The sequence below is a fragment of the Paenibacillus zeisoli genome (assembly GCF_003994465.1).
In the GTDB taxonomy this organism is placed as follows: Bacteria; Bacillota; Bacilli; order Paenibacillales; family Paenibacillaceae; genus Fontibacillus; species Fontibacillus zeisoli.
In genome coordinates this window covers 1-115,343 of the sequence record NZ_RZNX01000003.1, presented here as the reverse complement: position 1 = coordinate 115,343, position 115,343 = coordinate 1, and the positions used below count along the sequence as shown (strand labels likewise).

113 protein-coding genes, 1 pseudogene and 1 riboswitch (1 of these 115 running past the window's edge) are annotated in these 115,343 nt (G+C 49.6%); of the genes and pseudogenes, 88 read left to right on the top strand and 26 right to left on the bottom strand.

Annotated features, from left to right (window positions below):
- The 4 genes from EJP77_RS09600 to EJP77_RS09585 form a co-directional block, all read left to right on the top strand.
- Nucleotides 1-1,412, top strand: partial view of an HD-GYP domain-containing protein gene (locus EJP77_RS09600; RefSeq protein ID WP_342773005.1) — the 3' portion only. Its footprint begins 94 nt before the window's first position; 1,412 of the gene's 1,506 nt are visible here — the last part of the coding sequence; its start codon lies beyond the left edge, outside the window; the stop codon is at nucleotides 1,410-1,412.
- Between the two features lie 178 nt (nucleotides 1,413-1,590).
- Nucleotides 1,591-1,791 carry a CsbD family protein gene (locus EJP77_RS09595; RefSeq protein WP_127199018.1) on the top strand — a complete coding sequence of 67 codons (201 nt, stop codon included), beginning with the start codon at nucleotides 1,591-1,593 and terminating at the stop codon, nucleotides 1,789-1,791.
- Between the two features lie 185 nt (nucleotides 1,792-1,976).
- A complete protein-coding gene (locus tag EJP77_RS09590; protein WP_127199017.1) occupies nucleotides 1,977-3,404 on the top strand; it encodes a sensor histidine kinase in 1,428 nt (475 codons plus the stop codon).
- Nucleotides 3,401-3,784, top strand: coding sequence for a RidA family protein (locus EJP77_RS09585; protein WP_127199016.1), 384 nt, complete (start codon nucleotides 3,401-3,403; stop codon nucleotides 3,782-3,784). Before EJP77_RS09590 ends, EJP77_RS09585 begins: the two co-directional genes overlap by 4 nt.
- A gap of 94 nt (nucleotides 3,785-3,878) precedes the next feature.
- Here the strand turns inward: EJP77_RS09585 and EJP77_RS09580 are convergent, their stop codons facing one another.
- The gene (locus tag EJP77_RS09580; RefSeq protein ID WP_127199015.1) at nucleotides 3,879-4,742 is read right to left on the bottom strand and encodes an NAD-dependent epimerase/dehydratase family protein; all 864 of its coding nucleotides are present in this window, start codon (nucleotides 4,740-4,742) and stop codon (nucleotides 3,879-3,881) included.
- Nucleotides 4,743-4,845: 103 nt separating this feature from the next.
- Entirely contained in the window at nucleotides 4,846-5,604 is a 759-nt protein-coding gene (locus tag EJP77_RS09575; RefSeq protein WP_127199014.1) for a TspO/MBR family protein, read from the bottom strand.
- Nucleotides 5,605-5,857: 253 nt separating this feature from the next.
- Between EJP77_RS09575 and EJP77_RS09570 the strand changes: the two genes are divergently transcribed.
- Nucleotides 5,858-8,962, top strand: a complete 3,105-nt coding sequence (locus EJP77_RS09570; RefSeq protein WP_127199013.1) for a DEAD/DEAH box helicase — start codon at nucleotides 5,858-5,860, stop codon at nucleotides 8,960-8,962.
- A 15-nt stretch (nucleotides 8,963-8,977) separates the two neighbouring features.
- Here the strand turns inward: EJP77_RS09570 and EJP77_RS09565 are convergent, their stop codons facing one another.
- Nucleotides 8,978-9,478, bottom strand: coding sequence for a hypothetical protein (locus tag EJP77_RS09565; protein ID WP_127199012.1), 501 nt, complete (start codon nucleotides 9,476-9,478; stop codon nucleotides 8,978-8,980).
- A 113-nt stretch (nucleotides 9,479-9,591) separates the two neighbouring features.
- Here EJP77_RS09565 and EJP77_RS09560 point away from each other — a divergent pair, with 113 nt between their 5' ends.
- On the top strand, nucleotides 9,592-9,804 hold the full coding sequence (locus EJP77_RS09560; RefSeq protein WP_127199011.1) for a hypothetical protein: 213 nt from the start codon (nucleotides 9,592-9,594) through the stop codon (nucleotides 9,802-9,804).
- Between the two features lie 90 nt (nucleotides 9,805-9,894).
- Here the strand turns inward: EJP77_RS09560 and EJP77_RS09555 are convergent, their stop codons facing one another.
- Entirely contained in the window at nucleotides 9,895-10,269 is a 375-nt protein-coding gene (locus EJP77_RS09555) for a hypothetical protein (RefSeq protein ID WP_246021847.1), read from the bottom strand.
- 281 nt (nucleotides 10,270-10,550) lie between these two features.
- Between EJP77_RS09555 and EJP77_RS09550 the strand changes: the two genes are divergently transcribed.
- Nucleotides 10,551-11,339 (top strand): zinc ribbon domain-containing protein, encoded by a 789-nt coding sequence (locus EJP77_RS09550; RefSeq protein ID WP_127199010.1) that lies wholly within the window; start codon nucleotides 10,551-10,553, stop codon nucleotides 11,337-11,339.
- Between the two features lie 92 nt (nucleotides 11,340-11,431).
- Entirely contained in the window at nucleotides 11,432-11,737 is a 306-nt protein-coding gene (locus tag EJP77_RS09545; protein WP_127199009.1) for a hypothetical protein, read from the top strand.
- Nucleotides 11,738-11,815: 78 nt separating this feature from the next.
- Here the strand turns inward: EJP77_RS09545 and mscL are convergent, their stop codons facing one another.
- A complete protein-coding gene (gene mscL / locus EJP77_RS09540) occupies nucleotides 11,816-12,289 on the bottom strand; it encodes a large conductance mechanosensitive channel protein MscL (protein WP_127199008.1) in 474 nt (157 codons plus the stop codon).
- Nucleotides 12,290-12,548: 259 nt separating this feature from the next.
- A riboswitch (purine riboswitch) is annotated at nucleotides 12,549-12,649 on the top strand.
- Between the two features lie 128 nt (nucleotides 12,650-12,777).
- Between mscL and EJP77_RS09535 the strand changes: the two genes are divergently transcribed.
- The 3 genes from EJP77_RS09535 to EJP77_RS20640 all read left to right on the top strand — a co-directional run bounded on the left by EJP77_RS09535 (nucleotide 12,778) and on the right by EJP77_RS20640 (nucleotide 15,333).
- Entirely contained in the window at nucleotides 12,778-13,362 is a 585-nt protein-coding gene (locus EJP77_RS09535; protein ID WP_127199007.1) for a xanthine phosphoribosyltransferase, read from the top strand.
- Nucleotides 13,363-13,380: 18 nt separating this feature from the next.
- On the top strand, nucleotides 13,381-14,757 hold the full coding sequence (locus EJP77_RS09530; RefSeq protein ID WP_127199006.1) for a nucleobase:cation symporter-2 family protein: 1,377 nt from the start codon (nucleotides 13,381-13,383) through the stop codon (nucleotides 14,755-14,757).
- Between the two features lie 423 nt (nucleotides 14,758-15,180).
- On the top strand, nucleotides 15,181-15,333 hold the full coding sequence (locus tag EJP77_RS20640; protein ID WP_185897298.1) for a hypothetical protein: 153 nt from the start codon (nucleotides 15,181-15,183) through the stop codon (nucleotides 15,331-15,333).
- 63 nt (nucleotides 15,334-15,396) lie between these two features.
- On the opposite strand, the gene EJP77_RS09525 is transcribed toward EJP77_RS20640, so the two are convergent.
- The 3 genes from EJP77_RS09525 to EJP77_RS09515 all read right to left on the bottom strand — a co-directional run bounded on the left by EJP77_RS09525 (nucleotide 15,397) and on the right by EJP77_RS09515 (nucleotide 18,082).
- Entirely contained in the window at nucleotides 15,397-15,735 is a 339-nt protein-coding gene (locus EJP77_RS09525; RefSeq protein WP_127199005.1) for a DUF4870 domain-containing protein, read from the bottom strand.
- Between the two features lie 104 nt (nucleotides 15,736-15,839).
- Complete coding sequence (locus EJP77_RS09520) at nucleotides 15,840-17,015, bottom strand: MGDG synthase family glycosyltransferase (protein WP_127199004.1); 1,176 nt, start codon at nucleotides 17,013-17,015, stop codon at nucleotides 15,840-15,842.
- Between the two features lie 47 nt (nucleotides 17,016-17,062).
- Complete coding sequence (locus tag EJP77_RS09515) at nucleotides 17,063-18,082, bottom strand: serine hydrolase domain-containing protein (RefSeq protein WP_127199003.1); 1,020 nt, start codon at nucleotides 18,080-18,082, stop codon at nucleotides 17,063-17,065.
- Nucleotides 18,083-18,568: 486 nt separating this feature from the next.
- On the opposite strand from EJP77_RS09515, the gene EJP77_RS09510 reads away from it, so the two are divergent.
- From EJP77_RS09510 to EJP77_RS20635, 15 genes are all read left to right on the top strand, one after another.
- On the top strand, nucleotides 18,569-18,757 hold the full coding sequence (locus tag EJP77_RS09510; protein WP_127199002.1) for a hypothetical protein: 189 nt from the start codon (nucleotides 18,569-18,571) through the stop codon (nucleotides 18,755-18,757).
- Between the two features lie 151 nt (nucleotides 18,758-18,908).
- Nucleotides 18,909-19,658: a type I methionyl aminopeptidase gene (gene map, locus EJP77_RS09505; protein ID WP_127199001.1), complete on the top strand. Its 750-nt coding sequence runs from the start codon at nucleotides 18,909-18,911 to the stop codon at nucleotides 19,656-19,658.
- A gap of 386 nt (nucleotides 19,659-20,044) precedes the next feature.
- Nucleotides 20,045-21,085, top strand: coding sequence for a cytochrome c oxidase subunit II (gene coxB, locus EJP77_RS09500; RefSeq protein ID WP_127199000.1), 1,041 nt, complete (start codon nucleotides 20,045-20,047; stop codon nucleotides 21,083-21,085).
- A gap of 89 nt (nucleotides 21,086-21,174) precedes the next feature.
- Entirely contained in the window at nucleotides 21,175-22,983 is a 1,809-nt protein-coding gene (gene ctaD / locus EJP77_RS09495; RefSeq protein WP_127199354.1) for a cytochrome c oxidase subunit I, read from the top strand.
- Entirely contained in the window at nucleotides 22,980-23,606 is a 627-nt protein-coding gene (locus EJP77_RS09490) for a cytochrome (ubi)quinol oxidase subunit III (protein ID WP_127198999.1), read from the top strand. Before ctaD ends, EJP77_RS09490 begins: the two co-directional genes overlap by 4 nt.
- 3 nt (nucleotides 23,607-23,609) lie before the next feature.
- Nucleotides 23,610-23,930 carry a cytochrome C oxidase subunit IV family protein gene (locus tag EJP77_RS09485; protein WP_127198998.1) on the top strand — a complete coding sequence of 107 codons (321 nt, stop codon included), beginning with the start codon at nucleotides 23,610-23,612 and terminating at the stop codon, nucleotides 23,928-23,930.
- A 102-nt stretch (nucleotides 23,931-24,032) separates the two neighbouring features.
- Nucleotides 24,033-24,926 (top strand): cytochrome c oxidase assembly factor CtaG, encoded by an 894-nt coding sequence (gene ctaG, locus EJP77_RS09480; protein ID WP_127198997.1) that lies wholly within the window; start codon nucleotides 24,033-24,035, stop codon nucleotides 24,924-24,926.
- Between the two features lie 92 nt (nucleotides 24,927-25,018).
- Nucleotides 25,019-25,483, top strand: a complete 465-nt coding sequence (locus EJP77_RS09475; protein ID WP_127198996.1) for a DUF420 domain-containing protein — start codon at nucleotides 25,019-25,021, stop codon at nucleotides 25,481-25,483.
- Nucleotides 25,484-25,725: 242 nt separating this feature from the next.
- Nucleotides 25,726-26,439, top strand: a complete 714-nt coding sequence (locus tag EJP77_RS09470; protein ID WP_127198995.1) for a hypothetical protein — start codon at nucleotides 25,726-25,728, stop codon at nucleotides 26,437-26,439.
- Nucleotides 26,440-26,529: 90 nt separating this feature from the next.
- On the top strand, nucleotides 26,530-26,940 hold the full coding sequence (locus EJP77_RS09465; RefSeq protein ID WP_127198994.1) for a GntR family transcriptional regulator: 411 nt from the start codon (nucleotides 26,530-26,532) through the stop codon (nucleotides 26,938-26,940).
- Nucleotides 26,940-27,860, top strand: a complete 921-nt coding sequence (locus tag EJP77_RS09460; RefSeq protein WP_246021846.1) for an ABC transporter ATP-binding protein — start codon at nucleotides 26,940-26,942, stop codon at nucleotides 27,858-27,860. The genes EJP77_RS09465 and EJP77_RS09460 overlap by 1 nt, the downstream gene beginning before the upstream one ends.
- Nucleotides 27,860-28,765 carry an ABC transporter ATP-binding protein gene (locus EJP77_RS09455; protein ID WP_127198993.1) on the top strand — a complete coding sequence of 302 codons (906 nt, stop codon included), beginning with the start codon at nucleotides 27,860-27,862 and terminating at the stop codon, nucleotides 28,763-28,765. The genes EJP77_RS09460 and EJP77_RS09455 overlap by 1 nt, the downstream gene beginning before the upstream one ends.
- On the top strand, nucleotides 28,758-30,038 hold the full coding sequence (locus EJP77_RS09450; RefSeq protein WP_127198992.1) for an ABC transporter permease: 1,281 nt from the start codon (nucleotides 28,758-28,760) through the stop codon (nucleotides 30,036-30,038). Before EJP77_RS09455 ends, EJP77_RS09450 begins: the two co-directional genes overlap by 8 nt.
- Before the next feature lie 13 nt (nucleotides 30,039-30,051).
- Nucleotides 30,052-30,237, top strand: a complete 186-nt coding sequence (locus tag EJP77_RS09445; protein WP_127198991.1) for a hypothetical protein — start codon at nucleotides 30,052-30,054, stop codon at nucleotides 30,235-30,237.
- Between the two features lie 51 nt (nucleotides 30,238-30,288).
- A complete protein-coding gene (locus tag EJP77_RS20635; protein ID WP_185897318.1) occupies nucleotides 30,289-30,444 on the top strand; it encodes a glycine zipper domain-containing protein in 156 nt (51 codons plus the stop codon).
- A gap of 324 nt (nucleotides 30,445-30,768) precedes the next feature.
- Here the strand turns inward: EJP77_RS20635 and EJP77_RS09440 are convergent, their stop codons facing one another.
- Nucleotides 30,769-31,188: a DUF4352 domain-containing protein gene (locus tag EJP77_RS09440; RefSeq protein ID WP_127198990.1), complete on the bottom strand. Its 420-nt coding sequence runs from the start codon at nucleotides 31,186-31,188 to the stop codon at nucleotides 30,769-30,771.
- Between the two features lie 341 nt (nucleotides 31,189-31,529).
- Between EJP77_RS09440 and EJP77_RS09435 the strand changes: the two genes are divergently transcribed.
- Together EJP77_RS09435 and EJP77_RS09430 are read left to right on the top strand one after the other, a co-directional pair.
- Nucleotides 31,530-31,991, top strand: coding sequence for a DUF4352 domain-containing protein (locus tag EJP77_RS09435; protein WP_246021866.1), 462 nt, complete (start codon nucleotides 31,530-31,532; stop codon nucleotides 31,989-31,991).
- A 10-nt stretch (nucleotides 31,992-32,001) separates the two neighbouring features.
- On the top strand, nucleotides 32,002-32,610 hold the full coding sequence (locus EJP77_RS09430) for a hypothetical protein (protein WP_127198988.1): 609 nt from the start codon (nucleotides 32,002-32,004) through the stop codon (nucleotides 32,608-32,610).
- A gap of 82 nt (nucleotides 32,611-32,692) precedes the next feature.
- On the opposite strand, the gene EJP77_RS09425 is transcribed toward EJP77_RS09430, so the two are convergent.
- The 3 genes from EJP77_RS09425 to EJP77_RS09415 all read right to left on the bottom strand — a co-directional run bounded on the left by EJP77_RS09425 (nucleotide 32,693) and on the right by EJP77_RS09415 (nucleotide 35,393).
- A complete protein-coding gene (locus EJP77_RS09425; RefSeq protein WP_127198987.1) occupies nucleotides 32,693-33,871 on the bottom strand; it encodes an MFS transporter in 1,179 nt (392 codons plus the stop codon).
- Nucleotides 33,872-34,016: 145 nt separating this feature from the next.
- A complete protein-coding gene (locus EJP77_RS09420) occupies nucleotides 34,017-34,412 on the bottom strand; it encodes a MerR family transcriptional regulator (protein WP_127198986.1) in 396 nt (131 codons plus the stop codon).
- A 144-nt stretch (nucleotides 34,413-34,556) separates the two neighbouring features.
- Nucleotides 34,557-35,393 (bottom strand): DUF2935 domain-containing protein, encoded by an 837-nt coding sequence (locus tag EJP77_RS09415; protein WP_127198985.1) that lies wholly within the window; start codon nucleotides 35,391-35,393, stop codon nucleotides 34,557-34,559.
- A 351-nt stretch (nucleotides 35,394-35,744) separates the two neighbouring features.
- On the opposite strand from EJP77_RS09415, the gene EJP77_RS09410 reads away from it, so the two are divergent.
- From EJP77_RS09410 to EJP77_RS09395, 4 genes are all read left to right on the top strand, one after another.
- Nucleotides 35,745-36,986 carry a cation:proton antiporter gene (locus EJP77_RS09410; protein WP_127198984.1) on the top strand — a complete coding sequence of 414 codons (1,242 nt, stop codon included), beginning with the start codon at nucleotides 35,745-35,747 and terminating at the stop codon, nucleotides 36,984-36,986.
- An 88-nt stretch (nucleotides 36,987-37,074) separates the two neighbouring features.
- Nucleotides 37,075-38,424 (top strand): ArsB/NhaD family transporter, encoded by a 1,350-nt coding sequence (locus tag EJP77_RS09405; RefSeq protein WP_425464232.1) that lies wholly within the window; start codon nucleotides 37,075-37,077, stop codon nucleotides 38,422-38,424.
- Between the two features lie 16 nt (nucleotides 38,425-38,440).
- Nucleotides 38,441-38,719 (top strand): hypothetical protein, encoded by a 279-nt coding sequence (locus tag EJP77_RS09400; protein WP_127198982.1) that lies wholly within the window; start codon nucleotides 38,441-38,443, stop codon nucleotides 38,717-38,719.
- A 207-nt stretch (nucleotides 38,720-38,926) separates the two neighbouring features.
- The gene (locus tag EJP77_RS09395) at nucleotides 38,927-40,090 is read left to right on the top strand and encodes a cation:proton antiporter (RefSeq protein WP_127199352.1); all 1,164 of its coding nucleotides are present in this window, start codon (nucleotides 38,927-38,929) and stop codon (nucleotides 40,088-40,090) included.
- Nucleotides 40,091-40,265: 175 nt separating this feature from the next.
- Here the strand turns inward: EJP77_RS09395 and EJP77_RS09390 are convergent, their stop codons facing one another.
- Nucleotides 40,266-41,141 carry a LysR family transcriptional regulator gene (locus tag EJP77_RS09390; protein ID WP_127198981.1) on the bottom strand — a complete coding sequence of 292 codons (876 nt, stop codon included), beginning with the start codon at nucleotides 41,139-41,141 and terminating at the stop codon, nucleotides 40,266-40,268.
- Between the two features lie 158 nt (nucleotides 41,142-41,299).
- Here EJP77_RS09390 and EJP77_RS09385 point away from each other — a divergent pair, with 158 nt between their 5' ends.
- From EJP77_RS09385 to EJP77_RS09370, 4 genes are all read left to right on the top strand, one after another.
- Nucleotides 41,300-42,391: an oxidoreductase gene (locus tag EJP77_RS09385; protein WP_127199351.1), complete on the top strand. Its 1,092-nt coding sequence runs from the start codon at nucleotides 41,300-41,302 to the stop codon at nucleotides 42,389-42,391.
- 535 nt (nucleotides 42,392-42,926) lie between these two features.
- Nucleotides 42,927-43,325 carry a DoxX family protein gene (locus EJP77_RS09380; RefSeq protein WP_127198980.1) on the top strand — a complete coding sequence of 133 codons (399 nt, stop codon included), beginning with the start codon at nucleotides 42,927-42,929 and terminating at the stop codon, nucleotides 43,323-43,325.
- 60 nt (nucleotides 43,326-43,385) lie between these two features.
- Nucleotides 43,386-43,997: a flavin reductase family protein gene (locus tag EJP77_RS09375; RefSeq protein WP_127198979.1), complete on the top strand. Its 612-nt coding sequence runs from the start codon at nucleotides 43,386-43,388 to the stop codon at nucleotides 43,995-43,997.
- A 182-nt stretch (nucleotides 43,998-44,179) separates the two neighbouring features.
- Complete coding sequence (locus tag EJP77_RS09370; RefSeq protein ID WP_221886010.1) at nucleotides 44,180-44,794, top strand: DUF1349 domain-containing protein; 615 nt, start codon at nucleotides 44,180-44,182, stop codon at nucleotides 44,792-44,794.
- Here EJP77_RS09370 and EJP77_RS09365 read toward each other — a convergent pair.
- Both EJP77_RS09365 and EJP77_RS09360 read right to left on the bottom strand, forming a co-directional pair.
- Nucleotides 44,769-46,124, bottom strand: a complete 1,356-nt coding sequence (locus EJP77_RS09365) for a sugar phosphate nucleotidyltransferase (RefSeq protein WP_127198977.1) — start codon at nucleotides 46,122-46,124, stop codon at nucleotides 44,769-44,771. The genes EJP77_RS09370 and EJP77_RS09365 overlap by 26 nt on opposite strands.
- Before the next feature lie 44 nt (nucleotides 46,125-46,168).
- Nucleotides 46,169-46,981, bottom strand: coding sequence for a DUF6492 family protein (locus EJP77_RS09360; protein WP_127198976.1), 813 nt, complete (start codon nucleotides 46,979-46,981; stop codon nucleotides 46,169-46,171).
- A 218-nt stretch (nucleotides 46,982-47,199) separates the two neighbouring features.
- Between EJP77_RS09360 and EJP77_RS09355 the strand changes: the two genes are divergently transcribed.
- The 25 genes from EJP77_RS09355 to EJP77_RS09240 all read left to right on the top strand — a co-directional run bounded on the left by EJP77_RS09355 (nucleotide 47,200) and on the right by EJP77_RS09240 (nucleotide 77,451).
- Nucleotides 47,200-47,808 carry an undecaprenyl-diphosphatase gene (locus EJP77_RS09355; RefSeq protein ID WP_127198975.1) on the top strand — a complete coding sequence of 203 codons (609 nt, stop codon included), beginning with the start codon at nucleotides 47,200-47,202 and terminating at the stop codon, nucleotides 47,806-47,808.
- Between the two features lie 38 nt (nucleotides 47,809-47,846).
- A complete protein-coding gene (locus EJP77_RS09350; protein WP_127198974.1) occupies nucleotides 47,847-48,758 on the top strand; it encodes an alkaline phosphatase family protein in 912 nt (303 codons plus the stop codon).
- A 33-nt stretch (nucleotides 48,759-48,791) separates the two neighbouring features.
- Entirely contained in the window at nucleotides 48,792-49,496 is a 705-nt protein-coding gene (locus EJP77_RS09345) for a response regulator transcription factor (protein ID WP_127199350.1), read from the top strand.
- 5 nt (nucleotides 49,497-49,501) lie between these two features.
- Complete coding sequence (locus EJP77_RS09340; RefSeq protein WP_127198973.1) at nucleotides 49,502-50,869, top strand: HAMP domain-containing sensor histidine kinase; 1,368 nt, start codon at nucleotides 49,502-49,504, stop codon at nucleotides 50,867-50,869.
- Between the two features lie 132 nt (nucleotides 50,870-51,001).
- On the top strand, nucleotides 51,002-52,519 hold the full coding sequence (locus EJP77_RS09335) for an FTR1 family iron permease (RefSeq protein WP_127198972.1): 1,518 nt from the start codon (nucleotides 51,002-51,004) through the stop codon (nucleotides 52,517-52,519).
- A 37-nt stretch (nucleotides 52,520-52,556) separates the two neighbouring features.
- On the top strand, nucleotides 52,557-53,741 hold the full coding sequence (gene efeO / locus EJP77_RS20630; RefSeq protein WP_185897296.1) for an iron uptake system protein EfeO: 1,185 nt from the start codon (nucleotides 52,557-52,559) through the stop codon (nucleotides 53,739-53,741).
- Between the two features lie 18 nt (nucleotides 53,742-53,759).
- Nucleotides 53,760-55,001 (top strand): iron uptake transporter deferrochelatase/peroxidase subunit, encoded by a 1,242-nt coding sequence (efeB, locus tag EJP77_RS20625; protein WP_185897294.1) that lies wholly within the window; start codon nucleotides 53,760-53,762, stop codon nucleotides 54,999-55,001.
- 350 nt (nucleotides 55,002-55,351) lie between these two features.
- Nucleotides 55,352-56,593, top strand: coding sequence for an ABC transporter substrate-binding protein (locus EJP77_RS09325; protein ID WP_127199349.1), 1,242 nt, complete (start codon nucleotides 55,352-55,354; stop codon nucleotides 56,591-56,593).
- Nucleotides 56,594-56,662: 69 nt separating this feature from the next.
- Complete coding sequence (locus EJP77_RS09320; RefSeq protein ID WP_127198971.1) at nucleotides 56,663-57,529, top strand: carbohydrate ABC transporter permease; 867 nt, start codon at nucleotides 56,663-56,665, stop codon at nucleotides 57,527-57,529.
- The gene (locus EJP77_RS09315; RefSeq protein ID WP_127199348.1) at nucleotides 57,529-58,347 is read left to right on the top strand and encodes a carbohydrate ABC transporter permease; all 819 of its coding nucleotides are present in this window, start codon (nucleotides 57,529-57,531) and stop codon (nucleotides 58,345-58,347) included. Before EJP77_RS09320 ends, EJP77_RS09315 begins: the two co-directional genes overlap by 1 nt.
- A gap of 79 nt (nucleotides 58,348-58,426) precedes the next feature.
- Nucleotides 58,427-60,109: a glycoside hydrolase family 13 protein gene (locus EJP77_RS09310; protein WP_127198970.1), complete on the top strand. Its 1,683-nt coding sequence runs from the start codon at nucleotides 58,427-58,429 to the stop codon at nucleotides 60,107-60,109.
- A 153-nt stretch (nucleotides 60,110-60,262) separates the two neighbouring features.
- A complete protein-coding gene (locus EJP77_RS09305) occupies nucleotides 60,263-61,267 on the top strand; it encodes a LacI family DNA-binding transcriptional regulator (protein WP_127198969.1) in 1,005 nt (334 codons plus the stop codon).
- Between the two features lie 189 nt (nucleotides 61,268-61,456).
- Nucleotides 61,457-62,329 carry a DMT family transporter gene (locus EJP77_RS09300; RefSeq protein WP_127198968.1) on the top strand — a complete coding sequence of 291 codons (873 nt, stop codon included), beginning with the start codon at nucleotides 61,457-61,459 and terminating at the stop codon, nucleotides 62,327-62,329.
- A 263-nt stretch (nucleotides 62,330-62,592) separates the two neighbouring features.
- Nucleotides 62,593-64,350 (top strand): sensor histidine kinase, encoded by a 1,758-nt coding sequence (locus tag EJP77_RS09295; RefSeq protein ID WP_127198967.1) that lies wholly within the window; start codon nucleotides 62,593-62,595, stop codon nucleotides 64,348-64,350.
- A complete protein-coding gene (locus tag EJP77_RS09290; protein WP_127198966.1) occupies nucleotides 64,347-65,987 on the top strand; it encodes a response regulator transcription factor in 1,641 nt (546 codons plus the stop codon). Before EJP77_RS09295 ends, EJP77_RS09290 begins: the two co-directional genes overlap by 4 nt.
- Nucleotides 65,988-66,092: 105 nt before the next feature.
- Nucleotides 66,093-67,775 (top strand): extracellular solute-binding protein, encoded by a 1,683-nt coding sequence (locus EJP77_RS09285; RefSeq protein WP_127198965.1) that lies wholly within the window; start codon nucleotides 66,093-66,095, stop codon nucleotides 67,773-67,775.
- Between the two features lie 229 nt (nucleotides 67,776-68,004).
- A complete protein-coding gene (locus EJP77_RS09280; RefSeq protein ID WP_127198964.1) occupies nucleotides 68,005-68,901 on the top strand; it encodes an ABC transporter permease in 897 nt (298 codons plus the stop codon).
- A gap of 19 nt (nucleotides 68,902-68,920) precedes the next feature.
- The gene (locus tag EJP77_RS09275; protein WP_127198963.1) at nucleotides 68,921-69,799 is read left to right on the top strand and encodes a carbohydrate ABC transporter permease; all 879 of its coding nucleotides are present in this window, start codon (nucleotides 68,921-68,923) and stop codon (nucleotides 69,797-69,799) included.
- Nucleotides 69,800-69,814: 15 nt separating this feature from the next.
- Nucleotides 69,815-70,855, top strand: coding sequence for a glycoside hydrolase family 53 protein (locus EJP77_RS09270; protein ID WP_127198962.1), 1,041 nt, complete (start codon nucleotides 69,815-69,817; stop codon nucleotides 70,853-70,855).
- A 19-nt stretch (nucleotides 70,856-70,874) separates the two neighbouring features.
- Nucleotides 70,875-72,938: a beta-galactosidase gene (locus EJP77_RS09265; RefSeq protein WP_127198961.1), complete on the top strand. Its 2,064-nt coding sequence runs from the start codon at nucleotides 70,875-70,877 to the stop codon at nucleotides 72,936-72,938.
- A 259-nt stretch (nucleotides 72,939-73,197) separates the two neighbouring features.
- Nucleotides 73,198-73,902 carry a response regulator transcription factor gene (locus EJP77_RS09260; RefSeq protein ID WP_127198960.1) on the top strand — a complete coding sequence of 235 codons (705 nt, stop codon included), beginning with the start codon at nucleotides 73,198-73,200 and terminating at the stop codon, nucleotides 73,900-73,902.
- 1 nt (nucleotide 73,903) lies between these two features.
- Nucleotides 73,904-74,839: a sensor histidine kinase gene (locus EJP77_RS09255; RefSeq protein ID WP_127198959.1), complete on the top strand. Its 936-nt coding sequence runs from the start codon at nucleotides 73,904-73,906 to the stop codon at nucleotides 74,837-74,839.
- A gap of 118 nt (nucleotides 74,840-74,957) precedes the next feature.
- Nucleotides 74,958-75,890, top strand: coding sequence for an ABC transporter ATP-binding protein (locus EJP77_RS09250; RefSeq protein ID WP_127198958.1), 933 nt, complete (start codon nucleotides 74,958-74,960; stop codon nucleotides 75,888-75,890).
- Entirely contained in the window at nucleotides 75,883-76,575 is a 693-nt protein-coding gene (locus EJP77_RS09245; RefSeq protein ID WP_127198957.1) for an ABC transporter permease, read from the top strand. The genes EJP77_RS09250 and EJP77_RS09245 overlap by 8 nt, the downstream gene beginning before the upstream one ends.
- A 15-nt stretch (nucleotides 76,576-76,590) precedes the next feature.
- Complete coding sequence (locus EJP77_RS09240; protein ID WP_127198956.1) at nucleotides 76,591-77,451, top strand: CPBP family intramembrane glutamic endopeptidase; 861 nt, start codon at nucleotides 76,591-76,593, stop codon at nucleotides 77,449-77,451.
- Between the two features lie 59 nt (nucleotides 77,452-77,510).
- Here EJP77_RS09240 and EJP77_RS09235 read toward each other — a convergent pair whose 3' ends face one another.
- Nucleotides 77,511-78,422: a DMT family transporter gene (locus EJP77_RS09235; protein WP_127198955.1), complete on the bottom strand. Its 912-nt coding sequence runs from the start codon at nucleotides 78,420-78,422 to the stop codon at nucleotides 77,511-77,513.
- A gap of 129 nt (nucleotides 78,423-78,551) precedes the next feature.
- On the opposite strand from EJP77_RS09235, the gene EJP77_RS09230 reads away from it, so the two are divergent.
- Nucleotides 78,552-79,955, top strand: coding sequence for an aminotransferase-like domain-containing protein (locus EJP77_RS09230; protein WP_127198954.1), 1,404 nt, complete (start codon nucleotides 78,552-78,554; stop codon nucleotides 79,953-79,955).
- A 228-nt stretch (nucleotides 79,956-80,183) separates the two neighbouring features.
- A complete protein-coding gene (locus tag EJP77_RS09225) occupies nucleotides 80,184-80,960 on the top strand; it encodes a YheC/YheD family protein (RefSeq protein WP_127198953.1) in 777 nt (258 codons plus the stop codon).
- A gap of 30 nt (nucleotides 80,961-80,990) precedes the next feature.
- Here the strand turns inward: EJP77_RS09225 and EJP77_RS09220 are convergent, their stop codons facing one another.
- A complete protein-coding gene (locus tag EJP77_RS09220) occupies nucleotides 80,991-81,203 on the bottom strand; it encodes a hypothetical protein (protein WP_127198952.1) in 213 nt (70 codons plus the stop codon).
- A 153-nt stretch (nucleotides 81,204-81,356) separates the two neighbouring features.
- On the opposite strand from EJP77_RS09220, the gene EJP77_RS09215 reads away from it, so the two are divergent.
- Nucleotides 81,357-83,159 carry an ABC transporter substrate-binding protein gene (locus tag EJP77_RS09215; protein WP_127198951.1) on the top strand — a complete coding sequence of 601 codons (1,803 nt, stop codon included), beginning with the start codon at nucleotides 81,357-81,359 and terminating at the stop codon, nucleotides 83,157-83,159.
- 130 nt (nucleotides 83,160-83,289) lie between these two features.
- On the top strand, nucleotides 83,290-84,408 hold the full coding sequence (locus EJP77_RS09210; RefSeq protein ID WP_127198950.1) for a phosphodiester glycosidase family protein: 1,119 nt from the start codon (nucleotides 83,290-83,292) through the stop codon (nucleotides 84,406-84,408).
- A gap of 74 nt (nucleotides 84,409-84,482) precedes the next feature.
- On the opposite strand, the gene EJP77_RS09205 is transcribed toward EJP77_RS09210, so the two are convergent.
- The 4 genes from EJP77_RS09205 to EJP77_RS09190 all read right to left on the bottom strand — a co-directional run bounded on the left by EJP77_RS09205 (nucleotide 84,483) and on the right by EJP77_RS09190 (nucleotide 87,604).
- On the bottom strand, nucleotides 84,483-85,235 hold the full coding sequence (locus tag EJP77_RS09205; protein ID WP_127198949.1) for a MerR family transcriptional regulator: 753 nt from the start codon (nucleotides 85,233-85,235) through the stop codon (nucleotides 84,483-84,485).
- An 88-nt stretch (nucleotides 85,236-85,323) separates the two neighbouring features.
- Entirely contained in the window at nucleotides 85,324-86,028 is a 705-nt protein-coding gene (locus EJP77_RS09200) for an AIM24 family protein (protein ID WP_127198948.1), read from the bottom strand.
- Between the two features lie 60 nt (nucleotides 86,029-86,088).
- A complete protein-coding gene (locus EJP77_RS09195; protein WP_127198947.1) occupies nucleotides 86,089-86,499 on the bottom strand; it encodes a hypothetical protein in 411 nt (136 codons plus the stop codon).
- A 220-nt stretch (nucleotides 86,500-86,719) separates the two neighbouring features.
- A complete protein-coding gene (locus EJP77_RS09190; protein WP_127198946.1) occupies nucleotides 86,720-87,604 on the bottom strand; it encodes a helix-turn-helix transcriptional regulator in 885 nt (294 codons plus the stop codon).
- A 140-nt stretch (nucleotides 87,605-87,744) separates the two neighbouring features.
- Here EJP77_RS09190 and EJP77_RS09185 point away from each other — a divergent pair, with 140 nt between their 5' ends.
- Complete coding sequence (locus EJP77_RS09185) at nucleotides 87,745-89,148, top strand: MATE family efflux transporter (RefSeq protein ID WP_127199347.1); 1,404 nt, start codon at nucleotides 87,745-87,747, stop codon at nucleotides 89,146-89,148.
- 520 nt (nucleotides 89,149-89,668) lie between these two features.
- Nucleotides 89,669-91,861, top strand: coding sequence for an endonuclease MutS2 (locus EJP77_RS09180; RefSeq protein ID WP_127198945.1), 2,193 nt, complete (start codon nucleotides 89,669-89,671; stop codon nucleotides 91,859-91,861).
- A 194-nt stretch (nucleotides 91,862-92,055) separates the two neighbouring features.
- On the opposite strand, the gene EJP77_RS09175 is transcribed toward EJP77_RS09180, so the two are convergent.
- Entirely contained in the window at nucleotides 92,056-92,544 is a 489-nt protein-coding gene (locus tag EJP77_RS09175; RefSeq protein WP_127198944.1) for a GAF domain-containing protein, read from the bottom strand.
- Between the two features lie 191 nt (nucleotides 92,545-92,735).
- Here EJP77_RS09175 and EJP77_RS09170 point away from each other — a divergent pair, with 191 nt between their 5' ends.
- The 4 genes from EJP77_RS09170 to EJP77_RS09160 all read left to right on the top strand — a co-directional run bounded on the left by EJP77_RS09170 (nucleotide 92,736) and on the right by EJP77_RS09160 (nucleotide 95,372).
- Nucleotides 92,736-93,029 (top strand): hypothetical protein, encoded by a 294-nt coding sequence (locus EJP77_RS09170; protein WP_127198943.1) that lies wholly within the window; start codon nucleotides 92,736-92,738, stop codon nucleotides 93,027-93,029.
- Nucleotides 93,030-93,208: 179 nt separating this feature from the next.
- Entirely contained in the window at nucleotides 93,209-94,603 is a 1,395-nt protein-coding gene (locus EJP77_RS09165; protein WP_127198942.1) for a DNA-binding protein, read from the top strand.
- 232 nt (nucleotides 94,604-94,835) lie between these two features.
- Entirely contained in the window at nucleotides 94,836-94,958 is a 123-nt protein-coding gene (locus tag EJP77_RS20985; protein WP_281278472.1) for a hypothetical protein, read from the top strand.
- Nucleotides 94,959-95,153: 195 nt separating this feature from the next.
- Entirely contained in the window at nucleotides 95,154-95,372 is a 219-nt protein-coding gene (locus EJP77_RS09160) for an aspartyl-phosphate phosphatase Spo0E family protein (protein ID WP_127198941.1), read from the top strand.
- Between the two features lie 98 nt (nucleotides 95,373-95,470).
- Here the strand turns inward: EJP77_RS09160 and EJP77_RS09155 are convergent, their stop codons facing one another.
- Nucleotides 95,471-96,490 carry an alpha/beta hydrolase gene (locus tag EJP77_RS09155; RefSeq protein ID WP_127198940.1) on the bottom strand — a complete coding sequence of 340 codons (1,020 nt, stop codon included), beginning with the start codon at nucleotides 96,488-96,490 and terminating at the stop codon, nucleotides 95,471-95,473.
- Between the two features lie 177 nt (nucleotides 96,491-96,667).
- On the opposite strand from EJP77_RS09155, the gene EJP77_RS09150 reads away from it, so the two are divergent.
- The 10 genes and pseudogenes from EJP77_RS09150 to EJP77_RS09110 all read left to right on the top strand — a co-directional run bounded on the left by EJP77_RS09150 (nucleotide 96,668) and on the right by EJP77_RS09110 (nucleotide 105,293).
- Nucleotides 96,668-97,246 (top strand): GNAT family N-acetyltransferase, encoded by a 579-nt coding sequence (locus EJP77_RS09150; protein ID WP_127198939.1) that lies wholly within the window; start codon nucleotides 96,668-96,670, stop codon nucleotides 97,244-97,246.
- 5 nt (nucleotides 97,247-97,251) lie between these two features.
- Nucleotides 97,252-98,007: an energy-coupling factor transporter transmembrane component T family protein gene (locus tag EJP77_RS09145; protein ID WP_127198938.1), complete on the top strand. Its 756-nt coding sequence runs from the start codon at nucleotides 97,252-97,254 to the stop codon at nucleotides 98,005-98,007.
- A gap of 98 nt (nucleotides 98,008-98,105) precedes the next feature.
- Nucleotides 98,106-98,699: an ECF transporter S component gene (locus EJP77_RS09140; RefSeq protein ID WP_127198937.1), complete on the top strand. Its 594-nt coding sequence runs from the start codon at nucleotides 98,106-98,108 to the stop codon at nucleotides 98,697-98,699.
- A gap of 51 nt (nucleotides 98,700-98,750) precedes the next feature.
- Nucleotides 98,751-99,161: pseudogene (locus EJP77_RS21085) on the top strand (energy-coupling factor ABC transporter ATP-binding protein); the annotation flags it as partial.
- Between the two features lie 237 nt (nucleotides 99,162-99,398).
- A complete protein-coding gene (locus EJP77_RS20885; protein ID WP_246021844.1) occupies nucleotides 99,399-100,274 on the top strand; it encodes an ABC transporter ATP-binding protein in 876 nt (291 codons plus the stop codon).
- A gap of 260 nt (nucleotides 100,275-100,534) precedes the next feature.
- Nucleotides 100,535-102,061: an MDR family MFS transporter gene (locus EJP77_RS09130; protein WP_425464236.1), complete on the top strand. Its 1,527-nt coding sequence runs from the start codon at nucleotides 100,535-100,537 to the stop codon at nucleotides 102,059-102,061.
- 85 nt (nucleotides 102,062-102,146) lie between these two features.
- A complete protein-coding gene (locus tag EJP77_RS09125; RefSeq protein ID WP_127198934.1) occupies nucleotides 102,147-102,491 on the top strand; it encodes a hypothetical protein in 345 nt (114 codons plus the stop codon).
- A 190-nt stretch (nucleotides 102,492-102,681) separates the two neighbouring features.
- Nucleotides 102,682-103,395, top strand: coding sequence for an ABC transporter ATP-binding protein (locus EJP77_RS09120; RefSeq protein WP_246021838.1), 714 nt, complete (start codon nucleotides 102,682-102,684; stop codon nucleotides 103,393-103,395).
- Nucleotides 103,396-103,447: 52 nt separating this feature from the next.
- On the top strand, nucleotides 103,448-104,713 hold the full coding sequence (locus tag EJP77_RS09115; protein ID WP_127198932.1) for an ABC transporter permease: 1,266 nt from the start codon (nucleotides 103,448-103,450) through the stop codon (nucleotides 104,711-104,713).
- Nucleotides 104,714-104,807: 94 nt separating this feature from the next.
- Complete coding sequence (locus tag EJP77_RS09110) at nucleotides 104,808-105,293, top strand: GNAT family N-acetyltransferase (RefSeq protein WP_127198931.1); 486 nt, start codon at nucleotides 104,808-104,810, stop codon at nucleotides 105,291-105,293.
- Between the two features lie 104 nt (nucleotides 105,294-105,397).
- Here EJP77_RS09110 and EJP77_RS09105 read toward each other — a convergent pair whose 3' ends face one another.
- Nucleotides 105,398-106,672, bottom strand: a complete 1,275-nt coding sequence (locus EJP77_RS09105; protein ID WP_127198930.1) for a BaiN/RdsA family NAD(P)/FAD-dependent oxidoreductase — start codon at nucleotides 106,670-106,672, stop codon at nucleotides 105,398-105,400.
- A 193-nt stretch (nucleotides 106,673-106,865) separates the two neighbouring features.
- Here EJP77_RS09105 and EJP77_RS09100 point away from each other — a divergent pair, with 193 nt between their 5' ends.
- The 3 genes from EJP77_RS09100 to nadE all read left to right on the top strand — a co-directional run bounded on the left by EJP77_RS09100 (nucleotide 106,866) and on the right by nadE (nucleotide 110,041).
- Nucleotides 106,866-108,575 carry a two-component system sensor histidine kinase NtrB gene (locus tag EJP77_RS09100; protein WP_127198929.1) on the top strand — a complete coding sequence of 570 codons (1,710 nt, stop codon included), beginning with the start codon at nucleotides 106,866-106,868 and terminating at the stop codon, nucleotides 108,573-108,575.
- A gap of 99 nt (nucleotides 108,576-108,674) precedes the next feature.
- A complete protein-coding gene (locus EJP77_RS09095) occupies nucleotides 108,675-109,109 on the top strand; it encodes a BrxA/BrxB family bacilliredoxin (protein ID WP_127198928.1) in 435 nt (144 codons plus the stop codon).
- 122 nt (nucleotides 109,110-109,231) lie between these two features.
- Nucleotides 109,232-110,041, top strand: a complete 810-nt coding sequence (gene nadE, locus EJP77_RS09090) for an ammonia-dependent NAD(+) synthetase (protein WP_127198927.1) — start codon at nucleotides 109,232-109,234, stop codon at nucleotides 110,039-110,041.
- Nucleotides 110,042-110,147: 106 nt separating this feature from the next.
- Here nadE and EJP77_RS09085 read toward each other — a convergent pair whose 3' ends face one another.
- Nucleotides 110,148-110,855: an alpha/beta hydrolase gene (locus EJP77_RS09085; RefSeq protein WP_127198926.1), complete on the bottom strand. Its 708-nt coding sequence runs from the start codon at nucleotides 110,853-110,855 to the stop codon at nucleotides 110,148-110,150.
- 145 nt (nucleotides 110,856-111,000) lie between these two features.
- Between EJP77_RS09085 and acpS the strand changes: the two genes are divergently transcribed.
- Nucleotides 111,001-111,390, top strand: a complete 390-nt coding sequence (gene acpS / locus EJP77_RS09080) for a holo-ACP synthase (RefSeq protein WP_127198925.1) — start codon at nucleotides 111,001-111,003, stop codon at nucleotides 111,388-111,390.
- Nucleotides 111,391-111,428: 38 nt separating this feature from the next.
- Nucleotides 111,429-112,613 (top strand): A/G-specific adenine glycosylase, encoded by a 1,185-nt coding sequence (gene mutY, locus EJP77_RS09075; protein ID WP_127198924.1) that lies wholly within the window; start codon nucleotides 111,429-111,431, stop codon nucleotides 112,611-112,613.
- 174 nt (nucleotides 112,614-112,787) lie between these two features.
- On the opposite strand, the gene EJP77_RS09070 is transcribed toward mutY, so the two are convergent.
- Entirely contained in the window at nucleotides 112,788-112,979 is a 192-nt protein-coding gene (locus EJP77_RS09070) for a hypothetical protein (RefSeq protein WP_246021836.1), read from the bottom strand.
- Nucleotides 112,980-113,305: 326 nt separating this feature from the next.
- Between EJP77_RS09070 and EJP77_RS21080 the strand changes: the two genes are divergently transcribed.
- The gene (locus tag EJP77_RS21080; protein WP_127198922.1) at nucleotides 113,306-115,132 is read left to right on the top strand and encodes a DUF5018 domain-containing protein; all 1,827 of its coding nucleotides are present in this window, start codon (nucleotides 113,306-113,308) and stop codon (nucleotides 115,130-115,132) included.
- Nucleotides 115,129-115,343 (top strand): DUF5018 domain-containing protein (locus EJP77_RS09060; RefSeq protein ID WP_221886009.1); only part of this gene is annotated, 215 nt, incomplete at its 3' end. The genes EJP77_RS21080 and EJP77_RS09060, both read left to right, overlap by 4 nt.

Genomic DNA, 115,343 nt, shown 5'->3' with positions numbered 1-115,343 from the left:
CTACTCTTAAGATTTCTACCCAGGAATATCTCTGGCTTGTCTTTGTTCTGGCGATCTCCTTGTGCTCGATGGTAAGTCTGGAATGGACAGTCTTCCGCATACATATTAAGCCGATCAGAATGGCCTTTCACCAGGATATTTACGATTATCCGCAGCTGCAAAAGATCTACTTGCGTCTCCATCAGCTTCCTTCCTTGGCGATAAAGCGGATATTGGGACCGCATTTGTTCGGATTGTCTGTTCCTGCCGTTATCCTTACACTGTGGCTGATTTACTCGGGAAGACTGCATTTCCCGCCGAAGTACGTCATTGTGGCGATTCTTGGCGCGGTAATCGTTGCTGCCATGCATGCGATGATTGAATTCTTCTTGACCTCCTATGCGATCCGGCCGGTGCTGGAAGAGGTTCAGCGTATGAGCAGTCACAGGTTCGGCCGTGAACTGTCGCTCGGCGGGCAGGTGTTGATTTCCATTAAGCAAAAGTTCAGATGGGGAGCCTTCCTGATTGGAGCCTTTCCGCTGCTTCTGTATGGATTGGCCGTCCAGCTCCAAATTGGCAATTTCCAAGGCTCAGGCGAGGAATACTGGAAATGGGCCGGGTATATTCTGATCGTGGCTCTGGGGTTCGCCTTTTTCGGAGCCTGGCTGCTGACCCGGGATGTGGAGATTCCGATTCAGCACCTGTATGAGCGTATGGCCGAGGTGAAAGAAGGCAATCTGAACGCCCAGGCAACTGACATGTTCTCGGATGAATTCTCCAAGCTAGTGTCCGGTTTCAATCACATGCTCAGCGGGATCAAAGTGCAGTCGAATCTCAATAATCAATTAATTGAGAGTTACTTTGCCACTCTTGCTGCCGCACTGGATGCGCGCGACCCCTATACGGCCGGACATTCACTGCGTGTGGCCGATTATGCGGTCCAGATCGGATTACTGGCAGGACTGCCCGTCGAGAAGGTAGATGCGCTCCGCAAATCCGCCCTGCTGCATGATATCGGAAAGATCGGAACAAGGGATTCGGTCCTGCTCAAGGATGGCCGTCTTACCGACGAGGAGTTCGAACAGATCAAGCAGCACCCGGTTATGGGGGAGAGTATTCTGCGGCAGATTGAACCTGCAGATGCCATGGCTCCTTTTCTATCCGGGGTAAGATCCCATCATGAACGATTTGACGGGAAAGGATATCCCGACCAGCTGAAGGGAGAGGATATCCCTCTGTTCGGGCGTATTATTGCAGTGGCAGATGCCTTTGATGCGATGACCTCCAATCGGCCTTACCGGAAGGGACTCGATGCAGACCGGGCCATACAAATCCTTGAAGAAGGCCGGGGAACCCAGTGGGATCCCTATTATGCCGGATTATTCGTAGAGGAATATCGAAAGCGCAAGAATAGGGATGAATATGCAGGATAATATGGAGAAGACTTTCCGGGGTAATTTGGAAAGTCTTCTATTTGTGATGCCTAATGGAGAGACCAGTAGTCAAACGTGGGGGATTCATGCTCAGGGTGAAGGGGTAATAGATGAAAGAACATCCTTCATCGTCACTTCGTGAACTACATCAATTATAGATTTCAAGGAGCTGATAATCATGGATAACAACGTATTTAAAGGAAAGTGGAACCAACTGAAAGGTGAAGCCAAGGTTCAGTGGGGTAAATTGACAGACGACGACCTTGATGTCATCGATGGCGAGAAAGACAAGCTTGTAGGTAAGCTTCAGGAGCGCTATGGCCATACGAAGGACGATGCAGAACGAGAGTATAATGACTGGGCACGCAGCCGTCAGTAACAGTCACAACATATCGGGAACAGATGAATCTCTAGATATAAAGACGCAGACCCTCTCATAGGTCTGCGTCTTTATTTGCTGAGTTATGCTATCTCTATACTCTGCTTCATGCTATGATTGCAATAGATGAGATATTCCAGATATATTCCATCCATATCAACGGTTCTAACAACAGGAGTGAGCGAATGGGATTCAGGGACATGTTCCTGATGAATTTGGGAATGTTGATAAGTGTGGCTTACCTGGCAAATGTATTGTATAAGTATCTGTTCAATTTCACCTCAGGTAAGGTGAAGTATATCAGTTCAGTTATATTGATGATTCTCTCGGGTTGGATCTGTATGAAATTCGGGTTCCGTCTTAGAGATAATGTGATCTTTGATCTAAGATTTGTTCCTTTGCTCATTTCAGCATACGTCTATTCACAGCCGCTGACCATTCTGATTGTCGGGGTGGGGATCGGGCTGGCAAGACTCACCTTCGGGATTAACGAAGCGGCAATGGCTGGTCTGTATAATCTTACGCTCCTGGGTATTGTATGCGCAGGGCTGAATATATGGCTGCGGAGAAGTCAGCTTCGGCTCCTGATGAAATCGTGCATTACGATCCTGGTTGTAAATATCATCAATACGATAAATATCGGTATCCTTGGGGTTTTCCCTTTCAAGCAGTATATGCTTGATATAGCTCCTGTGGTCTTTCCGTTGGGAGTCCTCTTAAGTGCATTATTTGCTTTGATCTTAAGAGATTTCCAGTTGGAGAAGAATTTGAATATGGAGCTTAAATATACGAATGATCTGCTCAAGAAACAGAAAGAGGAGCTCCAGAAGACCAAGATCAAGTTAGAGGAGCGAGCCAACCAGCTGCTGCTGGCCTCACAGTATAAATCTGAGTTTCTGGCTAATATGTCCCATGAGCTGCGTACACCGCTCAATAGTATTTTGAATCTAGCCCAAATTATCGAGGAGTCTGGCCCTAAGAGCGCGGATGATGATAATCCCGTCTACGGGTCGATCATTTATAGATCGGGCCAGGATCTGCTCCAGTTGATTAATGATATCCTGGATCTATCCAAGATCGAAGCGGGCCGTATGGAAATTTCAAGAGAAGAGATCATTCTCGGGGAACTTGCGGAAGTCGTCGAGATGCAATTCAGGCATCTGGCCGAGCGTAAGGAACTTGAATTTGAGGTCAGACAGGATGAAGGTCTGCCGGATACGATAGTGTCGGATTCTATGCGGTTGCAGCAGGTGCTTCGCAATTTACTGGCCAATGCCTTTAAATTCACCGAGGATGGTAAAGTCAAGCTGGAGATCCGCAGAGAGAAGCCGGAGGATCATATTCCGGGAGAATGGATTGTATTTGCCGTGACGGATACCGGAATCGGTATTGCAGAGGACAAGCATGCCTTGATCTTTGAAGCTTTCCAACAATCGGATAGCTCCATCAGCCGTACATACGGAGGAACAGGGCTCGGGCTATCCATTAGCCGGGACCTTGCGGAACTGCTTGGGGGCTTCATCCGTTTACAGAGCAAGAAGGGGCTTGGAAGTACATTCTTATTCTTCGTCCCTCTATATAACCACACAGAAAAGGAAGGGATTTCACAGTGAACAAAAATGCAATCGCAACAACTAAGGCGCCCGGCGCTATTGGACCTTATTCACAGGGCGTGGAAATTGGCGATCTGATCTACACTTCGGGGCAGCTTGGGCTCGATCCGGCAACCGGAGAGCTTGCTGAAGGGGTGGAGAAGCAGACGGTACAGTCTCTCCGAAATGTTCAGGCAATTCTGGAAGAGGCAGGCAGCGGCATGGATAAGGTCATCAAGACTACGGTATTTCTTAAGGATCTGGGAGACTTCGTGAAAGTCAACGAAATCTACAGCACCTTCTTCGTAGAACCATATCCAGCCCGCAGTGCGGTGGAGGTAGCTAGGCTGCCGAAGGATGGTCTAGTTGAAATTGAAGTCATTGCCCTCAAGAAATCCTAGTGGATAGATTGGCGAAATAGGATGAAGCAGAAAGAGACAGCTCCGGTCACAGAGCTGTCTTTCTTTTTGTGATATATATTTGTTTACAATCCGGTTAATGAGTGTGCAGGCTTTGGGCGAAACCTGTTCTCCAGGTTGGGTACAGCGGCTCCCATCCATATTCTAGGCGAGCTTTGGAGTTGGAGGCTCCTCGTTCACCCCGGTTCAGGAGACCGGGTTCATAGACCGGCTTCGGAGCGCCGAGCGCTTCCGCATAGACAGGGAGCCAATCCCGGCCAGCTGCGGGTTCGTTATCCACAATATTCACGGCCCCGGATGGCCAGTTCAAAGCCTGAACAGCGGCTAGGGCGGCATCTTTTACATGTATGAAGGAAGTTAATCCATCACCTGCCTGGATCTGACCCTGCAGCACCTGTTCAGCTATCCATCCCGGATTGTCGTACCAGGTTCCCGGTCCGTAGAACGTCCCGTATCTAAGAATAACATGCTCCGGAATCTCGGCGGCGGCTTGCTCGAGAGCAGCTACACCTTCAATGGTTATCTGTCTTGGCAAGGGGGCCTTGATATCCAGTGGTACTTCTTCTTCAGCAGGCGTGGAGCCGGGCTCATAGGCCCATGCAATGCTTTGGGCGATTAGTCGGTTCACACCTGCTGCCTTGGCCGCATCAACTAAATTGCGCGTACCTTCGGTGCGAATCCGGTTATTATCGGAGAAGTTTCTTGAACTTAATGACGTAAGCTGATGAATTAGTACATCCGGTCTTAATTCTTCGAGAATGGAGAAGATGTGTTCACGGTTATATACATCTGCAACTATTGGACGGGCTCCAAGGCTTCGGATGACTTCAGTATTCTCTTCCTTGTGGGTTATACCTGTTACTTGGTGTCCTTCATGGACCAGTTGGGGAACCAGATAACGTCCAACGACCCCGGCAGCTCCGGCTACTAATATTTTCATTAAAATTGCCTCCTTCAGGTTAAAGGTTAAGAGGAGCTTGAACAGAAACCTCTTCACTGTTATAGACAAGAAGGAGGCGTTGATTGTGACATGAGGAGTGGTTCTAGTCTCGCTCACGTATTCGAATGAACAGCAACCAGACCGCATATACAAAGAGGATAAGAGCCAGAAGGCCAGCTACCATGTATACGTTACGAGTATCTTCCTGTTTGAGAGCGATAGCGATATAGGCCCATACGAAGACAAGCGGCAGTACACCGTCCCGCGCTGGATAACTGATAAGCACGGCTAGAACAGCGCCGATGGCCAGCATGATTATAGCTCGCCCGGGGCTCGACAGCCCGAAGCCGTCCCATTCATTCTTGGAGAGGACTACAGCCACATTCACAAGCGTAGCCACAAGAATCCAGCCGAGATAAATGCTGAACGGCAGACGGACGAACCAAGTTTCACCAAGTGTTGGAAAGGTGATGGCGCGGGTCTTGCGGTAGATCACTATCAGGCTGATTAATAGTGCAAACATAGCGATTAGAGAAAGCTCTATGTATAAATATTGCCACAAGATAATCCAGCTCATATTGAGAATACAAGAGATTACAAACCAGATGCCGATCGATTGTACCGAATCCCGGGCTTCATGGGAGCGGTTCGCCTGGTAGATCACAAAGCCAGCCAGCAGCAGGTAGATGACGGACCAGATCGAGAAGGCATATCCCGCCGGGGTGATCGGTGTAGGGTACATATCCGAAATTTCTCCAGTAGAACGCCCCCCGAGCGGTAGAACAACTGCCAGTGTATTTATAATGATCATGCCAATGTAAAATAAGATATTCCACCATTTATAGGGGTTTCGAGTATACATGCAAGGCCCTCCCATAATTTGTTTATTATTATGAATATACCCACAAGCTGAATGTTACAAGCGTGCCGTGCGGTAGACTCGGGTGCTCTTGTCCTCTCCTCAGATTCATATGCGGGGACTGTGGCTTGAAGGACTAATTTGAAACATTTTTGCGGAAAGAGCACGGACCGTTTTTAAAACTACGGTTTTTCGTATAATATGTTAGTAATGTATATGTACCGGCTATGCAATCGTGAATAGACAGGAGAAAGCAATGAATCAACATCTGTATGGAATTTGGCTCGGAGACGTATTCTTCTGCTTCTCAGGTGAAGCATCAGAATCTAAGGTCGATGCCTGGACCGCCTCACTGAGAAGGCTGGAACTCGCTTATGGGGCCCGCCCTTTTCAGCAAGCAGCGCTGCGGCTGGCTGAGCTGCGCTGGACAGCTCCCGCTCTGCGCGGAGTGCCCCGCCGAAATGAACGGAAGGGGCTGCTCGGCAGAACGCTCGAAGGGCTGGCCTTAACCGCCGAAGAAGCTTGGCCTCTGCTGCTGAATTATGAGGAGTCGGAGCTGACGGCAAAGGGGATTACGCCGGGAGCAGAGATGAATTACTGGAGCGGCGCGGCCAAATTTGCGCTGGAGCTGATGCTTCGAGGCGCAATTGCTCCTTCGGCCCGTCCGGCTGCAGTGCCGGGTGCCCGCAGACGGAGCGGCCAACTGGCGCTCAGGGCGGTGTGGGGTCCGCGACTGGATAATATCCATGACGAGGAAAGATTCCGGCAGCTTGCAAGTGCAATGCCGCCGATCGGTCTTGCGCCCGTGCAGCATATAGCCATGGAAGATGAGCTCTCCGTAGAAGCTCGTCAGCTTGGCGTGCTGCATTCTTTTCTGACGGCATTCATTGATCATGAGGTGCGAAAGACAACCAAGGAGCTTGGCAAGGAGCTGAATTCTGTCAAGGGAAGATATCGACGAGGCGTCTCGCCGCTTACTGAATTATGGTGGGAAGGACTGCTTAGCGGAGACAGACCTCTTGATATACAAGGGACTTCGGCTGAAATTGAGGAGCTGACCGGGGAAATCTCCGTTCTGGGTGGAGAGCTGCCAAGTGCATCCTCAGAGGATGAACCTGCACCTGGTGCAGGCTTTCGGCTCTGCTTGAGACTGGAACCTCCGGATGAAAGTGAGGCCGAGGAGCCTTCGGCGCGCACCTGGGGACTTTCGATCTGGGCCGAGGTTCCCGAGGATGCTTCACTCCTGCTCCCGGCTGCCTTGATCTGGAATCAGCCGAACCAGGAAATGCTCATTCGCGGGCGAAAGTACAGTGGTGTTCAGGAGAATCTGCTGCTGCGCCTGGCCAAGGCGGCGGAGGTATCTCCAGAAGTGGCCGCTGCCATGAATTCACCCCGGCCGGAATTCGCCAAGCTGAGACCAGAAGAAGTCTATTCGTTCCTTAGCAGATCCGTACCTGTTCTGCGGAGGCATGGAGTTACTGTGCAGATGCCTGTGCGTTGGACCAAAGAAGGCAAGCGGCGTGCAGGCGTTCGGATCAAAACTTCAAGCTGGGACCCGGCCCAGGCAGGCAAAGGGGAGAAGCCTAAGCTTGGGGTTGAACAGGTGGTTCATTTCGAGATGGAGGCCGTGCTCAGCGGCCAGAAGCTAACCCAAGAAGAGCTTGCAGAGCTTGCTGCTGCCCGGGCACCGCTGGTGCTCTTCCGCGGCGAATGGATTGAGATCGATGTGAAGGAGATTCGGCAGGTCCTTCGCTATATGAAGAAGCATGAACAAGGCAGTATGACCTTTAAAGAACTTATGCATCTGACAAATGATACGCTGGAGGAGGGTCGCTATGAGGGCCTCTATGTCGAGGGTGTCGAGACCACCGGCCTGATTGCCGCTCTGATGGAGGGGGGAATCCTTAAGAACCTCAGACCTCTTCCGGTTCCTGTATCCCTTCAGGGGACCCTCCGGCCGTATCAAGAGCGGGGATATCAGTGGCTCTCTACCATGAAGGCACTCGGATTCGGAGCTCTTCTGGCGGATGATATGGGCTTAGGTAAGACCGTCCAAGTAATAACCACTCTTCTGAGTGATCATACAGAAGGGACCAGGCTCATTGTGTGCCCGACTTCCCTGCTTGGGAACTGGCAGAAGGAGCTGAGTCGGTTCGCTCCGGAGCTCCGGCTCTATATCCATCATGGGACGAACCGTCTTCACGGAGAGCCATTCATGAGGGCATGCCAGGAGCATGATATTGTCCTTACAACCTATCATCTCGCCGGGCGGGATGCGAAGGAGCTGAAAGAGGCCCAGTGGGGGTCCATCATTCTGGATGAGGCCCAATATATCAAGAACTACAGCACCAAGCAGGCTCAAAGCGTAATGAAGCTGAGCGCTCCTCATCGGATTGCCATGACGGGAACACCTGTAGAGAACCGGCTTAGTGAGCTGTGGTCCATCTTTCAATTCCTGAACCCCGGTTATCTTGGCACGTATGCTTCATTTCGCAAGCAGTATACGGGAGGCGGAGAAGAACAGGCAGCCGAGCTGCTTCGGCTTCGGAAGCTTGTAGCTCCCTTCCTGCTTCGCCGCTTGAAGAGTGATCCGGATATCCGCAAAGATCTGCCGGAGAAAATCGAGATTAAATCCTACTGCTCGCTAACGGTAGAGCAGGCCAGACTGTATCGGGTGGTCACCGACGACCTAATGTCCCGGATTCAGGAGAGTACAGGAATTGCGCGCAAGGGACTCGTACTCTCCTCACTAACTCGGCTCAAGCAGATTTGTGATCATCCATCGCTGTTTGACGCATCCAAGCGGGAAGGAACGGCTGGCCGTTCAGGCAAGACGGAACGTCTGCTGGAGCTGCTTGATATGATCCGTGAGAACGGTGAAGCTGCGCTGATCTTCACTCAGTATGTACAGATGGGTGAGCTGCTTGTGAAGCAGCTGGCTGAGCATTATAATACAGCTCCGTTCTTCCTTCATGGCGGCGTAGCGAAGAATGACCGCGACCGGATGGTGAACCTGTTCCAGGAGGGTAAAGGCCCCTCCATCTTCATCCTGTCTCTTAAGGCAGGTGGGGTGGGACTAAATCTTACCCGCGCCAACCATGTGATTCACTTCGACCGCTGGTGGAACCCGGCGGTAGAGAATCAAGCCACCGACCGTGTATTCCGGATTGGACAGGAGAAGAATGTAGAGGTTCACAAATTGATCTGCCAGGGAACGCTGGAAGAGCGAATTGATGAGTTAATTGAACGGAAGAAGTCCCTGTCCGAGCAGGTAGTAGGCTCCGGTGAGCAGTGGCTGACCGAGATGTCGAGCGAGGAGCTGCAAAGCCTGATTACCCTGCAGACGGGAGATTGGAGTTAGAGTCCTAGAACAGTCCTAGATATTCGAAGGGAGGAGTCCAGGTGAAGAAGACGACTCAGCAGGAGGGCCGGGTGACGGCTTCTGAAGGCGAGCTTCAGGTAGAGCTGTATGTGAACAAGGTTCGACGAGAGGGAGATGCTGCAGATGGGAAAAGCATGAGCCCTGTCTGCACCGTAACGTTCCCTCTTGCGGCGCCAGAAGCCGGGCTGTTGGCCCGGCTTGTGAACCATCTCGGCTCGCACCCCCTGGAGCTCGCCGAGCTGCTCCAAGGCGGGCAGCCCGCTGGCGCAGCGGCGCTGCTACCGGCGGAGCCGCCTTGGGCGCACGCGCCCGGCGCCGATGGCGCTTGCAGCTGCGGCTCCGCCAGCTGCGCACACGTCGCCGCGGCCGCAGAGCTTGCTGCGGCGGAGTGGACTGCATCGCCGCCGCTGCGCTGGGCGGCGCTGGGTCTTGCGCCGCAGCGCCTGCAGGGCGCCGTCTTCGCGGCCTGGGCCTCGGATGCTCCTGCGGGGGCATCCGAACTGCCGGCCGCAGCTGCCCGCCGGGGCGAAGCGGGCAGCCGCGCGGAGCGCCAAGGCCCCGGCCTGGCCGAATGGCTGGCCGAGGCGGCGGAGCAGGACCGGCTGCATGTGCCCGGTCCGCAGTTCCATGACGTCAAGGTCATCTTGACGTCTGGGGAAGAGCAGGCCGAGCCTGCTGCTGATGCGCAGGCCTGGGCCGAGCTGCTGCCGGGGATTCCCGGTGCGGCAGCAGGGGTTAGGCGTATCGAGGCCCGACTGATGGAGCGGACCCGGGAGCAGGCGAGAAGACTGGCCGCCACGCAGCAGTCCTCATCCTCTTAGAGGTAAACGGCTTGTTCGCTTGAATAATAAACAGGGCTGGCTTCGCGAGAAATCTCGCAGAGCCAGCCCTTCTTTTTAACCTCTGAGGTGTTATTTATTCGTCGGTGAACCCTCGCCGTAACCTTTGTGATCATAATCCGCATTCTCGAGCTTGCCGAGTACACCGAGGCTTTCAATGGCATGTCTTGTCTTCTCGTCACCGATTTGATACAGGTACTCATAGACATCGATCAGCTTATCATTGTAAAGATCTGTGGCTTCGTCCTTATCGGCCGATTTATACGGTACAGGTGCCCGCTTGAGCGTGTATTCATCCTCTTTGGAGAGGTCATCCAGCTTATCTCTTAGCAGACCGAGCTCTTCATCGTCCAGGTAGACTTCATATTCTGTCGATTCGTTCTGGACATCTTGAATGAGGTGATGTGTGACCGAAACGTAATAACGCGTCTTCGCATTATTCATCATAGTTCACTCCCGATATTTTTATACTTTTATACACGTGGTTCAGGTGGGTGAATCAGCGCATTTTCCCAGAAAGGATGAAATCTGGTATGATATATGGGATAAATGATATATGGCATGAACAAGCCTGATTTGCTAAGGTCAATCATTTATGGGATGAAATATTAGGAATTTGACATGGATATCGGTTTCAATTCATAGTGAAGAGTATTAAGACAATAAAGAAGCCAGATGCCGCCTTTCAATTCAGGGAAGGTTTTAGGGGAAATGGGAGGAGAACGTTTATGGATTTCTTGCAGCGAATTAAAAAGGGTGCAGGTAAAGCGACTGAGCGTGCGCAAAATGCGGTTGAGATTAGCAAGCTAAATAACCAAATTTCAAATATTGAACGTGAGATGGGGATTTACTTCCAGCGTATGGGGCAGGTCTTCTATGAAGGATACCGTGATTCGGATATGTCCAAAGCCGAGAAGGAAATGATGGATTTAGCCAAAACCTGTGATCTTCTGCACGAAGAGAAAGATGAAGTCAGACTGAAGATCGCTTCACTACGCAATGAAAGATTGTGTGCTTGCGGCAAGGTGGTTCCTGAAGAAGCGATCTTCTGTCCTTATTGCGGACGGAAGCTGGAGAGTTATGACAGAGATACGGCGGCAAGGAAAGCTCCAGAGGTCGAGTCTGAGAGTGAAGCTGAAGCTCGGGAAGAAGCAGCCCCTACATACCAGGAGAAGAAATCCATTGACTTGGATCCGATTATTCTGGAACCCGAATATGTCTCGCAGCAGCGTGATCGGCTGAGTCCGGAGGAGGAAGAACGCCGCCTGCGTGAGCTGGAGCGGGAACGGGAGCGGCAGCTCGAACTGGACCGGCGTATCCGTACATGGAAAGAGAATGTGCTGAGTCCTGATCAGGAGCCGGAACAGGAGAAGCAGGCACATTCGGCATATCCGGCGGAAGAGAAAGCGTACGTGGATGCGGATGCTCCACTTGAGACTACGAACTGCCAGATCTGTGCGGCGCCGATTGCAAAGGGGAGCAAGTGGTGCCCGAGCTGCGGATCAGAACAGATATAAGCTCATGGCAGTTTAGCAGTGAACTAACGCACATCGCATTAATTTAATCTATATTAGGGTAGACTTCTAGAAACGACCAAGGAGTGTTGAAGATGGAGTGTATCGTGCATTTTGATGTGGTTCATCCGGACCAAGTCAAAGAACTGCGGGGGTTGATTATGCTGGAGGCGGGTAAAGCGCCCACGGAGGCTGATTTTCTCGGCATGTTCAAGGATATGGGTTATGAGCTGAGGCTCTCTGACAAAGATAAGCTGGTATTTACTCCGCTGAATGCGAACGCAGATTATAAGGAGATTCGTATTCGTAATCTGGATACCGGGGAAGACACGTACGTGGAGGACCGTAATTTAAAGTCGGTCATCTCTAATCTGCTGCCTCCGCAATCCAAGCCGCTTTAGAACCTTAAGGACAGGATTGCTGTCATATTTAAAGAGAAGGCCAACCTGGATAGGTTGGCCTTTTTCGTTAGTTCCTGATTACGCCAGCTCTGTACCTTTGGCCTCCAGCTCCGAAGTACAGTGCGCACACCGAGTCGCTTTGGCCGGAATGTCGGACATACAATAAGGGCATTCCTTGGTGGTCTTCTCTGGCTCCGGCTTCTTCTCTTCCGCACGGCGGATGAAGTTAATGCCTTTAACTAACATGAAGATACATAAAGATACGATAAGGAAATCAATCAAGGTGTTGATAAACTGACCGTAGGCAATGACGGACTTGCCTTTGGTAGTAACCTCAGCAAGCGAAGGCCAAGGAGACCCCACGTTATCCAGCGGATAGTACAGGTCCTTGAAGTTCACATTGCCCAGAATCTTGCCGATCGGAGGCATGATGATATCATTGACCAGGGAAGTAACGATCTTCCCGAAAGCTGCCCCTACAATCACCCCGACGGCCAGATCGATGACATTCCCTTTTACCGCGAATTCTTTGAATTCTTTAATAAAACCCATTCTCGTCTCTCTCCTTCAATCAAATGCAGAAGTTTTCCATAACTTAAAGTCCATGCTGTTTATTGTACATGAATGTTCTCCTTGGGCAATAGTGTCTTTTACAGTAAAATTTTAGGATGTGTTAGGGAAGAATATTGTCGTAATTTGCAAAAAAATCACAAAGTCCACGAAATTCCTCTTTATTTCTGGGCATTTCTTAAGTTATACTTCTAACATTGAATGAAACATAAATTTTATATTTTCATTTCTTTTTTTCATAGAGAAATGATTCATATCTTCTCGTATATGTGCAGGAATGGGCCTGCACGTTTCTACCAGATCACCGGAAATGATCGGACTACGGGAAAGGCAGATCGTTATTCATTCTGTGCCAGAGTGAATAGGTTTCGCCGTTTCTAGCCCATTCTCCGATACTGGAGGGTGGGCTTTTTTGGGATTGATCTGGAACAAGCCGGTCTGTTGTTCAGAAATTTGGGGGGGAAGAAGAAGTGAAGCTGCTAAGAGATAAGGTTATGGAAGAAGGAATCGTGTTAAGCGATCAGGTACTGAAGGTCGATTCATTCCTGAATCATCAGATGGACCCCGTACTTATGAAGGAAGTGGGACGGGAATTCACACGGCGCTTCGCCGGTGAGCAGATTACAAAGGTGCTGACGATCGAATCTTCAGGTATTGCTCCGGCCATTATGACTGCCCTGGAGCTTGGTGTACCGATGATTTTTGCTCGCAAGCATAAGTCGTTAACGCTTCGGGATAACATCCTGGTCGAGAAAGTATACTCTTTCACGAAGAAGGAGACAAACGAGATTACGGTATCGAAGAAGTTCCTGTGCCCGGAAGACCGGGTGCTCATTATTGACGATTTCCTCGCTAACGGAGAGGCTGCGTTCGGACTGGCCCGTATTGTGGAGCAGATCGGCGCGAAGGTAGCCGGTATTGGCATTGTGATCGAGAAGGCATTCCAGCCGGGAGGCAGATTGCTACAGGAGGCGGGCTACCAGGTGGAGTCCTTGGTACGTGTAGCCTCGCTGGAGAACGGAACAGTGACTTTTGCAGAAGAAGTTATTTCATAATTAGGAGGCCTATTCATCATGGCAAGAGAACGGATTTTTCAGAAAAACAGACATCCCATGCAGACCTTCTCACTGGGTATTCAGCATGTGCTGGCTATGTACGCCGGTGCGGTCATCGTACCCCTAATTGTGGGCGGTGCTCTAGGATTATCCCAAGAGCAGCTGACCTACCTAATCGCTATTGATCTGCTTGCCTGCGGTGTGGCATCTCTGCTTCAGGTATGGGGGAACAAATATTTCGGGATTGGGCTCCCGGTTATGCTTGGATGTGCCTTTCAGTCGATCTCCCCGATGATTGCGATTGGAACCGAGAAGGGAATGGGCGTATCCGCCATATATGGCGCAATTCTTGCCTCCGGGTTGTTCGTGTTCCTGTTCGCGGGAGTGTTCAGCAAGCTCATCCGCTTCTTCCCACCGGTAGTTACGGGTTCGGTGGTTACCATTATTGGGGTGACCCTGATTCCTACAGCCTTGGGTGATCTTGGTGGCGGGAATCCGGGTAAGAATCCGGACTTTGGAAGTCCGCTGAATTTAGCGCTGGGCTTTGGTGTCCTTCTGCTTGTTATTCTGCTCAATCGTTTTGCAAAAGGATTTGTGCGTTCGATCTCCGTCCTGTTAGGCCTCATCATAGGAACTGTGGTCGCGGCTCTTGTCGGTAAGGTGGATTTCACTCCTGTGCTTAAAGCAAGCTGGTTCCACGCGGTTCAGCCGCTCTATTTCGGGGTACCGACCTTTCATGTATCCGCAATTCTGACGATGATTCTGGTTGCAATAGTCAGCGTAGCTGAGTCAACAGGCGTATTCCTTGCACTGGGCAAAATCGTTGACAAAGAAGTGACCTCGAAAGACCTCGCCAAGGGCTACCGGGCTGAAGGTCTTGCCATTATGCTGGGTGGACTCTTCAATTCATTCCCTTACACCACCTATTCGCAAAATGTCGGCCTTGTCCAAATGAGCCGCGTGAAGACCCGCGACGTCATTGTTGTAGCCGGCAGCCTGCTTGTTCTGATTGGCTTCGTACCGAAGATTGCCGCACTTACTCAGATCATTCCAACATCTGTGCTTGGCGGAGCGATGGTGTCCCTCTTCGGCCTGGTCCTCTCCTCCGGCATTCGGATGCTCGGAGACCAGGTGAACCTGAACCGGTATGAGAATCTGCTGATTATTGCCTGCTCGGTTGGGATGGGTCTTGGAGTTACCACGGTGCCAACCCTGTTCGACCAGCTTCCAAGCTGGCTGCGTATTCTCGTGGATAACGGCATCGTGGCGGGCAGTGTAACGGCCATTATTATGAATCTGTTATTCAATGGGATGCGCGGTGCTTCCAATGCATCCTCCCCAGCATCTCCCGGCGAACCTTCGGGCGCTGAAAGTCAAGAATCTTCTATTGCCTAAGCTTACTACTCAAATCATAAGCCGCAAGATCCTTTAGTCGGGATCTGCGGCTTTTTTGTTGCATACAAACGAGAACTCAGTTCATCCCCGTAGTATCACAGTTTTCATCAATATAAACATCTAAAATGCGTCTTATCCAGCCTTTTTGTTGAGACTTGTTTATTCGCCAAGACAACAAGTCCTATTCTGACATACTTATGAATTATTACTGAATCGAGGTGAGTGGAAATGGTTCGATCCAGGGTGAAAACATATAAATACCGGGTAGGCAAGAAGAACTTTATTGTGATTAAGATATTCCAATCAACCCATGCCAAGGCACGAAGCGGTAATGTGCTCGCGAGTAATGCCGTAAATGTGAAGATATTTAAGAAAGCAAAACGAAGATAACGTGGTCGCTGCGACTTAAAGGGGGTGATGACGTTGTCCAGAGTGAAAAGAAGTGGCTTCAAGAACAAGAGAATAGCTGTTAGTGTCCGCCAATCCTCGTCCGCTACTACAGGGCAAGGAGGCAATCCAATTGCAATTAATGCTTCAGACGTAGGTGTCGTTAGGACAGATGTGCGTAATAAATAGCTTTCATTGAACCTTTATTGACAAAGAGCCGCAGCATCCTGGATGAGGATGCTGCGGCTCCTGCTATAACCGCCGCATTTGATCCTCAGCAATATGACCGATATAGGGCACCTTATAGAACTTTCCCTGCAGGGCTGCCAGCATGAGCAGGATCCAGAAGACAAGGCCGGTTAGCTGAAGCAGCATGGCGGCGAGTACGCCGATCAGCGGGACGAACCCGGCCACTACATGACCTACGATCAATAAGCCGAACAGGATAAGGGATTGAAGAGCATGAAACATGACATAACGGCTGCGTCTTTCCAGGGCAAGCATGATCGCACCCCCTGCAAAAGGGACGAGATAACAGAGAAAGCCGGCCAGGTTCTCGGGCAGACCCGTAGATGATCTAAAGGGCGACAAGGAATCACCTTCTTCACATACAGGATGAAGGGCGGCTGTCAGCCACTTGTCCTTCTCTCTACATTCTATGTCTGGCCTGCCCGTGCAGAACCGTTCCCTTTATCTTAGATGGCACCCATTGGGGCCAGCTCAGCATCAGCTGTCACAGACACAGGCGTCTCCTCTGTGGAGAACCATTGTTCCAGAATATCATTCACAATAACATCCGCAGAGTTGGGCCTCCGCAGCAGCTCAATTCGTTCTTGTCTTTGTAATAAGTTATCTTCAGCAGCGAACAGCTCCTTTACCTGGTGAACCAATGCGGAAGGCGTGTAAGCCACGGAGGCAATGCCCTTGCTTTCCAGATACAGGGCATTATTAAGCTCTTGCCCTGGCACAGGCCGATACAGGAACATCGGCAGGCGGCTGGCCAGTGATTCAGACAGCGTGATGCCTCCCGGCTTGGTAATGATGCAGTCACAGGTCTGCATCAGGCGGGCAACCTCGTTCACGAAGCCGAACACCTGAAAGTTCGGTCTATCTCCGTACTGTTCCTGGAGGATGCGCTGCAGCTCTGTATTTTTGCCACAAGCCGCAATAACTTGGAACTCCTCACTATCCACAAGAGGCTGAATCATATCCCGGATTCCCTGCATTACACCGTAAGCACCTGCCATAAGCAGCACGGTCTTCTTCCTGGAGTCCAGCTTGCTTGTAAATCGGGGATCCGGCTCATGGGTCTGTTCAAAGTCAGGCTTGATGGGAATCCCGGAGGCGAGAACACGGTGCTCTGGAATTCCGCGGCTGACGGCTTCGTTCCTGAGATCCTCTGTAGCCACATAATAGCGGTCCACCTCGGGGTGAATCCAGCGACCGTGCAGGTCGAAGTCAGTCACAATATTAACAAGCGGAAGAGAAAGGCCTGTCTTCTTCATCAGCTTGGGCATAACCAGTTGAGGGAAAGTATGAATAATTAGATCCGGCTCATGATCGGTGATCATCTGCGCAAGCTTACGCATCCCGAACGAGTGCAGGATATTGGAGAAAGGGGTGTCCGGCTGCATATCCTTGGTAATGTTATATACCCAGCCATAGACGGCGGGAAGAGTCCTAAAGCTTTGCATATATACGAATTTGGTTAGCCCGTTAATGACAGGGTGTGCCATGGCCATCAGATCGAGAAGAATAACATGATGAATACCCTTTTGATGAAAAGAAGCTTCAATGGCCTTGGATGCCTGGTAATGACCATCCCCGTAGCTTGCGTAGAGCACCATAATTTTTGGTGATTTAGAGTTCATAAAGATCAATTCCTCCTCCTGACATCTAAGGCTTGAATGTTCGATTCTTATGTTCGTATTGCGGGAATGATATAATTCTTCAGCAGCTGCCGGGGGTTTCTCCAGCGGCTCACCGTGCTGTCGGCCGTAAATACCACGACGGCATCCAGGGAGGGGATCAGAATGATCTGTTGGCCCCCATGACCGTGAGCATATGTAAATTGGACTCCATCTTCAGCTCCGCTCCACCACTGATAGCCATAGCGTCCATACCCGAAGTACGGATCGGACTGCGGCGTGAACGACTGCTTCAACCATTCTTCGGATACGATCCGATTCCCTTCCCACAAGCCGCCATTCAGGCACATCTGACCGAATTTGCCCATGTCTCTAGAGGTAAGTGAAAGTCCGATATGGCCCATAGTATGTCCTTCCGCGCTGGCTGACCATCCAGCGTGATGAATGCCGAGCGGTCCGAATAGGTGGGTCTGCGCGTAGCTGAAAGCGCTGAACCCGGTCATCTCTGTCAAAAGAATCGAGAGCATGTGAGAATCTGTGCTCCTGTACTGAAATACGCCCAGCCTCTCTTCCTGAACGGGGAGTCGTAGTATGAACCTGGCCAAGCTGCGGCTTTTGTGGAACCGGTGGATGAACCGCTCTCCAAGCTTTGAACCGGTCTCCCAGTAGAGTCCCGAGGTCATAGTCAAGAGATGTCTCAGCGTTATTGTACTCCATAGCGGGTCAGGCCTGGGAGGGGCATATTTACTGACTTGCTCCCATACCGAACTATCGAGCCCCAGCATCTCGCCCCGCTCCATGGCAATACCGATAAGGATAGACATAAAGCTTTTTGTTGCAGACCTAAGATCGTGAAGTGAGGAAATATGATGGCCATTGTAATATTTCTCGTAAATTAGCTTGCCGCCTCGGATGATAAGAAAGCTGTGCATCCTGGGATACTTGCGCTGGATTGCTTGATCGGCTGCATCCAGCAGCGCGGGGTCAGTACCCAGCTCGTCTGGCAGTGCGGACGGGTAAGATGGGATTGAGGCAGTGGAAGAGACCAGTATAGGTGTGAGCGGGTTCATAGATATCTTTATCCTCCTGCCGCAATTTTGGGTACTAATCTTATTTTAACCACTAGCTTGCCCGATAAATAAACTATATGCAAATTCTTTCCCGTATCGCCCATCAAAAATGTGCGAAATGAAGAAAGCTGAATCGCTTTGGTGAATATGATACAATGGAAAAGGATAGGAGGACGTTCCATAAACCGGATTCATACTAGAGAGACCGGTCTGTGTGACAAGAGACTTACCAGGCTTGTTTCAGTAAGACTTAAGAAGGGTATTTAACATGTCAGATGCCTGCCGGAAGGCAGAGTAATGTTCCTGGACCGCTGCTAGCTCGGCTATTTTTTTCGCGAAAGCTTGCCGGGTGGCTGTGAGAACATGTTGGTTCCACTCCAGCTCGAATAGCGGTATACAACCACCATACGATAGTACTTGCAGATCTTTTTCGGCATTTTCTCAAAATCGGAGCATTAACTACAAGCGTTCTGGGAGGGAATTACTATGGCAACGAAAGGTCATAATGAAGTCAAAGAAAGTCTGCGGGAGATGACACGGATTTTCAGGCCAAAGGACCCCAAGAAATTTGTCAAGGAATATGTCCGTAAATACCGTATTATGGGTGGCTATGAAGAAGAACTTACGCATCTGGTTGAGCATGAAATGGGCAAATTGGACTCTTCCGTTTCCTGATCACCTGGAACAACGAAGAATTAACGCAACACTACCATATAGACATACCCCAAACCGCCTGCGGACAGGCGGTTTTTTTTCTTATCCTGCATACATATATTAGATCACTTTGTAAGGAGTGAAGTAAGAGCAGGAGGGAGGGGACGCGCTTTTGAAAGTAAGCCTCAAAACAAAGGAAGAAATCAAGCGGATGCGGGAGGCGGGACGGATTCTCGCCGCGTGCCACCGGGAGATTAGGAAGCTGCTTGCCCCAGGAATCACCACGTTTGAAGTTGATGCTTTTGTGGAGACCTTTTTGATCAAGCATAAGGCTACGCCCGAACAAAAGGGGTACCGCGGCTTCCCGTACGCGACGTGTGCTTCCGTTAATGATGTGGTATGCCACGGGTTCCCGGATTCCCGGCCGCTGGAGGCTGGGGATCTGGTTACGATTGATATCGTAGTGAACAAGGATGGGTGGCTGGCGGACTCAGGCTGGTCCTATGCAATCGGGGAGGCCAGTCCTGCCGGGCAGTATTTGCTGGACAAGGCGCATGCAGCGCTGTATGCCGGGATCCATGAGGCTGTACCCGGCCGAAGAACGGGAGATATTGGTTATGCGGTGCAGCAAGTAGTTGAGAATGCCGGGCTCGGTATTGTCACTCCGCTGGTCGGCCACGGAATTGGAAGGAAGCTTCACGAGCCGCCGGACGTGCCCAATATCGGCAGTCCGCGTACGGGCACCCTGCTAAGGCCCGGTATGGTGATTACGGTTGAGCCTGTAGTCACCATAGGCGAGACCGGCGCCGTATTCTGGGAAGATGATGGCTGGACCATACGGACGGCGGATGGTTCACTGGGTGCCCAATTCGAGCATACGGTGGCGATTCTGGAAGAGGGGCCTTATATACTGACTGAATGAGAAAAAGAGAGGCGACTCTCTTTTTTTATCTTTCATTTTTGTGCAAATGGGAGGAAAGTTAAGAAAAATGTCATATTTTGAAGCTAGCATTTTTAGTTCGGAAAGAGCTTGTCAAGACCAGGTCAGGAGGAGGGCATGACCAAAAGGAAATGGTTGAAATCGCTTGCAAACCCAGTGATGACGCGCCTTTTCGGAATTTTGAACAATTTGTGAACTACCCTTGAATCATTGACAAAATTGTGTACTAATCATATATTTAATTAGTGATTGTTCGAATTGACAGGATAGCAGTTTCCGTGATAGAGCAAGTCGATTGTTTCCTGATTATGGGGAAAGGGTACTTGTGACTACAAACGGAAGACAAACGTTAAAAGTGGGGTAGATCAATGATGAAACGGTGGCAGGCTGTGAAACGGCTCCTTCCTTTATTTGCGGGGCTGGTGCTGTTATTGTCCGCTTGCGGTCGCGAGGATTTGTCTGCATTAAGACCTCAGGGACCTGTAGCACAAGGGCAATTTGATTTAATGAAGCTTTCCATTGCAATTATGATTGTCGTTCTGCTCATTGTGTTCGGTATTGCGGCTTATGTATGGGTACGCTTTCGCCGTAGACCGGGACAGACAGACATTCCTGAACAAGTGGAAGGTAACTTCAAGCTTGAAGTGCTCTGGACAGTAATTCCTCTGGTACTGGTTCTTATTCTGGGGGTTGCAACAGTTCAAAAGGTATTCTCTTATGGTGAGAATTACTGGAATGACAAGAACGCGGTGAAAGTGAAAGTGACTTCGCACCAGTTCTGGTGGGAATTTAACTATCCTGATTATGGTGTAACTACAGCTCAGGATTTGGTTATCCCTACAGGTAAGAAAATTGCTTTCCAATTGAAAACCGCAGATGTGCTTCACTCATTCTGGGTTCCTTCTCTGGCAGGTAAGACGGATACAAACCCTGAAGGCGCGATCAATAACGCCTGGTTCACTGCAGATAAAGAAGGCGTTTACTTGGGTAAATGTGCTGAGCTTTGCGGTCAATCCCATGGTCTTATGGAATTCAAGGTCAAAGCAGTTAGTCAGGCTTCGTTCGACAGCTGGGTGAAGGCCATGAAAGAGCCTGTGGCCATGCCTGAAGACAAGGCTACCGCAGAAGTCTTCAAGAATCAGTGTCTGACTTGCCATGCGATTGGCAGCGAGGGCGGTCCGTCCGCACCGAACCTGACAGGAATCGGTGGACGTGAATCGGTAGCCAGCATTCTGATTAACGGCACGGACGGTACAGCGAAAGAAAACCTCAAGACTTGGCTCGAAGATCCTCAAGCGGTGAAACCGGGCAACAAAATGCCGAATCCGAAGAAGGATCTGAAGCTGACGGATGAACAAATTGACGCAATTGCCGACTACTTGGCAAATTCAAAATTAAAGACCCAATGATTTACCGCACGGCGCAACTTGGATAGGAATTTTTAAAGGGGGTACAAACCTTGGCTCACGCTCACAGTGTCAAGCGCCATACGGGGCTGATGGACTGGTTAACTACCGTTGACCACAAGAAAATCGGCATCCTGTACTTAATTGCCGGGGCTTTATTCTTCGGAATCGGCGGAATCGAAGCCTTGATGATCCGCTGGCAGCTTATTAAACCCATGAACGACTTTGTTTCGGCTCAGACTTTTAATGAACTTATAACCATGCATGGTACCACAATGATCTTCCTTGGCGTTATGCCACTCATCTTCGCTTTGATGAACGCGGTGGTTCCGCTTCAGATCGGCGCGCGTGACGTTGCGTTTCCGTTTCTGAATTCACTTGGCTTCTGGACGTTCCTGTTCGGCGGAATTCTGCTGAACATCAGCTGGATGATGGGCGGAGCGCCGGATGCCGGCTGGACGGCATATACGCCGTTGTCCACTACAGCTTACAGCGGTACGCACGGGGTAGACTTCTACACCGTGGGTCTTCAGATCGCGGGTCTCGGAACGCTGATCGGGGGCATCAACTTCCTGGCTACCGTCATTACGATGCGTGCACCGGGAATGACCTTCATGCGGATGCCGATGTTCACATGGACCGCATTTATTACTTCAGCCATTATTCTATTTGCTTTCCCTGCCATTACAGTGGGACTTGTCCTGCTAAGCTTTGACCGGATCCTCGGCGCTAACTTCTTCGAAGTCAGCAATGGCGGTAACCCGGTTCTCTGGCAGCATATATTCTGGATCTTCGGACACCCTGAGGTTTACATACTTATTTTGCCGGCCTTTGGCGTCATTTCCGATGTTATTCCTACCTTTGCTCGTAAGCGCCTGTTCGGTTACAGCTCGATGGTGTTCGCTACGATCCTGATTGCCTTCCTGGGCTTCATGGTATGGGCTCACCACATGTTCACCACCGGGATGGGTCCGGTAGCGAATGCGCTGTTCTCAATTTCAACCATGCTGATTGCGGTTCCTACGGGAATCAAGATCTTTAACTGGCTCTTCACCCTGTGGGGAGGGCAAATCCGGTTCACGTCAGCTAACCTGTATGCATCCGGCTTCATTCCTACCTTCGTTATGGGTGGGGTTACAGGGGTTATGCTTGCATCTGCACCTGCGGATTACCAGTTCCATGATACGTATTTCGTAGTTGCACACTTCCACTATGTTATCGTAGGTGGTCTGGTCCTCGGATTGTTCTCTGGCCTTCACTACTGGTGGCCTAAGATGTTCGGTCGTGTACTTGATGAGAAGCTTGGCAAAATCGGCTTCTGGTTCTTCATTATCGGCTTCCATCTGACCTTCTTCGTACAGCATTTCCTGGGTCTGATGGGGATGCAGCGCCGTATCTTTACTTATTTGCCTGGTCAAGGCTTTGATACTTTGAACTTGGTAAGTACAGTGGGTGCTCTGATGATGGGTGTTGGTGTTCTCGTATTCCTGCTCAACGTAGTAGTGACTACAAGAAGACCTGCAGATGCGCCTAACGATCCATGGGAAGACGGACGTACACTGGAATGGTCCATTCCATCCCCTCCTCCAGAATATAACTTCAAGCAGACTCCACTTGTGCGTGGGCTTGATGCTTACTGGAAAGAGAAGATGGCTGGACATACGGAGATGACCCCGGCAGAACCGGTCGGCCCGATCCATATGCCATCGGCTTCTATTCTTCCATTTGTCATGTCAGTCGGGATCTTTGTTGCAGGACTTGGATTTATGTATCATCAATATTTGGTAGTTGGCCTTGGTCTGATAGTTACCTTCGTCTGCATGGCGATCCGCTCGCTGTATGATGATCACGGCTGGCATATCGATCCAGAGGAAACTACAGAGAAGGGGGTCAAAGCATGAGTGCACCCCATGCTGAACAGGTGACATCGGCTCTTCCCCATGAACCGGAGAAAGCCACACTTGAAGGCCGCAATAAAGTACTTGCTTTCTGGTTGTTCCTAGGCGGTGAATCGGTTCTCTTCGGAACACTCTTCGCCACATTCCTTGCACTTCGGGAGCAGATTGCTGACGGTCCTAGCGCGGATGAGCTGTTCAAGCTGCCTACAGTTGCAGCGGCGACCTTCATCCTCCTGGTAAGTAGTTTGACAAGTGTATTCGCCATCCAGGCGATGCATAAAGGGAATCGCAAATCGTTATCCTTATGGTTGATCGTTACGGTTATTCTCGGACTTGGCTTCTTGGGACTTGAGATATACGAGTTCGCGGAGTATGTGAACCACGAGAAATTCGGCATGACGACGAGTGCGTTCAGTTCAGCGTTCTATACGCTGGTCGGCTTCCACGGTGCGCACGTCTTGTTCGGGGTTGTATGGATCTCGCTGCTGATTGGTCAGCTGGCCAAGAAGGGTCTGACCGTTGTTACAGCACCGAAAATTTATGTATCCGCGATGTACTGGCACTTTATCGACGTCGTGTGGGTATTCATCTTCACCGTCGTATACCTCCTTGGGAAGGTGGGTTAAGACATGTCAGAACATAATACGAATCAAGGCAGTGCGGTGAGACATAGACACCGTACAGAAGGTCCCCAGAAACACGTAATTGCCTTTATCTTCTCCATCGTGCTTACCCTGATTGCCTTTGCGGCAGTTGCTGCAGGTGGAGTGAACGCCTCATTTACGATCATCTTGTTGGTCGTAATGGCCGTCCTGCAGGTGCTCGTTCAGTTAGGTTACTGGATGCACCTCAAAGACAAGGGACACATGATCCCGATCCTGTTCATGGCCTTCGGATTCTTCGTAGCCGGAACAGCCGTGATTACAGCTTTATACTGGGTTTGGTGGTAAAATAGAGAGGAGGCTGGGTTACAGCCCCCTCTTTTTTGTTCAGTGAGACATTTGTCACACAATCGACAGTAAATCCGTGCCAGCAGATAAGGAGGTTTTGGTATGCTGGGATTAGAATATTTCAGCTTTAGAGATTTGTGGAGCCCTTTGTTCATGGCAGCTATTCTTCTGATTACAGCAGGCTATTTACTGCTCATGGGTCCGCTCAGTGAGCGGTTCAAGAACGGCAGCCCTGTAAGCACAGGAAAGAAGATTGCTTTTGTATCCGGAATGCTCGTGATCTATCTGGCTCAAGGCGGCCCCATCAGCCTGATGGGCCACATCATGTTCAGCTTCCATATGCTCAGCATGGCACTGACCTATCTCATAGCTCCGCCGCTCCTGATGCTGGGAATCCCGGATTGGGCTTGGAGAGGAATTCTAAAGTACAATCCGCTGCGTAAGCTGTCTTTTCTGGCTCATCCGATTGTAGCAGCCGTGCTGTTCAACGGATTGTTCTCGTTCTACCATATTCCTGCAATCCATGATTACGTCATGCTTCACTTTGGAATTCATCGTCTGTATTACGTGGTCTTGTTCGCGTCTGCGATTCTGATGTGGTGGACGCTGGTGAACCCGCTTCCGGAATATTCGGAGACCAAAGGGCTGAAGAAGATGGCCTATATTGCGATCAATATGGTACTGCTTACCCCGGCATGCGGACTGATTATCTTCTCGTCAACCAGTCTCTATGCGACTTACAATGACCCGACCGTCTGGGCCAAGGCCATGGGTTACTGCGTGTCAGGTGATACAACCATGCTTCTGCGGACTTTTGGCGGACCGGGCTACTTTGCTTACATGGATCCCCATGTTGACCAGCAGGTGGGCGGGATTGTAATGAAGTTCATACAGGAAATTATTTTTGCATCGATGCTTGCTGTAGTATTCAGGAATTGGTACAAGCAGGAGAATAAGGATGATGAAGTATATGGAAATGAGCTGAAGAAAGCATAACTTTAGTTCAATCCATGTAGATATGCTGATCAGGGTGCTGCTAGACAGCAGATCCGAATTAGCGGTAAGCCGAACAGGAGGATGAAGTTAAGATGGATGTGTATACACTGTTTCCCACAATCAGCACTTCCTTTATCGTAATTAGTGCGATCCTGGTTGCTATTGGTTGGGGACTCATTATTAAAGGAAGAAGAGAGGCCCATAAGAAGGTGATGCTTGCCGGAGCTGTGGCGGCACTGATCTTCTTCATCATTTATGCGTCCCGGACCATATTAATCGGAAATACGAACTGGGGCGGTCCGGCTGATCTGGCGATCTATTATCAGATCTTCTTGATTTTCCACATTATTCTGGCCACGGTTGCCGCTGTGTTTGGTCTGACGACGATCGTTCTTGCTTTCAAGGAGAGACTCGCCAAACATCGCAAATGGGGCCGGGTTACGGCCGTGATCTGGTTCTTCACCGCGATCACCGGTGTAGCTGTATATGTCCTGCTGTATGTGCTGTATCCAGGCGGGCACACCAAGTCGATGATTGATACGATTTTTGGGACATAGGTAAAATTCTATAAGCTAAGGGATTGAATGATAAGAGACAGGCGAGATCATCGCCAGTCTCTTTTTTTTGTAGAAATTTTACAAAAGACTCGTTGACATGGTTAATTCTGGACATTATACTGTGTATAAAGATATACACACTAAGCACACAGGATACACAGTAAACAATACAGCAGATGTACTTACACACTGTACCCTACAGAACAGATCTTTTACATCAAGACAAGAAAGGTTGATTTGGATTGAACACGTGGAGAGAAGGTTGGTTTATTTTTTGGAACAATTTAAGGAGTGCGCCGCTCTATCTCTTATGGAATGTCGTCTTCATGCTCTATATGGGCCTGACAACCAGCTTTTTGTTCACTAGGGGTGACAGGGACCCCATTGATCCCCTGCCTGATTTCATGCTTCTACTGCTTGTTCCGCTTACCGGCTTTCTATTCTGCCGTAGAGGATTTCGTTACCTTAAAGATGATTCCTATACGAAAATGCTGTACTACTATCGGATTCTTCCCATACCGCTGAAATTCATCATGAGCAGTAGAATCATTCATTTGTTATTCGCTCTGGTACTCAATAATGTAATTTTCTTTGGCTTCATGCTGGTTATGTCCTATTCCTACTGGGTGGAGATGAGCGCGGTCAGCTATATTTCTTTTGTGATTACCTGGGTAGGTTATGGGCTGCTCATGACCGGCAGTTACATCTACTATGAATTCCTGAAGCGGGGCGTTATTTACATGTGGGCCAGCATTATCGTTAATTTCCTGGTCGCCTGCCTGGCTTTCGTAATCTATATGAACGGGGGCAATCTGGTTCGCTTTGTGATGGAATATTCGATGCAATATGGACTTCTCTCTCCTTTAATGTGGGGGGCCTTGGTGGTAGGAGGACTGGTTCTAGCTCTGATCTGCCGGATTACGCTCCGGAAGATGGCCTTCAGGGATTTGGCTTAAGCCATAGGTGACGATCATTTAGAGCCTTCAGTCCCGCTGCACATATAACAAACATAATTGACTTAGAGAACTGAAGGTGAGGTGCGAAGGGTGTGGATTCCCATTCAAATTAATGAGAACAGCGCCGAGCCTTTGTATCACCAGATCAAGACACAGCTTCGCTCGCTCATTGTCAGTGAGCAGATTGAGGAAGGGACGCTGCTTCCTTCCATCAGGGAGTTCGCAGGAAGTCTGAACTGCAGCGTGATTACAATTCGGCGCGTATATCAAGATCTGGAGAACGAAGGATTTCTACGAACTAGGCAGGGAACAGGTACGTTCGTAGCCAAGGTGGATCAGGGCGAACGTAGTGAGTACCGCAGGACCGTCGTGCAGGAAGCGGTGGAGGCGGCTGTTGACGCAGGGCTTGCCGTTCAATACGGAGAAGACGAGCTTAAGGAGCTGTTTTTACAAATCCTGAAGAAGAAATACCATAGCAATCAGAAGGAGGCAGATTCCTAGTGATAGAAGCATTGGCCGTACAGATGAACGGGATCCGCAAGAGCGGAAGGCGAAAGCCGATAGGTCCACTGAATCTGGAAATACCGTCCGGTTATGTGGTGGCATTGGTTGGACCCAATGGTTCCGGGAAGAGCACGATTATGAATCTTATTCTTCAGACGCTGCATCCGGACGAAGGGGAGCTGAGCTGGTTCGGTAAGAGCGCACCAGGGGTGCTGCCAACAGAGCTTAGACAGCTGATTGGTTATGTGCCCGAGGTTCCTCTGTATGAAGAGAATTATAAGACTCCCGAGGAAGCAGCAGCCTTCAGAGCCCGTTGGTATCCGAGATGGGACCAGCAGCGGCTGGAGGAACTGCTGAGACGCTTCGAGGTGCCTGAGAAGGTGAAGCTGAACAAAATGTCCAAGGGGGAGCGGCGAAAATTCGAGATTGCGGCAGCATTAGCCTGCCGGCCCAAGCTGCTGCTGCTGGATGAACCTTCATCTGGACTGGATCCCTTTGCCTGGAAGCATATGATTGACGTGCTCCGCAGCTGCCTCGAGGAAGAGGAGATCACGATTGTGCTCTCCACCCACATCGTGGATGAAGTGAAGCGCCTGGCCGACTATATTGTGCTGGTGCATCAAGGTGAGGTCAAGGGCATGGTGGAGAAGGATGTGCTGATGGGGAACTGGAAGGAGCTGTGGGTTCGAACAGACAGAGCCCAGCTCGAAGGGCTGCCGGATATTCTTGAAATTCACGAGGATGGCCCGTCGAATTGGCGGCTTCTGGTACAGAATTTGGCAGAGCTTGAAGACATCTTGGTGAACCGCGGTGTTAGTATATTGAAGAGCCGGGGACTTGAGCTGGAAGATATTCTAACGCTATGGATGAAGGGCGAATTGCCTGAAGAGATCAAATGGAAGAGGGGAGAATATTAATGACACAACCTTTGGTAATTGACAATCTGTTCAAGCAGTATGGGGAGAAGACAGCCGTTAACGGGGTCTCGCTAGATGTGAAAGAAGGCGAGATCTACGGATTGCTGGGCGGGAACGGCGCCGGGAAGACCACGACGATGCGGATGGTTCTGGGGATTATTTACCCGGATGGAGGACGCATTCAGTATCATGGTAAAGAATACAGCAGCGAGCTCCAGCACGGCATGGGTTACCTGCCGGAAGAGCGGGGCTTGTATCCAAAGGTGAAGGTCAGTGATCAGATTAACTACTTGGCCCGCCTGCGCGGGATGTCAGCCAAGGATGCCGACAAGAGTCTAAGGTATTGGCTGGACCGGTTCGAGGTGCCGGAGTATTACGACAAGAAGATTGAAGAGCTGTCCAAAGGGAACCAGCAGAAGATGGGCTTTATCGCAGCCGTTGTTCACCGTCCGAAGATCTTGATTCTGGATGAGGCCTTTAGTGGTCTGGACCCGGTGAATGTGGAAATTCTTAAGTCTACCGTGAAGGAGCTTCGCGATAACGGTACCAGCATCCTGTTCTCCACCCACCGAATGGAACACGTCGAGGAGCTGTGTCAGCGGATTACGATTCTTCACCGTTCCAATCCAGTATTGCAGGGCAATATTAGAGAGATTAAGCAGCGTTACCCTAGAGAGCAGATTGTACTTAACACCATAGGCGAAGTTACAGGAATTGAGAAGATACAGGGTGTGCAAAGTGTAGAGAAGCGTGAACGCGGCTACCTGATACATATTAACAACGTTGCGGCCGCAAAAGAGATTTTGAATATGGCAATGCAGCAGAGTGAAGTAGAACATTTCGAGATTAAAGAACCGACGCTTAACCAAATCTTTATCCAAGAGGTGGGTGAATCCAATGAATAAGCTGGGTACGGTAATTGGTTTTACATTTTGGAATAAGGTGAGAACGAAGGCTTTTGTGATTACGACGATTATATTCGCACTACTGGTTACGATTGGGGTTAACGTTCCTTATCTGATCAAATTATTCACTGGCGATGATGGCAATAAAGAGACAAAGATCGGACTCATCTACGGGAGTCAATCCGAGATTGCCCTTCGACTAGAGCAGTTCGCCGCGAGTCAGCCAAAGGCCGGCTTTAAGCTGGTGAAGTATGAGCAAGCCGATGAGAAGGCACTTAGCAAAGATATTGAGGATAAGAAGATTGACGGGTATTTACAGTTCAAGGACGCTCCGGCGGGACAGTTCCCGGAAGCTGTGTATACCTCCAAGGCCGGCAGTCTCGACATGGGTCTTCAAAATGCCCTGCAAAGCGGACTGCAAATTGTGAAAACACAGTATATCACCAAAGGATCTCTGAGTGATGCCCAGGTTGCGGCATTGAACCAGCCGGTTCAAATCGACGCCCAGCAGATTAAGGGTCAGGGCGGTACAGAGGCATCTGGCAAGGGTAAGCAGACCGGTGCAAATTATGTGTTCGTCTATATTATGATCGTGCTGTTCTGGATGACGACCATGATGACCGGGAATATGATTGCGTCGGAAGTGACTTCTGAGAAGAGCTCGCGGATTATGGAAATTCTGATTACAAGTGTGTCTCCGTTAACCCAAATGTTCGGCAAAATTGTAGGTATGTTCCTGATCGGGATCCTGCAGATCGGTATCTTCGGAGCAGTAATTGCGATCAACGTGATGCTGCCTCATAACCGCGAAGCGTTCAGTCAGCTAAATATTGATATCAATCAGCTTGATCTCAGTGTGCTGCTCTATGGATTAGTGTTCTATGTACTCGGATATATGCTGTTCTCAACTTTGTTCGCTGCTGTGGGTTCTATGGTCAGCAGAACCGAAGACCTGGGTCAAGCGGTTATGCCGATTACGATGATCAGCCTGGCTTCGTTCTACATTGGAACCTTCAGTGCTTCATCTCCTAACTCCATGATCCTCAAAATCGCATCCTATATCCCATTCACCTCCCCGGTATCGATGCTGATCCGTGTGGGCCTTGGAGATGTAGCGATGTGGGAGGTTGGCTTATCGCTCCTGATCCTGCTTGTCTCAATCTTCGTGTTCGGATGGCTATCCGCCAAGATCTACCGCACCGGGGTATTGATGTACGGTAAGCGTCCTACTTGGAAGGAAGTCCGCAAGGCTATGCAGGCTTATAAGATCTAAGGGAGGAATTGAGATGACCAAGAAGTTTTTTCTGCTGATCATGCTAATGCTCTGTCTCACTAATACGTTGATATTAACGAATCATTATGAGCTGCCCATTAATGATTTCTTTAAAGGGATTATAAGTGGTATCACGATAGTCGGGAACATCTATATCCTTGTCCAGTTGAGCAAGAGAAAAGGTCTAAAGAAAGTATAGATTTCTGATAGCCCAACAGCAGACTAACAAATAAAGTGAGGTGCTGCCAGGATGAGAAGAAAAAGCATGGGAAGAGGATTGGCCATAGGGATTGCGTTTGGAGCTGCACTCGGTGTAACTATGCACAATATAGCTGTCGGAATTACTATTGGAGTTGCTCTGGGAATCGCGTTCGGGGGTGTCTATGATCGTAAGAATAGGAAGTAACAGGATAGATAAGTAAAAGAAAATGACCATAGGATCAGAATGTTGATCTTACTGGTCATTTTCTTTTGTAATTCAAGGTATTGGATTATGGGTCTATCGAAATTTGAGATTGGGGATTATTTAGTAAATTAACTTTAAGACTGAAACGAAGGCTTCTTAAGAGAGCAGTTCGAGGTCATCTCCCTTAATTCAGGTACACAAGCGCTTAGCCTATAAGGAAAAGGCGGGTCTCAGGCCTCGAAAAAGACTCAGTTAAAAATGCCAATGAAGAACAATTCAAACGACTTCATTAGCTAGGTTGTTTATATAATTTACTAATATTAGTTATAATTTTAAATCGATCTTATTAATGTGGCCTTGGGTGTTAATTTCCAATCTAAGTTTTTGTGTGTTTTCAGGGACTAAAAATTTTATTCCCCCTGTAATACTCTGACCATGACCAAGAGTGACAGTCACTTTGTCAGTGGAGTAAGGTCTGTACGTATTATTATCTGAATCTTTTAAGATAAACATAGTAGGTTCAAAAGTTCTTCCATCTCTATCATAATTAATAAGATATACATTAATGGTTAAATATTTGCTTTTATGATCTCGCTTCGTTATTGAAGCTTCATTAACTTTATATTCGAAAGGAGGATCTTTAATTAGTTCTCCGACCTCATAAATTCGATTAGGATCATAAGAGTAGCTTTTATCAAATAATCCCTTCTGGCAACTATATAATAGACCTATAATTGTTAACATAACGATAATTAGGACACTTATCTGTTTAACAAAATTTATAATGCACACCCCCCAATTTAATAATCTTCTGAAATTTAGTTTACATACCTTTCTTTATCTTTTCGTTAACCTTAATTATGGTTATTATTGGAGTGCTAAAAGTTAGGTATGGAGTTGGGCACTCCATATTTTTATTATTTTTAATAAGTTTGAATTGTCTATATAATACAATGTGAACTGGAAGAAAATGTTTCATTTATGAAACCTATTTATCTTGATGTTGGTGGTCTTCCAGAGCATGATTATGGAGAATAGTGTATTTAAAAATTTGCTTAATTAGGGGAAAGTGGGTTATTAGAGTGATGAAAAGGTTGTTTATAAATACAATAATAGTTCTACTGATTATTCCAGTAATTCTAGTCATAATTTGGTTTAGCCAGAGGCCTTTATATATAAAGGATACCCCGTATGATCCAAACAGAATTGTTGAATTTGGTGAAGAAATTATTAACAGCCCTTTTAAATGGACAGTCAACAAAGCAACAATAAAAAAGCAAGACTCATTGTACAAATATATTTCCGTAAATATAAGTGTTCTAAATTTTGATAAAGATCCTTTACATGTAGATGCTAATTCATTTGTTCTAAGAGATTCAGGTAAAAGGGAATACACACCAGTTTCTATAAATAAATTAATTCAATCTCTTTCCCATAATGAGAATGTTACAGAAAATATTGATTTTAAGGTCCCTAATAAAGCAAAAGAATTAAAACTATTAGTAAAACTTTGGGGACCTTGGACGGTCGATTTAATATTAGAGTGAGGGATCTTCAATGTCTATAAATAAAAACGTCAAAAGGAATTTCCTTTATTACAAAGAAGAATTTCATAAGGTTGGAATGCTTATTGATTCAGATGAAGATATATGGTATGAACTTGCTGAGGAATGGAAACAGTTAAGAACAATTCTTATGGAAAGTGATATTGGAACCCTGTTATGCGAGTTAGTATATATTTTTAAAGCTGGAACCCCCAATTTCAGACGCCTTTCTGAACTTTTTAGTAGACAATATAGTTTGGTTCAAGGTGGGTTAATAGCAAAGCTTGGATTAGAAGAAGCCCATAGACAGAGAGAAGAATACGAAGAGAGGTTCGGAAAAGAACAGGTTGGTATGGATCATGGTGACAAAATCATTTGCAGAGTTGAAAATATTGACAGAAGGCTTAAAGATTTAACAAAAATTGAAATGGATGTAGATGTCGATTGCTTGAAGATAAATGATCTATACCTATTTGTAACAAACCTGCCCGATGTAAATGAACTTCAAACCAATTTGAAAGCTAGATTTAATGATATTGAAATATCTATCACGGACACATTTGAAATTACAGATGAAACATACAAAATAATAATTTTAAAAGATGAAGAAAAAGTTAAGTAGTATCTTAGATAAAAATTGCCGTTACTCAATAATTTGAGCAACGGCAATTTTTGAATGGACGAGATAGACCGTTGTTCACTTTTTACTCAGTAGAGGTTTCGAATCCTTTTTTTGAACCAAACAACTTGATTTTCAACCCGATGCATGCAGACGCAAGCACGAGAAACAATACGCCACTCCAAGCAATCAGGTGTGTTCCCATCTGTGACAGAAACCATCCGCCTAGGGTGGTGCCAATCGTAATCCCTAGGTTTCCAAAGGAGACAAACAGACTATTAGCAAATTCAGGTGCTTCTGAGGCTTCGGAAGTTAACCAAGTTTGACTTACAATCAGGCCGCCGGTAAATACAGCCCCCCAGATAATTATGATGATACTCATGGGAATGGAATAGCTTCCGAGGTAGTAGATCAGACAATAGATAGCTCCGAGCACAAGGGGATAAGAAATAATGGTTTTTACCATGTTTCTGCTCAAAAATTTAGCGGCCTGCATATTGCCAATGATCCCGCTTGCGCCAAATAGAATTAACATGATGCTTACCATTTTACCGCTCATTCCTGTAACTACCTCGAGATATTCAGCAAAATAGGCATAGACAGAGTATAAGGACGCCAGGATACAACAAGCGGCTGCAATATTAAGCCACAATTGGGGCTTGGTCAGGACATTCAGTTGTTTCCCATAGGATAACCGTCTTGTGACGGGCATAGATGGAAGGAAGATCAGAATTCCAAGCAGTGAAATGGCATGGACGACGGAGGAAAAAAGAAACGCAGTTTCAAGTGAGAATTGATCTCCTATAAAGGATGTGATCGGAACGCCTAATACCATCCCCACCGTTAACCCGGTGAACACTTTAGCCAGCGCTAGGGCACTTTGTTCTTGGGGGACAGAGCTTGCCGCTGCCGCAAAGGCAACTGAGAAATAGACAGGATGGAGAAAAGCAGGAATTAGCCGAACGATCATCAAGACGTTATAACTCGAGGCAAAGGCGGATAGAAGGTTAGAGATCGTAAAAACAACTAGCACGCTAGCCAGAATCTTTTTCCGGTTTACTCCAGAGAATAATAAGGTCATGAATGGACCAGAAATGGCAATGATCAAGGCAAACATGCTTACGAGCATACCCGCTTGGGATGCGCCAATATGGAATTTATCGGCTATGATGGGCAAAATGCCTACGATGCCAACCTCGGTATTTGTAATGCCAAATACGCCGAGGGCAATAGCATAAGTGAGAAATGATTTTTTGGAATGCAAAAGAATTCATCCTTTCATTATACGTATTAATTTCATGTGTTTAGTTGGTATTATGAGCAAAAACTCTCCAACACCAAATGAAAAATAGAATAAACTCATCCCACCTGATGTTTGTGAGTTTTGAATAGAGAAACTGTGCTGTTGCCTACCCGGAAGATTCCTGCCTTAATCGGTAATTATCTTCCATTCCTTTATAAGTCACGATTTTATCAGCGAGTAAATCAAGATTTTTCTGAAGTTCCATAATTCTGTTCTGAACTTCAGCATAGTGCTCCTCGAGAAGAATCCTCCTTGCCGTTAAAGTTGGATCACCTTGCCTCCGGAGTTCAGCAATTTCCAGCATTTTGGTAATCGACATTCCAGTGGCTTTAAGGCGAGTTAGAAATTCAATCCAAGTGACGTCCAATGAAGAATAACAACGGTACCCATTTTCATCGCGATCAATGGAACATAGAAGACCTATATTCTCATAATAGCGAAGGGTATGGACACTAAGACCGGTGACAGCTGCGACCTGACGAATGGTTAATAACTTTTCCATGAACCCAATATACACCTTCGAGTTAACTCTAGAGCAAGCATTTTTTGCGGAGAAAAGAAGTATGGAATAAAAAAAGACCCGTAGAATCAGATTACCTGATCTTACGAGTCTTTTTGGAATGGTGGTTCTAAAGTAAATTAATTATTAAGACTGAAACGAAGGTTTCTTAAGAGAACAGTTCATAGCAATCTCCCTTAACTCGGGCGCATAATCACTTAGAGAAATGATGAAATAACAGGTCTCGGGGAAGTGATGCTCAAGGAACCGGAGGGTTGTTTTATTGAACACCTCCTTGTTCTCGTAACGCGTGACAACCATATTGATGAAGCTATTCAACTCAAGCACGGTTATGCCCACTTCATGAGCCAGAAGCTGCTGGCGTCTAAATCCGGGGGGAGAGAATCGCAAATAGCCTACCATTGCCCGGTTCTGCACCATGAAGCCTTGGATCTTGAGGGAGTAAGCGTCTATACGATGAATAAGATCAACTTCCATGGGATCAAGAACATTTCGAAGCAGAATAGCATGCCCTAGCTGGTCTTCCAGCCACAGATCGAGCAGCTCTACGACGGAGAGCACGGGTGCGGGTTGACCTTGTACATAAAAAGAAAGCTGGCGTAAGTACTCCTGATTCTCATTAAGAGTACCGTTGAAATAAGTGGGGGACAAGCTAATCTGAATCTCGTTGTTGATCCGGTGCCTCTGCACCGTTCCCTCAAACTCATAATATCCCTTGGCGACGGGCCAGATTTCCTTGGCTATTTGGATCATTCTTTCTGAGCTTACATCCTCATCCTTAGGCAGATTATTCAATTTGTTAAGAAGATCTCCAAATGCCTGAATATATTGATCTGCCGCAGCTATCCACTGCTTCTCATAAGGGGCCAGACCTTCGAGTACGAATATGGCGTGATCCTGCAAAATGGCAATCCAGAAGGCATGCTCCTCCCAAATTGTAATGCTTCTATTCACCGACAACATATTTCACCCCGTTCTAACGATATCTCCCTGAAATTCATGCATCTAATTATATGTGCCGGTAGGAAGGGAAATACCTGATCACGGACATAAGTGCCCTGGAATTATTCTTTACATGGTGCGCTGCCCCTTGTTATAATGACGCTAGAGTTTGATATCGGAGATCACCGGAGGAGCCTGCCAACAGCGGGCTCTTTTTGTCTTTTTTTCATCGTGAAATTTACCGACTAGCTTTAGCTGCCGCTTTAAACTCTACATACCTGGTTATGATGAGAAAGAGAAAGAAAGCTCCTCCGTAAGAATGGAGAGCGATGTGGAGTTCAGACAGAGAGATGAAGGAGGGTCAAATGAGTCATGCATCAATTTAACGAAATTTTCATTCAATTATTAATTCTTCTGGCGGTCTCCATGTTCGTGATAGCGATTGCCAAGAAGCTGAATCAGCCATACTCGATAGCGCTAGTTATCGTCGGTCTTCTGCTGGGTGTAACGCATGTTCCTTTCCTGGAGGAGGCTGAGGCGTACATTACGCAGTCGCATGTTTTTCAGGCGGTCATTATCTCGCTGTTTCTGCCGATCCTGCTTGGAGACGCGACACTCAAGCTGCCATTCTCACATCTTAGAGAGCAGAGCAGGCCCGTACTGGCCTTATCCCTGGGGGGAACCCTGCTGTCCTTCCTTATCATTGCGCTCAGCAGTTATTATGTGATGGGTCTGCCGCTTATTGTGGCCTTTACCTTCGCATCCCTGATGAGTGCAACAGATCCGATCAGCGTCATCTCGATCTTCAAATCCTTGGGTGTGCCCAAGTCCGTGGTCACGATTATTGAAGGAGAGTCGTTGTTCAATGACGGTATTGCCGTAGTATTATTCCAGATTTCTTCTATCTACCTGCTATCTTATATGGAGATGGGCTGGGCTTTGGGAGTCGGAAGCGGGGTGCTCCTGTTCTTAAAGTTTGCACTGGGCGGCATGGCCATTGGGGCGGTTATGGGCTATATTTTCTCGCAGATTATCCGATTCTACGATGATTATCCGCTGGAGATCGGGTTCTCCATGCTGCTGTTCTTCGGCAGCTACTTTATCGCAGAGCATTTCCACGTATCAGGCGTTATTGCGGTGGTGGTAAGCGGGCTAATCTTTGGCAGTTATGGCGCGAAGATCGGCATGTCGGAGACCACGGAAATGAACATTAACTCGTTCTGGGACGTCATCACTTTGATCGCAAATTCACTGATTTTCCTAATGATTGGACTGGAGATCAAAAATATTGATTTTGCCCACAGGTGGCAGATGATTCTGCTGGCCATTGTGATTGTCCTCCTTGGACGGACGCTTGCGCTGTATGCCAGCGTATCGGTGCTGCGGAATTTCCCAAGATCATGGAAGTCCGTTCTCAATTGGGGAGGCTTAAAAGGGAGCCTGTCCATTGCGCTGGCACTTAGTCTGCCGCAGTCGTTCGAAGGGCGTGAGGATGTGCTGGTACTGACTTTTAGCGTGGTGCTGTTCTCGCTGCTGGTACAGGGATTAACGATAAAGCCGCTCGTAATGAGGCTTGGTCTCAGCGGTCAGAGTCAGAAGTCGGAGCACAATTAGCCTTTACATGTCCGGGTACCCCCTGATATAATAGCCTAGAATTTGATATCGGAGATCACCGGAGGAGCCTGCCAACAGCGGGCTCTTTTTGTCTTTTTCCGGGCATATTATCATCCACAGAGAACTACAGAACAGGAACCATAAAGGGGAGGGACGTATGGAACAACAGGCTTATTGGGCAATAGGAATATTTCTTGTTATTTACGCACTGATTATTTCAGAAAAGATTCACCGGACCATTGTTGCCATGCTGGGCGGAATCCTGATGGTAGCGTTCGGAATCGTTAGCCAAGAGACGGCGCTGCATCACATTGACTTCAATACACTTGGACTGCTCGTTGGAATGATGATCATTGTAAGCATTACTGCAGAGACGGGCTTGTTCAAGTATATCGCGATCTGGGCGGCCAAGAAGGTCAAAGGGGAGCCTGTCCGGATTCTAATTGTACTAGGGATTATAACGGCCTTTGGCTCGGCGTTCCTCGATAATGTGACAACCGTACTGCTCATGGTACCTGTAACGTTCAGCATCACAAGGCAGTTGAAAGTGAACCCGGTACCATTCCTGTTCACTGAGATTATCGCTTCCAATGTTGGGGGGACGGCTACACTGATCGGTGATCCGCCGAACATTATGATTGGCTCAGCGGTTAAGGAATTGACGTTCATGGCCTTCATCTCCAATCTGACGCCGATTGTCATCATTATCATGCTGGCCTATATTCCTTTGCTTGTGTTGATGTTCAGGAAGAAGATCCAGACGACACCCGAGCTCAAAGCAAGCCTGATGAAGCTTGATAATTCGGAGCTGATCACGAATCCTAAGCTGCTCCGCAAATGTCTGGTTATCCTTGGGTTAACCATCCTTGGATTCTTCCTGCATCAGACACTGCATCTGGAATCTGCAACTGTAGCCCTTGCTGGAGCGTTCCTGCTCTTGTTAATGACCGGGGAGCACACAATGGAGAAGGCACTTTCCCGGGTAGAGTGGACGACGATCTTCTTCTTCGTCGGACTGTTCGTCCTGGTGTCCGGTCTTGTGGAGACCGGTGTGATCGCGGAGCTGGCGGCAAGGGCCATCGAATGGACCGGAGGGGATCCGCTGGCTACCTCAATGCTGATTCTGTGGCTCAGCGCTATTGCTTCAGCCTTCCTGGATAACATTCCTTTTGTGGCTACCATGATTCCCATGATTCAGGAAATGGGCCAAATGGGTATGCAGAACCTGGAGCCGCTATGGTGGAGTCTTGCGCTTGGTGCCTGCCTGGGAGGGAACGGTACCTTGATCGGAGCGAGTGCGAATCTGATCGTGGCTGGCCTTGCCGGCAAGGAAGGTCACCCGATCCGCTTCGTAGACTACCTAAAGCTTGGATTTCCACTGATGCTGCTCTCCATTGCGCTGTCGAGTGTCTATATCTACCTGCGTTATTTGATGTGAGGAACGGAGGATGGTTATGTTAACCTATCAGATTGATCCCAGTGTGCTGGATCTCCAGGAGAGCCAGGATGGCACAGATATTGAGTTTAATATCAAGCTTCACCATGGAAATTCTGTTGATCAGCTAAGGCTGGTTCAGCAAGTCTTCGATAGTAATACAGACTATACGGATGCGCTGTTCTATGCATACGCGAATCATGAATATAAGGTCATTGTGCGGCAGGAGCACTACAACGATTTCTTAATTGAGTTATTTAAGGCCCGCTTGCTTCGAAGTCTGGAGTGGGCGGAGTAGGAGAGTTTATATTAGTTGAGATTAAGAATTACCCATAGGCAAGAGTGTAAGTGATGTAATTAACATTTGAATAGGGTATACCTGGAGGAGCCTGTCACCAAGGGAGAGCTGTGTCTAATCACAGTTATCCCGTGGTGGCAGGCTCTTGTTGTCTATATAGCAGGGCTCTAGTTAATGCACATACAAAAGAAAGTGAAGGTGAAGATCATGCTGATTTTTGACATGGCAGTTATTTTATTGGCGTCCAAGCTTGCCGGGGATTTGAGCGTTAAATTGCGCCAGCCCGCGGTACTTGGCAAATTATTAATAGGGATTCTATTGGGACCGGCTATACTTGGACTTATCCAGGAGACGGATATCTTGAATGAGATCAGCCAGATCGGTGTGATTCTACTGATGTTTATCGCGGGACTGGAGACAGACACGGAAGAATTCAAACGCACAGGGAAAGCTTCGGCCTATGTTGGGCTGGCTGGTGTGATTTTTCCGTTAGCGCTTGGATACGGAGCTGGAATATTGCTGAATATGCCTACGCTGCATGCTGTGTTCCTGGGACTGCTGCTGTCAGCCACAAGTGTAAGTATCTCGGTACAATCCCTGAAGGAAATGGGGCAGCTTAAATCCAGAGAAGGCACAACCATTCTAGGAGCTGCCGTTATTGATGATGTACTGGTGATTATTGCCCTTGCTTTCCTGATGAGCTTATCTGGCGGAGATGTTAATCTGGGCCTGGTCATTCTCAAAAAGGTAGCTTTCTTCGCCATCGCGATCCTGTGCGGATGGAAGCTGGTACCGTGGATGATGCGGAGGCTTGCGAAGCTGCGCGTCTCCGAGACGGTCGTGTCTGCTGCGCTTATACTCTGTTTTGCATTCGCATATTTGGCTGAATACGCCGGAGTCGCGGCGATCATTGGAGCATACATTGCTGGAATCTTCATCAGCTTGACGGGATACAGACATGAAGTAACAGAGAAGGTGGAGACGATCAGCTACGCGTTCTTTGTCCCGGTCTTCTTTACAACCATAGGGGTGAAGGTGGATTTCTCGGGCATGTCAGCTCACCTCGGTCTGATTGTATTACTGAGCCTGCTAGCCATCGCGACCAAGCTGTTCGGCTCGGCAATCGGGGCAAGAGTGGCCGGCTTCAACTGGCGGAGCGCCATGGCTATTGGCGCAGCGATGGTGTCACGCGGGGAAGTTGCACTGATTATTGCGGGGATCGGACAAGAATCGGGGCTGTTATCCCCAGAAATGATGACCGTATTGGTTATTGTTGTGCTCATTACCACGATGGTTACGCCGGTACTTATGAAGCTGTTCTTCAAAGAACGGAGTGAGGAAAAGCTCCAAGGTGTGACAGAGAGGAAATAAATAGGAGAAAGCAAGAACGAAAGCAAAGCCAAATCAAGCCCACGAATCAGTTACCCCAAATAAGGGTTGATTCGTGGGCTTGATTATTTTCTCAAAGATGTATTTTCTTCAGAAGAAGTAAAGTTCTAGAGTGAAAATATCGAGACCTAAACTTAATAAAATCAAAAACATAACGTTACTGTTGATGTAATTCAGCCTTCAAGCATTTCGCGAATGCGGCGAAAGCTTTGCTGCGAAATTGCTCTTTGCGGCGAACCAGCCGCGTAGTCGCGTACTGGTACCGTTTCGGGACCGGATAAACGCAAAGCCGATGATCAGCCCCGGAAATGACCGATTCAGGTACGAGCGCATAGCCGAGTCCTGCCTGTACACAGTTCAGCATCATATCCATAGTGCTGATTTCTATCAAGTTCGCGTTCAGTGTACCCTCGCTGCGAAGCCACTCCTCGCTTGCTGTCCTAAACGGGCATCCCTTTGGAAATACGACCCAAGCTGCATTTGCGATACTTGGAATCTCTGATGATGAACCTTGTCCTTCAGCTGCCGTTAGCAGAACGACTTTATCCCGAATTTCAACCTCTATTTCAAGTAGGGACTTATCGAAGTCACCCGTATAGAAAGCTCCGTCCAACTGATGGTTCAACACTTTCTCGTAATTTTGCGGCGATGTTCCGTTAATTAGCGATAACGCGACTTCTGGATATAACCGTTGAAATTCAGACAGCGCCTTGATAAACGGGCCCGAGGAAGCAAAAGTCTCCACGATGCCTATCGTAAGGGGTCCTGACGGATAATCCGGCTCCCTCACCGCCATGACGGCTTCCTCGGCCATTCGAATAATATCTAATGCATACTTGCTGAATGCGAGCCCTCTCTCAGTTGGCGTTACACCCTTAGGATGTCTGTTGAACAATTGAATGCCTAACTCCGATTCCAGCTTGCGGACACGTGCTGTGACATTCGACTGCACGTAATCCAGCCTCTGCGCGGCGCGCGAGATGCTGCCTTCCTCGATGATCGCCATCACTACTTTCAAATCCGTTAATTCCATGAGAACCCCTTTTCTTAGAGTATCATTTTTTTTGATATATGTATTAATAACAATCATTTTACCGTATGACTACACCGGATTACAATCAGGTCATACAAACCATACTTCGGGCAGCCAATAAGATTACTGCCCTTTGTACATTTAAGGAGGATATCAATATGAGTACGTATACCAAGCTTTTGTCCGCATTTCAGTTAGGTTCCCTGCCACTGCCCAATCGGGCGGCACTTTCACCGATGACACGAACGAGCGCAGAATCAAATGGCCTGGCAAACGATCGGATGGCGCGGTATTACGCGAGATTCGCGAAAGGTGGGTTCGGTCTTATCATTACAGAAGGCATTTATCCGGACTTGCTGAACAGCCAAAGCTATAAGAACCAGCCTGGCATTGCCAATGAAGAGCAGGCCGAGTCTTGGAGGCCTGTCATACAGGCAGTACATCGCGAAGGCGGACGGATAATCGCGCAGCTAATGCATGCGGGTGCCCTCGTTCAGCACAATGGATTTACACCAGTAGCACCTTCAGCTGTTAAGCCGGTCGGCACGATGTTAGAAGATCACGGAGGTAGTGGGGAATTTACCGTCCCGAAAGCGATGACAATATCGGAGATCCGAAAGGCGATTGATAATTTCGCCCAAGCTGCCCTTCGAGCCAAGCTGGTCGGATTTGATGGGGTTGAAGTGCATGCCGCCAACGGCTATTTGCTCGATCAATTCATTACCAATTACACGAACCTCAGAACCGATGAATACGGCGGTTCAACGGAGAGGCGCATCCGAATCGTCGTCGAAGTATTGGAAGCAATTCGCGACGTTGTAGGCCCGGAATATACAGTAGGCGTGCGCATCTCGCAAGGCAAAGTGAACGATATCCACCATAAGTGGGCAAACGGAATCGAAGATGCCAAAACCATTTTCCAGAAATTAGGACAGGCTCACCCGACCTACATCCATACAACCGAATACAAAGCATTTGCACCTGCATTCGCAGACGGCGGCCCCACACTGGCAGAACTCGCCGCAAAGTACGGCGGCGTGCCAGTCATCGCGAATGGCAAACTAGGCGAGCCTGAGAAGGCGGAACAGCTCTTGACGGCGAATAGTGCTGATCTCGTCGCGATCGGCACAAGTGCATTAGTGAATTCAGATTGGGTGAATAAATTGAAGGAAGGAGCCGAGCTGAACCATTTCGACCATCGTTTCTTGCACCCCATCGCGACACTGCGGGATGATGAAGTTATCGTATAAGAACAGCTCTGGTCACGATTATTAATTTGGGGAACTTGTATTGAAGGAGCTTGCTATTCAGCAGGCTCCTTTTTCTCACTATTAGTGGTGAATGCCTGCATGATTGAAGCTGTTAGGGAACAGCCCAGGAATATTTTATTTTCCGTGGATACCTGTTGACAGATCCAACAACATATATTATCTTTAATTTAAGATAATTAATTCAAAGATAAAAGGTGGTGACCATCATGACAATGGTCAATAAGCTCCTAAGCAATGACTTCGAGGTGGCCTTAGAAGGTAGAGGGTAGAAGAGACGGGTCGAGCTCCGGAAGAACTTAAGGTTGGACCAAGATCAGCTATATGCTGGAGCTCCGGAAATGATTAAGGTCGTACCAAGCTCAGGTATATAGAGCTATCTATCTGAGTTAGCCGTGAACATAAGAAGTATCAGCAAGGTGCTAGTTGGTGGATAATAGACACGGCAAGATCATTCTTGTAGAACTCATATCTTAAATTAAAGATAAAATAAAAACGAAAATTGGAGATGATTATAATGTTGGGATTAGGATTGTTAATTATTCGGTTGGTTATCGGGTTGTTGTTCATTGGTCACGGCGCACAGAAGCTGTTCGGGATGTTCGGGGGTTATGGACCAAAGGGAACTGGAGGTTGGATGGAGTCAGTAGGAATTAAACCGGGAGTGGCCATGGCAGTCATCGCAGGCCTGATAGAATTGATCGGAGGAACCCTGTTCGCTATTGGACTGATCACGCCCGTGGCAGCAATTCTGATTGCCTTGACTATGGTAGGAGCAATTGTAAAGGTGCACGGGCCGAATGGTCTGTGGGCAACCTCCAATGGTTATGAATATCCGCTGGTCGTTCTGGCGGTAGTCATTGGTATCGCTCTTACAGGAGCCGGAGCCTACTCCTTGGATGCAGTTCTTTTCTAATTACCTGTAACAGAACATTCTGCCTTCCCATTCTAAATTAAGGTTCAGAGGAGCATAGCTATGATCTCAATAGATCCATCTCTGCAGGAAGACAGGGACAATTATAAGCTGCTTATTGGCAGTATCGTGCCGAGGCCGATTGCTCTAGTTACTACACTTACAGAGGATGGGGTGTTGAATGCCGCCCCGTTCAGTTATTTCTCCATCGTATCCAGCACACCGCCGTTGTTGTCGGTGTCCGTACAGCGCAGAAATGGTCAGATGAAGGACACGGCCCGCAATGCTATCCGCCAGGGTGAGCTTGTCATTCACATAGTCGATGAATCCAATGTGGAGGCGGCTAATCAAGCAGCTGCCAGCCTGCCGCCTGACGAGAGTGAGGCTGCCGCAGCCGGGCTGACGCCTGTACCCAGCGAAGTCGTGCAGGTGCCGGGGATTACTGAGGCAAAAATCAGAATGGAATGTGTGCTCGAACATGCCTACCAGCTTGGAGGTGCCGGGGAAGATCCTGGATGTGATCTGCTCATTGCACGTGTGGTTCGGTTCCAGGTCGCGGAAGAGATTCTTCAGGACGGACGAATCGATGCCGAGAAGCTGGCCCCTGTCAGTCGTATGGCGGGTAACGATTACTCAACACTGGGCCGGTTGTTCTCTCTGGAACGGCCGCAATAGATAAATAGCAGCCGTCCGGGATTTTAAAGCTTAAAGACGACTCTTTCAAAAAAAGAAAGCAAAGCTCCAGTCCAAGGGATTATCCTTCGGGCTGGAGCTTTGCTGTTTGGGTCTACGGCTCCTTTGAGGTTTCCTTTTTTATGGTAATATTAGCATAAATAAGGAGAGGGGAGTGTGTTCGATTGATTCAATCTATTAACTTTAAGCAGGAGCGTTCCCTGCCAGAGGATTACTATTGGGTGAATGAGCCGAAGCAGCTCGAGTGGAATGAGAGCCGGGGCTTAATAATGACTACAGAGCCGGATACCGATTTCTGGCAGAGAACGCATTATGGCTTTCAGCGGGACAATGGGCATTGTCTGTTCACGAAGGTGCAGGGAGATTTCGCTTTTACCGCGGAGGTCTCATTTGAACCCTTGACCCAGTACGATCAGTGCGGTGTGATGCTGCGTGCCGATCAGGATCATTGGATCAAAGCCTCGATTGAATATGAGAATGAAGCGTTCAGCCGGCTCGGATCTGTGGTGACGAACAGGGGTTACTCGGACTGGGCGACAACCGATATTTCGAACGAAATCAAATCGATGTCCTATCGGATCAGCCGCCGGGGACAGGATGTATTAATTGAATATAAAGCTCCGGGGTCTGAGTGGAAGCAGATGCGGGTTGCCCACCTGCATGAGGCTGCGGAGATGATAGAAGTAGGCATCTATGCCTGCAGTCCGCGTGACCGTTCATTCACCTGCTCGGTAATCCAGATGTCCACCGGGCCTAATCAGTGGGAGCAGGAGAAATAGAAGCTGGCAGCTGGGCTGGAGGGACAGGCTCTCTGAACTTCACGCTTACGAACTCCAGCTCCGTGTTAGCTTCGAGGCTGTACGGAGTGCCTGGCTTAATTTCAAGCACATCCCCGGGCTTAACGGCCCTTGTGCTGCCATTAACCTTCACTTGTCCTGAGCCGGAGAGAACCATCCAGATCATCGTCCATTCCGGCGTTGCGGGTTCCCCCATGTGCTTACCTTGAAGAACACGGACGACAGAAATTAATTCACCTGGGGTCTTCAAAGGACCTGATCGGCGCAGGATTCTGGAACTGCCCCAGCTGTATTCCGTGTTGGAAGGAAGGATAGACTTTCCCGGATCGAGTTCCTTGATTCGGCTGCTGTTCTCTTTGGAAGCAACCAGTATTCCGTCGTGACTTGCGGCAATGATCAGATTGGAGACACCGATCACATGAATCGGCTGGTCCAGCTCGCTGACAAGATGAGTATTCGATGAATCCCCCGAGATGCTTCCCGGTCCAATGGAATTCGTCCCCAGATGCTTGGTGAACGTATCCCAGCTGCCCAGGTCTTCCCACGCCCCCTCATAAGGAACTACCACCGTATTCTTCGTATGCTCCACGATTTCTTTGTCAAAGCTTGCCTCGGATAATCCTTCATATAACTGTAGAAGTTGATCATAGTCTCCAGGCAGACCATATCCGAGAAGGGCTTCGGAAATGAACCCCAGCGAGAAGGCAAACACCCCGCAGTTCCATAGAGCATCCTTCTGCAGAAGGACGCGTGCCTGATTCATGTCCGGTTTCTCCGCGAACTTGGATACCCGCCGATAGATATCACCCGTATTGGAATTTGCAGCCTCAGGCACGATATAGCCGTATTGAGTCGAAGGGAAAGTAGGCCGGGTACCGATCAGTGCTATATTGGCGCCTGAGCTTGAGAGAACCGACGGTAATGTGCGAAGCAGCCCGAAGAAGCTTGCCTCTACATAAGGATCGACTGGCATGAAGATGAGAGGCTCACTGGGATCTGCCCCCGGCTGAGACTGCAGATAGGCGCATGCCAGCGCAATTGCTGTCAGAGTACCCCGCTTGTGGGATTCGGTTAGGATGGGGATTCGGTTCCCGATCTGACTGCGCATAAGCTCAAGCTGGCTGTGGTGGGTGACAATGGTTGCAGAGTCCAGCAGTCCGGCCTCACCGAGCTGCCGGCATACCCTCTGAATCATCGATTCCCGGCTCCCGTCAGGGGCGGGTAACAGCTTAAGAAAGGTTTTGGAGCGGACTTCACCGGATAACGGCCACAATCTTTTGCCGGAACCTCCGGACAGCAGGATGATTTTCATATGCACACCTCCTTGGAACACAAATTAGGGAGCAGACTACGTCGTTATACCGACTTCTTTGGACGCAGGGAGTAGCCGCTGCGTTTATGGAAGGACAGGGAGCGGAAGGAGCTGGATAACAGCTGCCGTTCTGCGGCGGGAACCGCCAGAATCGATTTCTTGAATTCCTTGTTCAGAGCAGGTCTAAGCCTGATCGAGCCCGGATAGTTGGAGCGGACATAATTGCCATAGGTCTCAAACTCCGAGAAGCCGAACTGTTTCTTGTGATTAAGCTGCTTCAGGATTGCGGTGTACCAGCGGACGCCGTGTCTCTTCTCAATGGTCTTTTTGAGCCGGCCCAGCTTGACCGAATCATAGAGCATGTAGTGGTTGACGAAGGACTTGGGAGAACTCGCTTTCTGCCCGAGCAGCCGGGCGTGAATACTAAGGTATTCCGGATGCGTCCAGTTCCGGTACAAGAATGTGGTCCTGCCGTTCTCGAGAAAAGTATGAGGCCGAATCATGACCGTATCCGCATCGGTCACAAGAAAATGCCGGTTCTTGCACACCTTGTCACCATTCAGCTTGAGCAGCTGCTGATACAGCCACCCGGAACGATCCCACGTACTGGACCGGTAGGTGATATCCTTCTTGGTAATCGGCAGTACCGTATTCTCATGTACAAAGGTACATTTCTTCAAACGGCATAAGCTTCGGATTCGGGGACTGTCCGGGGATACGATATAAATGGTGCCAATGGGATGGGTGAGATATTTGCGTAATCCATCAATTACAAAGGGCAGGGTTCCGAGGTCTTTCTCAATAGCGGGTATCAGCACGTCTATCGGGGTTCGTGCGTTTAACGAAGCTTGAGCCACGTTACCGTTCATCTCCTTTTTATGAAATCTAGTAAACTCCTGCCTTCTTGAAATTCACAAGCTATGGTTACAAGATATGCTGCGGATTCTGCGGCTGTTTGTGTATCTGTCTTCGGCCCCAGGGCACTCATCAAATTCTTATTTTTCTCTCATGCTGCTGTAATTCAGCTATGCTAAATTGTTGATTACTAATTGATGAGAAAAAGGTGACTTCTAATATGTTAATCCATTTCGACTATGATATATTTCAGATGATTAATCACTTGGCCGCGAGCGCTTCTGTTCTGAACCCGTTGATGAAATTTCTTGCGGAAGATGCAGAATATTTATTTTTCGCCGGCGTGTTGATCTATTGGTTCCTAAGGACAGACCGCAACCGCAGAATGACGTTCGAGGCGCTGATTGCAGCATGTATAGGACTTGGAATTAGCGGATTGATCGGGCATTTTCTGTATCGGGATCGCCCTTTTGCTGCACATACTGTGATTCAGCTGATTGCTCATCCGGCGAATGCCTCTTTTCCAAGTGATCATGCCCTTGGGGCTTTTGTTATAGCGTCCACTTTCTGGTTATATCGTTGGAAGGAGGGCATCCTATGGCTTATTCTGGGTGGATTGATCGCTCTATCCCGGGTATGGACAGGGGTCCATTATCCGTCCGATGTGATTGCGGGAGCTGTGATCGGTAATCTCGTTGCGCTCACGGTACATGGGGTATTCAAGCACTCGGCACGTCTTCGCACAATCGAGACGACAATCATCCGTCTATATGAGAGAATTGAACATAAGATATGGGCCAGGAAACCCCACGTGAAATCTTCTAAATAAGAATCTTTCAAGTTCATGTAGAAGGGGAGGAAGCTGATATGAAAAACACCCTGCTGGTGTTTCTACTGTCGGCCGTGCTGCTGTCAGGCTGTTTCTCTAATGGAACATCAGCTCTGAACCCGGCACCTGCCAAAAAGATCACCGGGGCAGCGACCGGGGCTGTATCCACCGGTGCGCCTGCGGCCGTGAAGAAGTATGACCATGTCGTTATCCTAGTTGAAGAGAATCACTCGTACAATCAGATTGTGAACAGCAATCAGAATCCGTTCATGCAGTCCCTGATCAAGAAGGGGGCCTTGTTCACAGACGCTCACGGCATCACTCATCCGAGTCAGCCGAACTACCTGGCACTGTTCTCGGGTTCGACGCAGGGGATCAAGAGCGATGCCTGTAAGGGGCCATTTCAGGCGCCCAATCTGGCAAGTCGCTTAGCCGCAGCACATCTTAGCTTTGCAGGCTATTCCGAGGACATGCCGTCTGTCGGCTTCGCCAAGTGTTACTCTAAGGGATATGCACGGAAGCATAATCCCTGGGCCCAGTTCACGAATGTACCGAAGGAAGCGAACCGGCCTATGACGGATTTTCCATCAGACTTCTCAAAGCTTCCTACGGTATCATTTGTCATTCCTGCGCTCGAGAACGACATGCACGATGGAACCGTCAAGGAAGCGGATGATTGGCTGAAGAAGCACCTTGGTGATTATGCAGCCTGGGCTGAGAGTCATAACAGCCTGCTTATCATCACTTGGGATGAAGATAATTTCGCAAGACCGAATCATATCCCGCTGATCTTCGCCGGAGCGGGAATCAAGCCGGGCAAATATACACAGACCGTGAATCATTATCATGTTCTGCGCACACTTGAAGCGATGTATGGGCTGGAACCTCTGGGAGAAAGTAAGAAAGTTCAGCCAATCACGAATCTGTGGGCAGCACCCGCAGCCAAATAGAGAAATAACTTGAGAAAAGGGCAGGGCTGGCTGATGATGCGTGATACCATATTAATTATCGAAGACGAGGACAAAATTGCCCGCTTGCTGGAGATGGAACTCAGCTATGAGGGTTATGAAGTGGAGCGTGCCTCCACGGGCCGGGAAGGGCTGTCGAAAGGGCAGTCAGGAGGCTGGAGTGTCATCCTGCTGGATATTATGCTGCCGGAGCTGAGTGGAACCGAGGTGTTAAGAAGGCTTCGTCAGACCGATCCGATTACTCCTGTGATTCTGCTTACGGCAAGGGATGCCGTACCGGATAAGGTAAGCGGCCTGGATTTAGGAGCTAACGATTATATTACAAAGCCTTTTGAGATTGAAGAGGTTCTGGCCCGGATTCGTGCCTGTATCCGTAACCGGAAGCTGGGTGAGACCGGATACCTTGGGGTGGAAGAGTTCCCCGAGCTTACGCTGGGCGATCTAACTGTAGTTCCTTTAATGAGGAAGGTGACCCGGGGCACGGATCTTATAGAACTGACTCCCAAAGAGTATGAGCTGCTGCTCTATCTGCTGGAGAACCGCAACCAGGTGCTGACGAGAAATCAAATTATCAGTCAGGTCTGGGGCTATGATTTCTCCGGTGACACGAATGTGGTGGATGTGTATATCCGTTATTTGCGCAAAAAAGTAGACTATCCTTATAAGCAGCAGCTCATTCATACCCATCGCGGTGTAGGCTACTCCATAAAGGAGACCTGACCGAGATGACGATTAAGAAAAAGGTCGTCTTTCTCACCACACTCTGGCTAATCGGCATCCTGGTGGCTTTTAACATCACGGTGTTCTATGCTTTTCTCAAGATCACGACCCAGAATGAGAAGGATCTATTGATGGAACGCGTGGAAGGTATATTCGAGAAAGCAGGGCCTGAAGATATTCTCGGCGGGAGGAGAGCGGAACTGCTGACAAGCTTCTTGCCTGACGACGGCATGATTCGGGTGCTTGATAATCAGGAGAAAGAGATTCAAATGCTTCAAAATGATGATGATATTGTCCCAATGGAGCGTGAAGCCGTCAAGAAGCCTGAATCCGAATTGTACTACCAAAGGAAAGGAACTGTACTTGTTGTCCGGGTTCCGATCCTCCTGAATGGCAGCGTGGCAGGAACGATTGAAATGGGCGAAAGTCTGAAATCAATCAAGAATAACATCAGCATTCTGATCTCGATTCTTGTCCTGGCCAGCCTGGGCGCTATAGGGCTGAGTCTAATCGGAGGAATCTATCTGTCCAAATGGATTTCTCGGCCCATATCAGGTATGGTCACAACTATGGAAGAAATCGAACAAAGTCTGGAATTCCGCAAAATCCCACTGAGACCGGGTGCAACCGACGAGCTGAGCATGATGGGCAGCACGTTTAACCGGATGATTGACCGGCTTGAAGAGAATTTCGCGCGGCAGCAGCAGTTCGTATCTGATGCCTCCCATGAGCTGAAGACACCGCTCACCAGCATTGAGGGCTACGCCAATATGCTTCGCAGATGGGGGCTCAGAGATGAAGAGCGGGGCCGGGAAGCCGTGGAGCATATCTACTCCGAAGCGGTACGCATGAAGGAAATGACACAGCAGCTGCTGGATTTGGCCTCTACAGAGGACAGAGCGCGTTATCGGCCGGAGACTGTGGAGCTAGTTGAGCTCAGCAGGAAGACCGCGCAGCTGCTGGATAAAGTCTACAGCAGACAAATTGAGGTTCGGACATCCGCGGAGGAGTTATATTTGAATGCCGATCCTTCGCGGATCAGCCAGCTGCTGCTTATTCTGCTGGATAATGCCCTCAAGTATAGCAAGGACCCGGTTGAGCTTAGTGTGTCAGTACAAGATGACCCAGGAGTTGACCAGCAGGGGATAGAGATCAGGGTGAAGGATTCTGGCATCGGGATACCGCAGCAAGAACTGAACCGGGTGTTTGAACGCTTTTACCGGGTAGATTCCTCCAGACATCGTAAGACGGGCGGGACCGGGCTTGGTCTGGCGATTGCCAAGAATCTGGTGGAGCTGCATAGGGGAAGCATCCGGATTGAGAGTGAAGAGAACGTGGGAACCGAGATGATCGTCTTCATTCCCATTCATTAATCATAGAATACGGATGGCCCGCATTGTATTGACAATGGGGGTCTTTCTCTTTATAATTACCCTAGTCAATAATGAGAATCATTATCATCCAATTGAGTATACATACTTGCTTAAAGACAGGGAGTTGAAGATATGTTAGGCATGGGCTCGCAGCGCAGTCGGGTTCTTCTCGTAGTGATGTTCTTGCTTATCCTGGCGGGAGGTTTGGTATCTCCGCTTAGTCTGGTACCATCTAAAGCTGCAGCTGCAGATTCCAGTACTAGTGTGGGTATAGATGGAGCTATTGGCCATGTGGGCGAACTTAAGACAGCTCTTGACCAAGGAGACATCGATCAGGCATCCGCCGCATTCCGGCCGATCAAGAAATGGTGGAATACGAACAAGAATGGGGTCAAGAAGAACTCGTTGACGATGTCTCTTGAGATTGAGGGTCAGATTGCCGGGATTTCGATAGCTCTGCTGAACAAGGAAGCTTCAGTGGCTTTGGATAAGGCGGGTACGCTGGAATTCTCACTAATCAATTACCGCGATGGGGCCTATGTCGGGAATGACGGGAAGCAGCAGATGACCTTAAGTGTCTACATCATGAAGCTCAGAGGCGCTGCGGACCTGATTGGGAAACAGCAGTGGACCGAGGCGGGAGCCGAGGTGAAGCAGCTGCAGCAGCAGTGGCTGACTGTGGAAGGCGATATTGTCAGTAAATCAGCTGAAGTCTACAACAGCACCGAGAGAGATCTGGTCCTGCTGGATGCCTACTTGGCAAGTCCTGAACAGAGAGATCAGGCCAAGACGGTCATTGACCGGATGATCAGCGGACTTGCTCCGCTAGCGGGAGCGGAATATACCTGGATCGATGCGGCTCTTATCCCGTTACGCGAAGGACTTGAAGCGCTGCTGGTGGTTGGCGCCCTGCTCATGTATGGGAAGAAGGCTGAATCCAAGGCAGCCAGCCGCTTTGTGGTCATGGGTTCGGCAGCAGGGCTTCTCACCTGTATAGCCGTTGGATTTGCCGTTGCCGTCTTCCTGTCCTCCAGCTCGTTCGGTACGAGCAACTCCTTGATTAACGGCTGGACCGGAGTACTAGCCAGCTTCCTGCTGCTGTATGTCAGCTACTGGCTGCACCGCAATGCGGATGTGAAGCGCTGGAAGCAATTTATGGAGAGCAAGAGCTCTAAGGCACTGTCGGGCGGGAAGATGTTCTCGCTTGCCCTGCTTGCTTTCTTTGCTATCGTACGAGAAGGACTGGAGACGGTCATCTTCCTTATCGGTATGGTAGGCAAAATGCCGGGAACATCACTTGCCGGCGGCATCGCGGCAGGGTTCGGTGTGCTTGCCCTGGGTGCGGTTATTCTCATAAAAGCAGGAACCCGGCTGCCTGTACGTCCTGTCTTCCTGGTATCCAGCGTGATTGTATTCTATCTATGCTTCAAATTCATGGGTTCGGGAATCCACAGTCTACAGATGGCGGGTGTGCTTCCGTCTACGGTGAAGGAGTACCTGCCTGAGTATGCGGCCATTAGCCTGTATCCTTCCTGGTACAGCACACTGCCGCAGCTGATCTTCCTGCTGACCGGAATTCTGATGCTGGTATGGGGCAGAACATCCGGAAGACGCACAAAGACAAAGCTTCACACGATATCATCGGTGTAAGATCATCACTTTTAATCATAACGGGGGAATATAGATTATGTTGTTCAAAAAGATAACGTCCATTGCTTCAATTTCAGTTGCCAGTGTGCTGCTGCTCAGCGCATGTAACCAGGCAAGTCCCAAAGAAGCGGCTCCTGCCGCGCAGGTGGCCGATACACAGACACAACAGGCTGCTGCAGATACGAAGAATCCAGTTGCTGAGGATGCGGGCAAGCTGCAGGAAGAGGTCAAGAAACTGCAGGATGCGATTAGCAAGAAAGATGCAGCTCAGGTTAAGAGTCTGGGCAAGTCGATCAATGATACTTGGCTTTCTTTTGAGAACACGGTACGCCAGGCATTCCCGCTTGAATATACAGAAGTTGAGAAGTATGAAATGCCGATCTTCTCGGCATCCGCGTATGACAAGGTGGATTTCGAGAGCCTGAAGTCGAATGCCGACAAGCTGCATGGGGCATTGGAACAGCTCAAGAATGCCAAGCCTAGTACGGCGAATACGTCCGAGCAACTTAATAAAGCTGTAGAGAACTACAAAGCATTTGTTGATGAACAGGCGGATAACCTGGCCCTGCAGACCAAAGCTTTCGCAGAAGCGGTTAAAGCGGGCGATGTTGAGCTGGCGAAGAAGGAATATACGAAGGCCCGGGTATATTTCGAGATCATCGAACCGATCGCAGAGAGCTTCGGGGACCTAGATCCCAAGATTGACGCGCGTCTGGCAGATGTCGAAGACGAAAGCACATGGACCGGGTACCATCGGATCGAGAAGGCCTTGTGGAAGGACAAATCTTTGAAGGGCCAAGATAAGTACGCCGACCAGCTGATTAAGGACACCGAAGAGCTGCAAAAGCAGATCAAGGGACTTAAGCTTGAGCCGAAAGTTATGGTTGCGGGTGCCATCGAATTGTTGAATGAAGCAGCTACGTCCAAAATTACGGGGGAAGAGGAGATCTATTCCCGTACAGATCTGGTTGATCTTGCGGCTAACGTGGATGGCTCCAAGACCGTGTATCTTGCCATTATTCCGGCGCTAAATGAGAAGAATCCGCAGCTTGCCGATCAATTGGATAAGCAGTTCCTTGCGACAGAAGACCTCCTTCGTGGTCACCAGAAGGATGGGCAGTATGTGACTTATGACAAGCTGTCTACAGAGCAAATTCGCAAGATCAGCGATCAGCTCAGCCAGCTGTCCACGTTAATGACTCAGACGGCAAGTATTCTGTAGGTATCGGGGGAGATAAGAATGGAACTCGAACCAAAGGAGAAGCAGAAGCAAAGTGTATCGCGGCGTGACTTCCTCAAGTTATCTGCCATAGCCGGGACTGGAATAACGCTGGGAGCCGCAGGCATGGGGGCGATCATGGGGATCGTGAAGCCCGAGAGCGGGAAGGCGTCCGCGCTGTCTAATGATCGCATATCCCTCTATGGACAGCATCAGGCTGGAATTGTCACTCCTCAGCAGACCTATATGTATTTGGCGAGCTTTCATCTTACCGGAGATGACCGTTCCTCGGTCATTCGCCTATTCCGGGACTGGACCAAGTTCTGTGATCTGAGCACGGCCGGTGGAACGATGAAGACCGGTGATAATACCCTGCTTCCGCCCAATGATACCGGGGAGACCTTGGATCTGCCTGCCGCTAAGCTGACCATAACCTTTGGGTTGGGCCCTACCTTTTTCCGGGAAGAAGGAAAGGATCGGTTTGGCATTGCGGCGAAAGCCCCTCGTTATCTGAAGGATATTCCGCGCATGCCCCGTGAGAATCTGGACCCTTCGCTGTCAGGCGGAGATGTCTGTATTCAAGTGTGCGCGGAAGATCAGCAGGTGGCTTTCCATGCGGTGCGCAACCTGATTCGTCTGTCTACCGGTTATGCCACCGTGAACTGGATGCAGGAAGGATTCATTAGTGCAACGCCGGGGAAGACGCCCCGAAATCTATTCGGTTTCAAGGATGGGACCGCGAACAGCGAGCACGATACCTCTGCCGGTTATGATGATGTTGTCTGGGCAGGGGAGGGGGAACCCGAATGGATGAAGGGGGGCTCTTATCTGGCCTACCGCAAAATCCGAATGCTGCTGGAAGTATGGGACCGAACTTCACTTAAGGACCAGGAGGATACGTTCGGAAGATTTAAAGAATCCGGAGCCGCCTATGGAAGATCTGGTGAATTTGATGCGGTGGATATGTCGAAGCAGCCTGGGTCGGCCCATGTACATTTAGCCAAGCAGACGGGCCAAAGAATTCACCGAAGAGCGTATTCCTATACGAATGGGGTAGACCCGCGTACTGGAAATGTGGATGCAGGGCTTCTGTTCCTGAGTTATCAGAAGAACCCGGAGACGCAGTTCATCCCTATGCTGAGAATGATGCAGTCCAAAGATAAGCTTAATGAGTATACTTCACACGTGGCGAGCGCTCTCTTTGCCTGTCCGAGAGGGCTTAAGGAAGGGCAGTATATCGGCCAGAATATTTTAGAAGGATAAGTCCTAAATCTCCTCTCCAGGAATGGGGAGGGGATTTTTTTGTGAATTTTAATTGACAAAATAAATAGGGAAGATTATATTCGTAGTAAGCGTTTACGTTATGTGCTGCGTAAGCGCCAAATAGGGTCTCGGCAAGGCCAGAGGCTATATTTTAGAGAAAAAGTTAAACGTTTACCTTGCTGCTGGAGGATGGTGTTGATTCACATTTGTAAGCGTTTTATATCTTCCGCGAGAGCGGGAGGATTAGACAGCTTGGTACCAAAGGGTAAGGGTTATTTTTTTACCGTATAGAGTAAACGCTTTCTATCACATCATCCATACAACCAAACCATATTCAGGGGGAAATCATGATGAAAATGAAAAAAGCAATTATGCCAGTTCTTGCAGGTGTGTTAGCTATGTCGATGTTAAGCGGATGCGGATCCAAGAGTGATGGCGGCGCGTCAGGCGACGCGGTGAAGATTGAGTTCTTCCAGAATAAGACCGAAGCTAAGGCTACCTTCGACAAGCTGATTGCTAAATTCAACTCAGCGAATCCGAATATTAAAGTAACCCAGGTGAACCCGCCGGATGCGGAGACCGTGCTCAAGACACGCGTCGCTAAGAAGCAGATCCCGGATGTTATCGGTATTGGTGCAACTGACACTTACTCCACCTTGTCCAAGAGCGGTCTGTTCGAGGATTTCTCGAGTGATCCACTGACCAAGAATATTCAGCCGGCCTACCTTGATATGCTGAAAGCCCAGACCGGACTTAGCGAGCTGAATGGGATTCCTTTCTCTACGAATGCCAATGGCGTTATCTATAACAAAGCGATGTTCAAAGAAATGGGCCTAACCGTGCCAACAACCTGGGACGAATTCATGGCCACGGCTCAGAAGATCAAAGATGCGGGCAAGGTTCCATTCTATCTGACGCTGAAGGATTCCTGGACTACACTCATTCCATTTAACGGCATGGAGCCAGGGGTTGTCGGGATCGATTTCTTCAAACAGCGCAAGGAGGGCACAGTTACCTTCAAGGATAAATTCCGTGAAGTCGCTGACAAACAGCTGCAATTGCTGTCGTTCGGACAGAAAGACATGTTCGGTAAAGGATACAACGATGGTAACGTAGCCTTCGCGAAAGGACAGTCCGTAATGTACCTCCAAGGCGTGTGGGCGATTCCTGAAATTCAAAAGGCTAACCCTAGCATCGAGCTTGGTGTGTTCCCATTCCCGGCTACCAACGATCCATCAAAGAATAAGCTTGTATCTGGCGTAGATACCCTGCTGACGGTGTCCAAGAGCTCTGGGCATAAAGCCGAAGCCAAGAAGTTCATCGACTTCCTGCTGCAGTCTGACAACGCGAAGCAGTACATCACCGAGCAAAAGGCGTTCCCGGCAGTCCAAGGTGTAACTCAGGATGATCCAAGTGTAGCTGATTTGAAGCCTGCCTTCGAGAAAGGCGACCTGGTTGACTTTGCCGACCACTACATCCCGGGTGCCATGAAAGTGGATACCATCATTCAGGGCTTCCTGCAAAAGAAAGATGTGGACGCGTACCTGAACTCCCTGGATACCGAATGGGATAAAGTCGCTAACCGTAAGTAATCAAGCATAACAAGACGGGAGAAAGGTGAAGCTGTTCCTTTCTCCTGTATTTGTCAGGGAGGACTCGAGATGGCTAAGCGCCGAATTGCCTATTATCTGATGACCATACCAGCTCTTGTGCTGTTCTTCGCTTTTCACACGTTCCCGGCGATCAAGGGGATCTACTACTCCTTCACGAACTGGGATGGATTTAGTAAAACCTTCGACTTTGTAGGTTTCAAGAATTACGCGAACATCTTCAAGGATGAGAACGTGCTTAATTCTTATCTATTCACTTTCAAATACGCCATTGTGGTGACCATACTGATCAATGTGCTCAGTCTACTCATTGCCCTTGGCCTCAACGCAAAGATCAAATTCAAGAACTTCTTCCGCGGTGTGTATTTCCTGCCTAACATTCTAAGTGTTCTTATTGTGGGCTTTATCTTCAACTATATCTTTGCGAATGTGCTCCCTATATTCGGGGAGAAGATCGGCAGCGCATTTCTGTCGGATAACATCCTCGGTAGTGAGAACTGGGCCTGGATCGGAATTGTTATTGTAGGCGTATGGCAGGGCATTGCCTTCAACACGATTCTATACCTTGCCGGGCTTCAGACCATCTCCAAGGATTTGTACGAGGCTTCTAGTCTTGATGGGGCCAGCCGCTGGAGAGAATTCTGGAGTATCACGTTCCCGCTGCTTGCTTCATTCTTCACCATTAACATGGTACTTGCGATGAAGGGGGCCTTGATGGTATTTGACCAGATCGTGGCCTTAACGGGCGGCGGACCAGGCCGGGCGACTCAATCGATCTCGCTCCTGATCTATACCGGCGGCTTCCAGGGCGGGGAATTCGCTTACCAATCGGCCAATGCAGTCATTTACTTCATCGTGATTATCGTGATCTCCGCGCTGCAGCTTAAATTTCTACAAAAACGGGAGATGGATATGTGATGAGAAAATCTACGAATTGGACGATTACTACCCTCATTGCGCTGGGATCACTGCTCATTTTGTTCCCGCTGTACCTAACCGTTAGCATCGCGCTGAAGAATCCGGAGGAGATGGCGCGTTCCATCTTCGCCCTGCCGACAGGGCTGCACTTTGAGAATTTCGCGAATGCGATTGCGGCAACCGACTTCTTCACCGCATTCAAGAACAGCGCGCTTGTTACCATCATATCGGTCCTGTTCATTCTGCTGACGAACTCGATGGTGTCCTATGCCATTGCGCGCAATATGAACAAGAAGTTCTTCAAAGGTCTGTATTTCTACTTCATTAGTGCAATGTTCATTCCGTTCCAGATCATCATGCTTCCGGTCGTCAATCAGACCACGACCTTCCACATGAATAATATTGTGGGGTTAATTATTCTGTATGTTGTGTATGGACTTGCGTTTAACGTATTTGTATATGTGGGTTATATCCGTTCAATCCCATTTGAACTGGAAGAAGCAGCTACCGTGGACGGAGCAACGACGTGGGGAACGTTCTGGAGAATTATTTTCCCGCTGCTTGCGCCTATCAATGCCACAATCGGAATTCTGTCCTGCTTGTCCTCGTGGAATGACTTTCTGCTTCCATTGGTCCTGCTGGGCGACCCGGAATCCTATACACTTCCGCTGGTTCAGTACGTATTCCAGGGACAATTCAGTACGGATTTCAACCTGGCCTTTGCGTCATATCTGCTTGCACTCCTGCCTATGGTCATTGTATATCTGTTCGCTCAGAAGTGGATCATTAACGGGATTACTCAAGGGGCCATCAAGTAAGATTTTGGTGAGTCAGGCAAGAAGTCAGCATGATTATTACTTTAGAGAAATATAAATTCGCAATAAGAGGAGAATGGAAATGGATAGACAGTGGTGGAAAGAAAGCGTAGTGTATCAAATCTACCCCCGAAGCTTTATGGACAGCAACGGAGACGGTATAGGGGATCTACAGGGCATCATCTCAAGGCTGGATTACCTGAAGACGCTGGGAGTGGACGTAGTATGGCTATCCCCGGTGTATGAATCTCCGAATGATGACAATGGCTATGATATCAGCAACTATCAGGCGATCATGGATGAATTCGGAACGATTGAAGACTGGGAGGAGCTGCTTCAGGGACTGCATGAACGGGGGATGAAGCTCATCATGGATTTGGTGGTCAACCATTCCTCAGACGAGCATCAGTGGTTCGTCGAATCCCGTAAGTCCAAGGATAATCCTTACCGTGATTATTATATTTGGCGTCCGGGCAAGGATGGCAGGGAGCCGAACAACTGGGGATCGTTCTTCAGCGGTTCGGCTTGGGAATATGACAAGAATACGGATGAGTATTTCCTTCATCTATTCTCCCGCAAGCAGCCCGATCTGAACTGGGAGAACCCGAAGGTTCGCCAGGAAGTATACGATATGATGACCTGGTGGCTCGATAAGGGGATTGACGGGTTCCGGATGGATGTCATCAACCTGATCTCCAAAGAGCAGCAGCTGCTGGATGCGGAAGGTCCGGAAGGTCAGTATCAATTCGGCGGCAAGAGCTTTGTGAACGGACCGCGCATTCACGAATTTCTGCAGGAAATGAACCGTGAGGTGCTGTCCAAATACGATGTGATGACCGTGGGAGAGACCGTGGAAGTGACGCCTGAAGATGCGGCGCTGTTCGTCGGCAAGGATCGCGGCGAGCTGAACATGGTCTTCCAATTTGAATTGATGGGGATTGACAGCGGCCCGAGCGGCAAGTGGGATGTGACTCCATGGACTCTCGCAGATTTCAAACGGGTGGTTAGCAAATGGCAGACCGCGCTCCAGGGCAACGGCTGGAACAGTCTGTATCTGAACAATCATGATCAGCCGCGGATGGTATCCCGGTTCGGAAATGATTCCTCTCCGGAGCTCCGTAATGTATCCGGCAAAATGCTGGCAACGCTGCTTCATACGCTGCAGGGGACGCCTTACATTTACCAGGGCGAAGAGCTTGGAATGACTAATGTGCGCTTTGAGTCGATTGAAGATTACAAGGATATTGAAATTCTGAATATGCATAAGGAGTATACGGCTGCCGGCCGGGATGAGAAGACGATCATGGAATCGATCTACAGCAAAGGCAGAGACAATGCCCGTACTCCGATGCAGTGGAACAGCGGACCTCAGGCGGGATTCACCACCGGGACTCCGTGGCTGCCGATCAATCCTAACTACAAAGAGATTAATGCGGATCAGGCGGTAGCGGATCCGAATTCCATTTTCCATTACTATAAAAGATTGATAGAGCTTCGTAAGCAGCATGACATCATTGTATATGGCGACTATCAGATTCTGAGAGAAGAAGATGATCAAATCTATGCTTACTTGCGTTCACTAGGGGAAGAGAAGCTGCTGGTGGTGCTGAACTTCTTCGAGGCTCCGGCAGAATTCGTGCTGCCAGATTCGATCCACTTCTCCGGACAGGAGCTGCTCATCAGCAACTATGAGATTCCGGCAGAACACAGTTTAAGGCACATGAACCTTCGCCCATATGAGGCTAGAGTCTACAAACTCCAGTGATCATGATGATTCTGAAATTAATAGTTTGACAAAATAGATCGAGTTGACAGCAGCCCGTGAACGAGAGTTCGCGGGCCGAGTCTATTCCGAATTTTGGCAGAATGAGGTATGCTATAGACAAATTTGATTCGATATAAAGAGGAATGTGTATCCATGAATCCAACCATTAAAGATGTGGCCAAGAAAGCCAATGTATCCATAGCAACGGTATCCCGGGTTCTCAATAACCTGACGGGATATTCGGACAAAACCAAGCAAAAGGTGCTGCGGACGATTGAAGAAATGGGTTATCAGCCTAACATGATCGCCCGGGGCTTGATCAATAAGCGTACACGAACAATTGGCGTGCTTTTCCCTAATGTGTCCAGCTCCTTCTCGTCGGCGCTGCTTCATGGGATTGAAGAGTTCGCTTATAACCATAATTATAGTGTTGTGGTCTGCAACACGGACGAGGACGGAAAGCGGACACTCAAGTGTCTGCAGGTGCTTAGAGAGAAGCAGGTCGATGGAATAGTCTTCGCAAGTGAGCTGCTTAAAGATGAATACTATAAAGTTCTCGAGGCTATACAGATCCCTGTCGTTCTGGTCTCTTCGGAGACCAATTATCCTGGGGTGCCCTATGTCAAAGTAGATGATAGAGTAGCAGCTTATGAGGCAACTGAGTATCTCATACATAAAGGACATAAGCGAATCGCAATGATCGGAGGGACGAAGGGTGATCCGATTGCCGGGGTACCGAGAGTTGAAGGGTATATGAAGGCGCTCAAAGACCACGGTATTCCTTGTATGGAAGAGTATATTGCTTATGGAGACTTCGGTTTTGCCAGCGGTTGTTCCGCTATGGAGGAACTGCTCAAGCGCTCTCTGGATTTCACAGCCGTGTTCGCAGCCAGTGACGAGATGGCCATTGGCGTACTCTCGGTGGCCGCGCGGCGGGGAATTCGCGTACCGGATGAATTGTCAGTAATTGGATACGATAACGTCGAGCTGGCGGAGATGGTCGTTCCTCCATTAACCACGGTGAATCAGCCTCTAAATGAGATGGGGAGCAACGCTTGCGAGAAGCTCATTGATATGATTGAGACGGGCAAGATATCGCAGAATTCAATTGCCCAGCACCATATTGTGGAAAGGCAGACCGTACGGGCGCTTGATTGAAAGAGCAGCTCTGATATAATAGACAGCTTAGTGTAACTTTTATAAGTTGAACTTAAGAGTTACCCATAGGCAAGAGTGTGAAATGATTCTGGAATCTGGGAGCAACAGCGACCCTTAAGAATATTTCACACGGCTGCCTAATGTGTAACTTAATAGTTCAACTTATAGCAATCAGAGGTGTGGGTTAGCGTGAATATTTTGATAGGATTATTATGTCTGATCTGGGGATTTAACTGGGTATTTATGAAACTTGCGAACGGTGTGTTTCCGCCCGTATTATTCGCCGGCTACCGGTTCGCCCTTGGTGCGCTGGTGCTGCTCGTCGTATGTTATTTCAGGAAGGTGCCGCTTCCGCGCGGGAAGGACATGTTCTGGTATATCATCTGCGGCATTCTGCAGACGATGTACTTCAACCTTGCAATCCAGCTGTCTCTTGTTGATCTCAGCGCAGGTCTAACCTCTGTGTTAACCTACAGCATGCCGCTCTGGCTCACCTTGATGGCCCATTATTGGCTTCCAGGCGAACAGCTTAAGCTGCGGAAGCTTGTCGGGATTGTTGTAGGAATTATTGGGTTGTTCATTGCTATGGATGCCCATTTCGGCGGGACTACAGGCGCCATGCTGCTCGCGCTGTCTTCCGGGCTGTCCTGGGCCATCTCGAATTTGATTATCAAGCGAAAGCTGGCCCGCTGTGACATGCTCCAGTTCACGACCTGGCAGATGGTATTCGGAGCTGTGGGGCTGCTGCTGTATTCCTTCATCTTCGAGCATGGAACGAGTCATTGGGGCCTCATGCCCGTGGTATACGTCGGTTTTGCGGGCGTGATCGGATCAGCGCTGGCTTTCGTCATGTGGTCATACATTTTATCTAAAGTGGAAGCAAGCAAAGCGTCGATCTCTCTGCTGCTGGTTCCCGTGGTCGGTGTGATCTCCGGCTGTCTGGTGCTGCACGAAAGTCTGACCGGGTTCATGGTAGTGGGCATTGCGCTGGTCCTGCTCGGAATATGGCTGGTTAATGGAAAGTCCCAAGCGGCTGCGCCAGCCGGCAAGTTAGGCGCTTGAATAGTAAGGCGAACAGGAACTGGACTCATGTCCGGTTCCTTTTTTTTATTTGCCAGAAAGGAAATCCCTTTCCAAAAGAGCAGAAATATTAACAATCGATACTAGGTGTGGTTTGTATAATTTTTTAGAATGAAGAGAGATAGACAAAAAGGTATAATAGGAGAATCCATTCGAGAGTGATACCGCTTTCAGTGATGTCGCGGAGCGGATGATGATAAGCGGCAGGCAGCCGATTAATTCTATAGAAGTAAGGTGTGAAGCTTGTGCCCAAATTAACGCTATTTCGCAAAATGGCTATTTTACTTATCGTGATGCTGATCCCGATTATCATACTCTACTTCTATTCCAACCGCACCAGTACAGAGGTGCTTGGCAAGGAGCTCAACAAATCCAATTCGAGTCAACTGGACTTCTTCCAGTCTCAGGTGAATTCCAACATTGATCTGTTCTCCCTGTGGCCGAATTTGATGATCCAGGACCCGGATATTTTTGGATTCAAGGACATCTTCCTGAACAGTGAGTACTTCAATCTTGATTTCATTAACCTGGTGAAGCGAATTGAGACCAAGCTGAATATTCAGGAGAGTTCCTCCAATTGGAAAACCAAGCTGTTCATCTACTCCCCCTCGCTCGGGAGGGTGGTATCCGATAACGATATCCGAGTCTATAACGATGCGGATCTGAAGAGACGGATGAAGCCGGGGTGGCAGGTTACACGGGAGGATGCAGGCGAGAATGAACATTTCACCTTTTCCCTGATTACAGCTTATCCTTATTCCTCCTTCAACCACCCGGAGGATGCCAATCTGATTATTGAAGTTCGGTTCGACAGCCGTAACATTCAGGATATGCTGGATAAATTCAAGAGCGACAGCCGCAGAGACCCTGTGTATTACAAGAAGGATGTAGGGATTATTTACAATCGGACGGCGAACCGGTCCCTGACGCAGGAATTAATGAATTCCTTGAGGGATCAGCCGCTCGAAGACGTGGAGAACCGGACTGTGGAGCTTCGGGGAGAAGATTATATGGTCAATATCGTCTCTTCCGCGACAACAGGCTGGTATCTGGTTGATTATATGCCGCTGAAGGATATTGTTGCGCCGATTGAGAAGTCCAACCGCTTGTTCTACTTCGCTGTCGGTTCATTGCTGCTAATGAGCTGTCTGGCAGCTTATATGCTGTATGCCCAGGTTCAGGTACCGGTGAAGAAGCTGGTACTTGCATTCAGCAAGCTTAAGAACGGGGATTATTCCGTAAGGCTTGAGGGCAAAGGGAATAACGAGTTCAGCTTTGTATTCAAAAGGTTCAACCTGATGGTGGCACAGATTCAGGAGCTGTTCGAAAATGTATATATGGAACGAATCCATGTAAGAGAGGCCCGGCTCAAGCAGCTGCAGTCGCAGATCAATCCCCATTTCTTCTATAACTGCTTCTCGTTCATTTCCAGCATGGCCAAGCTGCAGAACATGCAGGCGGTGGTAGCCATGTCTCAGAATTTATCGAGCTACTACCGTTATACTACCAGGCAGGAAAGGGATGTTGTGCCGCTGGAGGAGGAACTCGGCTTTGTCAGGAACTATCTCGAAATCCAGAAGATGCGCAAGCCGAAGCTTGAATTCTCCATTGATATTCCTGCTCGGATGCTGAAATGGGAAGTCCCTCTGCTGGTGGTGCAGCCTCTGGTAGAGAATGCAGTTCTGCACGGGATTGAGTCGGGTTCGGGCGGGGGACAGGTGCGAATCTACAGCGAGCTGCATGAGCATGAGACGTGCGTCGTCGTGGAGGACAGCGGCAAAGGAATGACCTTGGAAGCTATGGAGGAGCTGCAGATGAGCTTGGATGTCCCTATGGATCAGGAGATGGGCTGCGGATTGTGGAATGTGCAGCAGCGAATGCAGATTCGTTATGGGGATTCTGCCGGACTGCGCTTCTCCCCGTCTCAGATGGGCGGTGTCAAGGTCACGCTGCACTGGCCGAATGAGCTTGAAGATAAGAACAACAAGGGGGAGCTTACATGATTGAAGTTCTGTTGGTGGATGATGAATCGTATGTTACGGAAAGTCTTGCGGCGACCATTCCGTGGCAGGAGCTGGGGGTCAAGCAGGTATACCAGGCAAGCTCGGCTGCGGAAGCCTTATCTATCTTGAGGGAGCAATCCGTTGATATTGTAGTCTCGGATATTCGAATGCCGGAAGTCGACGGGCTAAGCCTGATCGAGGCGATTAATCAGGAATGGCCGCACATCCGCTCCATGCTGCTTACCGGATATTCGGACTTTGAGTACGCCAAGAAGGCGATTCAGCTGCAGGCCTCTGACTATATCCTGAAGCCTGTGGATGATGAAGAATTCATCGCTAGCTTGTCCAGTATGATTGAATCGCTGAAAGAGGAGTGGGAAGCATCCGATAAATATAACCAGATGCTCTACACGATGAAGTCGGAATCGGGTGTGCTTCGCTCAAATCTTATGCATGATCTGCTCCTTGGAAGGACCTGGTCCAAGCAGACCATCAGCGAGAAGCTTCAGCAGTATGGAATTAGAGTGAATGTAGATGAACCTGTGGTGATGCTGCTTGTACAGCTCGGGCATCAATTTGCCCACTATGATCATCACTCTTCTACTTTGATCGAGTTTGCCGTGGGCAATATTGCGGAGGAGATTTTTGCGGAGGCCTTTGAAGTATGGCACAGTAAGGCTCCTCATGAATGTATGGTCATTCTGCTGTCGCTCCAATCCTCCTATCAGACTAGTATGGAGCTGGCGGTAGATTTCGAACAGCAGCGCCGAAGCAAGCTTCAGGAGCTGGCCGGCCAGTTCCGCAAGCAGGTCAGTAATTACCTGAAAGGGGATATCTCCACGGTAATTACAGGCTGGTTCTCCTTCCCGGACGAGGTCTCAGCGGCTTACCGGGCAGGGCTCAGTACATTTATTGTCTCTGGTTTGGAGGAACAGGGCTCGATTCTGTTCATGGAGGATCTTCCCGTCGGCTCGAATGCCCCGGTTAAATCGCTTGAAATGCTGTACAAACCGCCAACTTTGATTCATTTACTGGAGTCCAAGCAGTGGGAGGCTGCCCGGCAGAAGGTCAGTGACGTGTTCGCGGACCTGGAGAAGACGAGGTATTCGAGGGAACATCTGTATGAGGTGTACCTGTCCGTAACTAACGCTTTCATGTACATCGCCCATAAGCAGGGACAGTTCGTCTACCAGATCGATCAATCCGGATTCGATCTTCTGCACGATCAGAGCATGATCCTGTCGCTGGATAAGCTGCGAGCCTGGTCCATTGGCATGCTGGAGAAATTCAAGGCAGAGCTGTCCGCAAGCGATCACTACACCCGGAGTTATATTATCAAGGAGGTTCAGGAGCTGGTATCCAGTGACCTTGGCCAGGATACGTCAGTCAAGACGATTGCGGACAAGGTGTACCTGCATCCTGTCTACTTGTCCAAAATATACAAGGCGGAGACAGGAGAGAGCCTGGGCGATTATATTATCCGGATGAGAATGGAGCATGCGCTGTATTTGCTTAAGAAGACCAATAAGAAAATCTATGAGATTACCGCTGAGCTGGGCTACCAGAATCCGCAGTATTTCAGCAAGATGTTCAAGAAGCATTACGGGCTCACTCCGAACGAGTTCCGGGATCAGTAACAGGTTGCAAAAGGTGCAGAAATCTTCGGAGAATGACATAGGCCGCAGGAAATAAGCCCTCTATAATTAGAACTGTAGAACACGATCACTAAGAGGGGGAGCTACATGAAAGCTTATACAAAGAAACTGACAGCGCTTGCATTTAGTATGGTCATGGTTAGCGCTTTGTTCACCGGATGCTCTGATGATAAGGGAGCCACAGAAGCCGCAAAGACAGCTTCAACTAATACAGGTAATGTCTATAAAGAGAAATATGATCCGCCTGTAACGATTTCCACAGTGTGGGGTGTTGACCCTGAACTTAAATTCAAGAACGGCGAGAATATCGAGAATAACGTAGCCACGAAGTGGGCGAAGGATACCCTGGGGATTGATATCAAATCCTTATGGTCCGTGACAGATACCAATAATGCTTTTGCAACAAAGCTCAGACTTTCCATGGCTTCCGGCCAGCAGATGCCTGACGTTGTTACTGTGGGAGATGCCCAGCTGGCGCAGGACTTGATTGATTCCGGCATGTTCCAGGATGCAGGAGCACTCTTCGACAAATACGCTTCTGATACCTGGAAGAAGGCTATGGCACAGGATCCTAATGTATGGAATACCTATATGCGTGATGGAAAAAGAATGGGTATCCCGGTTCTAGACTATGCCTACAACCACGATTATATCCTCTGGATCCGCCAGGACTGGCTGGACAAGCTGGGACTAGCTGCACCTAAGACCATCGACGAGCTTGAGAAGGTAATGGAAGCTTTCAAGAACAACAACCCGGATGGACTTAAGCCGGAAGATGTTATTCCGCTGAGTATCGGATTCAAGACTACTATGAACACATGGATGGGTGATCCGTCCTGGATCTTCGGCGCTTATGGCACCATTCCACAGCAGTGGAACAAAGGCGCGGACGGCAAGCTGGAATATGGCTCCATTAACCCGGCTATGAAGCAGGGTCTGGTGAAGCTGAATGAATGGTATAACAAGGGCTTTATTCCGAAAGAAGCAGCGCTATGGGATGAGAACAAGACTTCTGAGCCTGCAGTTGCCGGTAAAGCCGGTATTCTTCCTGGACCTTACTGGATGAGCGGCTGGCCGCTGTCCGACACAGTTAAGAATGTCAAAAGTGCCGTGTGGAAGCCGATTGCTCTTCCAACCGGACCAGACGGGAAAGCAGGCCGTCACGGAACTCAGTTCACGAACGGTGTAACCTTGATCAGCACTCAGATGGAGCACCCTGAGGCATTCTTCACCTATCAGAACTACATGTTCAAGAACCTGGCTGATTCCCAGCCTGGCGGTGTATTCGACAACGGCCTGTTCAAAGGCTATGACTACGATATGGATGCTAGCGGTAAGGCCCTTCGGTATGAAGACATTCCAGGCGGTTATGTGAACAGTATTCGTTACCTGCTTGTTCGCGATGGTGCGCGTATTCCTGACGCTCAGATGAAGGCACTGCTGAATCTTGCGGACGGTAAGGAAGCGACTACCAGACTGGAAAAAGAAGTGAAGCTGAACTACGGCCTGGACACTCCAGCCGCTGCAAAGGTATTGATGTCCCAAGAGGGGATTGCTTATCCGAACCTCTACACAGGTCCTACAACAACTACCATGAAATCAAAAATGGATTACCTGAACAAGATTGAGAACCAGTCTTTGAATGAGATTATTTACGGCAAACAGCCTGCGGATAGCTTTGATAAATTCGTAGAGAGCTGGAAATCTTCGGGCGGAGACCAGATTACCAAAGAAGTGAACGACTGGTACTCCCAGCTGAATACCAAATAACACCCTGTTTGAGGACGAAACGGCATGCTGCGGCATGCCGTTTTTTCGTCTGTGCAGAGGTTCTTTTCAAGTCTGTACCGGGCGTATTTCAAGTCATTGCCAGGTTCATCTCAAATGGTTGCAATAGTGCCATTTATATTGGTTTTGTTAGCTATTTATGCGGATTTGGCGTTGCTATAATGACCATACCAAATAGATTTCGAGACTATATACAAAGGGGATTAACGCAATGAAACATCTCAAGCGCAATTGGCCGCTGCACCTGATGCTCGTCCCATCGCTGATCTTTCTGATCGTCTTCAGCCTGGTGCCTATGGGAGGCATTGTCATGGCATTTCAGAATTATAAACCCTTTCTTGGATTCACCAAATCCGCTTGGGTAGGATTAGATAACTTCCGGGCCCTGTTCGAACGGCAGGACAGTATTGAGGTGATCTGGAACACGCTCATTATTTCGGGTCTCAAGATTATATTCAACCTGCTTGCTCCCTTCACATTTGCCCTCTTGCTGAATGAGGTGAGGAAAGCCTTCTTCAAACGCTTTGTGCAGACTCTGGTCTATCTGCCGCACTTCCTCTCTTGGGTTATCCTTGGGGGAATCCTGCTGGACGTGCTGTCTACCGATGGCGGATTCGTTAACCAGATTCTGACCTCCCTGTTCGGAATTAAGCCGATCTTCTTCCTGGGAGACAACAACTGGTTCCGGTTCACGGTCATTGTGTCCGATGTCTGGAAAGAGTTCGGATTTGGAACGATCGTATTCCTGGCTGCACTGGCGAATGTGAATCCTTCCCTGTACGAGGCTGCCGAGATTGATGGAGCTTCCCGCTGGAAGCAGACCCTTCATATTACGATTCCTTCCATGCTTCCTATCGCTGTCGTTGTCGGTACCCTTGCACTGGGGAACATTCTGAATGCGGGCTTTGACCAAATCTTTAACTTGTACAATCCGCTCGTGTACCAAAAAGGCGATATTATCGATACGTTCGTGTATCGTACAGCCATTTTGAACGGGGAAATGGGACTTGGAACGGCAATCGGGCTGTTTAAATCCGTAATTTCCATGGTGCTCATTCTGGTATCCTACAGACTAGCCTACAAATTAGCGAATTACCGGATTTTCTAAGAATGGGGGAAGATGAACGATGTATCACAAAACCAAGGCGTATCGCCTATTCAGCGTAATAAATACGATTGTCCTGATTATATTGTCCCTGCTGTGTATCATCCCATTGATTCATGTGCTTGCGGTATCCTTCAGCTCCAAGGCGGCTGCTGATGCCAACCTGGTCAGCTTGTGGCCCGTGAATTTCTCGCTGGAAGCGTACAAGAAGACGATCGATAACCCGGTCTTCCTGCACTCGATCTGGGTATCGGTTAAGAGAACCGTAATTGGTACAGGCTTGACCCTGCTTCTATCTTTCATGGCAGCCTATCCGCTGTCGAAGGAGAACTCTGTATTCAAAGGCCGGAACTTCTATTCCTGGTTATTCGTATTCACCATGATCTTCAGCGGCGGACTGGTACCGTTCTATATTGTCATTCAGAAGCTCCATCTTATGGATTCCTTCTGGGTACTGGTTCTGCCGGGAGCTGTGAATGTATATCTCACGATTCTGCTGATGAACTTCTTCAGGGGAATTCCGAAGGAACTTGAGGAGGCGGCCTTCATCGATGGGGCCGGGCATTTCCGCACACTCTTCAGTATCTTCCTGCCCGTCTCGCTGCCGTCCATTGCAACGCTTGCGCTGTTCAGCGTGGTATTTCACTGGAACTCATGGTTTGACGGACTGCTGTACATGAACAATTCTAAGTCCTTCCCGCTGGCGACCTTCCTGCAGACGGTGATCGTGCAGAAGGATATGAGCTCCATGAGCATCAACCCGAAAGAGTTCGAGCTGTTATCCCAGAAGACGGTCAACGCAGCTCAAATCTTTATCGGAGCGCTGCCGGTACTGCTAGTCTATCCTTTCCTTCAGAAGTATTTTGTTAAAGGGCTTGTAATGGGATCCGTGAAAGAATAACAGGAGGTAGGCAACATGACACACACGTGGATCAAAGGAATGGATGTCTCCTTCCTCGATGAAATTGAGCAGGAGGGAGGCAGGTTCTATACTGAGCAGGGCGGCGAATCGGAAGATTGCCTGGATATTCTGCGGGCGCAAGGCACGGATTCGATCCGTCTGCGGCTATGGAATGATCCGGTTGGAGGCTTTTGCAGCCTGGAGCGTACCTTGTATATGATCAAGCGGATCAAGGAGAAAGGCTTTCATGTGCTGCTGGATTTCCACTATTCCGACAAGTGGGCCGATCCTGCCAACCAGTGGAAGCCGAAAGCTTGGGAGAACCTGAGTTATGATGAGCTGAGACAGGCTGTCTACGACTATACGTTCGTGGTGCTGAACATGCTGAGAGCTCAGGGAACACTGCCGGACATGGTGCAGATCGGGAATGAAATTACACCCGGTATGCTGTGGGGTGAAGGTCGGGTGGACGGCGAGGGATATGACACGGATGAACAGTGGGAGCGTTTTGCTGGCCTTGTGAAGGCCGGGATTGCAGCCACTCGGGAGGTAAGCGAATCAATCCGTATCATGATTCATATTGACCGGGGCGGGGACTATGCTTCAAGCCAGAAGTTCTACGACCGGTTCACAGCGCTTGAAGTCCCTTTTGATGTTATCGGATTGTCTTATTATCCTTGGTGGCACGGAACTTTGGATGATCTTAAGTTCACATTGAACAGCTTGGCCCTACGTTATCATAAAGACATTGTTGTTGTGGAGACGGCATACCCTTGGACTTTAGAGCAGAAGGAGGAAGGCTTCCCGCTGATTGTGGAGAAGCCGGAGCAGCTTCATCCAGGATATGAGGCTTCACCCCAAGGACAATTGAAATATATGCAGGATTTCGTTCAAGTGATCCGGAATACCCCGGAAGGAAGAGGGATCGGATTCTATTATTGGGAGCCCTGCTGGATTCCGTCGAAGACCGAGTGGTCAGTAGGACATGCCAACAATTGGTCGAACCTGACCATGTTTGATTACAGCGGAACCGTGCTGCCTGCATTAAATATCTAACGAAGAGAGTGGGAATGTCATGACTTATTCATTCAAGCCAATCAGCCCCAAGCTGACGGGATTTATGCACGGAGCGGATTACAATCCGGATCAGTGGCAGCACTCTCCTGAGGTGCTCGCGGAAGACATCCGCCTGATGAAGCTGGCCAAATGCAACGTGATGGCTGTCGGGATCTTTGCCTGGGCGGCGCTTGAGCCTGAAGAGGGTACGTTCACATTTGAATGGCTGGATCGGGTGCTGGATACGTTCGCGGAGAACGGCATCTATGCCTGGCTCGCAACGCCGAGCGGGGCCAGACCGGCCTGGATGTCCGAGAAATACCCTGAGGTTCTGCGGGTAGAGAAGAATCGGGTACGCAATCTTCATGGAGGCCGTCACAATCACTGCTATTCCTCTCCTGTATACAGAGAGAAGGTAAGCATTATGAACAGCAAGCTGGCTGAGCGTTATGCGAATCATCCGGCAGTGATCGGCTGGCACATTTCCAATGAATACGGCGGTGAATGCCACTGTAATTATTGTCAGGAGCATTTCCGTACCTGGCTGCAGGAGAAATACGGCACACTGGAAGCCCTGAACCGTGCATGGTGGGCGACCTTCTGGAGCCATACGTATACAAGCTGGTCACAGATAGAATCCCCGGCTCCGCATGGGGAAAGCATGGTTCACGGACATAACCTGGATTGGCGAAGATTCGTGACCGACCGGACAGTGGACTTCTGCAAGCATGAGATTGCCCCTTTGAAGGATGTCCGTCCAGATCTTCCCGTGACTACGAACATGATGGACTGGTTCGATGGCCTGGATTATCGTAAATTTGCGGATGTGCTTGACGTCATCTCCTGGGATGCCTATCCAACGTGGCATGATCTACAGGAACCTGGAAAGCTTGCAGCCTGGTTCTCCTTCAACCATGACTTGTTCAGATCGCTCAAGGGCGGTCAGCCGTTCCTGCTGATGGAGAGCACACCAAGCCTGACGAACTGGCAGCCGGTAAGCAAGCTGAAGCGTCCGGGTATGCATAAGCTTTCATCTCTGCAGGCGGTCGCGCACGGCTCTGATTCCGTGCAGTACTTCCAGTGGCGGAAGAGCCGCGGCTCCAGCGAGAAATTCCACGGGGCCGTGGTGGATCATGTGGGGACGGAGCATACACGTGTTTTCCGTGATGTTGCCCATCTAGGAGACACGCTGGAGCGTCTGGCCGAAGTTGTGGGCAGCAGCGTTCCTGCCGAGACTGCCATTATTGCCGATTGGGATAACAGATGGGCCGTAAATGATGCGCAGGGTCCGCTTAACCGGGGTATCGAATATGAGCAAACGGTGATGCAGCATTACCGTGCTTTCTGGGAATTAGGCGTGCCTGTAGACATTATTGGTTCGGACGATGACCTGTCCAAATACAAGCTGGTTGTTGCTCCGATGATGTACCTGGTTACGGAGAAGGCGGGAGCCGCAATTGAGGCTTTTGTAGCGGGAGGGGGAACTTTCGTTACAACCTATTGGTCCGGAATTGTAAATGAGAGCGACCTGTGCCATCTGGGAGGATTCCCGGGCCCGCTGAGAAAGACGCTTGGAATTTGGTCGGAGGAAATCGAAGGCCTCCATTCCGGAGAGACCAACAAGGTCCTCATGAAAGAGAATAATGAGTTTGGACTGAGCGGCTCCTATGAGTCCTATGATTTGTGTGATTTGATTCACCTGGAAGGTGCTGTGGTACTGGCCGAGTATCAGGAAGACTTCTATGCCGGTCGGCCTGCATTGACCGAGCATGCATTTGGAGATGGACGGGCCTATTATTTGGCTACCAGAGCCAAGGAGCCTTTCTATGAAGCTTTCTATGAGAAACTGATCCAGAAGACCGGGATTCGGCGCGCGGTAGATGCGGAGCTTCCGAAGGGGGTTACGGCCCAGGTGCGAACGGATGGAACCCAGGAATATCTTTTCCTGCTTAATTTCAGCGACCTGGACCAAACCATCCAGCTGAACAGACGGAGATACACGGATCTGGAGACGGGCGAAGAGACGGGGGCAAGCTTAAGCCTGGAAAGCAACGGCGTAAGGGTGCTCAAGTCTCAGGTATAGAATTACCAGAAGTGACAATAAGAAGAGGAAATAATGCTTGAAGGAAACCATCCTTTGAATTGGTTGTTCTACACTTCCAATTGACCAAGGGGCGGTTTCTTTTTTTGTTATATCGGGGTGTAGTGTATCTTCGCTTAACCAGCGGAGCGCCCCGCTAAGCGATTATGCCTTTTTTGGTGATTCCATATTGTGGCATAAGGCGCAGGGATGTTAAGGTTAGGTGAGGAAGTTATTTTACAAGGGCAGGGCGGGAAAGAGAGTGCAGCAAAAGATATTGCTAATTGAAGATGATCAGTCTATAAGTGAAATGGTCAGGGACTATCTCACCAGAGAGGGCTATGAGATCACGGCTGTATTTGACGGGATTGAAGCGGAGAAGGCATTTGCGAAGATCAGTTATGATCTGGTTCTGCTAGATCTGATGCTCCCGGGACGGAGCGGGACGGATGTGCTTCAGCTGATCCGGCAGGCGAGCCTGGTGCCGGTTCTAATTATGTCCGCCAAGGATAGCGATGTGGATAAAGCGCTGGGTCTAGGATTCGGTGCCGACGACTACATAACCAAGCCGTTCTCCATGATCGAGCTTGCTGCCAGAGTAAAGGCGGCAATCCGCCGAGCTGGATACTATGCAGCTTCAGAGCAGCAGCCCGAGACGGGAGGCAGGACTCTTCAGGTTGGAGAATTGTCCATCGACCTGGATAACTTCTCTGTAACCAAGCGCGGGGAAGAAGTGAAGCTGACCGCCAAGGAATTCCATATTCTCAAGCTCTTCGTAACCAATCCTACTCGGGTGTTCACCAAGGCCCAGGTCTATGGATTCGTCTGGAACGATGATTATTTCGGAGATGAGAACGTGATTAACGTACATATGCGCAGGCTGCGCGAGAAGATTGAAGATGATCCATCCCATCCGAAGTATATTCAGACACTGTGGGGCATCGGTTATAAACTGGGGGAGTTCTAGCGTGATCCTGCTATTATCTCTCATCATCCTGATCTTGGCCGTACTCCTTGCTATGCAGCTTATGAAGAATAGGAACCGTTCCCGGCAGCTCACCGAGATTCACCAGGCTGTAAATGCGATCAAGGATGCCGGCAGTCTGGAACGGGTGCTGCTGTTCACGGACGATATACAGCTCCAACGCCTTCTGGTGGACATGAACCGCTTAATTGAAGACACGCATCAAGTGGATGCGAGGCAGAGAGAGCTTGAATCGTCCATGCGGAAGATGCTGTCCAACATTTCGCATGACCTCAAGACCCCGCTAACGGTAGTCTTGGGATCCACGGAGACCCTAATCCAGGATGGCAGGCTCTCCGGTGAGGAGAAGGACAAGCTTCTGCATAAGGTTCACAGCAAGGCGGCCGAGGTCCTGGAGCTGATCAACAAGTTCTTCGACCTGGCCAGGCTGGAATCCGGGGACAAGCAGCTGCAGCTCACTCCGGTAAATGCAGGAGAAGTGTGCCGCAAGAACATCCTCTCCTTCTATGACTTAATCCTCTCTAAGGGGATGGAGGTAAGCATTGAAATTCCGGACAGCCCCGTCTTTCTTCTATCCAACGAAGAGGCGCTTGACCGTATTCTGAACAATCTGATCTCCAATGCGATTCGCTACGGAAGCGAGGGGAAGATACTAGGGCTTAGTCTGCGCGCTGAAGAATCGGAAGTGGTGATCGAGGTATGGGACCGGGGAAAAGGAATCCATGAGATCCATCAGGATAAAGTGTTTGAGCGAATGTACACCCTGGAAGATTCGAGGAACAAGTTCTATCAGGGGAGCGGCCTCGGCCTGACCATTACCAAACGTCTTGTAGAGCAGTTAAGTGGCCGGATTACCTTAAGCAGCAAGCCTCATGTGCGCACCACGTTCACGGTAAGATTTCCGCGGATGAGAGTGTAGGAGGTACCCGGAGAGTAAACACAAACACACTTAAGATTTAAGTAAGATTCAGTTAATAAAAAAGAGAAGTCCTCTCCTTAAGATAAAGATATAAAGATGAAGCAAAGGAGATAGGGATATGGGATATATACTCAAAACCAGTCATTTAACCAAAACGTTCGGCGGTCAAGAGGTTGTTCAGGACGTAAGCATGAAGATAGCAAGAGGGGAAATTTACGGATTTCTCGGACCCAACGGTGCCGGTAAGACTACGGTCATGAAAATGATCACCAATCTGGTTAAGCCAACAGCCGGGGAGATTGAGATTTTTGGAGAGAAGCTGACAGATAAATCATACAGCGTGCTTAAGCGGATGGGCAGTATTATTGAGTATCCGGTGTTCTATGACCGGCTGACAGCCCGTGAGAATCTGGATCTGCATTGTGAATACATGGGCTTCTATGACAAGAAAGCGATCAAGGATGCCCTGGAGCTTGTGAACCTACAGAATATTGAGAAAAAGGCAGTCAAGGACTTCTCCCTCGGGATGAAGCAGCGCCTGGGTATTGCAAGAGCGATCATCACCAAGCCTGAATTCCTGATCCTAGATGAGCCGATTAACGGACTCGATCCGGTAGGGATCAAGGAGCTTCGGGATATATTCAAAATGCTCAGTCAGCAGTTCGGAATCACCCTGCTTATTTCGAGTCACATTCTTGGAGAAATGGAGCAAATCGCCGATACGATTGGCGTCATCCGGGCAGGGCGGCTTCTTGAGGAAGTGGCGATGAGTACGATCCGGGAGAAGAATACGGAATATATTGAGCTGACGACGAATGATTATAAGAAAGCTGCATTCGTGCTTGAGAACAAGCTGAATATTCGTAATTACAAGGTGATTGACGATAAATGCCTGCGAATATACTCGGACGGCTCAGACGGGGTCTCCCAGCGGGACCTGACCAAAGCTCTGGTGCAAGAGAACGTGGATATCGAATCGCTGAATCTTAAGCGCCTTTCGCTTGAAGATCACTTCCTTAGCTTGATTGAAGGGGGTGAGGGCGTTGCTTAAGCTGATGAGACTTGAGATGAAGAAGTATAAGCTTGGGGGACTGCTAAAAGGGGTAATCATCTGTAACCTGGCGATAATGGCCATGTTGTCCATGATTTATTTTACCGACAAGTCGGATTCGGCAGAGACCTTTGCTTCATACCACAGTCTTTTCGAGACCATAGGCGCCTTCGTTCGTATCACCTTTATCATTTTTGCGTCAACTATAATTACCAGGATCATCATAGACGAATATAAGAATAAGACGATCAACCTGATGTTTGTCTATCCGATCAGCCGCAAGCGTATTATGGCGGCCAAGCTGACCATTGTGTTCCTGTTCACTCTGATTACCGTGCTGTTGTCCAATGTCCTGCTGGACGGGATTGTCATGCTGGCCGACCGGGTATACGGCTTTGTTCCGGAAACTCTCACAACAGACATGCTAACCGCTCAGGCCTTCAGCGTGCTGTTATCTTCAGTAGCGGCTGCGGGAATCAGTCTGATTCCGCTGTATTTTGGAATGCGTAAACATTCCGTACCGTTTACCATCGTATCTGCGGTCCTTATTGCGAGTCTGATTTCTCAAACTACCAACGGCTTTAATCTCAGTCAAATTATCGCTATTCCTGTCGCGCTCTGCCTGATCGGGATTCTGATTGCCTATATAACGATAAGGAATGTGGATACCAAAGACGTTGCATAAGAAAGGAATGCAAGGATGTTCTACAAAATAAGCGGTTATAAAGGCATTATTATTCTGTGCCTCATGAATCTGCTGCTGAATTATCTGGTCCTCTATCCGCTAGGATTAGGTCAGTATATAGGGCCGGAGCACCCGTACTTGTTCGGGGTCATTAATCTGGTCATTGGACTTATCATGCTCGCTGTGACGATCCTATATATCCGAAGAGTCGACCGTAAGACGGTCGCCTCTCTCGGAATCAAGAAGGGCCGCAAGCACTTGATCTATTCGCTTGCGGCTATCGCGATAACCATTGTGCTGCATCTCGTCTATCTGAAGAGCCTGGATGAGGCAGGGATTCTGAAGGCATACTTCAATGTCCACTATTTCGAGAACGCGCAGATTGTTCCGATGCTCCTGGTCACCGGAGCAGGCTGGTTCGTCAATGCCTTCTATGAAGAAATGCTGCGAGCCTATATTGTGGTGAAGCTGAAGCACTGGGGTCCGCTGCTCATGTTCCTGACCATAGGTCTGATCTCTATCGCCATGTCCATATTCAATGGTCTGGATCTGGTCTACTCGATTCTAATCTTTATCGTGAGCTCCGCTTTCTTGTATGTGTATCTCAAGAGCGGCTCTATCATTCCGGCTGCCTGTGCCCATTTTATTTATAACTTTACCCTTGGGCATCTCTTTGGAAGTGGTGCCGTAGCGTTTCTCAGAGTTGAGGGGGAGACCACCCTATGGTATGGACTTGCTCCGTTTCTGCTCTATGTCATCATCCTTGTGGTGATGGCCAAGCTGATTTATGGAGATGCTTCGGTTGAGCACTGTCTGAAGAAAATTGATAAGAGTGGGCAGCAAGCGGCAGGCAAATCACATTCACCTATGTTGTAACTTGATATAAAATAGAATGGCCCCAGAAGAGTTATCTCTCTTGGGGCCATTTTGCTGTGTTACTTACTCAAGCTGACTTTCCGTCCAAACAGCTGGCGGAGTGCGGGAGCATTAATCAGGACAAGTCCTGTAATAATGGTCATCACTCCGGCGAGAGTGTTCCAGGAGACGGGTTCATTGTACAGGAGCATGCCGAGCATGAGCGCAATGACAGGGGAAATGTACAGCCAGGTTGATGGAAAGAGCGGTGTAGTCACGGAGACCAGCCAGTAAAAGATCGTATGTGCGACCATGGAGCCGATCACGATCAGATACAGCAGGGAGTAGATGGCATGAGGCTCAAGCAGGGACCCGAGGTGAATATCTTCGGTGAAGAACGACATCACCAGCAGTCCCGCGCCGCCGTACATCATTTGAGCTGCATTCAGTGCCACAGGAGAGACCTCCTTGAAGCGCGGCATGACGTGCTTGGAGTAGAGCGTGCCGCCGGCATAGAATATTTCACCAATCAGGATGGTGACACAGGCCAGCATCCATAAGGGACTGATCAGGACTGTAATTCCCGGAAGCAGAAGAAGCACTACACCTGTGAATCCGATCAGACATCCGAATATAGCGGCTAATCTTGTCCGCTGACGAAGGAATGTCGTCTGAAGCAGCAGAATCATAATCGGTCCTGTTGCGGATAGAACCGCAGCAATGCCCGAGGAGACATACTGCTCCGCCCAGTATAACGAGGCGAAAGTGCCGAAGGTGAGTCCGAGTCCGGTAAGCATCATTTCTTTACGCAGCAGCAGAGAGAGCGGAGCCCGCCGTTTCCATACCATGAAGCTGAAGAGAATTAGCCCCGCAAGAAAGAAGCGGCAGCCTCCTCCAAGGAAAGGGGTAAGCCCTGCATCGATTCCCCATTTGATAGCGAGAAAGGTAGTCCCAAATATCATACACATCACAGAGAAAGCTAAATAGACCATGCACGTATCCCCCTTTTGGTTTTATTATAGTTAATAGACAATAGAACAGATGGAATCCTGATAGACCAGATGGACCGATCAGGTCGCAACTTAGTTCTATAATTAAGCAAGCTAAAGGGGGATCGTCTCATGGATAAGCGGCTGTTCAGGCAGGTCTATGACTTGCTGCTTGAGAAGCTTAAGAATAAGGAATGGGAAGAGCATGAGAAGCTCCCTTCTGTTCGAATTCTGGCTGAGGAGCTGGGCGTGAACCGGCTTACGGTGCTCCGGGCTTACCAATTGCTGAAAGAGACAGGGCGGATCTACGTCAAGGAAAAGTCAGGCTATTATGTGCTGCCGGAGAAGCAGCGCGAAGGCCATGTACGTACGAAGGAGGAGGCACCACTTCACGAATCAGAATCCGAATCTAGGTTCGGTGCAAGGAGGTCTGCCCAGCTGCATTCGTTCGCACAAGCCCTCGTTGATCCAGCCCTGCTGCCCAATCGTTATTTCTCGGAGTACGCCAAGAAAGTGTTCGATTTGTATCCAAAGGTGCTCGGCACTTATTCTTCTGTACAGGGAGATGAGGAGCTGCGATCCGTACTCTGCCGTCTCTTTGCCAGGACGCATCAGCTGCATCTCAATATGGAGGACTTGATGATTACAACCGGAGCCCAGCAGGCGATTGACTTAACGGCAAGGGCTTTCGTGCAGAGCGGCGAAGTTGTTCTTATTGAAAGACCTACCTATCATGCGGCGATCACCATCTTTGAAGGGTGCGGAGCCCGCCTGGTCCCGGTGGATATTCATCCGGATGGTTACGACATGGACCACCTTGAAGCGCTCTTGAGGCAATATCAGCCCAAGTTGTTCTATATGAATCCAACCTTTCATAATCCAACCGGGTACACCGTGCCGATCCGGCAGCGTAAGCTGCTGGCCGAGCTCGCAGAGCGCTATCAATGTCTTATTGTAGAGGACGATTCCTTTCGCGACATTTACTTCGGCGAGCCGCCGCCTCCCCCTGTAGCATCCTACGATACGGAGGGGTGGGTGATCTATATCCGAAGCTTCAGCAAATATGCGGCTCCGGGGCTGCGGGTGGCAGCCGTATGCGCCCAGCCGCCGAGGATGAACCTCCTGCTGCAATATAAGTATCAGATGGATAACGGGGCGCCGCTGCTGAATCAGAAGGTGTTTCTGTTATATTTGGCTTCAGAACGGTTAACCGGACACTTGGAGAAGCTGAGAATAGCACTGGGCATTCGCAAGACCGTGATGGAAGAGGAGCTGCGCACTGCTGGCTGGACATGGGAGAGCCCTCAGGGAGGGTTAAGCTTATGGGTTCGCCTTCCGGCTGAGGGGGGTTCTGCTGAGGAAGTTCTGAGGCGCTGTGCGGAGCATGGCGTCGCTTTCTCTCCGGGAAATGCCCATGACCCCATTAGAGAACTGCGGAACTATATCCGGCTCAGCTACTCCTTCGTCAATGAAGCAGGGATCCGGGAAGGCATGAGAAGGCTGATCTCATGTTCAGGTGTACCAGAACGAGCCTAGGAGGATTTTTCATAAGAATTCATGAGTTTCGCAACCGGGAAGCTGTCTATTCAAATGCCCATATGGGGTTCATTCCATCTATTTGCTGGATTTAGGCGGGTGGTTCAGACAATTTGTTAAGCGCACGCATACGATATTTCGAAAATAACTTATGTGCGTCTTTGAGATTAATAGAGCTTGGCATCGCCTAAGACCCACGTATCTCGAATAGACAGGGACGGTGAAGAAATGGCAACGGCAACCCAGAAGAAGAAGTTTGTACGAACTCTCACAAGCAAGTGGATCAAGACCAACGTTTTGCTTAAAAATCCGAAGATAAGCAAGTATATTCCGGATACCCGGAGATTCAATGCCAAGAACCTGAAAAGCATGCTGAGCAGCTACAGCATGGTCTATATCAAGCCTGAGCGTGGAACGCATGGGCTGGGTGTAATCCGGGCCGAACTGGGCGCAGAAGTCCAGAACAAATATAAATATCAATTTGATACGACAACAAGAACTTTCAGTACCTTCGAGGCCTTTCACGCAAGCTTGAAGAAGGCGATAGGAAGCCGCAGTTATTTGATCCAGAAGGGCATACATCTGCTCAAATATAAGAACCGCAGGTTTGATATCCGCATTATGGTACAGCTTAGCCCTTCAGGGAAATGGGAGACTACAGGGCTGATCGGCAGAGCGGCCAAGGAAGGCAAGATTGTAACGAACTATCACAGTGGTGGACGGCCGATGTCTGTGCCAGTTCTGCTATCTCCGCACGTCACAGGTGCCAAGCAGGCTGCTCTCCTGCAGGAGCTGAGACAGTTCGGTGAGCGGATTGCCAGAGCGTATCAGTCTACTTATCCGAATTTCAGACAGATTGGAGTGGACGTCGGCCTCGATCGCTCACTGACCCCGTGGATTATCGAGGTGAATACCAATCCGGACCCGTATATTTTTAATCAGCTAAAAGATAAAACCATGTATCGCAAGGTTATGCGCTACAGACGGGCTCAAGGCATCAAGTAACCGCATAGGCTGCTGCAGGGCAGGCTGTCTCTACAGGGATGGCCTGGTTTTCATTTCAGGCTGCTCGCGTGTTGCTTCCGTGCATAAGGGCTGATTCCTGAGTAAGCCTCGCCTGGCAAAGAAGGACAGCCAAGTTCTCCTCCTCGGCTCCTTCGGTCTGTGCATCATCCACTCCGTCCGGTTGATCCGGTCGAGTCTCTGCTGCTCACTTTCATATCTTTTCTCCATAAAATAAGGGTGCATCTCAAATCCTCCTTCTCCTCTTAACCTGAACTGGGTTACAATATGGCATATCTTTCTATTCGGTGATTTCATTGTAAGTTCAATTTATGTTCACAAAAAAGGGTAGAGGTTGTTCGTTTATTTTCACCTTTTCTCAAGTAAAGGAGGAACTATATGCGGTTGGTTGAGGATTATCTGCAGCTGCGCAGCACATTTGCTGAGATGAAGGAGTATCAGCCCTTTCCGGCTTCACTTGGACAAGTGGCGGCTGCCCTGTTCTGCAGCCAGAGAAATGCCAAGCTGATCATTACCAAGATGGTGGAGCAGCAGTGGATTGGATTTGTACCCGGCCGGGGGCGGGGCAATACGTCAGAGCTGACTTTTCTCAAATCCGGAGATGAGGTGCTGCTTGATGGGGCCATGGAGAGCGTGAGGCTCGGAGAGGTAGAGGCCGCCTTGAAGCTGATCTCCGAGTACGGCAAGGCATCGGAGATCAGAAGGCAGTTCGCGGAATGGCTGTCCCTATATTTCGGATATCAGGCTGACATTCAGCCTGAGCAGTGCTGGGAATGCTTGAAGCTGCCTGTCTACCGTCCCATACATACACTGGACCCGGCCAGAGTGGTCTACGCCTTTGATGGTAATCTGGTCAGCCAAATTTTCGATAGACTTATAGAGTACGACGTCCAGGAAGGGCGATTCTTCCCGGGCATTGCGCATAACTGGAGAACCAATGAGGATAAGACGGCTTGGACATTTTATCTACGCAAAGGAGTTCTCTTCCATCATGGCAGGGAGCTCAGCGCGCTGGATGTTAAGTTCAGCCTGCTGCGGCTGCGAAGTTCTCCTGTAGCCTGGCTGGTTCAGCAGATTGAAGAAGTCAAAGTGCTGTCCAGATACGGAATCGAGATCCGTCTGAAGGCACCGAACCATCTGCTGCTATGGTATTTATCCGCCTTCACTGCGTCGATCGTACCCGCAGATGTATACCGGGATTACCCGGACAGGGAGCCGCTGATTCCCGTTGGGACAGGCGCGTACCGCATAACCAAGCGGACCTCCGGAATTTGCCAGCTATCGGCTTATGATCGGTACTTTCAGGGAAGGCCTCTGCTGGATTTGGTTGAGATTATCTATATCCCTGAGGACTGCGAGGAGTTCCTCCAGATGAAGGAGCAGGAGCTGCTGGTTGTGCATACAGGAGAGAGCAAGGAGATGCCTGCTTTGGGTCAGCGGAACGAGCAGAAGATGGTCTCGGGTACCTGTCTGCTGACCTTCAACCTTCGCAAAGAGAGCATTCTCAAGAGTCTGGCTCTGCGCAAAGCCCTGACTCTCTTGATCGATCGCAGCCGCATGTCCAGGGAGCTGGGGTCCCCTCTAGCTGCACCGTCAGAGAGCTTTCGGCTCAAGGACATGCCGGCAGACCGGGACCCTAACTTTGACCCTGAGGAGGGGCAAAAGCTGCTTCACGAATCAGGATACGGCGGAGAGACCCTTCGTCTATATACCTATTCCCGGCATATGCGTGATGCCCATTGGCTTAAGAAGGAGTACGGCAGGTATGGAATTGAGATTGAAGTATGTCTGGTGAGCTGGGACGAGATGCTCCGGAATGAACATGTTGACCGGGCGGACTTTATCATATTTGAAGCTGTGTCCGCTCAGGGAATTACTTCACTAATGGAGAATTACCTGTCGGATAACAGTTTTCTTCGGATGCATCTGGGTGAGGAGATGGAAGCCTTCGTTGACAAGGAGGTGGCTAAAGTTCTGAGTTCCTGCGAAGCTGCCTGCGAGAGTGAGAGTGAGATTATCCGGAGACTGGAGCCCTTGGAGACCAAGCTCCGCGAGAGCTGTGCAATCATGTTCCTGACTTACAAGGTCATAGGTTCCATGTATCATCCGAGCCTTCAGAACGTAACAATACAATCTCATGGCTGGGTTAATTTCAAGAAGCTGTGGTTCCGGAATTATTGACAATATATGACTAAATGGACTGCAAAAGATGAAAATAATGAAACTTTGAATTTTGGATTTTCGTCTATTATGGAGAAATAGATGGATTGAACTAAAGTAGATTAGAAAGAACGGGAAGGAAGAGGTTGTAGTGGAACCAAGAACATTACCCAGCCGGTCAACGGTTCGCAATCAGAAGAAGACACGGGGAAAGCGGAAGAAAAAGAAGGGTTTCCTATATGTGCTTTCCAGAGTGTGTCTGGTTGTCTTACTGCTGCTTGTTGCTGCAGGTTGCTGGCTCTACTGGGCCCCATCGGCTCAGAATCTCAGGTACCTGATCGCAGATACGTTAATCACAACACAGCACAGAAGCTGGGCACAATATATTATTGGCGAAGATGAAATGAAGAGACGTGTGGCTGAGTATAATGCCCGTTTCAAGGAGATGGGGGATGAAAGAGATACTCATGTGATTGACCGTACTGCCGAGCAGAAGAATAAACCGCTTGTGGAGATCGAGAATATATCAGGGAGCGGCTACAGAGGTTACGTCATGATCGTCAATGATCCCACCAAAATCAGACTGGGCGTGCCCGGCAAGGCCGGCTCCGGGGAGAAGGTGTCCAGTATGGTGAAGCGCACTGGCGCCATAGCTGGAGTCAACGGCGGAGGATTCGTCGATCCGAACGGGAAAGGCAATGGCTTTAAGCCGATCGGTGTCGTGATTGCCGAAGGCAAGCTGTACTATAACGGGAACGGCAGTGCCTCCACTCAGATTGTGGGCATTGACAAGCAGGGCAAGATGATTGCGGGCAATTATACGTTAAAAGAGCTTTCCAGACTCGGACTTCAGGAGGCTGTGACCTTCCAGCCCCGGATTATTGTCAACGGAAAGGGCCTGATCAAGAACGCGGCACAGGGCTGGGGGCTTGCCCCGAGAACAGCCATGGGACAGCGGAAGGACGGCGCGATTATCTTCGTGGTTATCGACGGCCGTCAGCCGGGCTACAGCATCGGAGCCAATCTCTACGATGTGCAGCAGATTATGCTGGAGCATGGCGCGGTGATTGCGGCGAATCTGGATGGAGGATCATCCTCGGTCCTTGTTAAGGACAATGAAATCTTGAATAGGCCATCTTCCCAATATGGGGAGCGGTATCTGCCTTCTGCGTTCCTGGTGTTCGAGCACCCTGAAGACGTGGAGATTCCAAATATCTGGAAGGGGCTTGATGCGGACAGCATCAATGCCGGGAAGAAGCGCAGCCGATAAGGGTGGCAAATGGTAAGAGCCGGAGAGAGGATCTTCGGCTCTTATTGTGCATAAATGTTCAGTTATCAGCAGTTTTACTGCTTCATGGCTGCGAAAGACTCGGCGGCGGCTGAGAGATAATAAGCCAATCCGGTCTGCTGATCTTCAAGCATCTTAAGATGAAAGTCATCAATTAGAAAAAATCGAGTCTGATCTGCAAAGTCTTTTGCCGATAAGGTATGCCCATGCGTATTTAGGAACTCTAGGTGGCCTTGAATCAAGTCAATTATTCTCTGATCGTTATGTTGTATCCCATCCCTTAACGAACTTGCCATTTCATTCATGAAGCCAATAGCTTCACTCGCTTGTTCATTCATCTCCTGAATATCCGCAGGGGCTACCTCAAAAGGTTCCATGCCATAAGATTCATTTAAATATTGATTTTGCTCGGACAGTGCTTTGTTCCATTCTTCCTCGTTCTCAAAACCCTTGAAAATTTCACTATTATCCATAGTTGTCCCTTCCTTCATACTTGTAATGGATTTACGTAAGGTTTGAATGAGGGTCTCCAGCCTATATTTGCGGCTAAGAAGCAGCTCCTCTTGCTGCGAAAGAATGGATAGCCGATCCGAATGATGTTCGATCAGTTCCTTAATTTGATCTAAGGGGAAATCCAGCTCCCTGTAAAATAAAATCTCTTGCAAACGTTCCAACTCTTTCGTTCCATACAGCCGGTATCCAGCTTCGCTTACCTTGTACGGCAAGAGGAGACCGATCTTGTGATAATGATGAAGTGTCTTGATAGTAACATTGGATAGTTCTGACACTTCTTTTACCGTGTGCAGCATGGCTCATTCCTCCCTTACTTTCCACAGCTTAAGGTCTTCCCTAAGAGGAGAGTCAAGACGAATTATTACGGATACCAATTTCAACCTTTTATTTGATAAATACGCCCCCAAAGGGAATAACCTCACGAAGGAAGCGCTTGACGATGCCGTCACTGCCCAGATCCTGTTCCAGCCGATGGCTTTGGCGACCTGCCTGAAGAATGACCTTCCCTGAACCTGTCATCTTCCACTGGTAGCTCATGTGCTGACTGGCCAGATGATTCCCGTATACCGATAGCTCCATCCTCGCATTCTCCGGGTATGCCACCACGCTTCCGGCATCGACATACAGCGGCTCCTCCGGGTCCAGAGCCACCTCGCATACCTGTCCTTCGGTCAGAATGCCGATCTGTCCGCTGCCCGAGAATTTCATCTTCACGGCGTCCCGGGTGATTAGCATATTCTTCATGTTCAAGATCCGGGTCTGCATCGTTACCCCCTCGGTGTAAAAAAAGAGATGGCGAAAATCATACAGCAAATCGCTCTCAGGGGACAGCTCAATCGGCTTCATACTGTAGGATGCAGGAAGAGCAGCTACAAATTCGCAGCTGCCTTTCAGATCGGCCTGGATCAGCTTCTTCTTCCTGTACATCCCCTTTATATTCATCAGCCGGTCGCTCCGGTTGCCGGGCAGACCCTTGAAGGCAATAATCTGCTGGGGGTGGAGGACGTGAATCTTCTCATTCTCCTCAAGCAGGAAGCGGACCGCTTGTCCACCGATGTGGCTTGATTCAGTCTCGTGGATCAGCTGCATGGAGGGTCTCCTTCCTTCGTCTAAAGTGAATTACAGCAGTACGGCCCAAGTTCAGCGCGCTTAGCGCCGCAGGACAACGCGTAGTACCCGCAGCAGGATGAAGTATCCGGCTAGCAGCGCGGCTCCGGTTATTAACAGGACCCGAATCCGCTTGGAGCTGGCCTGGCGGTCAGCTTCTGCGTCCATGAGAGATTGTACGGTCTCGGTCAGCTTCTTGTTCTGCTGAATGAGCGCTTCGTTCTGCTGACGGTAGGATTCCATTGTCCCTTGAGCTTCCTCAAGCTTGCTCACTGTGCTTTTGTATTCTTCTTTCAATTTATTGACTTCGCCAGGAAGCTCGGACATCTCTTGGACCCCATCGAACAGGTCATTGAAATATCCGGCATGGGCGGATGGTGTGAGATAAAGCGCACCTGCACAGAGCATTGGCAGAAGTAGAAGGACCATTTTTCGGAATAGGCAGTGCTTCATCCAGGTTCACCACCTTACAATTAATAGATTTCAATCAGTATTACGTATAGAGTTGACGCAAAGTTTCCAGGTAAGAGCCTGCCCAAGAGGGATATATATTATTACCCCGTGCAGGGCGAATCTGCATTTCGCGTGACGTTCAATTCTCAATTGTAAAGGTTTGGAAAATAAAAGTATTTAGAATGCGATATCACCAAGTCTCTAATTAAAAGACCTGTAATTAAGAGAAACGCTGTCTGAATTTTCGCGGGGACAGCCCCTCCTGCTTGGCGAAAGAAGAGGTGAAATAGGCAGGGTGATTAAATCCCACCTCTTCTGAAATCCGGGTAATGGACAGATCGGTCTGCAGCAGCAGCAGCTTGGCCCGGGCGATCCGGTACTTCAGTAAGTAAGCCGCAGGCGAGCAGCCGAATACCTTTTGCATACAGCGGGCGATATACACAGGGTGAAAGTTCAAATGTTCCCCGAGTGCTTTGGCTGTCACTTCCATCTGATAATGAGTCCTGAGATAGGCAGCAGCACGCTCTGCACAAGCGGTCTGGGGAGAAGGGGCATCGGTCGTCAGCGTATCGGACAGCTGCTGAATCACTTCCTGGAACAGAGCCTGCTGACGCAGCCGTGCTCCCGGCAGGTGAATGCTCTGGTTCATCAAGGTGAGCTCCTGAACAATGTTATAGAACTTGTCTGGCTGCAGCAGGGGGGTATACTGAGGAACCCGGATCATAAAGGGTGTAACAGAATAGGCTGGCAGAAACGTTGGTGCTTCTATCGCAGCATCCCGGTGGTATGAAGGCCCCGATTCATGCTCATCAGCAGGATGCCAATCTCCCTGGGTATGAAAATGCAGCCAGTAGTAAGAAGTTTCCTCCCTGCATGCAAAGGTAGGATAGTGATAAGCGTCAGGACGGAGAATGAGTGAGTGCCCTTCTCTTACTTCATAGTGCCGGTCTTCTTCGCCAATATATAGAGCCCCTTTCATGACAACGAGCAGATCGAACACGCCAATATTCCTTCTCGCAGGATGCTTGCTTCCGCAGGAGACCTCGGCTAATCCGCTAACGATGAAATAGGGCAGTGGGGGGATAGAGAATTGCAGCAGCGGCATAGGCTTCACCTCGAGGTATGAATTCAGGTTGGAATTTTTAAAGTTTGAGTTCAAATACTGATACTTCCATCCCAGTATACCATCTATAATTTGTTTACATAAACATTGTTACTTGGGAAGGTGTTATAACCGTGAGCAGCTTGGAAAAAGATAAGTTTACTCTATGGGCGCTGTCTTGGCCTATTTTTATTGAATTGTTTCTGCAATTTCTGCTCGGTGCGGTAGATACCTTGATGGTCAGCCGGATTTCAGACGATGCTGTTGCGGTCGTGGGCTTTTCCAATCAGCTCTTCAACGCGCTAACCACACTTTTTGCTACCGTTGCAGGCGGTGCGGGGATTCTGATTGCCCAGAAGCTGGGCTCGCAGAGAGAAGAGGATGCAAGAACCGTAGCCATCATCTCACTGAAAGTCACGGCTCTAATTGGAGCCTTGTTAAGCGTACTCCTGATTACCGTTCCTGGACCTATCGCGCAAATGCTTCAGATGCCGGATGAACTGCTGCCGCTCGCGAGAACGTATATCTCTGTCGTGGGAGGCGGGTTGATCCTGACGGCCATCATGTCCACACTCAGCACTGCGATCCGGAATACCGGGAATACGCAGGGACCCATGTATACAGCGGTCGGAATGAACATCATTCATATTATTATGAATTATGGCTTTATCTTCGGCGCGATCGGGTTCCCGCAGTGGGGACTCGCCGGGGTAGCTATCTCTACCTTGGTCAGCCGGCTGATTGCCACACTCGTGCTTCTGTTTATTTTTATCGGAACGTTTCAGCGTACCATCGTCTGGTCGGATATGCGTATCTTTGACCGCAAGCTGTTCAGGGAAATTATGCAGATCGGATGGCCGCTTGGCGTGAATATGGGCTGCTGGGTATTCTCCCAACTGGCAATTTTCTCATTCCTGGCCATTCTGGGGACACAGGTGCTGGCGGCAAGAACCTACATGAATACGCTCGAGTCTTTCTGCTTCCTGCTGGGGTATTCGATCGCGCTTGCAGCGCAGATCCAGATTGCCCACCTGTTCGGAGGCGGCAAGACGAAGGAAGCATACAGATCCGCCTATCGCGCACTGAAGTTCGGTCTGCCGCTGGTTACCATGAATGCGTTCATTTTGCTGCTCTGCGGCAGGGCCCTGCTTGGATTGTTCACCTCCGATCCGGAGATCCTTACTATTGGGGTGTCGCTGCTCTGGATGAACTTACTGCTGCAGCCGGGCAAAATGCTGAATATGGCGATTGGCGATGCGCTGAGTGCACTTGGAGATACCCGGTTCGTGATGTACAATTCGCTGATCTCCATGTGGATTATTGCCACCGGATGTTCTTATTTGTTCGGAGTATCGCTCGGATGGGGCGTTGTTGCCATATACGCATGTATGATTATCGACGAGTATTTCCGTGGATTTGTGGCTCTGCTGCGCTGGAAGGGACGCAAATATTTGCGGAATAAGGAAGCCGAGATGGAGCGCGAGCGCTGTGAAAGCTTAAGGGCAGCAAAGCCTGCTTCTAATGAGGAGAGACTAAGTTTTAACTGAAAAGGGTTCCTTAGTTGACGCAGGAGCCTGTCATTTGTTAAATTATAGTAAGGATTGAGCCGCACTTACACCCCGTGCTCAATTCTTACATTTCAATCGGTAAGGGGAAATCTTGATGTTGGTGAACGTTCTTAACTAATAAATTTCATAAGGCTGATACGAAGGTGACGACTGGCGCTGCTGCATTTAAGCGGGTGCCCTGTTTGATTCTGTCCTTCTGAGGTCTGAGATTTAGTTAAGAACACGCGGTACATCAAACGGCGCCTTACCTGCTGTTTTATTTCCAATGTACACCACACCGTGCTGTTTTTCAGCACGGTTTTTTTGTGTTACGGCGGGAAGTTAGACAGTTATATATGGGGTGAACTGAAGATGCCTGATGCCCAGCTGCTTTCCTATAGAAAGCAGTATAAGCGGCAGGTAGATCTAAGGTTCAATCCATGTTAGAGGGCAAAGAATGACATCGTACATTCTTTGCCCTCTTTTTGTTTTTTTATCATATTTCTAGGAGGTTTCAACAATGGAACAGTATACACTAAGCACACTGGAGTACGACCAGATCAAACAGGATATTATGACGTATGCCGTCTCTTACGCAGGCAGGGAGATGGTCAGCAGCCTTCAGCCTACGAATCAAATTCATGTGATCAGAAGGTCCATGCAGGAGACACTGGAGGCAAGGCTCATACTTGAAAAGGGTTCTAGTATCCCGCTCCCATCTCTCGATGGAATTGAGCAGGTCATGTCCCTGCTCGGAACAGGATATCTGTTCCGGGAAGAGGACCTTACGGCGGTATATACCTTCCTGCACAGCTGTACCCAGCTGCGGAAGTATATGGCCGGCAAGCGGGAACTCGCTCCGGAGATAAGCTCTTATGCCGCTTCGCTGCGTGAGCTTCCGGCTGTGCAGAGCGAGATTCTCAGGTGTATCCGCCACGGGCGGGTAACCGATGAGGCCAGTCGGGAGCTGGCGAAGGCCAGACAGCGCATGAATTCGGTGAAGGACCGAATTCAGAAGAAGATTCAGGGGATCATGTCGAGGTATCAGACGATCCTGCAGGAAAGTCTGGTCAGTGTGAGGAATGGGCGCTATGTCATTCCACTGAAGAAGGAGTATTACCGTCAGGTTAAAGGGAGCGTCCTGGATTATTCGACGAGCGGCCAGACTGTTTTTGTGGAACCTTATGAGATATCAGGGCTGCAATCTGAGCTTGAACTGCTGCAGGGCGATGAGAGCAGGGAAGAGGCCAAGGTACTCAGCATGCTGTCTGAAATGGTGGAGCAGGGAGCAGAGGATATCTATATGAATATCAAGATTACCGGAACCTATGACTTTATATTCGCAAGAGCCAGGCATGCCGTAAGCATAGGAGGGCAGTCAGTACAGCTTAGTGAAGAGGGGCAGACCCGGCTGCTCGGCGCAAAGCATCCGAAGCTGCTTCAGAGCATGGTTCCGCTGGATATTGAGATAGGCAGAACCTTTAAGACGCTGATTATTACAGGGCCGAATACGGGGGGCAAGACGGTGGTGCTCAAGACCTTGGGATTATTGACGCTGATGGTACAGTCCGGTCTGCTGGTCCCGGTGCTGCCCGGAAGTATGTTCGGCGTATATTCCAGAGTGATGGCCGTGATTGGAGACGGACAAAGTATTGAACAGTCTCTAAGTACATTCTCTGCCCAAATTCAAAGCCTGGTGAACATGCTTGGAGCAGCTGATTCGCGGACGCTGCTACTTATCGACGAGCTGGCTGCGGGAACGGACCCCGGAGAAGGGATTGCACTTTCTACAGCCATTCTGGAAGAGCTGAGCGGGAAGGGGGCTTCTGTACTTGTGACCACGCATTTCAATGAGCTTAAGGTACTGGCAGCGAGAACACCGGGCTTCGAGAATGCCCGGATGGAATTTGATCCGGTGTCCCTGCAGCCGCTGTACCGGCTTACCATTGGCCAGGCTGGGAAGAGCTATGCGATAGAGATAGCCGAGAAGCTGGGCATACCCGGTACGGTGCTTAACAGATCACGAGCACTGCTTCATAAGCAGCCTGTGCGTGAAGACGAGGAGAGACAGCCGGTTTACAATGACGAGCTGCAAGAATCTGAAATCCAGCATTTTGAAGGTGAGGAGGAGGGCGGCTCTAGGGACCAGCCAGCGTGGAGCACATCCGGGACAGAGATTGGGCGAACTGACGCAGCAACGGGGCGGATAGAAGCAGCAGCTGATCGGACTGAAGCAGGTGCCGAGGGAATGGAATCCGGAACTGGACGGACAGAAGCAGAGACAGAGAGGATGGAAGCCGGAACTGAGCGACTAGATTGTAGAACTGAACGACTGGAAGGGACACCCGGTGATCCAGCCGTACATTCTGATTTAGAGGATGAGCATGATGCACAAGCGGAACAGAAGCCGGCTGCGGCCCGAAGAGCATTTGAAATTGGGGATGCGGTTAAGGTCACCTCTCTAGGCAAAGTGGGCATTGTATGCGAAGCCCAGGATCGGTACGGAATCGTAGGTGTCATGGTTCAGAAGCAGAAGATGCGAATCAACCATAAGCGTCTGCAGCCGTATATCTCCAAGGAGGAGCTGTATCCTGAAGATTACGATTTCGACATTGTCTTTGAGACGAAAGAGAACCGGAAGAAGAAGAAAGTGATGAGTAAACGCCATGTGGAAGGAATGATGATTATTCATCGTCCAGATAAGGGCAGGTAAAAGGTACGGAGCGAGCTAATCGCAGCTGCTCGGGGCCAAGAGATGTGAACAATAGGGGGCTGGACAGCAGACCAGCAAGACCAGCAAGACCAGCAAAACCAGCAAAACCAGCATAATCAGCGTGACCAGCTGCAAAAAGGACATCAGCCCATCCACATAGGATGAAGCTGATGTCCTTTTTTATTTGAGCAGGTTTAGATAGCTGCCAGCTCTTTGGTAAGAACCTGGACGAACTTCTCAAGGTACTCCTTGTCCAGTTCATCAAATCTTCCTTTAAGTGGACTGTCGATATCCAGCACGCCAATTAGCTGGTCATTCTTAATGACCGGAATGACAATCTCGCTATTCGAAGCCGCATCACAGGCAATATGGCCTGGGAAGGCGTGCACATCCTCCACTACGAGCGTTCTCCGCTCCTGCGCGGAAGTTCCGCATACTCCCCGGCCAAGCGGGATGCGAATGCAGGCTGGAAGCCCCTGGAATGGGCCGAGCACCAGCTCTGTACCATCGAACAGGTAGAAGCCAACCCAGTTCACATCCTTAAGGAATTGGCCAAGAAGTGCAGAGGCATTAGCCAGATTGGCAATCAGGTTGGGTTCTCCGTGAATGAGTCCACCCAGCTGACTAAGTACAGTCTCATATTGTTCATGGCGGGTGCCATTATATTGATCTGCTTGAAACATATGCGTTCCTCCTTTGGTGAATCAATGTTTTAATTAGAGACCTTTTCACGCCGAATGTCAACAGGGCAATCAGTGAGAACTAGGAACTGAGAATCGAGGCCTGGTAAGGCATCAGGGGGGTTACGTGTTTCCTCGGGAGCCTTTGGGGGTAAGTACAATCTGAACATCTTACACCGGAAGGAGAGTAATATATGCGCGCAGATGTACAAAATTTGTTTATCCGTATCCATATGCTCCACAATGCTGGAATGGAAGATATTAATATGGGAGACATGCTGCTGCTGCTTGAGAAGCATGGCTACAAAGTTGCAGAACGTGAAGTGAAGCAGGAGCTTGAGAGACTGACCGAGGAGAACTTCCTGACTCCCCACGACGATCAATACTCAATTACCGGTGCAGGAATTGAGGAGTTGAAAGAGATCAAGGTCGTGCTGCATGAATTATGCAGCGAAGTACTTCAGCCCGAGGCGGAGCAGTCAAGATAATTCAATTCTTACGGAGTGTTAACATAATTAAAAAAAGGCGGCCCAATTACTTATTTCAGAAGGATTTTCCATTTTATCCGGTGAATAACTAATAGGGTGGCTTTTTTTGCTTTTAATTAACCAATTGTTAAATATATGTAATTTTGCTACTATTATGAATATAGATTAGGAGGTGCTGAATGGAGTCTATGAACTCAATTCGCTCGGAGATTGAGGATCACCTTTCGAGCTCAGGTTATACACTCACCACATTTGGCCACCTTTCCGGTATGAACAGGGGCAGTCTTAGTGCAATCCTGCACGGAACTCCTCCAAAGCCTATAGCTATTAGACAATTAGATATTATTACAGAGACGCTGGGATATCCGGAAGGGTGGTTCTACCATTTATATCTGGATGAGTGTTTTTCGGGAACAAAGGTATCGCGAAGGCGTCTGGAGCCTTATCTGATTCGCTGTGCAGAGCTCAATAAACAGGACTGTCTGAAGGCTGCAATCTTAAGGCTGCTGGAAATTCCTAAGTCCATTGGCCTCCTGTTTGATATAGGTGAGAAGCTATATTTGAAGGGCCGTCTGAGTGAGTCAGCCTTGTTCCATGAAGCTGTTGCCGAAATGGAGAAAGACAGTCATTCCGAACGTCTGGCCATCAGCCAGTACCGTTTATTTATGGGGAAGCAGGGTCCCGATGCAGAGGAGAACTGGAAAGCAGTAATCAGGTTCGAGCCATTCCGCAAGAGACTCCCGGAGAACCACCAGCTTGATGCCCTTCTGAAGCTTGCCAATGTCTGCTATACGCTGCATAGGTGGAAGGAAGTGGAGAAGTACTCCGATGAGCTCAGAGCATTGGCCCAAGCGGTGTATCGTGATCAGTTGAGACGGAAAGTGCGGGAGAAGTCTAATGAAGTTCTTGAGACGGAGCGGCATCTAGTTGTCTATTATGGGCAGGGTTATTTGCTGAAGACGGTCGCGCTTCAGAAGCAGGAACTGTATGATAAAGCGAAGAAATACGTCACCGGCTATGCCGATCTAAGCTGGTTCGAGAATTTGAATGAGATAGGCTGGATGGAAGTCAAGAAATTCAAGGTCTGGGCCCAGGCGAATGCCTATACGCTGGAGATGCTCACTGGGAATATCGATATTCTGCCCGCATACTGCCATTTCCTGCAGGAGCATCCACAGGAGATGCTTCCGGGTCTTCTGACTATCATCGAATCTGCCAATAAATATGGCTTCTATGCCGACCACATTATCGAGCAGTGCTCCCAGGTCATTCAGAAGTTCGATAATCTTAATCCCATCGAGGTGGACAGGCATTTTTCCTATCGTTACCAGCTCGCTATCTACCACCTCAGAAAGAATCAATATGCAGAGGGAACAGCTCATATTTTATTTGCATTAAAGCTGGCTTTTATCCAGAACAATGATAGAGACGTCATTCAGTGTGTGACTTTGTTCGAGGCTTACCGGAATTATGCATCTGAACAGCATAAGATCGAGTACCAGTTCATGATGGAGGAAGCAAGAAATAATGAGAAGAGCTCTCCCTTCAGTGATCGCCGTGTCCAGATTGTGTAGCAAGTTGAAATAGTTCTTCTATCCGCACTCTATCAAGAGTGCTTTTTTATTTAGATGAGTACTCTAGGTCGTGAAGAGATTCTTCGCTAAAAGTTCTTTACAGGGAGATAAGATCCCTAGTATTATAGATTCAACAGGGAATATTATCCAGAATAGTATTTGCCTGTAGGATGCCTACATAACTATTTCGACACAAGCAAGTATAATGTCTGAAACGGGGGAGGTGAGCAGAATGAAGAAGGTTATTTTGTCTCTAATCTTGGCTGTAGGAGTCTTTGGCGGCGCAGCAGCGGCAGCACCAGCTTCTCACGGTGACGTTCAGCCTTATATGCTCAACCATGGTGTTGGCGGTTAGGATTGATGTCCAAGTAGCACTCGTAAGAGTGCTTTTTTTATTTATATAAGGCACAGGGAATGAACAAGATCTAAGAAAGTGCCCCCCCCCCCCCCCCCGACAAAGTGTCCTAATTTTTTTTGTTTTTTGAAAAATATGTTTTTTTGGCATCATGAGGTATGATAGTTTAGTAATGATAAGAGAGAAGGTGAGAATATGGCATCCAAAGCTTATCAACCGCATGAGCGACCAAAAAAAGGCAGCAGAGTCAATGAGGAACTTCTCACGATTATAGAGAATCTTAGATATGAGCTCGCAGCTTTGGCGGGAGAACGGGATTTCACCAACCCCCATGTTCTCGAACTCAGCCAGCGACTGGATAAATATATCGTTATGGCACAACATCAAATGGTCAGCGGTTATGCTGTGGAGTAGTGGAGTAGATTATGGCTGTATGCCTGTATATGAGAATATAAGCCGCCTTACGCTTGAATCGGACAAGCATAAGGCGGCTTTAAGACGTTACGGAAGCTTTAATGACGTGACGTTGAAGCCGAAGCTGGAACAGAAGCTGGAACAGAAGCTGGAGCAGTAGAGACTTCGGGAAGGACAGGCTGATCGGCTGCAGCCGATGAGTCGCCTTCAAGAACTTCATCGATAAAGCTGTGCACTTTTTTCGTGTAAGCGGCGGGATCCACACCATAGGCATTGGCATGAACCGCTCCCTCAATGATTAGCAATTCCTTGAATCCAGGCTTGGCTTCATACATATCCTTGCTCATGTAAGTAGGAACGTAAGTATCTGCCGAGCCATGGATGAACAGAACGGGCAATAGACTCTGGCGAACCGCACGAATGGGACTGACCTGGTTCAGACGGAATCCGGCCTTGCGTTCAAGGCGGTTATCAATCAAGGACAAGAACGGGAATGCAGGCACCTTGTTCAGGACTGTCATTTGATAACGGATTAATTCTGTCAAATCTGAATAGGGGCAGTCGGCAATCACGAATTTGACACTCGGATGGGCGATGCTTAAGTATTCCAGAACTGTACCGCCGCCAAGAGACTGACCATGAAGTCCAATAATGACATCCTCCCCGTAATGGTTATGCACCCAATTCACCCATACCTCAATATCGTGTTTCTCCTGGTAACCATAGGTTGTATAGCTGCCCTGGCTTCGGCCATGACGACGCTGATCCACCAGCAGAATATTGAAGTCCCTGTCCTCGAACATGCCAGCAAATTGAGCCGATACCTCCAAAGCTGCCGTATATCCATGAACGATGATAGCCCAGCGTTTCGATCCTGGATGTGATTCCAACACATGGCCGTTCAGAAGAAGGCCATCGTGTGAGGTAACGCTGACTTCCCTTTTGACCAGAGCCTCAAATTTCTGGCGGGTAAATACTCCTGTTTTCTCCATAAAGTTAAAGAGCCCTTCGGCCGTCTGAACCCGCATCTGTGTAATCTGACGGAAGCCAAATCGCGTTACGCCGCTCACGGCAAGCAGTATTAACAACAGTACAATAATCAAAATGGTATAGACCATTAGGGGACTCCTCCAAACTTTGTTCTTGATGATTATAATATCCCCTAAATGATACCAAGAAAATCGCGCTTGGAAAATTGCTGCCCGAATTGAGGCAGGCTTTGACTAAGATGGATAAAGTATGGTTTTCTAAAGTAAACGGGTCAGGACGGCCGGTTCACAGGAGGAGAGACTAAGATGTACAGATGCGGGGGAGTCATTCCCGAACTTGAAAGCAGTCGTCTGCGGCTCAGGCAGCTGGAGGATAACGATGCACCCCAGCTCTTCAAGTATTGGGGGGATGATGAGGTAGTCAGGTATCTGAATATGTCCAGACTGGAATCTGTACAGGACACACTGGATATGATTAACTTACTTAATGGCTTGTCCGAGACTGAGGACACCCTTAGATGGGGAATTGAGCTGAAGGAAACCGGAGCACTAATCGGCAGCTGCGGGTTTAACGTATGGCAGCTGGCCGGCGCCAATCGGGGTGAGATCGGCTATGATCTTGGAACTGCTTACTGGGGCAGGGGCTATATGCCCGAAGCGCTGCTGACGATGCTGGAATTCGGCTATTCCGTTATGGGGCTTAACCGGATTGAAGCGCTTGTACTTCCAGAGAATGCCGCTTCTAGAAGAATGCTCAGCAAGCTCGGCTTCCAGGAGGAGGGGCTGCTGCGGGAGTACCAGCAGAATGAGCAGGAAGAAGGGTATATTGATCTGCATTTGTATGCACTCCTGAGAAGAGAATTTGCGCAGAGGAGGAGGAAATAGTGAGTATGAGGATTACAAGAGCAAGAAGCCGATTCGTTCTCCAGAAGTTTGACCCGCTAAGCAAGCTGGTTGCGCTGATCAGCCTGGCTGCGCTTGCGATGCACTGGAACAATCCGCTGCTGCTGGCTATCATGCTCGCCTTTCTGGTGGCGGCAGCGTGCCTCGGAGCAGGCATGAAGCTCGGATCGCTGCGGAGGCGCCTGACTTTTATCGGCGGATTCAGTCTGCCGCTGTTCCTGTTGACGGCCTTTGCAGCTCCGGGCGGCCGGGTTCTTGGAGCGATCGGGCCTCTCGAACTGACTACTGGAGGATTATATGATGGGGGTGCGGCAGCACTGCGAATGATCTGTTTGTTCCTTTCTTCCATGATCTATATCGCCTCCACAGATCCGGGGGATTTCGTGATTATGACGGTACAAAAGTTGGGGGTTCCGTATCGACTGGCATTCGGGGTGTCCATCGCGCTTACTTTCCTGCCTCTGCTCGAAGCGGAAGGTAGAGTGGCGGCAGCTGCTCGTGAAATAAGGGGAGGACGGCCTGCACGAGGCCTTAGAGGACGAATGCAGCGGGTAAAAAAACATCTGGCAGCCATGTTCACTGCGGCGATCAGGAGGGTTCAGCAGACGGCGGGCGCAATGGAGTCGAAAGGCTTCGGAGCTTACCGGGACAGGACTTTTCTCAGAGAAGTGCCGCTTAAGAAAAAGGGGCTAATTATGATGCTGGTCAGTGTTATGATTACAGCGTTTATGTGGGTTCTGTAGAACAGCAGTGGACATCGAATTTAGAAATAGGACTTGACGCAGGAATATTGTTAACCTAAATTAATAATGTTAGTTGACAATAGAAAGGGAGATTTTAGATGGCAAGTTCCAAGAAAAGCGTGTTTGCAGCATTCACAACCATGGAGATTGTATTAATGGCGATGCTGGCTACAGCCAACGCGGTGATGACAACGTACATCTCACCCATCAATCAGGCACTCAATACATTGGGGGGACCCATTGCAACATCATCCATTACCGGAATATATATGATTTATGGACTTCTAGCCTATTACATTATTCGTAAACCCGGTACGGCAGTGATTACATATGGTATCGGCGGCGTGGTTCAGGCCTTTATGGGAACGGCATACGGAATTGCTTCCTGTTTCGTCGCTGCAGCATGTTACATGGTGATTGCCGAGCTTGTATTCGCAATCGTCCGCTACCGGAAATGGAACCTCGGCGTTCTGATGATTGCAGGAGGAGCCATGGTGCCGATCTGGTTCTTCTTCGCGGCGAACATGTTCCATTACACGAAGTGGGGAACTTCAATCCTGCTTATCGCCCTGGGGGTAAGAATTGTTAGCGGTATTCTGCTGTGCGGTCTTCTGACTCAAGTTCTGGGATCTGCGCTAATCAGAACCCAGCTGCTGAGACGGTTCGCGATCAGCCGGGGACAAGGAGCTTAGATCTTGAAAGCTCCGGTAATCGAGCTTGAACACGTGACCTATACGTATGAGATGGAGACACGGCCTGCCTTGAATGACTTGTCTCTCCTTGTGGAGCCAGGGGAGTGGGTCGCCATAACCGGCCGGAGCGGAAGTGGAAAGTCCGCCCTGTGCCAGCTTCTGAATGGTTACCTTCCGCGCATTGGCGGTGGAGAGCGGGAGGGGGTTGTTCGCGTCGGAGGCGTGGATCCGCTTGAAGCACAAATTGCTGAGATCGCAGGACGCATCGGAATCGTCTTCCAGGACCCGGATGCCCAGCTCGTTCAGGGAAGAGTTGAGGACGAGGTCTCCTTCGGACCCGAGAACCTGCGCGTTCCCGCGCTGGAGATTGCCGGGCGAGTGAACGAAGCCCTTGCTGCCGTCCGGCTGACGGAGCAGCGGACAAGCTCCGTCCATGCGCTGTCCGGTGGTCAGCGGCAGCGCACGGGCATTGCCGCGGTCCTGTCCATGCAGACACCCATCATCGTCTTCGACGATGCGGCATCCAGCTTGGACAGGGCTTCGCGGGAGCAGCTGCTCGCGCTGCTGCAGCAGCTGCACGCCGAAGGGCGCACGCTCTTGACGGTGTCCAGCCGCGTCGATGACATCGCAGCGGCGGCTGGGCGCCTTGTGGTGCTCGAAGGCGGGACCGTGGCCTTGGACGGCCCTGCCGAAGAGCTTGTGCGCACCCGGCGGGATCGCCTGGTGCAGCTCGGCGTGCTGCCGCAGGGCGCGCAGCCGAGCGCGGCCGCGGGTGCCCCGCAGGGCAAGGCGCAGCCCGGGCCGGCGGGCCACGGCACTGCGGCGCAGCCGAGCGCGTCCGCCAGCGCCCCGCGGGCCAAGGCGCAAGGTCCGGCGGGCCCAGCGGTTTCGCCGCTGCTAGAGCTGCGGAACCTAGCGTTCCGCTACCCTGGCAGCGCAGCCACCGTGCTTCGCGGCATCAGCATGTCGCTGCGCCCCGGCGAATGGGCGCTGATCTGCGGGGAGAACGGCTCCGGCAAGACGACCCTGTCGCAGCTGCTGATGAACCTTCTGCCTATGCCCAAAGGGGTGCTGTTCTGGGAGGGCCGGGAAGCCTCCCGCATGAAGACCTATGAGCTTGCGGAGCAGATCGGGTATTTATTTCAGGAGCCCGAACACCAATTCGTCACCTCGAACGTACTGGATGAGATGCTGTACGGACCCAGGCTGGATATGTCGCTGGAACCGGGAGCTCCCGTTCCAGAGGAAGTAATGCAGAGGGCTGAAAGTCTCCTTGAAGTCGCTGGCCTCGGTGGAAGACACGATGCCTCTCCCTATTTGCTGAGCGGGGGAGAGAAGCGCCTGTTGGGTGCTGCGGCTCAGTTCATGTCACGCAAAAAGCTGTATGTTCTGGATGAGCCCACGGCTGGTACGGATTATGCAGGGGCCAAGGTGCTTACCAACCTTTGCAGAACAGCCTCTGAGGAGGGAGCTGCGCTGCTCATCATCACACACGAACCTGAGCATTTTGAAGATGAAGCCGATACGATTTTTACATTGGACCAGGGTGAACTACGCAGATCACCCCTAAGATAGCTGTTCGAAGGAATAACCTTCGGGCGGCTTTTTTTGTTGGTCAGGTACATGGACTTCCCTTGGGCTGAGGTTTATAATTAGTTTTTGCTAATTGTTTACACGTTGTGTACGAAATTGATAATTAGACTTTAAGAAATTACATTAGGTGTGTGAAATGTCTCTGCAGAAGCGAAGCGTTCGCCTTTGTGAGCAGAAGAACATTTCACATGACTGCCATACGTGTGTATTAGTAGTTCATTCAACATAGAAGGGTAGGTCATATTCGCGTGCAATCCTCATTAAAGCGTAATTATATTTTGGCCGGCCTTCTGCTATCGACCTTTCTCGCAGCCATTGAAGGTACGGTAATCGGACCCGCAGGACCAAGAATCGTAGGTGATCTTGGCGGCGCCCAGCTGCTCAGCTGGGTATTCACGGCTTATCTGCTCACGATGTCAGTAACAACGCCGATCTTCGGCAAGATCAGTGACCTGTTCGGACGGAAGCTGGTATTCGTAGTCGGCTCGATTCTGTTTCTGGGAGGATCCCTCATGTGCGGGTTCGCCATGAGTATGGAGCAGCTGATCATTTTCCGGGCGATTCAAGGGATTGGAGCGGGAGGACTCATTCCGGTTACCTTCACTATCATCGGAGATATTTATTCCATGGAGGAACGTTCCAAGGTGCAGGGTTATCTGAGCTCCGTATGGGGAATTTCCTCTCTGGTTGGACCTCTGCTGGGCGGGTATGTGGTGGATTACTTGAATTGGAGATGGGTGTTCGGCTTTAATATTCCGTTTGGTCTCCTCTCGCTTGTATTTATTATCAAGTATTTGAAGGAGAATATAGAGAAGAAGAAGGTGAAGATCGACTATCCGGGTGCAGTGACCTTTACGATCGGGGTTGCGGCCCTGTTGTTCGGGCTTGCGGCTGGAGGACAGTATCTTGACTGGAATTCTCCGGAACTTCTCGTTATCTTTGCGATTGCAGTTATCGCCTTGGTGTTGTTCTTCATTGTAGAAAAGAAAGCCGAGGAGCCGCTTGTTCCCTTGAGGCTGTTCCGATACAAAGACATTGCCTTCTCCAATATCGCGAGTCTGCTGACCAGTGCTCTGCTGATCGGGCTTACCTCCTATTTTCCATTATGGGTTCAGGGTGTACTGGGCAAAAGCGCCACCGAATCGGGGCTGCTGCTTGCCCCCATGTCCTTCTCCTGGCTCATCGGATCGGTGATCGGAGGCCGCTGGATCGTCAAACATGGTTCACGTCTGACCTCATTCATTGGACTTTTATTCGTATTGATTGGAGCAAGTGGGCTCGCCTTGGCTACGGATAAGACTCCCGAGTATCTGCTTATGGTATGGAATGCTCTGTACGGACTTGGCTTCGGCTTCTCCTTCACCGTGTTCACGATCATTGCCCAATCCTCTGTAGGCTTCAACCTGAGAGGGGCATCCACGGCGCTGAACTCCTTCGTGAAGTCACTTGGTCAGACGATCGGGGTTGCTGTGTTCGGCGTATTGATTAACCAGCATATCTCAAGTGCGGCTGATGCAAGCCGCAAGCAGGGAACCGCTGTATCCCAGGACGATATCAATAAACTGTTATCCCCAGAGAAAATAGCAGAGCTGCCGAAGGAGCTTTGGAACACCCTTCGTCATTTCCTGGAAGGCGGTCTCCATCTGCAATTCATCATTATGGCTGTAATTGCCCTGTTTGGAGCGTTAAGTGTGCTTGGACTGCGGAGCAGACCGCCAGGGACGGACGAGCCGGCCCATAAGCCATCGAGGACCAGACAGGATGCCTAAGACGCATCAATTGGGAAACAGGATAATATCGAAGTATAAAAAAGGGTAACCCTCCACACCTTAACAGTAAGGGGAGGTGTGATAAATGAACGAATCGTTCAACTTGGACCAGAATATGCTGGTCAATGCCTGGCAGCAGCAGCTGCCTGAATTCCTGAATTCAGGAGATAGCGCACAGGTGCTTGCTGACGGGAAAGATCCTCAGAGTCTGCGGGTTCATATTAATGCAGCCGGGCATCAGTTCTACTCTTTTGACTTCCAGTGTACTTATCTGGATCCTCGCGAGATTAAAGTGAGCCTTGTGGATGTGGAAAGATCCGGGGATCACGTGGATGAGCGTAGAGAGGTCATTCAGGATCTTGTCGCCGACTATTCCCGTCACCTGCATGAATGTGCACAAGCCCTGCACCGTATCACGAATCAGTCCTGATTCAGGCACAGAGAAGAGCAGCCTTCCGTTTGGGAGGCTGCTCTTCTTTTGCATGGCCGGACAAGCAGAACGGCTCAGCTGCTCTCGCCCCCTGCGACTTTTCGGGTTATTTTGCGTACTTTTTAATATCAAGTGATGGACAAGACGTTATACGATCAATAAATCAATTTAGTAGGGGGGAGTGGGCGGCTTGAAGGTACCAGATGAAAGCGTGATTCAAGTACATATTGAAGAAGCAGGTTATGAAGCCGGTCAGCCGAGGATCCGGGATGTAGATATCGATGTGCGTGCAGGAAGGCTGACGGGCTTGATTGGACCGAACGGGGCTGGCAAAAGCACGACCATCAAGACCATTCTCGATCTGCTGCCGCATGCCAAGGCGGACATCAAATTCGGCGGGGCGTCAGGAAGCTACGCCTATGTCCCGGAACAGCCCGTCTACTACGATACGCTGACGCTGTGGGAGCACCTGGGTCTGGCTGCAGCTGTCTATGGAATGGATGAGGTGGATTTTGAACGAGAAGCCTCTCATTTGCTGGAGAAGTTCCGTATGAACGAGGTCCGCGATCATCTGCCGGGGAGCTTCTCCAAAGGGATGCAGCAGAAGATGATGCTCATGATTGGATTCCTGATCCGCCCGGATGTATATATCGTGGACGAGCCGTTTATCGGTCTGGACCCGAGAGCGACCAAGGACTTCCTTGGGCTGCTGGAAGAAGAGCGGCGAAGAGGAGCAGGCGTGCTGATGTCTACGCACGTGCTGGATACGGCGGAGCGAATATGTGATGACTTTATCCTGATCTCGAATGGGCATGTGGCAGCAAGTGGAACTTTGGAGGCTATACGCGAAGCAAGCGGACTGCCGGGAGCTTCCTTATTTGATTGTTTTGACAAATTAACTTAGTCCTGTCCTGTTCTTATAGTGTCTGAATTAACAGAAGAAGGAGGAATCTGATATGTCGCTGGACAGCAGCAGGCGCCTGTTTATACGCAGATGGATAGATCATGTTCGCAAGCAGTATGGCGTGATTCGTTCCGTTGTCGATATTACTGTCGCCCTATATATGGTTATCCCGGGGATTTTGCTGCTTGTGCGCTTATATTATGATCTGCTCGCCAGTCCTCCGGAATGGATCTCTCGCCTTCCCTTTGCCGTAATTCCGCTGGTGCTTATGCTGGCGCTGCGCCAAAGCGGTGGAGTTATTCTGTACCGGGAAGCCGCAGATGTGCTCTTCCTCAAGCAGCAAGAGCGCTGGCAGAGCTCTATTTTGCGACTGGGCTGGTTCTTCAGTCTGCTTTTTCAAATTATAGTCACAGCGATTCTGGTACTTATGCTGACTCCTCTGCTTCATCAAGTCTTCAAGGTTAACCTGACTGGAATTATACTTCTATTCAGTATTACTGCTGCATACAAATTGGCTCTGATGATAACGGAACATCACATTCAGGTTCTGATGTCCGGTTGGCTCCGATATGTGGTGAAGTATTCAGCTTTCTTCCTGCTCACAGGCCTATATATCCTGCCAGCTTCATTCCTCACCGCATCGCCATCCGGTACCCTTGCTGCTGGACTGGGATTCACTGCCTTAATTGCCGTGCTGACTATCGTCCGGTTCCGCTTGCGGGGTACCTTTCTAGCAGATGTCCGCGAAGATGAGAGACAGAAGACCCGGCTGACTGCCGCGCTGCTCTCTGGAGCCGTAGATAAACCTCGTGAGCAGAAGCCAAGACCCTGGATATTTCGGAGCTCGAACCGGCTGTTCCGTATACGAGAAGCGCCCGAGCGGATTGCTGAGTCTGCAGTCAAGGCGTTCTACCGCAGCCGCGTAAATATCAAATTATATCTCCAGTTCACGTTAATCGGGATGGCTGCATGTTATCTACCTCCTTTTCCCATTAATGTTCTGGTCTATGTGGCACTAATTATGATGCTGTCCTACTGGATGAATGGGTATCGTAAATACTTTCTCACCTCGCCGTTCATGAATATGCTGCCTTTGGCTGAATCCGACGCTTATCTGCTGTCGTCTCCGGCAATGAGACTGCTCATGCTTCCAAGTATCCTGCTTTTAAGCTTAAGCATGGGCATTAGAATAATGCACGTCTGGTGGGCTGTACCTGTCTTTCTGATCGCGGGATTCGGATTGAACTGGTGGGCAAGTTCTGCGTTATGGAAAGTGTTCGGGAGCGGCCGTATGGGCCGGAGAACCATGGAAGGATAGGGAAGGGAAAATTTTCGTCTATAAAGTGAGATTTAAGCTTAACAGTGAGACTGTTTATTTACAGGGGAACTACCCTAACAGGAGCTGATGTGAAATGGAATACCTTGTACGTCCAATGATGGCAGCGGATATCAGGCAGGTTCAACGTGTAGCGAGAACGAGCTGGAATGAAGTCTATGAAGGCATTATTCCGTACGAGATTCAGGATCGATTCTTGAATTCAGCCTATAGCGAAGAGATGCTGCATAGACGCTTAGAGCATTCCTTCCTGTACGTTGCTGAGCATCAAGATCGGATTATTGGCTTCGCCAATTTCTCACCCTTAAGTGGGGAGGGGACAGTGGAACTCACGGCGATTTATCTAGAGCCTGAAGTCCAAGGCCAAGGGATAGGTTCAGCTCTGCTGCAGGAAGGACTTAGTCATTCGCCAAGCGCGAAAGAGGTCTATGTCAATGTTGAAAGGGATAACGAGGTCGGACGGAAGTTTTATGAAGCTAAGGGGTTTATGGAAGTTACCGAGTTTGAGGATGAATTTGACGGCCATATGCTGAGGACACTCCGGATGGTACTTAAGCTTTGAGCTTAGCCCTACAAGGAACGTTTCCCGCCAAAAAATGCTTAACAGGCCACCCCGGAATTATTCGTGGGTGGCCTGTTTGGGTTCGCCGTCCACCAGGGGGTGGATTAGCGGCGATGACGAGTGCTATCCCCGGCGTGAGAACCCGCTGTATAGCCTGTGGTGAAGGCGGCAGTGATATTATATCCGCCGGTGTAGCCATGGATATCGAGTACCTCACCGCAGAAGAAGAGACCGGGCATCAGCTTGGACTCCATCGTCTTCGGATCAATCTCCTTGAGGTGAACGCCTCCTCCGGTAACAAAGGCTTCCTCAAAAGGCCGAGTTCCCGTTGCCTTGACCGGGAAAGCTTTGAGCACGGAGATGAAAGAGCTCCATGGCTCCTTCGGCAGATGCTCGTACGTAGTGTCGCCAGGAAGTCCGGCCTGGCTGAAGAGCAGTGGCAGCAGGCGCTCCGGTATCGTGCCTTTGAACACGTTCTTGAGCGCCTTTTTCGGCTCAGCGGCTGCCAGGCGGCGAAGCTCCTGTTCAAGTGAGCCGGCCGAGTGATCCGGGAACAGATCGATCTGGAGCAGGGCGTCCTGCACCTTGTGCTTGTTCTTCACCTGCCTTATGAACTGGCTGCAGCGAAGCGCGATCGGACCCGACAGACCGAAGTGGGTGAAGATCATGTCTCCACGGTGCGAAATGACCGCTTTGCCTTTCGGATTCATTACAGACAGCTCTACGTCTCTAAGGGACAAGCCTTGGAGCTCACGGCTCACGATGAAGGGTTCCTTAGAGACGATAGGCACTTCGGTAGGGTAGAGCTCCGTAATGGTGTGCCCTGCGGCCTTGGCCCAGGGATAACCATCTCCTGTAGAGCCGGTGTGTGGAACCGATCTCCCTCCTGTAGCTACAATAACAGCTGACGATGATATTTTTTTGCCGGATTCCAGCAGAACGCCCTGTACGCCTTCCGGACTGTAGAGAATTTCCTTCACAGGTTCATGGGTGAGCAGCTTGACTCCGAGCGAGAAGGCTTTGCCAACAAGGGCATCGACTACCGTCTTGGCTTTGTCGGATACCGGGAACATCCTTCCGTTGTCCTCTTCTTTCAGAGCAATGCCGAGATCTTCAAAGAACTGAATAATGTCGCGGTTATTGAAATGAGCAAAGGCGCTGTAGAGAAATCGTCCGTTGCCCGGAATGAACCGGATCAGCTCATCGACCTCCTTGGCATTGGTCACATTACAGCGTCCCCCGCCCGAAATGCCCAGCTTGCGCCCCAGCTTGTCCCCTTTGTCCAGGAGAACTACCGAGGCTCCCTGCTTGGCCGCTGCAATGGAAGCCATGAGCCCCGATGGGCCGCCCCCAATTACAATTACTTCATATTGATTCATGATGTCGTCCTTTCGCTAAACCTTGTTGTTTTAAGTATATCCTATAAGAATGCTCCCGCAATAAAAATCAGGACTGTGTTCATAAATAATGCCTATAAAACACAAACCTCCGCAGTGCTAATAGGTTATTGTAAAATATTGTCGGCTGTGATTTAATCGATTACAGAACATACTCCGCAAAAGGAGGAAGAACGTGGTTGCAGTTAAGGAAGTATTGCTTCAATTACTCATTGCGTGTTCGCCAGCCTTTCTTTTTCCCCTTGTCTTCGAGAGGCGCAGTCTGCACCCTGTTCAGAGCAGCAGGCTGGAGAGAACATCATATTATAATACGCTCTTGGTGTCCTGCCTGATCAGTATTCTTATTTGTTCATTGTTCTCGTCTGATTTATTCGGAATCATTCCTCTTAATTATTTTCTGCCATCCTTACTTGTGGGCATGCTTTATGGCAGAAGGCGTGATGCCGTAATACTGGCCCTGGTAGAACTGGTTATTTACGTCATTATGAAGCCTTCTTTTAACTCATCCGGATTTCTTCTGGATACAGGTCTTTGTCTGTATCCTGTGGTACTTATGGTGGCAGGCCGATTCAAGCGAAGCGGAAGGCATGCGAAGTATGTCACTCTTTCCTTTTTTCTTCTTGTAGGTCAGTATATGTCGACGGCATTATCTTTTCTGAGCTTGCCCATGTCTTACAGGATGGATCTGACAATTATCATTTTTGGAATCATAAATATAGCGGTTGCGGTTCTGATAGGAGGCCTTCTGCTCTTCGTGATCGAAAGTACGCTCGACAAGGAGAAGCTGCAAATGCAGGTCACCCTTTTATCCAGACGATATTTCCGCGAAGCAGAGAAGCTGCAGCAGATGATGGATGCGGCTCCGTTGTCGATCCTTCTTCTGGATCAGGAGGGACGCATCGTATCCCTTAACAGCACATTCCTGACCTACTACCGAATGGAGCATCCCGAAGCCATTAAGGAAGATTTGATAGGGAGCAAGCTCATGGAGGCTGTTCAGGATTTTGACTTCGAAATTTTGGGTCACCGGGTGGATACGACGCTTCTGAACAGAGAGAATACCAGTGAGCTCATTCAGATAAAGGGAAGGACTTTCTTTGCAAGCACCTCGCCGATCAAGCGCGGGCACACGGAAGAGACCGTGGGCGCCGTAGTGATTATTCAAGAGATCACAGAACTGGAAGCGCTTAGAACAGAGCTGTTCAATGCGGATCGGCTTAGTCTTGTCGGACAGATGGCGGCAGGAATTACCCATGAAATCCGGAATCCTATGGCGGTAGTCAGGGGATTCCTGCAGCTAATGAAGGAGAAGAGCCCCACGTCTCTGGATCATTACTATCGCATTGTAATGGACGAGCTGGACCGTGCCAACAGTATTATTAGTGACTTTCTCTCCCTGGCACAAAGCCGCAGTGTGAACAAGGAGGAGTGCCACCTGCATGATATTATTCATGAATTAAGTCCGCTGCTCTGGGCAGATGCGAATCTCCGGGGGCAGAGCATAGAGCTGAAGCTGGCGGAGAATCTACCCCGGCTGAAGCTGAATACGAAGGAGATTAAGCAGGTTATTCTGAACCTGTCCCGGAATGCGATGGAAGCGATGGAGGAGAAAGGCCAGCTGACGCTGGAGACACACACTACCCCCGAAGGGGTGGAGCTTCTGGTCACGGATACGGGCCCGGGGATTTCTCCTGCCAAGCAGGAGAAGATGTTTCAGCCTTTTTTCACAACTAAAACTCAGGGCACGGGTCTTGGCCTAGCCCTCTGTCTTAGCATAATTGAGCGTCATAATGGCAAAATTTCTGTCGAGTCCGAAGAGGGGCGAGGTACTACTTTCTCCGTACTGTTCCGGCGTTCCGGAGGATATACGGCCGAGGTTGGCTAAAGACTCCAGAATTTGCTTTCCTGATTTGGCGTTGTATAATAAACTTATCTTTGCAATTACAATGCTATAAGAGATTAGTAAGTTAAGGAGTGAAAGATCATGTCCATGTCTTTTGACCAATATATGAGAGATATGGTTCAACCCATGAGGGATGAACTGACTCGTCTCGGAATTCAAGAGCTTCGTACACCGGAAGAGGTGGAAGCAAGCTTTCCAGCCTTGAAGGGTACTTCACTAGTAGTCATTAACTCGGTATGCGGATGTGCTGCCGGACAATGCCGTCCAGGAGTAGCTCAGGCGCTTCAGAATGACCTGACACCGGATCACTTGTTCACCGTGTTCGCCGGCCAAGATAAGGAAGCAACAACCAAGGCGCGTGAGTACTTCGCCCCTTATCCGCCATCTTCTCCTTCCATCGCGCTGCTTAAGGATGGGGAGCTCGTTCACTTTATTGAACGTCACCAAATCGAAGATCGTTCTGCAGAAGAAATCGCGGCTGATTTGACCAGCGCGTTCGACCGTTTCTGCCGGTAATAGCTACAGAATGCGCCCTGCAGATCGGTGAACCGATGCTGCGGGGCGTTTGGTTTACGCGGAAGTGGGTTAGTTTACATAGTGAAGGAATAGCTCGTTAAAGCCAATAGAGAGGTGATCCTATGAGTTTGCAGCAGGAAATTATTGAACGTTTGGGTGTTAAACCCACCATTGATGTTGATCAGGAGATCCGCAGACGTGTAGATTTTCTTAAAGAGTATGTGAAGAACTCCGGGACAACAGGACTGCTTATTGCCATCAGCGGAGGGATTGATAGTGCAGTGGCCGCTGGTCTTTGTAAGCAGGCAACGGATGAGCTTACTGAGGAGCTTGGTAAGGAATATATCACGCTGGGGGTATATCAGCCTTACGGAACTCAGGAGGACATCGCACACAGTTACGCGGTTTCCGAGGCATTCGGATTGACCAAGACGGTAGAGACGAATATTGAGGAAGCTGTGAATGAAATTTCGCTTGAAGTCGAGCATGGTCTTAAAAATATCGGCATTTCCCGGCATATCAGTTATCAGGGGAAAGGAAATGTCAAAGCCCGGACCCGTATGGTGGTTCAGTATGCAATCGCTTTTGAACTTAACCTGCTGGTGGTAGGTACTGACCATGCTTCCGAAGCCTTGACCGGCTTCTACACCAAATGGGGAGATGGCGCGGTGGATATTACTCCACTCAGCTCACTCAACAAGCGTCAGATCAGACAGGTTGCTGCCAAGCTTGGCGTGCCGCAAAGTATCTTGGACAAGGCGCCAACAGCCGGCCTTTGGGAAGGCCAGACTGATGAGAAGGAACTCGGCGTGAGCTATGACGATAACAGCGATTACCTTGAAGGCAAGGAGATCAATGAAGAGGCGCGTGAGCGTCTGGAGAAATTCTACCGGAGAACGGAACATAAACGCAGTCCAATCCCGGGTATCTAAGGTTCGCCGAAGCCAGCGGGAGAAGTGTTATTCCGGAGCTATTCGAGCGTATACCGAATTCTTTAACGCAAAACCAGGGCCGCCCCTATTGGGACGGCCCTATTTGTTATGAGTAAGATTCCCGGGAATGATTCCGATTGCGGAGTACATCCGAAATGAACGATTCACTGGCATTGATCGCATCCTTCAGCTGACGGCTGGCTCCTTGAGAGGGATGGATTGTGTTAAAAGTATGATTGCTGCCCTGAATCTGAATCCAGGGGATATGGGGATTCGCCTCTACAAGCCGGCGTGACCCTTCTAAAAGATGATCCTCGGTGCCCTGAACGAGAGCAACCGCGAAATCGGCAAAAGCAATGCGTCTTTGAATATCAAGATTCGTTATGCCATTCCAGGATAATACTCCTGTTAAAGTGCGCGGATGGTCGAATCCGTAGATTAGACATACGCCGGCACCGCGGCTGTGTCCGATCAGAAAGAGGGGCAGTGAGGCAAGCTGCGGATCCTGACGAAGATAGGAGATAAGAACGTCCAGGTCACGAAGCTCCAGATCATGGGTGTCCGCAGCGAACTTCTCCATTTCCGTAAATTCCTGCTGATGATCTCCGATCCCGTTATCTGAGAAATTGAATGTAATGACTTCATGATGGCGGCTGAGCTGGTCAGCTGTATAGGGGAACATGGCAAAGTCCTTGGATCCTTTGAAACCATGAGCTAGAATAATTAAGCTTTGCGGCTCTGAATCCCTGGAAGGATAACGTGTACACCTGAGTATGTCTGTATGGTCCAGCGGGATATTGAAATCTATGGGCATCAAGCTCACATCCTTATCTGGGGTATGAATTCATTCATAGGTGTATAATCAATTCCATTATATCACAGGCGATGGAAGGACTCGCATGACAGCCTTGTAGTTGGTACAATGGAACATACACAAGGAAGAGAAGGAAGGGTGTACATTGATCCATGGCATCGGGCATGATGTGGTCGAGATTGAACGAATTAAGAGACTGACGGGCAGCATGCACGGGGAGCGGTTTGTGAATCGTGTCCTGACTGCTGAGGAACGGGGGCTGGCTGTAGGACACAGCAGGGCTGCTGAATTTACGGCAGGCCGCTTCGCGGCCAAGGAAGCCGTAAGCAAGGCTTTTGGATGCGGGATTGGAGCTGTCTTAGGCTTTCAGGATATTGAGATTATTCCGGATGCGTCCGGCAAGCCCTGGGCGAAGCTCACAAGAGAGGCTTGGGAACGACTTGCTATTGCAGACCCCGAAATCTATTCCATTCATGTGAGCATTACACACGAGCGGCAGCTTGCCTCGGCGTTTGTCATCGTAGAGCGTGCATAAATTTATATATACGAGTTTATAGGAGACAAGGAGATAGAATGCAGCAGGATAACCAACAATTTTTTAGTACAGAGCTTCTGGACTGGTATGGACATGCCAAAAGAGACCTGCCCTGGCGCAGACACAGGGACCCCTATTTCATATGGGTATCCGAGATTATGCTGCAGCAGACCCGGGTAGATACGGTCATTCCGTATTTTCACCGCTTTATTGAGAAATTCCCTACCATTGAAGCCCTCGCACAGGCACCGGAAGATGAGGTGCTTAAATGCTGGGAAGGACTCGGATACTACTCACGTGCACGGAATCTTCAGGCGGCAGCGAAGCAGGTCACTGAGCTCCACGGAGGAGCCATTCCGGACGATCTGAACGCCGTGTCGGCTCTCAAGGGAGTCGGGCCCTATACCCGCGGCTCAATTATGAGCATTGCGTTCAACCGGCCTGTCCCGGCGGTGGATGGGAATGTGATGCGGGTACTGTCGCGGTTTTTCCTGATAGAAGAGGACATCGTGAAGGTCAGCACACGCAAATCCATGGAGGTACTGGCGGAGGCGCTCATTCCTGAAGGCCGGGCATCTGACTTCAATCAGGCCCTCATGGAGCTGGGCGCACTCGTCTGTACGCCCAAGTCGCCCCACTGCCTGACATGCCCGGTCATGCAGCACTGTCAAGGCCGGATCGCCGGCATGGAGACGCAGCTGCCGGTGAAGACCAAGGCCAAGAAGCCGCGGCCGGAGTACCGCCTGGCCGCGCTCATTGAAGGCAGCGGCGCCGAGGCGGGCCGCGTGCTGGTTCAGCAGCGGCCCCAGGCCGGCCTGCTGGCCCGCATGTGGGAGCTGCCGCACATTCTGGCGGCAGCAGAGAACCCGGCCGGCGGCGCCGGGCTGGCGGATGAGCCGGCCATGGACCGGCTCACACAGGCCCTGGCCGCCGAGGGCCATTACGCGCAGCCGCAGGGGCTCTATATGGAAGCTGAACATACGTTCAGCCACATTCACTGGAACCTGCGCGTGTACCGCTTCCGCCAGTCGCCGGAGCTCGGCGCTCTGGCGGCACTAGGCGCTGTAGCGGAGTCCAGCGCGGAATATGAGCTTGCGGCATCGGAGAAGGATGCCCCGCTGAAGACTCGCTGGATCAATCAAGCGGATATGGAGCAGCTTGCTTTTCCAAATGTATTTCTCAAGATTCTGAAGCAATACTTTGACGGTGGAATACCGCAATAATATACATTTCATATAATAAGAAACAGCCTTCAACACCGTTATGGCGGGTTGAAGGCTGTTTGTCGCGGGATTCAATTCTTTTCTAGATGGATTGAACTAAAGACTGCGTGAACGATTCTCTTGCCCTACAAGCATCGGTCTTAATTCAAACGTTCATTTCTTTAGTTCATTCATCTAGATCATACGATTCTCAACCGATTTCATCTTGTTCTGCTGGTCGGGGACGCGGCTCTGATCTTGAATTTCCTGATCATGCTCATGAGCCATTTCTCCATTAACACTGCGGGCAAAGCTTGTGAACTGGGCCTTCTGCTTGTCAGCTTCATGCTTAGACTTCAATAGTTCCTGCGGATCATTGGTAGTCATTTTTTCACAACCTCCTTTCAGAGTTGTTATTACTTTACCCATTTCCGCTGTTTCAAACCATTTAAAATCGGGTTAATTCGTGTGATTTTTTTCATATTTCTTTATTAAAGTGAAGTATTTAAGTGAACGGGATGCTAGAATGAGGGGAAGGTATGGATATTATTGGATTATACGCAATGATGATTATCACAACTACGTAAGAACTATGCCGATAGACCTGTATACCGTTCGGAAATCTATTAATTTTCAGGAAGGATGAGTCGAATTACTAGTTCGTTAAGAAGCTTGTTCAAAAAGGGATTATCGCTTTTCTAGGAGCACTGATCATGATATCTAGCTGCTTCTCTCTGCTTCATTACGACAATACCGCGATGGCCGCGACGGATACGATCTCGTTCAGCGGACCACAGTCCGATGTATTCGGATCCGATGGTATCGCCACAGACGGAGAAGGGGGTTCTACAGACATCTCCGGAAAAAACATACAAGTCTACGGCATCAATCCTGACGGAAGCCAGATGAGTATAGGAGGGATGTATTACTTTGATGGAAATATTCATAATTGGGATAACTACCTGCCGCTAATTACTTGGTATGACTTCACGGATAAACCGAATTATGGGCTAGCCGTAAAATCGGCAGATGGATCTAATTTTAAGCTTAGTTCGGTGAATTTTCTGGACTGGGGAAACTTTGACGGCGATATCTATGCCATTGAAGCATTTAAAGATGGAATATCGCAGGGAAGAGTCACCTTTCTGGGCAATGACTCCATGAACTATGTTGCTCTGGATCACACCTCCATACTAAATACGAACTTTGACAATATTGATGAGTTTCGGATATACAGAAGCATAGGCACGCCTGACTCCTACGTGGCCCTCAACGATATTGTCATCACTGATCCGGTAGCTCCTCTTAGTACCACAAAGGCGATCACGGCATTTGACTTCGGAGCCCTGAGTGTCACCGGAACGGTGGACGAAGCGGCGAAGACGGTTGCGTTGACCGTTCCGTATGGTACGGATGTAACAAGCCTTACGCCGACCATTACGCACACGGGCGTCAGCATCAGCCCGAACAGCGGCGTTGCGCAGGATTTCAGCAGCCCGGTGACTTATACGGTGAAAGCGGAGGACAATTCCACGCAGACGTATACGGTGACGGTAACGATAGCGCCGAACCCGGCTAAGGCGATCACGGCATTCGACTTCGGTACCCTGAATGTCACCGGAACGGTGAACGAAGCAGCGAAGACGGTTGCGGTAACGGTACCTTATGGTACGGATGTAACGAATCTTGTGCCGACGATTACACATACAGGCGTGAGCATCAGCCCTAACAGCGGAGCGGCACAGGATTTCAGCAGCCCGGTGGTCTATACGGTGAAGGCGGCAGACAATTCCACGCAGACGTACACGGTGACGGTAACGGTAGCGCCGAACCCTGCTAAGGCGATCATTGCATTTGACTTCGGAGCCCTGAGTGTCACCGGAACGGTGGACGAAGCGGCGAAGACGGTTGCGTTGACCGTTCCGTATGGTACGGATGTAACAAGCCTTACGCCGACCATTACGCACACGGGCGTCAGCATCAGCCCGAACAGCGGCGTTGCGCAGGATTTCAGCAGCCCGGTGACTTATACGGTGAAAGCGGAGGACAATTCCACGCAGACGTATACGGTGACGGTAACGATAGCGCCGAACCCGGCTAAGGCGATCACGGCATTCGACTTCGGTACCCTGAATGTCACCGGAACGGTGAACGAAGCAGCGAAGACGGTTGCGGTAACGGTACCTTATGGTACGGATGTAACGAATCTTGTGCCGACGATTACACATACAGGCGTGAGCATCAGCCCTAACAGCGGAGCGGCACAGGATTTCAGCAGCCCGGTGGTCTATACGGTGAAGGCGGCAGACAATTCCACGCAGACGTACACGGTGACGGTAACGGTAGCGCCGAACCCTGCTAAGGCGATCATTGCATTTGACTTCGGAGCCCTGAGTGTCACCGGAACGGTGGACGAAGCGGCGAAGACGGTTGCGTTGACCGTACCGTACGGCACGGATGTGACGAGCCTAGTACCGACCATTACGCACACGGGCGTGAGCATCAGCCCGAACAGCGGNCCACGCAGACGTACACGGTGACGGTAACGGTAGCGCCGAACCCGGCTAAGGCGATCACGGCATTCGACTTCGGAGCCCTGAACGTTACCGGAACGGTGGACGAAGTGGCGAAGACGGTTGCGTTGACCGTTCCGTATGGTACGGATGTAACAAGCCTTACGCCGACCATTACGCACACGGGTGCAAGCATCAGTCCGAACAGCGGGGAAGCACAGGATTTCAGCAGCCCGGT

Bases quoted from the DNA above. Each gene is read 5' to 3' on its own strand.
- EJP77_RS09250 (WP_127198958.1), top strand. From the start codon at position 74,958: ATGGGATATATACTCAAAACCAGTCATTTAACCAAAACGTTCGGCGGT.
- EJP77_RS09530 (WP_127199006.1), top strand. From the start codon at position 13,381: ATGGCAAGAGAACGGATTTTTCAGAAAAACAGACATCCCATGCAGACC.
- EJP77_RS09315 (WP_127199348.1), top strand. From the start codon at position 57,529: ATGAGAAAATCTACGAATTGGACGATTACTACCCTCATTGCGCTGGGA.
- EJP77_RS09195 (WP_127198947.1), bottom strand. From the start codon at position 86,499: ATGAAGCACTGCCTATTCCGAAAAATGGTCCTTCTACTTCTGCCAATG.
- EJP77_RS09175 (WP_127198944.1), bottom strand. From the start codon at position 92,544: ATGTTTCAAGCAGATCAATATAATGGCACCCGCCATGAACAATATGAG.
- EJP77_RS09400 (WP_127198982.1), top strand. From the start codon at position 38,441: ATGTTAACCTATCAGATTGATCCCAGTGTGCTGGATCTCCAGGAGAGC.
- EJP77_RS09545 (WP_127199009.1), top strand. From the start codon at position 11,432: ATGGAGTGTATCGTGCATTTTGATGTGGTTCATCCGGACCAAGTCAAA.
- EJP77_RS20635 (WP_185897318.1), top strand. From the start codon at position 30,289: ATGAGAAGAAAAAGCATGGGAAGAGGATTGGCCATAGGGATTGCGTTT.
- coxB (WP_127199000.1), top strand. From the start codon at position 20,045: ATGATGAAACGGTGGCAGGCTGTGAAACGGCTCCTTCCTTTATTTGCG.
- EJP77_RS09350 (WP_127198974.1), top strand. From the start codon at position 47,847: ATGAAAAACACCCTGCTGGTGTTTCTACTGTCGGCCGTGCTGCTGTCA.
- EJP77_RS09225 (WP_127198953.1), top strand. From the start codon at position 80,184: ATGGCAACGGCAACCCAGAAGAAGAAGTTTGTACGAACTCTCACAAGC.
- EJP77_RS09475 (WP_127198996.1), top strand. From the start codon at position 25,019: ATGGATGTGTATACACTGTTTCCCACAATCAGCACTTCCTTTATCGTA.
- EJP77_RS09365 (WP_127198977.1), bottom strand. From the start codon at position 46,124: ATGAAAATCATCCTGCTGTCCGGAGGTTCCGGCAAAAGATTGTGGCCG.
- EJP77_RS09335 (WP_127198972.1), top strand. From the start codon at position 51,002: ATGTTAGGCATGGGCTCGCAGCGCAGTCGGGTTCTTCTCGTAGTGATG.
- EJP77_RS09435 (WP_246021866.1), top strand. From the start codon at position 31,530: ATGAAAAGGTTGTTTATAAATACAATAATAGTTCTACTGATTATTCCA.
- EJP77_RS09270 (WP_127198962.1), top strand. From the start codon at position 69,815: ATGACACACACGTGGATCAAAGGAATGGATGTCTCCTTCCTCGATGAA.
- EJP77_RS09285 (WP_127198965.1), top strand. From the start codon at position 66,093: ATGAAAGCTTATACAAAGAAACTGACAGCGCTTGCATTTAGTATGGTC.
- mutY (WP_127198924.1), top strand. From the start codon at position 111,429: ATGCAGCAGGATAACCAACAATTTTTTAGTACAGAGCTTCTGGACTGG.
- EJP77_RS09125 (WP_127198934.1), top strand. From the start codon at position 102,147: ATGAACGAATCGTTCAACTTGGACCAGAATATGCTGGTCAATGCCTGG.
- EJP77_RS09355 (WP_127198975.1), top strand. From the start codon at position 47,200: ATGTTAATCCATTTCGACTATGATATATTTCAGATGATTAATCACTTG.
- EJP77_RS09150 (WP_127198939.1), top strand. From the start codon at position 96,668: ATGTACAGATGCGGGGGAGTCATTCCCGAACTTGAAAGCAGTCGTCTG.
- EJP77_RS09340 (WP_127198973.1), top strand. From the start codon at position 49,502: ATGACGATTAAGAAAAAGGTCGTCTTTCTCACCACACTCTGGCTAATC.
- EJP77_RS09310 (WP_127198970.1), top strand. From the start codon at position 58,427: ATGGATAGACAGTGGTGGAAAGAAAGCGTAGTGTATCAAATCTACCCC.
- EJP77_RS09510 (WP_127199002.1), top strand. From the start codon at position 18,569: ATGGCAACGAAAGGTCATAATGAAGTCAAAGAAAGTCTGCGGGAGATG.
- EJP77_RS09290 (WP_127198966.1), top strand. From the start codon at position 64,347: ATGATTGAAGTTCTGTTGGTGGATGATGAATCGTATGTTACGGAAAGT.
- EJP77_RS09115 (WP_127198932.1), top strand. From the start codon at position 103,448: ATGTCGCTGGACAGCAGCAGGCGCCTGTTTATACGCAGATGGATAGAT.
- EJP77_RS09430 (WP_127198988.1), top strand. From the start codon at position 32,002: ATGTCTATAAATAAAAACGTCAAAAGGAATTTCCTTTATTACAAAGAA.
- EJP77_RS09375 (WP_127198979.1), top strand. From the start codon at position 43,386: ATGATCTCAATAGATCCATCTCTGCAGGAAGACAGGGACAATTATAAG.
- EJP77_RS09440 (WP_127198990.1), bottom strand. From the start codon at position 31,188: ATGTTAACAATTATAGGTCTATTATATAGTTGCCAGAAGGGATTATTT.
- efeO (WP_185897296.1), top strand. From the start codon at position 52,557: ATGTTGTTCAAAAAGATAACGTCCATTGCTTCAATTTCAGTTGCCAGT.
- ctaG (WP_127198997.1), top strand. From the start codon at position 24,033: ATGCTGGGATTAGAATATTTCAGCTTTAGAGATTTGTGGAGCCCTTTG.
- EJP77_RS09520 (WP_127199004.1), bottom strand. From the start codon at position 17,015: ATGAACTCTAAATCACCAAAAATTATGGTGCTCTACGCAAGCTACGGG.
- nadE (WP_127198927.1), top strand. From the start codon at position 109,232: ATGAGTTTGCAGCAGGAAATTATTGAACGTTTGGGTGTTAAACCCACC.
- EJP77_RS09240 (WP_127198956.1), top strand. From the start codon at position 76,591: ATGTTCTACAAAATAAGCGGTTATAAAGGCATTATTATTCTGTGCCTC.
- EJP77_RS09485 (WP_127198998.1), top strand. From the start codon at position 23,610: ATGTCAGAACATAATACGAATCAAGGCAGTGCGGTGAGACATAGACAC.
- EJP77_RS09190 (WP_127198946.1), bottom strand. From the start codon at position 87,604: ATGCCGCTGCTGCAATTCTCTATCCCCCCACTGCCCTATTTCATCGTT.
- EJP77_RS09320 (WP_127198971.1), top strand. From the start codon at position 56,663: ATGGCTAAGCGCCGAATTGCCTATTATCTGATGACCATACCAGCTCTT.
- EJP77_RS09455 (WP_127198993.1), top strand. From the start codon at position 27,860: ATGACACAACCTTTGGTAATTGACAATCTGTTCAAGCAGTATGGGGAG.
- EJP77_RS09265 (WP_127198961.1), top strand. From the start codon at position 70,875: ATGACTTATTCATTCAAGCCAATCAGCCCCAAGCTGACGGGATTTATG.
- EJP77_RS09395 (WP_127199352.1), top strand. From the start codon at position 38,927: ATGCTGATTTTTGACATGGCAGTTATTTTATTGGCGTCCAAGCTTGCC.
- EJP77_RS09565 (WP_127199012.1), bottom strand. From the start codon at position 9,478: ATGCCCCCGCAGGAGCATCCGAGGCCCAGGCCGCGAAGACGGCGCCCT.
- EJP77_RS09200 (WP_127198948.1), bottom strand. From the start codon at position 86,028: ATGCAGCTGATCCACGAGACTGAATCAAGCCACATCGGTGGACAAGCG.
- EJP77_RS09410 (WP_127198984.1), top strand. From the start codon at position 35,745: ATGCATCAATTTAACGAAATTTTCATTCAATTATTAATTCTTCTGGCG.
- EJP77_RS09450 (WP_127198992.1), top strand. From the start codon at position 28,758: ATGAATAAGCTGGGTACGGTAATTGGTTTTACATTTTGGAATAAGGTG.
- EJP77_RS09575 (WP_127199014.1), bottom strand. From the start codon at position 5,604: ATGTATACTCGAAACCCCTATAAATGGTGGAATATCTTATTTTACATT.
- EJP77_RS09230 (WP_127198954.1), top strand. From the start codon at position 78,552: ATGGATAAGCGGCTGTTCAGGCAGGTCTATGACTTGCTGCTTGAGAAG.
- EJP77_RS09220 (WP_127198952.1), bottom strand. From the start codon at position 81,203: ATGCACCCTTATTTTATGGAGAAAAGATATGAAAGTGAGCAGCAGAGA.
- efeB (WP_185897294.1), top strand. From the start codon at position 53,760: ATGGAACTCGAACCAAAGGAGAAGCAGAAGCAAAGTGTATCGCGGCGT.
- EJP77_RS09110 (WP_127198931.1), top strand. From the start codon at position 104,808: ATGGAATACCTTGTACGTCCAATGATGGCAGCGGATATCAGGCAGGTT.
- ctaD (WP_127199354.1), top strand. From the start codon at position 21,175: ATGGACTGGTTAACTACCGTTGACCACAAGAAAATCGGCATCCTGTAC.
- EJP77_RS09390 (WP_127198981.1), bottom strand. From the start codon at position 41,141: ATGGAATTAACGGATTTGAAAGTAGTGATGGCGATCATCGAGGAAGGC.
- EJP77_RS09325 (WP_127199349.1), top strand. From the start codon at position 55,352: ATGAAAATGAAAAAAGCAATTATGCCAGTTCTTGCAGGTGTGTTAGCT.
- EJP77_RS09570 (WP_127199013.1), top strand. From the start codon at position 5,858: ATGAATCAACATCTGTATGGAATTTGGCTCGGAGACGTATTCTTCTGC.
- EJP77_RS09415 (WP_127198985.1), bottom strand. From the start codon at position 35,393: ATGTTGTCGGTGAATAGAAGCATTACAATTTGGGAGGAGCATGCCTTC.
- EJP77_RS09095 (WP_127198928.1), top strand. From the start codon at position 108,675: ATGTCCATGTCTTTTGACCAATATATGAGAGATATGGTTCAACCCATG.
- EJP77_RS09445 (WP_127198991.1), top strand. From the start codon at position 30,052: ATGACCAAGAAGTTTTTTCTGCTGATCATGCTAATGCTCTGTCTCACT.
- EJP77_RS09145 (WP_127198938.1), top strand. From the start codon at position 97,252: ATGAGGATTACAAGAGCAAGAAGCCGATTCGTTCTCCAGAAGTTTGAC.
- EJP77_RS09280 (WP_127198964.1), top strand. From the start codon at position 68,005: ATGAAACATCTCAAGCGCAATTGGCCGCTGCACCTGATGCTCGTCCCA.
- EJP77_RS09165 (WP_127198942.1), top strand. From the start codon at position 93,209: ATGGAGTCTATGAACTCAATTCGCTCGGAGATTGAGGATCACCTTTCG.
- EJP77_RS09555 (WP_246021847.1), bottom strand. From the start codon at position 10,269: ATGATGAATAATGCGAAGACGCGTTATTACGTTTCGGTCACACATCAC.
- EJP77_RS09170 (WP_127198943.1), top strand. From the start codon at position 92,736: ATGCGCGCAGATGTACAAAATTTGTTTATCCGTATCCATATGCTCCAC.
- EJP77_RS09590 (WP_127199017.1), top strand. From the start codon at position 1,977: ATGGGATTCAGGGACATGTTCCTGATGAATTTGGGAATGTTGATAAGT.
- EJP77_RS09105 (WP_127198930.1), bottom strand. From the start codon at position 106,672: ATGAATCAATATGAAGTAATTGTAATTGGGGGCGGCCCATCGGGGCTC.
- EJP77_RS09345 (WP_127199350.1), top strand. From the start codon at position 48,792: ATGATGCGTGATACCATATTAATTATCGAAGACGAGGACAAAATTGCC.
- EJP77_RS09155 (WP_127198940.1), bottom strand. From the start codon at position 96,490: ATGGTCTATACCATTTTGATTATTGTACTGTTGTTAATACTGCTTGCC.
- EJP77_RS09275 (WP_127198963.1), top strand. From the start codon at position 68,921: ATGTATCACAAAACCAAGGCGTATCGCCTATTCAGCGTAATAAATACG.
- mscL (WP_127199008.1), bottom strand. From the start codon at position 12,289: ATGGGTTTTATTAAAGAATTCAAAGAATTCGCGGTAAAAGGGAATGTC.
- EJP77_RS09085 (WP_127198926.1), bottom strand. From the start codon at position 110,855: ATGCCCATAGATTTCAATATCCCGCTGGACCATACAGACATACTCAGG.
- EJP77_RS09235 (WP_127198955.1), bottom strand. From the start codon at position 78,422: ATGGTCTATTTAGCTTTCTCTGTGATGTGTATGATATTTGGGACTACC.
- EJP77_RS09160 (WP_127198941.1), top strand. From the start codon at position 95,154: ATGGCATCCAAAGCTTATCAACCGCATGAGCGACCAAAAAAAGGCAGC.
- EJP77_RS09205 (WP_127198949.1), bottom strand. From the start codon at position 85,235: ATGCTGCACACGGTAAAAGAAGTGTCAGAACTATCCAATGTTACTATC.
- EJP77_RS09490 (WP_127198999.1), top strand. From the start codon at position 22,980: ATGAGTGCACCCCATGCTGAACAGGTGACATCGGCTCTTCCCCATGAA.
- EJP77_RS09515 (WP_127199003.1), bottom strand. From the start codon at position 18,082: ATGAACCCGCTCACACCTATACTGGTCTCTTCCACTGCCTCAATCCCA.
- EJP77_RS09140 (WP_127198937.1), top strand. From the start codon at position 98,106: ATGGCAAGTTCCAAGAAAAGCGTGTTTGCAGCATTCACAACCATGGAG.
- EJP77_RS09420 (WP_127198986.1), bottom strand. From the start codon at position 34,412: ATGGAAAAGTTATTAACCATTCGTCAGGTCGCAGCTGTCACCGGTCTT.
- EJP77_RS09580 (WP_127199015.1), bottom strand. From the start codon at position 4,742: ATGAAAATATTAGTAGCCGGAGCTGCCGGGGTCGTTGGACGTTATCTG.
- EJP77_RS09385 (WP_127199351.1), top strand. From the start codon at position 41,300: ATGAGTACGTATACCAAGCTTTTGTCCGCATTTCAGTTAGGTTCCCTG.
- EJP77_RS09180 (WP_127198945.1), top strand. From the start codon at position 89,669: ATGGAACAGTATACACTAAGCACACTGGAGTACGACCAGATCAAACAG.
- EJP77_RS09305 (WP_127198969.1), top strand. From the start codon at position 60,263: ATGAATCCAACCATTAAAGATGTGGCCAAGAAAGCCAATGTATCCATA.
- EJP77_RS09595 (WP_127199018.1), top strand. From the start codon at position 1,591: ATGGATAACAACGTATTTAAAGGAAAGTGGAACCAACTGAAAGGTGAA.
- EJP77_RS09380 (WP_127198980.1), top strand. From the start codon at position 42,927: ATGTTGGGATTAGGATTGTTAATTATTCGGTTGGTTATCGGGTTGTTG.
- EJP77_RS09550 (WP_127199010.1), top strand. From the start codon at position 10,551: ATGGATTTCTTGCAGCGAATTAAAAAGGGTGCAGGTAAAGCGACTGAG.
- EJP77_RS20985 (WP_281278472.1), top strand. From the start codon at position 94,836: ATGAAGAAGGTTATTTTGTCTCTAATCTTGGCTGTAGGAGTCTTTGGC.
- EJP77_RS09070 (WP_246021836.1), bottom strand. From the start codon at position 112,979: ATGACTACCAATGATCCGCAGGAACTATTGAAGTCTAAGCATGAAGCT.
- EJP77_RS09215 (WP_127198951.1), top strand. From the start codon at position 81,357: ATGCGGTTGGTTGAGGATTATCTGCAGCTGCGCAGCACATTTGCTGAG.